This is a genomic window from Actinosynnema sp. NPDC023794, from assembly GCF_040639675.1.
Classification (GTDB): Bacteria; Actinomycetota; Actinomycetes; order Mycobacteriales; family Pseudonocardiaceae; genus Actinosynnema; species Actinosynnema luteola.
Window position 1 is genome coordinate 1 of record NZ_JBFAFR010000034.1, and the last position, 94,826, is coordinate 94,826.

92 protein-coding genes and 1 riboswitch are annotated in these 94,826 nt (G+C 72.0%); of the genes, 31 read left to right on the top strand and 61 right to left on the bottom strand.

Annotated elements, in window-relative coordinates:
- The first annotated feature begins 123 nt into the window (after positions 1-123).
- A complete protein-coding gene (locus AB0H12_RS38460) occupies positions 124-582 on the top strand; it encodes a nuclear transport factor 2 family protein (protein WP_499629816.1) in 459 nt (152 codons plus the stop codon).
- Here the strand turns inward: AB0H12_RS38460 and AB0H12_RS38465 are convergent.
- The gene (locus tag AB0H12_RS38465) at positions 551-1,216 is read right to left on the bottom strand and encodes an LmbU family transcriptional regulator (RefSeq protein WP_499629818.1); all 666 of its coding nucleotides are present in this window, start codon (positions 1,214-1,216) and stop codon (positions 551-553) included. The two genes, AB0H12_RS38460 and AB0H12_RS38465, sit on opposite strands and share 32 nt — an antisense overlap.
- 159 nt (positions 1,217-1,375) lie before the next feature.
- Here AB0H12_RS38465 and AB0H12_RS38470 point away from each other — a divergent pair, with 159 nt between their 5' ends.
- From AB0H12_RS38470 to AB0H12_RS38480, 3 genes are all read left to right on the top strand, one after another.
- Entirely contained in the window at positions 1,376-1,945 is a 570-nt protein-coding gene (locus AB0H12_RS38470; RefSeq protein WP_499629820.1) for an RNA polymerase sigma factor, read from the top strand.
- Positions 1,938-2,867, top strand: a complete 930-nt coding sequence (locus AB0H12_RS38475) for a CU044_5270 family protein (protein WP_499629822.1) — start codon at positions 1,938-1,940, stop codon at positions 2,865-2,867. The genes AB0H12_RS38470 and AB0H12_RS38475 overlap by 8 nt, the downstream gene beginning before the upstream one ends.
- Positions 2,868-2,928: 61 nt before the next feature.
- Positions 2,929-3,201: a hypothetical protein gene (locus tag AB0H12_RS38480; protein WP_499629824.1), complete on the top strand. Its 273-nt coding sequence runs from the start codon at positions 2,929-2,931 to the stop codon at positions 3,199-3,201.
- Positions 3,202-3,511: 310 nt separating this feature from the next.
- Here AB0H12_RS38480 and AB0H12_RS38485 read toward each other — a convergent pair whose 3' ends face one another.
- A complete protein-coding gene (locus AB0H12_RS38485; RefSeq protein ID WP_499629826.1) occupies positions 3,512-4,726 on the bottom strand; it encodes an MFS transporter in 1,215 nt (404 codons plus the stop codon).
- A 59-nt stretch (positions 4,727-4,785) separates the two neighbouring features.
- Here AB0H12_RS38485 and AB0H12_RS38490 point away from each other — a divergent pair, with 59 nt between their 5' ends.
- The 4 genes from AB0H12_RS38490 (at position 4,786) to AB0H12_RS38505 (ending at position 9,361) form a co-directional block, all read left to right on the top strand.
- Positions 4,786-5,685 (top strand): ArsR/SmtB family transcription factor, encoded by a 900-nt coding sequence (locus AB0H12_RS38490; RefSeq protein WP_499629828.1) that lies wholly within the window; start codon positions 4,786-4,788, stop codon positions 5,683-5,685.
- 6 nt (positions 5,686-5,691) lie between these two features.
- Positions 5,692-6,576: a 3-methyladenine DNA glycosylase gene (locus AB0H12_RS38495; protein ID WP_499629830.1), complete on the top strand. Its 885-nt coding sequence runs from the start codon at positions 5,692-5,694 to the stop codon at positions 6,574-6,576.
- Positions 6,577-6,674: 98 nt separating this feature from the next.
- Positions 6,675-8,456, top strand: a complete 1,782-nt coding sequence (locus tag AB0H12_RS38500; RefSeq protein ID WP_499629832.1) for a substrate-binding domain-containing protein — start codon at positions 6,675-6,677, stop codon at positions 8,454-8,456.
- A 371-nt stretch (positions 8,457-8,827) separates the two neighbouring features.
- The gene (locus AB0H12_RS38505) at positions 8,828-9,361 is read left to right on the top strand and encodes a hypothetical protein (protein ID WP_499629834.1); all 534 of its coding nucleotides are present in this window, start codon (positions 8,828-8,830) and stop codon (positions 9,359-9,361) included.
- Between the two features lie 64 nt (positions 9,362-9,425).
- Here AB0H12_RS38505 and AB0H12_RS38510 read toward each other — a convergent pair whose 3' ends face one another.
- On the bottom strand, positions 9,426-10,385 hold the full coding sequence (locus tag AB0H12_RS38510; RefSeq protein ID WP_499629836.1) for a helix-turn-helix transcriptional regulator: 960 nt from the start codon (positions 10,383-10,385) through the stop codon (positions 9,426-9,428).
- A gap of 49 nt (positions 10,386-10,434) precedes the next feature.
- Between AB0H12_RS38510 and AB0H12_RS38515 the strand changes: the two genes are divergently transcribed.
- Entirely contained in the window at positions 10,435-10,839 is a 405-nt protein-coding gene (locus AB0H12_RS38515; protein WP_499629838.1) for a DUF3224 domain-containing protein, read from the top strand.
- Positions 10,840-11,013: 174 nt separating this feature from the next.
- Here AB0H12_RS38515 and gcvP read toward each other — a convergent pair whose 3' ends face one another.
- The 8 genes from gcvP to AB0H12_RS38555 form a co-directional block, all read right to left on the bottom strand.
- Positions 11,014-13,902, bottom strand: a complete 2,889-nt coding sequence (gene gcvP / locus AB0H12_RS38520) for an aminomethyl-transferring glycine dehydrogenase (protein ID WP_499629840.1) — start codon at positions 13,900-13,902, stop codon at positions 11,014-11,016.
- A 155-nt stretch (positions 13,903-14,057) separates the two neighbouring features.
- Positions 14,058-14,148: riboswitch (glycine riboswitch) on the bottom strand.
- Between the two features lie 119 nt (positions 14,149-14,267).
- Positions 14,268-14,834, bottom strand: a complete 567-nt coding sequence (locus tag AB0H12_RS38525) for a MerR family transcriptional regulator (protein ID WP_308257181.1) — start codon at positions 14,832-14,834, stop codon at positions 14,268-14,270.
- A gap of 618 nt (positions 14,835-15,452) precedes the next feature.
- A complete protein-coding gene (locus AB0H12_RS38530; protein ID WP_053720858.1) occupies positions 15,453-15,926 on the bottom strand; it encodes a bifunctional nuclease family protein in 474 nt (157 codons plus the stop codon).
- A gap of 143 nt (positions 15,927-16,069) precedes the next feature.
- Entirely contained in the window at positions 16,070-16,744 is a 675-nt protein-coding gene (gene ftsR, locus AB0H12_RS38535; protein WP_499629842.1) for a transcriptional regulator FtsR, read from the bottom strand.
- Positions 16,745-16,758: 14 nt separating this feature from the next.
- Positions 16,759-17,220 (bottom strand): glycogen accumulation regulator GarA, encoded by a 462-nt coding sequence (gene garA / locus AB0H12_RS38540; RefSeq protein WP_033427969.1) that lies wholly within the window; start codon positions 17,218-17,220, stop codon positions 16,759-16,761.
- 113 nt (positions 17,221-17,333) lie between these two features.
- On the bottom strand, positions 17,334-17,717 hold the full coding sequence (gene gcvH, locus AB0H12_RS38545; RefSeq protein WP_230566211.1) for a glycine cleavage system protein GcvH: 384 nt from the start codon (positions 17,715-17,717) through the stop codon (positions 17,334-17,336).
- Between the two features lie 61 nt (positions 17,718-17,778).
- Positions 17,779-18,366, bottom strand: a complete 588-nt coding sequence (gene clsA / locus AB0H12_RS38550) for a cardiolipin synthase ClsA (protein ID WP_499629844.1) — start codon at positions 18,364-18,366, stop codon at positions 17,779-17,781.
- Between the two features lie 80 nt (positions 18,367-18,446).
- The gene (locus AB0H12_RS38555) at positions 18,447-18,689 is read right to left on the bottom strand and encodes a hypothetical protein (RefSeq protein ID WP_498783909.1); all 243 of its coding nucleotides are present in this window, start codon (positions 18,687-18,689) and stop codon (positions 18,447-18,449) included.
- A 445-nt stretch (positions 18,690-19,134) separates the two neighbouring features.
- On the opposite strand from AB0H12_RS38555, the gene AB0H12_RS38560 reads away from it, so the two are divergent.
- Positions 19,135-19,554: an STAS domain-containing protein gene (locus AB0H12_RS38560; protein ID WP_499629846.1), complete on the top strand. Its 420-nt coding sequence runs from the start codon at positions 19,135-19,137 to the stop codon at positions 19,552-19,554.
- Between the two features lie 21 nt (positions 19,555-19,575).
- Here the strand turns inward: AB0H12_RS38560 and AB0H12_RS38565 are convergent, their stop codons facing one another.
- Positions 19,576-20,331 (bottom strand): ATP-binding protein, encoded by a 756-nt coding sequence (locus AB0H12_RS38565; protein ID WP_499629848.1) that lies wholly within the window; start codon positions 20,329-20,331, stop codon positions 19,576-19,578.
- 125 nt (positions 20,332-20,456) lie between these two features.
- Here AB0H12_RS38565 and AB0H12_RS38570 point away from each other — a divergent pair, with 125 nt between their 5' ends.
- Together AB0H12_RS38570 and AB0H12_RS38575 are read left to right on the top strand one after the other, a co-directional pair.
- On the top strand, positions 20,457-20,888 hold the full coding sequence (locus AB0H12_RS38570) for an ATP-binding protein (protein WP_499629850.1): 432 nt from the start codon (positions 20,457-20,459) through the stop codon (positions 20,886-20,888).
- The gene (locus tag AB0H12_RS38575) at positions 20,885-21,676 is read left to right on the top strand and encodes a SigB/SigF/SigG family RNA polymerase sigma factor (protein WP_073890290.1); all 792 of its coding nucleotides are present in this window, start codon (positions 20,885-20,887) and stop codon (positions 21,674-21,676) included. Before AB0H12_RS38570 ends, AB0H12_RS38575 begins: the two co-directional genes overlap by 4 nt.
- Positions 21,677-21,788: 112 nt before the next feature.
- On the opposite strand, the gene AB0H12_RS38580 is transcribed toward AB0H12_RS38575, so the two are convergent.
- The 5 genes from AB0H12_RS38580 to AB0H12_RS38600 form a co-directional block, all read right to left on the bottom strand.
- Positions 21,789-22,079 carry a WhiB family transcriptional regulator gene (locus AB0H12_RS38580; protein WP_230566217.1) on the bottom strand — a complete coding sequence of 97 codons (291 nt, stop codon included), beginning with the start codon at positions 22,077-22,079 and terminating at the stop codon, positions 21,789-21,791.
- A gap of 108 nt (positions 22,080-22,187) precedes the next feature.
- Positions 22,188-22,382: a hypothetical protein gene (locus tag AB0H12_RS38585; protein ID WP_499618520.1), complete on the bottom strand. Its 195-nt coding sequence runs from the start codon at positions 22,380-22,382 to the stop codon at positions 22,188-22,190.
- Complete coding sequence (locus AB0H12_RS38590) at positions 22,379-23,362, bottom strand: TIGR03557 family F420-dependent LLM class oxidoreductase (protein WP_499629853.1); 984 nt, start codon at positions 23,360-23,362, stop codon at positions 22,379-22,381. Before AB0H12_RS38590 ends, AB0H12_RS38585 begins: the two co-directional genes overlap by 4 nt.
- Before the next feature lie 9 nt (positions 23,363-23,371).
- Positions 23,372-25,156: a thiamine pyrophosphate-requiring protein gene (locus AB0H12_RS38595; protein ID WP_499629855.1), complete on the bottom strand. Its 1,785-nt coding sequence runs from the start codon at positions 25,154-25,156 to the stop codon at positions 23,372-23,374.
- A gap of 61 nt (positions 25,157-25,217) precedes the next feature.
- Complete coding sequence (locus tag AB0H12_RS38600) at positions 25,218-25,874, bottom strand: M50 family metallopeptidase (RefSeq protein ID WP_499629857.1); 657 nt, start codon at positions 25,872-25,874, stop codon at positions 25,218-25,220.
- 60 nt (positions 25,875-25,934) lie between these two features.
- Between AB0H12_RS38600 and AB0H12_RS38605 the strand changes: the two genes are divergently transcribed.
- Entirely contained in the window at positions 25,935-26,879 is a 945-nt protein-coding gene (locus AB0H12_RS38605; RefSeq protein WP_499629859.1) for an aldo/keto reductase, read from the top strand.
- Positions 26,880-27,000: 121 nt separating this feature from the next.
- On the opposite strand, the gene AB0H12_RS38610 is transcribed toward AB0H12_RS38605, so the two are convergent.
- Positions 27,001-27,762 (bottom strand): DUF4383 domain-containing protein, encoded by a 762-nt coding sequence (locus AB0H12_RS38610; protein ID WP_499629860.1) that lies wholly within the window; start codon positions 27,760-27,762, stop codon positions 27,001-27,003.
- 620 nt (positions 27,763-28,382) lie between these two features.
- On the opposite strand from AB0H12_RS38610, the gene AB0H12_RS38615 reads away from it, so the two are divergent.
- On the top strand, positions 28,383-29,339 hold the full coding sequence (locus tag AB0H12_RS38615; protein ID WP_499629862.1) for a zinc-binding dehydrogenase: 957 nt from the start codon (positions 28,383-28,385) through the stop codon (positions 29,337-29,339).
- 59 nt (positions 29,340-29,398) lie between these two features.
- Here the strand turns inward: AB0H12_RS38615 and AB0H12_RS38620 are convergent, their stop codons facing one another.
- From AB0H12_RS38620 to AB0H12_RS38640, 5 genes are all read right to left on the bottom strand, one after another.
- The gene (locus AB0H12_RS38620; RefSeq protein WP_499629864.1) at positions 29,399-30,100 is read right to left on the bottom strand and encodes an anti-sigma factor family protein; all 702 of its coding nucleotides are present in this window, start codon (positions 30,098-30,100) and stop codon (positions 29,399-29,401) included.
- Complete coding sequence (locus AB0H12_RS38625; RefSeq protein WP_499629866.1) at positions 30,097-30,648, bottom strand: sigma-70 family RNA polymerase sigma factor; 552 nt, start codon at positions 30,646-30,648, stop codon at positions 30,097-30,099. The genes AB0H12_RS38620 and AB0H12_RS38625 overlap by 4 nt, the downstream gene beginning before the upstream one ends.
- A gap of 80 nt (positions 30,649-30,728) precedes the next feature.
- Positions 30,729-31,637 (bottom strand): DUF1996 domain-containing protein, encoded by a 909-nt coding sequence (locus tag AB0H12_RS38630; RefSeq protein ID WP_499629868.1) that lies wholly within the window; start codon positions 31,635-31,637, stop codon positions 30,729-30,731.
- Between the two features lie 77 nt (positions 31,638-31,714).
- Complete coding sequence (locus tag AB0H12_RS38635) at positions 31,715-32,173, bottom strand: hypothetical protein (protein WP_499629870.1); 459 nt, start codon at positions 32,171-32,173, stop codon at positions 31,715-31,717.
- 157 nt (positions 32,174-32,330) lie between these two features.
- Positions 32,331-34,400 carry a PQQ-dependent sugar dehydrogenase gene (locus tag AB0H12_RS38640; RefSeq protein WP_499629872.1) on the bottom strand — a complete coding sequence of 690 codons (2,070 nt, stop codon included), beginning with the start codon at positions 34,398-34,400 and terminating at the stop codon, positions 32,331-32,333.
- 696 nt (positions 34,401-35,096) lie between these two features.
- Between AB0H12_RS38640 and AB0H12_RS38645 the strand changes: the two genes are divergently transcribed.
- Positions 35,097-35,465: a hypothetical protein gene (locus AB0H12_RS38645; protein ID WP_499629874.1), complete on the top strand. Its 369-nt coding sequence runs from the start codon at positions 35,097-35,099 to the stop codon at positions 35,463-35,465.
- 9 nt (positions 35,466-35,474) lie between these two features.
- Here AB0H12_RS38645 and AB0H12_RS38650 read toward each other — a convergent pair whose 3' ends face one another.
- The gene (locus AB0H12_RS38650; RefSeq protein WP_499629876.1) at positions 35,475-35,861 is read right to left on the bottom strand and encodes a DoxX family protein; all 387 of its coding nucleotides are present in this window, start codon (positions 35,859-35,861) and stop codon (positions 35,475-35,477) included.
- A 125-nt stretch (positions 35,862-35,986) separates the two neighbouring features.
- On the opposite strand from AB0H12_RS38650, the gene AB0H12_RS38655 reads away from it, so the two are divergent.
- Positions 35,987-36,883, top strand: a complete 897-nt coding sequence (locus AB0H12_RS38655; protein ID WP_499629962.1) for an RNA polymerase sigma-70 factor — start codon at positions 35,987-35,989, stop codon at positions 36,881-36,883.
- A gap of 3 nt (positions 36,884-36,886) precedes the next feature.
- On the opposite strand, the gene AB0H12_RS38660 is transcribed toward AB0H12_RS38655, so the two are convergent.
- The 5 genes from AB0H12_RS38660 to AB0H12_RS38680 all read right to left on the bottom strand — a co-directional run bounded on the left by AB0H12_RS38660 (position 36,887) and on the right by AB0H12_RS38680 (position 45,872).
- Positions 36,887-38,236 carry an alpha/beta hydrolase family protein gene (locus AB0H12_RS38660; protein ID WP_499629878.1) on the bottom strand — a complete coding sequence of 450 codons (1,350 nt, stop codon included), beginning with the start codon at positions 38,234-38,236 and terminating at the stop codon, positions 36,887-36,889.
- A 118-nt stretch (positions 38,237-38,354) separates the two neighbouring features.
- Positions 38,355-38,924: an ArsR/SmtB family transcription factor gene (locus AB0H12_RS38665; protein WP_230566232.1), complete on the bottom strand. Its 570-nt coding sequence runs from the start codon at positions 38,922-38,924 to the stop codon at positions 38,355-38,357.
- Between the two features lie 42 nt (positions 38,925-38,966).
- Entirely contained in the window at positions 38,967-40,712 is a 1,746-nt protein-coding gene (locus AB0H12_RS38670) for an AMP-dependent synthetase/ligase (protein ID WP_499629881.1), read from the bottom strand.
- 11 nt (positions 40,713-40,723) lie between these two features.
- Positions 40,724-42,844: a molybdopterin oxidoreductase family protein gene (locus tag AB0H12_RS38675; RefSeq protein WP_499629883.1), complete on the bottom strand. Its 2,121-nt coding sequence runs from the start codon at positions 42,842-42,844 to the stop codon at positions 40,724-40,726.
- A gap of 223 nt (positions 42,845-43,067) precedes the next feature.
- Positions 43,068-45,872: an ATP-binding protein gene (locus tag AB0H12_RS38680; RefSeq protein WP_499629885.1), complete on the bottom strand. Its 2,805-nt coding sequence runs from the start codon at positions 45,870-45,872 to the stop codon at positions 43,068-43,070.
- Positions 45,873-45,986: 114 nt separating this feature from the next.
- Here AB0H12_RS38680 and AB0H12_RS38685 point away from each other — a divergent pair, with 114 nt between their 5' ends.
- Positions 45,987-47,180 carry a serine hydrolase domain-containing protein gene (locus AB0H12_RS38685; protein WP_499629887.1) on the top strand — a complete coding sequence of 398 codons (1,194 nt, stop codon included), beginning with the start codon at positions 45,987-45,989 and terminating at the stop codon, positions 47,178-47,180.
- Positions 47,181-47,208: 28 nt separating this feature from the next.
- On the opposite strand, the gene AB0H12_RS38690 is transcribed toward AB0H12_RS38685, so the two are convergent.
- Positions 47,209-47,814, bottom strand: coding sequence for a hypothetical protein (locus tag AB0H12_RS38690; RefSeq protein WP_499629889.1), 606 nt, complete (start codon positions 47,812-47,814; stop codon positions 47,209-47,211).
- Positions 47,815-47,824: 10 nt separating this feature from the next.
- Positions 47,825-48,457, bottom strand: coding sequence for a TetR/AcrR family transcriptional regulator (locus AB0H12_RS38695; protein WP_499629891.1), 633 nt, complete (start codon positions 48,455-48,457; stop codon positions 47,825-47,827).
- Between the two features lie 112 nt (positions 48,458-48,569).
- On the opposite strand from AB0H12_RS38695, the gene AB0H12_RS38700 reads away from it, so the two are divergent.
- Positions 48,570-49,553, top strand: a complete 984-nt coding sequence (locus tag AB0H12_RS38700) for a PHP domain-containing protein (protein WP_499629893.1) — start codon at positions 48,570-48,572, stop codon at positions 49,551-49,553.
- 67 nt (positions 49,554-49,620) lie between these two features.
- Here AB0H12_RS38700 and AB0H12_RS38705 read toward each other — a convergent pair whose 3' ends face one another.
- Positions 49,621-50,625: a radical SAM protein gene (locus AB0H12_RS38705; RefSeq protein ID WP_499629895.1), complete on the bottom strand. Its 1,005-nt coding sequence runs from the start codon at positions 50,623-50,625 to the stop codon at positions 49,621-49,623.
- A gap of 256 nt (positions 50,626-50,881) precedes the next feature.
- On the opposite strand from AB0H12_RS38705, the gene AB0H12_RS38710 reads away from it, so the two are divergent.
- Positions 50,882-51,640, top strand: coding sequence for an NPCBM/NEW2 domain-containing protein (locus AB0H12_RS38710; RefSeq protein WP_499629897.1), 759 nt, complete (start codon positions 50,882-50,884; stop codon positions 51,638-51,640).
- 52 nt (positions 51,641-51,692) lie between these two features.
- On the opposite strand, the gene AB0H12_RS38715 is transcribed toward AB0H12_RS38710, so the two are convergent.
- From AB0H12_RS38715 to AB0H12_RS38740, 6 genes are read right to left on the bottom strand one after another with little or no spacing between them, the layout of a single operon-like run.
- Entirely contained in the window at positions 51,693-52,985 is a 1,293-nt protein-coding gene (locus AB0H12_RS38715) for an ABC transporter substrate-binding protein (protein ID WP_499629899.1), read from the bottom strand.
- Positions 52,986-52,997: 12 nt separating this feature from the next.
- Entirely contained in the window at positions 52,998-54,098 is a 1,101-nt protein-coding gene (locus AB0H12_RS38720; RefSeq protein ID WP_230566244.1) for a branched-chain amino acid ABC transporter permease, read from the bottom strand.
- Entirely contained in the window at positions 54,095-54,982 is an 888-nt protein-coding gene (locus tag AB0H12_RS38725) for a branched-chain amino acid ABC transporter permease (protein WP_230566245.1), read from the bottom strand. The genes AB0H12_RS38720 and AB0H12_RS38725 overlap by 4 nt, the downstream gene beginning before the upstream one ends.
- The gene (locus AB0H12_RS38730) at positions 54,979-56,832 is read right to left on the bottom strand and encodes an AMP-dependent synthetase/ligase (protein ID WP_499629901.1); all 1,854 of its coding nucleotides are present in this window, start codon (positions 56,830-56,832) and stop codon (positions 54,979-54,981) included. The genes AB0H12_RS38725 and AB0H12_RS38730 overlap by 4 nt, the downstream gene beginning before the upstream one ends.
- The gene (locus AB0H12_RS38735) at positions 56,829-57,632 is read right to left on the bottom strand and encodes an ABC transporter ATP-binding protein (RefSeq protein WP_499629903.1); all 804 of its coding nucleotides are present in this window, start codon (positions 57,630-57,632) and stop codon (positions 56,829-56,831) included. The genes AB0H12_RS38730 and AB0H12_RS38735 overlap by 4 nt, the downstream gene beginning before the upstream one ends.
- A complete protein-coding gene (locus AB0H12_RS38740) occupies positions 57,629-58,414 on the bottom strand; it encodes an ABC transporter ATP-binding protein (RefSeq protein WP_499629905.1) in 786 nt (261 codons plus the stop codon). The genes AB0H12_RS38735 and AB0H12_RS38740 overlap by 4 nt, the downstream gene beginning before the upstream one ends.
- Before the next feature lie 211 nt (positions 58,415-58,625).
- Between AB0H12_RS38740 and AB0H12_RS38745 the strand changes: the two genes are divergently transcribed.
- The 4 genes from AB0H12_RS38745 to AB0H12_RS38760 all read left to right on the top strand — a co-directional run bounded on the left by AB0H12_RS38745 (position 58,626) and on the right by AB0H12_RS38760 (position 61,381).
- On the top strand, positions 58,626-58,988 hold the full coding sequence (locus tag AB0H12_RS38745) for an ATP-binding protein (protein WP_499629907.1): 363 nt from the start codon (positions 58,626-58,628) through the stop codon (positions 58,986-58,988).
- Complete coding sequence (locus tag AB0H12_RS38750; RefSeq protein ID WP_499629909.1) at positions 58,985-59,731, top strand: SigB/SigF/SigG family RNA polymerase sigma factor; 747 nt, start codon at positions 58,985-58,987, stop codon at positions 59,729-59,731. The genes AB0H12_RS38745 and AB0H12_RS38750 overlap by 4 nt, the downstream gene beginning before the upstream one ends.
- A 99-nt stretch (positions 59,732-59,830) precedes the next feature.
- The gene (locus AB0H12_RS38755) at positions 59,831-60,196 is read left to right on the top strand and encodes a hypothetical protein (protein ID WP_499629910.1); all 366 of its coding nucleotides are present in this window, start codon (positions 59,831-59,833) and stop codon (positions 60,194-60,196) included.
- Between the two features lie 261 nt (positions 60,197-60,457).
- Positions 60,458-61,381, top strand: a complete 924-nt coding sequence (locus AB0H12_RS38760) for a hypothetical protein (protein WP_499629912.1) — start codon at positions 60,458-60,460, stop codon at positions 61,379-61,381.
- 405 nt (positions 61,382-61,786) lie between these two features.
- Here the strand turns inward: AB0H12_RS38760 and AB0H12_RS38765 are convergent, their stop codons facing one another.
- Positions 61,787-62,749 (bottom strand): DNA topoisomerase IB, encoded by a 963-nt coding sequence (locus AB0H12_RS38765; RefSeq protein ID WP_499629914.1) that lies wholly within the window; start codon positions 62,747-62,749, stop codon positions 61,787-61,789.
- 99 nt (positions 62,750-62,848) lie between these two features.
- Here AB0H12_RS38765 and AB0H12_RS38770 point away from each other — a divergent pair, with 99 nt between their 5' ends.
- Together AB0H12_RS38770 and AB0H12_RS38775 are read left to right on the top strand one after the other, a co-directional pair.
- Positions 62,849-63,937, top strand: a complete 1,089-nt coding sequence (locus AB0H12_RS38770) for a carboxylate-amine ligase (protein WP_499629916.1) — start codon at positions 62,849-62,851, stop codon at positions 63,935-63,937.
- A gap of 58 nt (positions 63,938-63,995) precedes the next feature.
- A complete protein-coding gene (locus AB0H12_RS38775; protein ID WP_499629918.1) occupies positions 63,996-64,355 on the top strand; it encodes an STAS domain-containing protein in 360 nt (119 codons plus the stop codon).
- Between the two features lie 27 nt (positions 64,356-64,382).
- Here AB0H12_RS38775 and AB0H12_RS38780 read toward each other — a convergent pair whose 3' ends face one another.
- Genes AB0H12_RS38780 through AB0H12_RS38795 form a run of 4 tightly spaced genes read right to left on the bottom strand, consistent with a single transcriptional unit; the run spans position 64,383 to position 68,227 of the window.
- Positions 64,383-64,733 (bottom strand): hypothetical protein, encoded by a 351-nt coding sequence (locus AB0H12_RS38780; protein ID WP_499629920.1) that lies wholly within the window; start codon positions 64,731-64,733, stop codon positions 64,383-64,385.
- Between the two features lie 58 nt (positions 64,734-64,791).
- Positions 64,792-65,220: a nucleoside deaminase gene (locus AB0H12_RS38785; RefSeq protein ID WP_499629964.1), complete on the bottom strand. Its 429-nt coding sequence runs from the start codon at positions 65,218-65,220 to the stop codon at positions 64,792-64,794.
- Positions 65,221-65,256: 36 nt separating this feature from the next.
- Positions 65,257-65,586 carry a TfoX/Sxy family protein gene (locus tag AB0H12_RS38790; protein WP_499629922.1) on the bottom strand — a complete coding sequence of 110 codons (330 nt, stop codon included), beginning with the start codon at positions 65,584-65,586 and terminating at the stop codon, positions 65,257-65,259.
- A 25-nt stretch (positions 65,587-65,611) separates the two neighbouring features.
- Positions 65,612-68,227, bottom strand: coding sequence for a CHAT domain-containing protein (locus tag AB0H12_RS38795; protein WP_499629924.1), 2,616 nt, complete (start codon positions 68,225-68,227; stop codon positions 65,612-65,614).
- Between the two features lie 76 nt (positions 68,228-68,303).
- Here AB0H12_RS38795 and AB0H12_RS38800 point away from each other — a divergent pair, with 76 nt between their 5' ends.
- From AB0H12_RS38800 to AB0H12_RS38815, 4 genes are all read left to right on the top strand, one after another.
- A complete protein-coding gene (locus AB0H12_RS38800; RefSeq protein WP_499629926.1) occupies positions 68,304-69,503 on the top strand; it encodes a S8 family peptidase in 1,200 nt (399 codons plus the stop codon).
- Between the two features lie 181 nt (positions 69,504-69,684).
- Entirely contained in the window at positions 69,685-70,317 is a 633-nt protein-coding gene (locus tag AB0H12_RS38805) for an RNA polymerase sigma factor (RefSeq protein ID WP_499629928.1), read from the top strand.
- Entirely contained in the window at positions 70,283-70,747 is a 465-nt protein-coding gene (locus tag AB0H12_RS38810; RefSeq protein ID WP_499629930.1) for a hypothetical protein, read from the top strand. Before AB0H12_RS38805 ends, AB0H12_RS38810 begins: the two co-directional genes overlap by 35 nt.
- An 86-nt stretch (positions 70,748-70,833) precedes the next feature.
- A complete protein-coding gene (locus AB0H12_RS38815) occupies positions 70,834-72,381 on the top strand; it encodes a diguanylate cyclase domain-containing protein (RefSeq protein WP_499629931.1) in 1,548 nt (515 codons plus the stop codon).
- Here the strand turns inward: AB0H12_RS38815 and AB0H12_RS38820 are convergent.
- The 5 genes from AB0H12_RS38820 to AB0H12_RS38840 form a co-directional block, all read right to left on the bottom strand.
- Entirely contained in the window at positions 72,335-73,087 is a 753-nt protein-coding gene (locus AB0H12_RS38820) for a class I SAM-dependent methyltransferase (protein ID WP_499629933.1), read from the bottom strand. The genes AB0H12_RS38815 and AB0H12_RS38820 overlap by 47 nt on opposite strands.
- Positions 73,088-73,157: 70 nt before the next feature.
- Positions 73,158-73,754, bottom strand: coding sequence for a GTP-binding protein (locus AB0H12_RS38825; RefSeq protein ID WP_230566264.1), 597 nt, complete (start codon positions 73,752-73,754; stop codon positions 73,158-73,160).
- 47 nt (positions 73,755-73,801) lie between these two features.
- Complete coding sequence (locus AB0H12_RS38830) at positions 73,802-74,224, bottom strand: roadblock/LC7 domain-containing protein (RefSeq protein WP_053721145.1); 423 nt, start codon at positions 74,222-74,224, stop codon at positions 73,802-73,804.
- The gene (locus tag AB0H12_RS38835; RefSeq protein ID WP_499629935.1) at positions 74,221-77,220 is read right to left on the bottom strand and encodes a sensor histidine kinase; all 3,000 of its coding nucleotides are present in this window, start codon (positions 77,218-77,220) and stop codon (positions 74,221-74,223) included. The genes AB0H12_RS38830 and AB0H12_RS38835 overlap by 4 nt, the downstream gene beginning before the upstream one ends.
- Before the next feature lie 410 nt (positions 77,221-77,630).
- Positions 77,631-78,593, bottom strand: coding sequence for an ABC transporter substrate-binding protein (locus AB0H12_RS38840; protein WP_499629937.1), 963 nt, complete (start codon positions 78,591-78,593; stop codon positions 77,631-77,633).
- 292 nt (positions 78,594-78,885) lie between these two features.
- Between AB0H12_RS38840 and AB0H12_RS38845 the strand changes: the two genes are divergently transcribed.
- The gene (locus AB0H12_RS38845; protein ID WP_499629966.1) at positions 78,886-80,043 is read left to right on the top strand and encodes a 4-hydroxybenzoate 3-monooxygenase; all 1,158 of its coding nucleotides are present in this window, start codon (positions 78,886-78,888) and stop codon (positions 80,041-80,043) included.
- Positions 80,044-80,585: 542 nt separating this feature from the next.
- Here AB0H12_RS38845 and AB0H12_RS38850 read toward each other — a convergent pair.
- From AB0H12_RS38850 to ald, 12 genes are all read right to left on the bottom strand, one after another.
- Positions 80,586-81,467: an ABC transporter ATP-binding protein gene (locus tag AB0H12_RS38850; RefSeq protein ID WP_499629939.1), complete on the bottom strand. Its 882-nt coding sequence runs from the start codon at positions 81,465-81,467 to the stop codon at positions 80,586-80,588.
- Entirely contained in the window at positions 81,464-82,270 is an 807-nt protein-coding gene (locus AB0H12_RS38855) for an ABC transporter permease (protein ID WP_499629940.1), read from the bottom strand. The genes AB0H12_RS38850 and AB0H12_RS38855 overlap by 4 nt, the downstream gene beginning before the upstream one ends.
- A complete protein-coding gene (locus AB0H12_RS38860; RefSeq protein WP_499629942.1) occupies positions 82,267-83,034 on the bottom strand; it encodes an ABC transporter permease in 768 nt (255 codons plus the stop codon). Before AB0H12_RS38860 ends, AB0H12_RS38855 begins: the two co-directional genes overlap by 4 nt.
- A gap of 162 nt (positions 83,035-83,196) precedes the next feature.
- Positions 83,197-86,961 carry an nSTAND1 domain-containing NTPase gene (locus AB0H12_RS38865; protein WP_499629944.1) on the bottom strand — a complete coding sequence of 1,255 codons (3,765 nt, stop codon included), beginning with the start codon at positions 86,959-86,961 and terminating at the stop codon, positions 83,197-83,199.
- 173 nt (positions 86,962-87,134) lie between these two features.
- Entirely contained in the window at positions 87,135-87,878 is a 744-nt protein-coding gene (locus AB0H12_RS38870; RefSeq protein ID WP_499629946.1) for a pseudouridine synthase, read from the bottom strand.
- A complete protein-coding gene (gene scpB, locus AB0H12_RS38875) occupies positions 87,871-88,572 on the bottom strand; it encodes an SMC-Scp complex subunit ScpB (protein WP_499629967.1) in 702 nt (233 codons plus the stop codon). The genes AB0H12_RS38870 and scpB overlap by 8 nt, the downstream gene beginning before the upstream one ends.
- A gap of 68 nt (positions 88,573-88,640) precedes the next feature.
- Positions 88,641-89,510: a segregation and condensation protein A gene (locus AB0H12_RS38880; protein ID WP_499629948.1), complete on the bottom strand. Its 870-nt coding sequence runs from the start codon at positions 89,508-89,510 to the stop codon at positions 88,641-88,643.
- A complete protein-coding gene (locus AB0H12_RS38885) occupies positions 89,507-89,824 on the bottom strand; it encodes a hypothetical protein (RefSeq protein ID WP_499629950.1) in 318 nt (105 codons plus the stop codon). Before AB0H12_RS38885 ends, AB0H12_RS38880 begins: the two co-directional genes overlap by 4 nt.
- Positions 89,821-90,795: a ParA family protein gene (locus AB0H12_RS38890; protein WP_499629952.1), complete on the bottom strand. Its 975-nt coding sequence runs from the start codon at positions 90,793-90,795 to the stop codon at positions 89,821-89,823. Before AB0H12_RS38890 ends, AB0H12_RS38885 begins: the two co-directional genes overlap by 4 nt.
- Before the next feature lie 124 nt (positions 90,796-90,919).
- Complete coding sequence (locus AB0H12_RS38895) at positions 90,920-91,288, bottom strand: ArsR/SmtB family transcription factor (RefSeq protein WP_499629954.1); 369 nt, start codon at positions 91,286-91,288, stop codon at positions 90,920-90,922.
- A gap of 85 nt (positions 91,289-91,373) precedes the next feature.
- Positions 91,374-92,276: a site-specific tyrosine recombinase XerD gene (xerD, locus tag AB0H12_RS38900; RefSeq protein WP_499629956.1), complete on the bottom strand. Its 903-nt coding sequence runs from the start codon at positions 92,274-92,276 to the stop codon at positions 91,374-91,376.
- Between the two features lie 263 nt (positions 92,277-92,539).
- Complete coding sequence (gene ald, locus AB0H12_RS38905; RefSeq protein WP_499629958.1) at positions 92,540-93,649, bottom strand: alanine dehydrogenase; 1,110 nt, start codon at positions 93,647-93,649, stop codon at positions 92,540-92,542.
- Positions 93,650-93,716: 67 nt separating this feature from the next.
- Here ald and AB0H12_RS38910 point away from each other — a divergent pair, with 67 nt between their 5' ends.
- Complete coding sequence (locus tag AB0H12_RS38910; protein ID WP_499629960.1) at positions 93,717-94,304, top strand: DUF1707 domain-containing protein; 588 nt, start codon at positions 93,717-93,719, stop codon at positions 94,302-94,304.
- Here AB0H12_RS38910 and AB0H12_RS38915 read toward each other — a convergent pair.
- Positions 94,293-94,673 (bottom strand): DUF2752 domain-containing protein, encoded by a 381-nt coding sequence (locus tag AB0H12_RS38915; RefSeq protein WP_499629969.1) that lies wholly within the window; start codon positions 94,671-94,673, stop codon positions 94,293-94,295. The genes AB0H12_RS38910 and AB0H12_RS38915 overlap by 12 nt on opposite strands.
- Positions 94,674-94,826 lie beyond the last annotated feature (153 nt).

Below are 94,826 nucleotides of genomic sequence, written 5' to 3' on the forward strand. Positions count from 1 at the left end.
CGGCCCCGGGAGCTTGGACCACCTGGACCCGGCGTCGGCCTACTACGCGCTCGGCCACCAGATCACCCGGCTGTTCGCCCGGCCCGGCGCCCGCGCCACGTCCGCCCGCCTAGGGTCTTCGTCGTGATCACCACGAACGACCGCGACGAGATCGTCGACACCACCACCCGCATGGCGTGGTTCGCCGACCGCCGCGACTGGGACGCCCTGCTCACCGTGTTCGCCGACGAGGTGGACCTCGACTACACCAGCCTCACCGGCGGCGAGCCCGCCCTGCTCAAGGCCGCCGACGTCGTCGCCGGGTGGCGCGCCGGGCTCGGCGGCCTCGACGCGACGCAGCACCTGGTGTCCAACCACCTGGTCGACGTCGACGGCGACCGGGCCGTGGTGACCGCCCAGTTCCAGGCCGTGCACGTGCTGGCGAACCCGCACGGCGACCCGACCTGGACCCTGGGCGGCCACTACCGCTTCGGCCTCGTGCGCGCCGACGGCGGCTGGCGCATCGACGCGGTCACGATGACCACGACGTGGGCCACGGGCAACCAGCACATCATGACGCAGGCCGCACAGCGGGCAGGCTGAGGTACTCGTCCCGCTCCTGCGGCAGTTCCGCCAACGGCGGCACGCTGACCAACTCGAGGTCCTGGTCGGCGGCGCGGTCGAGGGCCGTCACGATCCACGCCTCGAAGTCGGCGTTGGCGGCCATCGCGGCCCGCCGCCACCGGTCCACCGCGTCGCTGCCCGGGTTGACCCGCGGCATCGCCACCCGCTCGGGCTTCGAGCCGGGGTCGCGGCTCTCCCGCAACGCCCGCCGCAGCGCCGTGCGCGACCAGCCTTCCCGCTGGGCGTGGTCGAGCCACTCGTCCTGCTCGGCCGGCGGCAGCGCGGCCACCTCGGCGTGGTGCTGGAACGGCAGGCCCTGACGACGCCGTGACGGCTCGAACTTGCGCGCGATCCACGCGTAGTTGCGCAGCGTCTGGTAGTCGAGCCCCACGGCCTCGACCGCCCGGCGGTATCTGTCCGTGTACTTGTCCTGCCCGAAGACCAGCCAGTCACCGAGGTACCACGCCGACGAGCTGGCGATGCGGGAGATCCGCTGGCCCGCCTGCTCCCACGACTCGAACGTGACGTCCCGCGGGAACGCCAGCCCCACCGGCGTGGTGAGGATCCGGCCTTCGACCGCGCCGCCGGGACGACGGCGCTGCACTGCGTTCACCTTGTCCACTTGACTCCCCCTGATCCGCTTATGGGTGTCCTTGTTACTCCAGGGGTCCTCACACACCGGTCAACTTCCGCTCACACCGTGAACCCGATCGGGCCGGGCGGCGGATAACGGGTGACCGCCCTTCACCGGGATCCAGCCGGAAAGGCCACCATGACACCCACCGACGCCGAGATCATCGACCGGTCGCGGCACGAGCCGGACGCCTTCGCGGCGATCTTCGACCGGCACGCGCCGCACATCCGGCGGTACCTCGAGCGCAGGCTCGGCGCGCAGGTCGCGGACGACCTCGTGGCCGAGACGTTCCTGACCGCGTTCGACAAGCGGCAGCGCTACGACCCGGCCCGACCGGACGCCCGGCCGTGGCTGTACGGCATCGCGACCAACCTCGTCGGGCAGCACCGCAGGCACGAGGCGCGCCGTTACCGGGAGCGCTCGGCGGACGTCGCCGAGCACGACCACTCGGACCGCGTCGCCGCCGAGGTGACCGCGTGGGCGGTGCGGTCGCGGCTGGCGGGCGCGCTGGACGGGCTGTCCGCCGAGGACCGCGACGTGCTGCTGCTCGTGGCGTGGGAACAGCTGGGCTACGAGGAGGTCGCGGCGGCGCTGGCGATCCCCGTCGGCACGGTGCGGTCCCGCCTGCACCGGGCCCGGCGCAAGGTCAGGGAGGCGTTGGGCGGGCGGAACCCCACCGAGGTCGAGGAGTTGCTGAACAATGGATGAGCTGAGGGTGCTTCGCGAGATGGGCGACGAGACGCCGTTGCCGGACGAGGCGGCGTTGGCGCCCGCGCGGGCGGCGTTGCTGGCCGGCATCGCCGAACGGGGGCCGGTGCGGCTGCGCAAGCGCCGGTCGAGGTACGCGCTGGTCGGCGCGTCGGCGATCGGCCTGGCGGCGGCCGTGGCGGCGACGATCACGCTGCTGCCCGCCGGGCAGCCCGCGCCGGGTGGTCAGGCGTTGACCACGTCCGCGTCCCCGGTGGTCGAGCCGGTGACCGACCCCGTGCGGCTGCTGGCGTTCGCCGCCAGGGCGGCCCGCGCGGATCCGTCCGCGCCGCCCCGCCCGGACCAGTTCGTGTACACGCGCAGCGAGGCGGGCGAAGGGCCGGCCCGGGAGATCTGGCTGTCGGTCGACGGCGTGCACGACGGGCTGCTGAAGCACCCCGACGGCACGACGTCGAGGTTCCCGGGGTGCGTGGACGGGCAGCGGGAGGTGTTCAAGGATCCCGCGGTGGTGCTCGGCTGGGAGCCGTGCGAGCCGCGGCCGGCGTACCGGTCCGACCTGCCGACCGACGTGGACGGCATGCTGGCCCACCTCGACGCGAACGCCGGCGGTGAGCCGGGCAGCGTCAACTCGCGCGGCAAGGACGTGCTGAGCCTGGTCAACGAGTCGCTGCTGCCGCCGCTGAGCAGGGCGGCGCTGTACGAGGCGGCGGCGCGCGTGCCGGGGCTGGCGGTGGTGCCGGACGCGCGTGACGCGGCGGGCAGGCCGGGGGTCGGCATCACGTGGCCCGTGCCGCCGGGCTCGTCGCCGGAGGCCGAGCCGGTGGTGATCGTGTTCGACGCGGAGACCTACGAACTGCTCGGCACGAACTTCCACGCCATCACGGAGCAGGCCGTGGTGGACCAGGCGGGGCAGCGGCCGTGACCTCGCGGGTGGGACCGGTCCGCCGGGGCGCGCCCGGTCCCACCCGACTACGGTTGGTCACGTGGATCCGCGTGAGGATGACGACGACGAGGACGACTTCGACCCCGTTGAGGACGAAGACGGGTTCGACGACGATGACGTCGAGGACGAGGACGACCTGTTCGGCGTGACCTCGGAACCCCGCACCATCTGCCACCTGTGCGGCGGGGCGGGGTTCATCGCCAACCCGACGTCCGCGGTGATCGGGGGCACCCCGCGCACCGTCGACAACGGCCGCGAGTGCCCGCACTGCGTCGGCGCGCGCAAGTTCCCCGGCCTGATCCCCCCGCTGTGACCCGCCCGGCCCGGAATTGTCGGACCTCGCCGGCAGAATGAAAACAGGGGTCCCCTGGGCGAGGACCCCTGCGAAGCACGACCGGCGGGCGTCGACTGCGGTTGTCGGCCGGGATCGACCCGGTCGGGCCGGTCGTGACTGCCGACGTCGCGTGCCCGGCGCGCCACGCCCGTCACCTGCGCGAACCACCGGCTGGACGGCACAGCGGCCTGTGCCGCGCCCCTGCTCCTGGCGAGCCCCCGCGAAGCACGGCCGTCGGGCGTCCCGGCACCCGGCTCCGGCGAGCGCCACGAGATCGCCCGCCGGGGCGTCACCGTTCGGCGGCGACCACTTCCGCCTCCCGGAACGCCTGCGGCGAGAGGCCGCGCCACGCGGTGATCAGGGCGCCGACCTGGAGCAGCGTGGCCATCGCCCACACCGCGCGCAGCCCGAACCCCGCGGCGACGAAACCGCCCGCCAGCGCGCCCAGCGGCATCAGGCCCCACGCCAGGGCGCGGTGGCTGGTGAGGACCCGCCCGAGCAGCGCGGGCGGCGTGAAGCGCTGCCGGCTGGACTGCGAGCAGACGTTCCACACCATCACGATCGCCGTCTGGACGAACATCACCGCCGCGATCGCCCACGCCCACGGCGGCAGCACGACGAACAGCACCATGGTCCCCGCCATCCCGACCTGGGCCAGCCGCATCGACCACGCGTACCCGAGCCGGTCCACCACCCGGGCGACCACGAACGACGACGCCACCCACCCGGCGGCCATCGCCGCCTGCATCACGCCGTAGCCGACCGCGCCGAGCCCCAGCAGCTCCTTGGCGTACAGCACGAACATCGCCATCGTGGCGCTCGCCGCGAACGACCCGAGCGCCACCGCCACCGTGATCGACAGCAGCAGCCGCGTGCGGACCAGGAACCTCAGCCCCTCACCGATGTCGCGCAACGGGTGCTTCTTCGCCGACACCGCCACCGCCGCCCGAGCCGAACGCAGCCCCCGGACCAGCAGCAACGCCACCAGGGCGGCCACGAAGGCCACCCACGCGGGCGTGCCGAGGCCGAACGCCACCAGGAAACCCGCCGCCGGCGGCACGACGAACTGCACCACGCCCCGGTCGATCACGATCAGCCGCGTGTTCGCCGCCGGCAACCGGCCCGGCTCCACCACCTCCGGCACCAACGCGCCCGTCGTGCCGTCACCGAGCACCTGCGCCGACGTCACCACGAACGCCACGACCACCAGCAGCGGCAGGCTCAACGCGCCCGTCACGCCCGCCACCGCGAGCGACAGGGCCGCGCACCCCTGCACCGCGTACGCCCACGTCAGCATGGTGCTGCGCCGGACCCGGTCGATCAGCACGCCGGCGACCAGCGAGAACAACAGCCACGGCGACTGGCCGACCACGTTGACCAGCGACAGCTGCCGCGGGTCGGACGTGATCGTCGCCGCGATCCACGGCAACACCGACAACATCAGGCCCTCGGCCACCGAACCGGACACCACGACGGCCTGCAGCCGCACCCACCCCCTGGACATGGTCCACACCCTGCCAACAGCGGCCGGCGACACCCGACGTTTTAGCGTGTAGTGAACCCATGGCCCTCCGCTTCGCCGTCTCACCCCTCTGGGAGACGATCGCCGCCCTGCGCGTGCTGGCCGCGCCGAGCCTCTCCCCGGTGCACCAGCGCTGGATCGCGTGGGCCGAGGAACACCTGCTCGACCTGGGCGAGGACGGGTCCCCGCTGCACGTCCTGGTGACCAGACCGGTGGTGCCGGAGTTCCTCATCCCGACCCCGGGCGTGCGGTCCGAGCGCGTCGAGGTCGAGATCGACGCGATCGCCAAGGCCACCCCCGAGCGGATCGCCGCGGCCGTGGACGACCCGCGGATCCTCGCCGACCCGCCCAAGGCCATCGCCGCCATGCAGGAACGGCTGCACGCCGTGCACGGCGCGATCATCGCGCCGATCTGGCCACGGCTGGAGGGCGTGCTCCAAGGCGACGTGGAGCGGCGCGGACGGCGGCTGGTCGAGGCGGGCGGACCGACCGTGCTCGCCGAGCTGCACGCCGACGTGTCGTACCGCAACCCGCACCTCACCGTGGCCGACCACACCGTCGACGTCGGCGAGCGCGACCTGGTCCTCGTGCCCTCGGCGTTCACCTGGCCACACGCCTACCTCCGGGACAGCCCGGTCCGCCTCGCCCTGTGCTACCCCGCGCACGGCTTCGGCTCGCTCTGGGAGCGGTCGGACGCGCCCACGAACGACGCGCTGGCCCGCCTGGTCGGCCACACCCGCGCCCGGCTGCTGTGCGAGCTGGAACGCCCCAGCACCGTCACCGAACTGGCGACCAGGCTGGGCGTCACGGTGGGCGCGGTGTCGCAGCACCTGGGCGTGCTGCGGGCGGCGGGTCTCGCGGTCAGCCGCCGCGAGGGGCGTGAGGTGGTGTCGTTGCGCACCGGGCTCGGGCTGGCCCTGGTCCGGGGCGAAGTACCCTGATGTCTCGTGGGGGTCGTTCTGTCGCAACCGGAGTGGACCGCGCGCCGTGACGCGCACGCGGCCCGGGTGCGGCGCTGGACCGGGCCGCACCACGAGCGCAAGGCCGCCGGCCGGAAGCACCCGGTGCTGGACTTCCTGTTCTCGTACTACTCGCACCGCCCGTCCCGGCTGGAGCGCTGGCACCCCGGTCCCGGCGTGGTCCTCGAAGGCGACGCCGCGCTCGCCTACCTGAAGTGGCCCGTCTACCGGCGCACCGCCGACGGCGTGACGCTGGACGTGGCGGCGTTCGCGCGGGAACGGGCCAACACGATCGAGTTCGCCGGCCGGCTGCTGGCCGCGACCGCCGGCCGCGCGCCCCGGCTCGGCTGCTTCGGGCTGCACGAGTGGGCGATGGTCTACCGGCAGCGGCCGGAGCAGGTGCGGCACGACGCGTGGCCGTTGCGGCTGGGCAGCGAGGGCACCGACCGGGTGGTCGAGTCGCACCGGGTGCAGTGCGGGCACTTCGACGCGTTCCGCTTCTTCACCCCGGACGCACGGCCGCGCAACGCGGTGCAGCCGACCCGCGAGACCCAGGTCGAGCTGGAGCAGCCCGGCTGCCTGCACGCGAACATGGACCTGTTCAAGTGGGCCTACAAGCTGGACCCGGCGACACCGTCGGAGCTGGTCGCGGACTGCTTCGAGCTGGCCGTGCGGATCCGTGAGCTGGACATGCGGGCCAGCCCGTACGACCTGACCGACCTCGGCTACGAGCCGGTGACGATCGAGACCGCCGAGGGCCGGGCCGAGTACGTTCGGCGGCAGAGCGCGTTCGCCGAGGCCGCCGCGCCGCTGAGGGCCAGGCTGATCGAGCTGAGCCGGGTGCTCGCCGCGGCGCCCGTCGCCGCTCGATGACCTGGAGTGACTTCACCCGATCCACCGATGTCACCTGTTAGCGTGACGCCGGTCGGGATTCGCCAGCCGTATCCGGTCGGACGCTGAGAGGGAAGACGATGTCTCGACACCGCGCGCTGCGGACGAAGGTGCGGCGCGGCATCGCGACGTGGCCCGTGGCCATCGTCGGCCTGGTGGCCCTCATCGTGCTCGGGTGGCTCGGCTGGAACTGGGTCGGCGGGCTGGTGGATCGCCGTGCCGCGGCCCAGGCGGGCGACTGCCACGAGGGCCAGGCGCTGCTCCGGGTCTCCTCGACGCCCAGCGTGGCCGAGGCGGTCAAGCAGGTCGCCGAGGCGTGGAGCAGGCAGCGGCCCGTCGTCTACGACCACTGCATCGAGATCGAGGTGCAGTCGATCGACTCCGAGGTCGTGCTCCACGGCCTCACCCAGGGCTGGGACACCGCCAAGATCGGCGAACGGCCGCACGCGTGGGTCACCGACTCGATGCTGTGGGCCAACCGCCTCGCCGCGCAGAACGCCGCCCTGCTCGGCGCGGTGCCCGAGTCGATCGCGGCCAGCCCCGTGCTGCTCGCCCTGCCCCAGGACGCGGCGCAGGCGGTGCAGTCCGGCTCCGGGTTCCGCTGGACCGACCTGCCCGACCTCGCGGGCGCGGCGGACGGCTGGGGCCGGTTCGGCCACCCCGAGTGGGGCCGGTTCACCGTCGCCATGCCCGATCCGACCGCGAGCACGGCCACCGCGATGGCCGTGCAGGCGGCGCTGGCCGGGGCGAGCCCCGAGGGCAAGGGCCCCGTCACCACCGAGATGCTGGCGCTGGAACCGGTGAAGAGCACGATGAGCCGGCTGTCGTCGTCCAAGCCGGAGCACACGCCCGCGAGCACGTGGGAGGCGTTGAAGGCGCTGTCCGACGGCGACGCGGTGAACGCGGCCGGGTACAGCGCGGTGCCGGTGTTCGAAGTGGACCTGTACCGGCACAACACCGGCAAGGACAGCGGCACGCCGCCGTCGCAGCCCCTGTACGGGGTGGCGGCGGGCGGGCCGACGCCGATCGCGGACTTCCCGTTCGTGCCGCTGGCCGGCGACTGGGTCGGCGAGGCCCAGGTGCGCGCGGCGCAGGCGTTCCGGGAGTTCCTGCGCGGGCCCGACCAGCAGAAGATCCTGGCCGGCGCGGGCCTGCGGGTCGAGGCGACCACCGAGCGGCCCAAGCCGTCGCCGGGCATCCGCTGGGCCGCCGTCACCGACACGCTCACGTCCGCCGACGCCAACACGACCCAGCAGATCTCGGCCGCGTGGGCGACCGCGGACAACGGCCAGGTCGTCACGGTGCTGGTGGACACCTCGAAGTCGATGGAGGAGCCCGGCGGCGAGGGCCGCAGCCGGATGGACTGGGTGAAGCAGGCGCTGTCCGGGCAGGTCAACCGGTCGGTGTCCGGGTCGCTCGGGTTGTGGGAGTTCTCCCGGCAGCTCGACGGCGACAAGCCGTACCGGCAGCTCGTCGCCACCGGCCCGGTCGCCACCCAGCGGCAGGCGCTGCTGGACGGCGTCGCCGAGCTGGCGCCCCGCAGCGCCACCCAGCTCTACACCAGCGTGCTCGCGCTCTACGAGCGGGTGCTGGCCGACTACCAGGACGGCAAGCGCAACCGGATCGTGGTGCTCACCGACGGCGTGAACGACGGCGGGCTGACGTTCGAGGAGCTGACGTCGCGGCTCGCGTCGCTCAAGCAGCCGGGCAAGGACATCGCGATCAGCGTCATCGCGCTCGGTCCCGACCCGGAACGCGCGCCGCTGTCGGAGCTGGCCCGGTCCACCGGCGGCACGCTGTCGGTGGTCGAGGACGGCCGTGGCGTGGACGCCGCGCTCGGTCAGCTCCTCTCGGCCGATTAGTCGCGGTCGACGCGGCCGGAACGGCTGCGCACGGCGACCGGGCCGCCCTGCTCGGCACTCGAACGGCCGCAGCCGTCGCGCCGGTGACGCTTCTTCCGCGAACGGCGACTGCGGCGCGTGGCGACATCGCGTCGAATTGCGCCGATCGACGGACCGGAGCCCGCCATTCGACCTGTTAAATTCACACCAGAATCATTTCCGATCTTTCCCCGAATCGCGTCGACCCTGGCCGGCGGCCTTGATCTGATCGTTTCCTCGCTGATCAATCACACTCCGAGCCGGTTGATCGGCGACCGGTGGTCTCGTAACTTCGAGTGCTTCGACGTCCCTGCACAACGTCGAGATCCCTGCACACGAAAGGACGAACAAGGATGAGGAAACTCTTCTTGGCGCCTGCCCTGCTGGCGCTGGTGCTCGCCGTTCTCGTGGCGCCGAGCTCGCAAAGCGCTTTCACCGTGGAAGGGCACGGCACCAGTGCCGTGGAATTGGCGGCGGCACCCGCTGACGTGCTGTCCGAAGGTCCGTCGGCGGCGGCGTGGCCCGTGCCGAACGCCCGGACGTACCGCATCCTCAGCTCCTGCTCGCCGTACGCGTCGGCGATCCGCACCGGCGCGCGGGCGTGGAGCGGGCTGACCGAGAGCTCCAGCGGCACCCCGGTCGAGTGCCGCAACGGCTACATCACCGACTGCGGCGGCGGCAGCCGGGTGGTCGGCTGCAACTGGGGCGCGGGCCAGCGGATCGCGCTCTACATGGGCGGCGTGAACGACGACGCCCTGCTGGCCGCCCACGAGTTCGGCCACAACTGGTACGGCCACTCGTCGTACCAGTGCGCCGGTTGGGGCAGCGCCGCGCAGGTGATGGCGCCGGCCATCTGCAACTACAGCAGCGCCACGACGATCGACTGACGGCGGGGGAGGCGCGTTCCTGCCGGGGCGCGCCTCCTACCCGGCCAACGCCGGTCAGCGCTGGTCAGCGCTGGTAGACGGCCGCCATCGCGGCGATCCGGGCGATGACGCGGTCGCGCAGCTCCGGCGGCTCCAGCACGTCCACCTCGGGTCCGAGGCGCAGCAGGTCCACCAGCGCGTGCTCCAGCGACTCGACCGGCACCCGAACGGTCGTCCACTCCCCTTGCGGTTCCACGTCCTTCAACTCCCGGGCGGCGGCGAGGCCGAGCAGGACCTGGGCGCTCTTGAGGCCGTTCGGCGTCATCCGGACCGTGACCCGCATCGGGTACATGCGCTCCTCGAACCGCTGCGACCAGCCGGCCCAGTACTCGACCAGGTCGAAGCCCTCCGGGCGGTCGAACGACTCGTCCAGCGCGGTCAGCTCCAGCACCCGCGAGACCCGGTACGTGCGCAGGCCGTCCGTTCGGGCGACGAGGTACCAGGTGCCCGCCTTGAGCACGAGGCCGAGCGGCTCCACCGTCCGCTGCACCTCGACCTGCGCCCACCGCACGTACCGGATCCGCAGCCGACGCTGCTGCCACACCGCCTCCGCGATCTCGGCCACGTGCGGCGTGCCCTCGTTGCCGCGGAACCAGCCCGGCGCGTCCAGGTGGAACCTCTCCCGGATCCGCGCCGCCCGCGACCGCAGCTCCGGCGGCAGCGCGGCGAGCACCTTGAGCTGCGCCGCCGCCACCACCGCGCCCAACCCGAGTTCCGCCGCCGGGCCCGGCATGCCGGCCAGGAACAGCGAGTCGGCCTCCTCGGTGGTCAGCCCGGTGAGCCGGGTGCGGTACCCGTCGACCAGCTGGTAGCCACCCGCCGGTCCGCGGTCGGCGTACACGGGCACGCCGGACGCGCCGAGCGCCTCCACGTCGCGGTACACGGTGCGGACCGAGACCTCCAGCTCGTCCGCCAACTCCCGCGCCGTCATCCGGCCGCGCGACTGGAGCAGGAGGAGGAGGGACAGCAACCGGCCGGCGCGCATTCCCCCATCCTGACAGGAACTGTCAGGTATGACCGGCAGGCTCCACCACATGACCACACACGCCACCGCACGTGCGGAGATGAAGAGCTGGGACGAGCACACCTGGGACGGCAAGCGCTACGACGAAGTCACCGGCCCGAAGCAGACGGTCGGCGGCATGACGGCCACGTACACCGGTGACCTGGAAGCCGTGGGCGACCTGCGTTTCGTCATGTCGTACCCGGACGACGACTCCTGCGCCTCCACGGGCTACGAGGTCGTCACCGGCACCCTGAACGGCCGCACGGGCAGTTTCGTCCTCCACCACGTCGGCGGCTTCCACGACGGCGTCGCTGACGCCACCATCACCATCGCCTCCGCCACGGGCGACCTGGCGGGCCTCACCGGCACGGGCCGGATCACGTGGGCCGCAGGCGAGCCGGGCCGGTTCGAACTGGACTACGACATGGCCTGATCCCCGATGCTCGGCGACCCGATCGGGTGACAGCGCGTAATCACTTGCCTTGTCCGCGCGACCTGCTCAGTGGGAGGGCTTCGTCGTGGGCAGCCCGGTGCGCGTGCCGGCTGAGCCACGACGGCGGCGCACGGGAACCCGGTCCCCCCGGGTTCCCGTGCGGCGCCGCGGTGGTCAGCCGCCGTAAGCGGAGACCGGCGGGCAGGAGCAGACCAGGTTGCGGTCGCCCTTGGCGCCGTCGATGCGACGCACCGGGGGCCAGGTCTTCGGGGCCGACGCGCCCGCCGGGAACACCGCCACCTCGCGGCTGTACGGGTGGTTCCACTCGGTGGCGATGGAGGCCGCCGTGTGCGGCGCGTTGCGCAGCGGGTTGTCGTCGGCCGGCCACTCGCCCGAGCCGACGCGGTCGATCTCGTGCCGGATCGCGATCATCGCGTCGATGAACCGGTCGATCTCGCCCAGGTCCTCGCTCTCCGTCGGCTCCACCATGAGCGTGCCCGCCACCGGGAACGACATGGTCGGCGCGTGCAGCCCGTAGTCCGCCAGCCGCTTCGCCACGTCGTCCACCGTCACGCCGGTCGCCTTGGTGATCGGCCGCAGGTCGAGGATGCACTCGTGGGCCACGAAACCGCCCTCGCCGGTGTAGAGCACCGGGAAGTGCTCGTCCAGGCGGCGGGCCACGTAGTTCGCCGCCGCCACGGCGGTGAGGGTGGCGCGGCGGAGGCCGTCGGCGCCCATCATCCGCACGTACGCCCACGAGATCGGCAGGATCGACGCCGAACCCCACGGCGCGGCGCTGATCGGGCCGACACCGGTCGCCGGGCCGGCCGACGGCTGCAACGGGTGGTTCGGCAGGAACGGCGCCAGGTGCGACCGCACGCCGATCGGCCCGACACCCGGGCCGCCGCCGCCGTGCGGGATGCAGAACGTCTTGTGCAGGTTCAGGTGCGACACGTCCGACCCGAACTTGCCGTACTGCGCCAACCCGATCAGCGCGTTGAGGTTCGCGCCGTCCACGTACACCTGGCCACCGGCGTCGTGCACCAGCCCGCACACCTCGCGCACGGTGTCCTCGTACACGCCGTGCGTCGACGGGTACGTGATCATGATCGCGGCCAGGTCGTCGCGGTGCGCGTCGATCGTCGAACGCAGGTGCTCGATGTCCACGTTGCCGTGGTCGTCGCACTTGACGACCACGACCCGCATCCCGGCCATCACGGCGGACGCGGCGTTGGTGCCGTGCGCGCTGGACGGGATCAGGCACACGTCGCGGTGGTCGTCGCCGTTGGCGCGGTGGTAGGCGCGGATCGCCAGCAGGCCCGCGAACTCGCCCTGGCTGCCCGCGTTCGGCTGCAACGACACCGCGTCGTACCCGGTGACCTCTGCCAGCCACCGCTCCAGGTCACCGACGATGCTCAGCAGCCCTTCCGCGTCCGACGCGGGCGCGAACGGGTGCAGGTCGGCGAACTCCGGCCAGGTGATCGGCTCCATCTCGGCCGTGGCGTTGAGCTTCATGGTGCACGAGCCCAGTGGGATCATGCTGCGGTCCAGCGCCACGTCCTTGTCCGACAACGCGCGCAGGTAGCGCAGCAGCGCGGTCTCGGAGCGGTGCGAGTGGAACACCGGGTGGGTCAGGTAGTCGCTGGTGCGGCGCAGGTCGGCGGGGATGCCGTCGGCGGTGTCGGCGTCCAGGCCGTCCACGTCGGAGACGGTGACGCCGAACGCCGTCCACACCGCGACGAGGTGATCGCGCGTGGTGGTCTCGTCGCACGCGATGGACACCACGTCGTCGTCGACCTGCCACAGGTTCACGCCGAGGTCGCGCGCGGCGGAGACGACGGCGGCGGCGCGGCCCTCCACCCGGGCCCGCACGGTGTCGAAGAACTCGCCGTGCACGATCTCGACGCCGCCCTCCAGCAGACCGGCGGCCAGCACGGTCGCCATCCGGTGGGCGCGGGTCGCGATCGCCTTCAGCCCCTCCGGGCCGTGGTACACCGCGTACATCGACGCGATCACCGCGAGCAGGACCTGCGCGGTGCAGATGTTGCTGGTCGCCTTCTCCCGGCGGATGTGCTGCTCGCGCGTCTGCAGGGCGAGGCGGTAGGCGAGCGAGCCGTCCGCGTCCACGGACACGCCGACGAGCCGTCCGGGCAGCTGCCGCTCCAGGCCCTGGCGCACGGCCATGTAGCCCGCGTGCGGCCCACCGAACCCGATCGGCACGCCGAAGCGCTGCGTGGTGCCGACGACGACGTCCGCGCCGATCTCGCCGGGCGGGCGCAGCAGCGTCAACGCCAGCAGGTCCGCGGCGACCACGGCCTGCGCGCCCGCCTTGTGGATCTCCTCGACGACCGCCGCGTGGTCGCGCACCACGCCGGACGCGCCGGGGTAGGACAGCAGCACGCCGAAGAAGTCGCCGCCGAGGCCGAGCCCTTCGATGCCCTGCGACAGGTCGGCGGTCACGACCTCGATGCCCAGCGGCTCGGCGCGCGTCTCGATGACGGCCAGCGTCTGCGGCAGCGTGTCGGCGTCCACGACGAACTTGTCCGACTTCGACCGCCCCGCGCGGCGGACCAGCGTCATCGCCTCGGCGGCGGCGGTGGACTCGTCCAGCATCGAGGCGTTGGCCAGCGGCAGGCCGGTCAGGTCGGCGACCATCGTCTGGAAGTTCAGCAGGGCTTCGAGGCGGCCCTGGGAGATCTCCGGCTGGTAGGGCGTGTAGGCGGTGTACCAGGCGGGGCTCTCCAGCACGTTGCGGCGGATCACCGGCGGCGTGGTCGTGCCGTAGTAGCCGAGCCCGATCATCTGCGTCATCGGGCGGTTGCGGGAGGCGAGGGCGCGCAGCTCGGCCAGCGCCTCGGTCTCGGTGGCGGGCGCGGGCAGGTCCAGCACCAGGTCGCGCTCGCGGATCGACTCGGGGACGGCGTGCTGCGCCAGTTCCTCCAGCGAGCCGACGCCGATCACGTCGAGGATGCGGGCCAGCTCGGCGGGCCGCGGGCCCACGTGCCGGTCGGCGAACGGGGTGCCGTGCTCGAGTGCGGCGAGGGGGATGCGGTCCTGCGTCATCGGTGCTGGCCTCCAGGGCTCCGGACAGACTTCTGCCGTTGCCCTCCCCCTCTGTCTTCTGCCCGGCGGCGGGCGCCTGAGAGCTTCACCCGGCTGGCGGGTTTGCACCGTCGGCGGGGTCGGTCGGTGGTGGCCGACCCGCTTTCCAGAGGCGTCTCACCCGCACGGTCCTTGCGCCTGAGAGGTTCCGGGGAGGATTTGCTCCTTCGGCGCCGAGGCTGGCTCGGACTCTCCCGCACGGGATAAAGCGACTACGCGCGAAATCGTACCCGGCAGGTGGGTGAGCGGTACCGCCGGCGCGACGTGGATCTCAGTGCGCGCGCCGGTCGTGCCGCCCGGTCATCCCACCGCGTTGCGCCGGTCGGTCAGCCGATGGCCCTGGTCCGCCGGCGACGGGACAGCTCGTCGTCGGCCGGCTCCACGATCTCGGCGCCGTCCGCGCGTTCGGCGGGGAAGTCGTGGATCGTGCCGCTGATCTCCCGCATCGCGCCGGAGACCGCGATGCCGAACACCCCTTGGCCGCCCTGGAGCAGGTCGACCACCTCCTCGGGCGACGTGCACTCGTAGACGGTGGTGCCGTCGCTGAACAACGTGATCCGGGCCAGGTCCTGCACGCCGCGGCGACGCAGGTGGTCGACCGCGACCCGGATGTTCTGCAACGAGACACCGGTGTCCAGCAGCCGCTTGACGACCTTGAGGACCAGGATGTCCTTGAACGAGTAGAGCCGTTGACTGCCGGAGCCGTGGGCACTCCTTATCGTCGGGTTGACCAACCCCGTGCGCGCCCAGTAGTCCAGCTGGCGGTAGGTGATGCCCGCGATCTGGCACGCGGCGGGGCCGCGGTACCCGACCAGTTCGTCCGGCAGCGAGGAGTCCGGGAACAGCTCACCCTGTTCGCCGGATCCGGCCCGGATGGGCGCTTCCTCGACCACGCCTGCCTCCCCTCGGTCCGGTCACGACGACCGGCGACCAACGTGAAGCCGCCGCGGAGTGTTCGGCAGCAACCGAATCACACCGTGGCAATTCACCTGAGTTCGACGGTAAGACCGGGTAGGGGGCAGGTCAACGCGACGCGCTGGGCGTGTCTTGCCTCAACGTGAGGTTGAGGTTGAGAGAGTCGCCGGTCGTAAGCCATTCGAGTGACGTTTAGTGATCGTTTAGCGGGGCGAGGTTGACGTTGTGTAACCCGGAGGCGTGACACCTGGAGGTGGCACGCGGGGTTGATCCACAACGCACCGCACACGCCCGCGGAGGGCCGTTGACGGCGTGGGGCCGTCGTCCCGGCTCTTCGCGCGGCGTTGTGGAGAGCGGCGTGCCCAAGAGGTGAAGAGCGTCCTCGCCGGCGGCCAGATCAGCAGGATGACGGCCGGGGTGGGTGGTTCCGTGCCGGCTCCGTTGTCGTTCGGGTTTCGTGTCATCCCGCCGACCTGGCTCCGGGTGTCGTAGCCCGGAGGGAGGTCGGCGGGATGACACGAAGCCCTCCGCCGGGGAAGGCACGGCATGCCAGTGGGCGGGAGGGCGTGGTGACGAGAGCGGTGGGGGCGACCGGGCTACGTGTCCGCGCCGCGGAAGTCTTCAGGCGAGACGGAGTCGAGGAACTCCCGGAACTTCTCGACCTCGTCCTCCTGCTCGTCCGGGATGATGAGGCCCGCCTCTGCCAGCACCGACTCCTCCGCGTGGATCGGCACGCCGATCCTCAGCGCCAGGGCGACCGAGTCGCTCGGCCGCGCGGACACGCGGATGTCGCCGTCGAAGACGAGTTCCGCGAAGTACGTGCCTTCCTGCAAGTCCGTGATCCGCACCTGCTCCAGCTGCCGGCCGAGGGCTCCGATGACGTCCTTGAGCAGGTCGTGCGTCAACGGCCGGGCAGGACGGACACCTTGCTGCTCCAACGCGATCGCCGTGGCCTCGACCGATCCGATCCAGATCGGCAGGTACCGTTCGCCCTCGGTTTCGCGCAGCAGCAGGATCGGCTGGTTGGCGGGCAGTTCCACCCGCACGCCGACGACGCGCATCTCGCTCATCGGGTCTCGCCTCCCTCAGCGCGCTGAAATTCTGGCGTCCCCGCTACCAACGAGGATCCCCCACGTACTCTTTCGACGCTACCCGCCAAGCGGGCCCTGTGCGCAACCGCCCGCCCGCTTCGGATCACGATGCGGACACGCGTTCACCTCGGCGAAACAGGGCGTCCGACGACCTCGCGCAAACCGACCTTCACCAAGAGTGTGTGCAGCGTTACGGAGAGCGCCGCCAACTCCCGCACCACGTCGTCACGTTCTCGTGACCGGTGCGCCGCGCCGACGACCTGCTCCACCAACCCGATCTCGCGGTCGGCCGCGAGGCGGAACGGGCGCAGGTGGCGCGCGTCCAGGCCGTGCTCGGCCATCGCACGCACGGTCGAGGCGATCTGCACCGCCTCGTGGTCGTAGAACCCGCCCGCACCAGGCCTGATCAGGCCGTGCTGCTCCAGGTCCGCCAGCACGCGCGGCTCGATGCCCGCCCGCGCCAGCAGGTCCTCGCGGGTGACCCGGTGCCCGGCGGCCGGGGAGAGGTCGACCGCGCGCATCGCCTTCGACGCGCCCTGGTCGGCCGCGTCCAACTGCTCCTTGATGACTTTCAGCGGCAGGTACCTGTCCCGTTGGGCGGACAGGATGTACCGCAGGCGGTCCACGTCGGCGGACGTGAACTGCCGGTACCCCGAGGCCGTGCGCGCCGGGCGGACCAAGCCCTCCGACTCCAGGAATCGGATCTTGGAGATGGTGACGTCGGGGAAGTCGGGCCGCAACTGCGCCAGCACCGCCCCGATGCTCAACCCCCCGCGTGGCCGCCCGGCCGCCGTCACCGGAGCCCCATCGCTCAGGCCCCCTGGCCCCCGGCGCCCGGACCGGTCAGGAACACGAGGCGGAACTTGCCGATCTGCACCTCGTCGCCGTTCGCCAGGACCGCCTGGTCGACGGGCTCGCGGTTGACGTAGGTGCCGTTGAGGCTGCCCACGTCGATGACCACGAACTCGCCGCCCTCGCGGCGGAACTCGGCGTGGCGGCGGGAGACCGTCACGTCGTCGAGGAAGATGTCGCTGTCGGGGTGCCGCCCCGCACTGGTCGTGTCGCGGTCCAGCAGGAACCTCGACCCCGCGTTGGGGCCGCGCTTGACCACGAGCAGCGCCGATCCGGCGGGCAGTGCGTCGACACCCGCGACGGCCGGCTCCTGGGCGGGCGCCTCGGCGCCCTCGACCTCGGCGAGGAAGTCGGCCCGGAACACGGAGGTCCGCTCCGGGGACTGCTCGGGCGGAACGCCTGGCCCGTCGTTCGTGCTCACCTGAGCTCTCCTCCTGCTGCTGGAACCGTCGAGACCGCTAGAACCTATCGTGCCCGAACCCTTGTCTGAGGAGCGGCTCCCCCACCGACCGAAGAGCCGCCGGAAGATCGACGTCACTCCGCTGCCACCAGCTCCTGGTACGCGGCGGCGTCGAGCAGGTCGTCGACCGCGGTCGGGTCCTCCAGCCGCAATTCCACCATCCACCCCTCGCCGTACGGGTCGGAGTTCACCAGGTCGGGCTGCTGGTCGAGCGAGTCGTTGCGCGCGACTACCTCGCCGGCGAGGGGCGCGTAGATGTCCGACACGCTCTTGGTCGACTCCACCTCGCCCAGCGTCTGGCCGGCCGCGACCTGCTCGCCGAGTTCCGGGAGCTGGACGAACACGACGTCACCCAGTTGTTCCTGGGCGTAGTCGGTGATGCCCACGCGCACGGTGTCCTCACCGGTGCGCAGCACCCACTCATGTTCCTCGGTGTACTTGAGCTCCTCGGGAATCACCGCGGTGTGCTCCTTCAATGACGGTGGATCAACGCTCCGCCGGATCTTCCCACGTCGACGTTCAGGCCGGCGCGACACCCGGCCGTCGCCGCATCGCGAGGGCGAACTGGTACACGTACAGCACGCCCGACCACAGGTACAAGGCTCCTCCCCAGACCATGAACGCGTACGCCACCGGACGGGCGACCTGGGCGGCGGTGGAGGCGCCCTGGGCGAGCAGGAGCATGGGGAACGCGTAGAGCAGGTTGAACGTGGCCGCCTTGCCGAGGTAGTTGACCTCGAACGGGCCGTAGCCGCGGGCCCGGAGCACGGGCAGGCACACGCCGACGACGAGCTCGCGGGCGACCAGCACCACCGCCACCCACCAGGGCACGATGCCGCGCACGACGAAGGCCACCAGCGTGGCGAGGATGTAGAGGCGGTCGGCGGCCGGGTCGAGCAGGGCGCCGAGCCGGCTGGCCTGGTCGAGCCAGCGGGCGATCTTGCCGTCGAGCCAGTCGGACAGCCCCGCGGCGACCAGCACGACCAGCGCCCAGCCGTCGGCGTGCGGTCCGAGCAGCAGGTACAGGAACAGGGGCACGCCGAGCAGCCGCAACACGCTCAGCGCGTTCGGGATGGTCAGCAGCCGGTCGGCTGGATCGTGCGACACGTCCGCACTGTAGAGGGCCGCCCGGCGTGCCCCGGTCGTCGACTCGCGGTGCGGGCCCCTCGGGCTCGCCCGCGGGGCGCTCAGTTGTTCGAACGGGTGCGGCTCCAGCCGCGGCGTTGCAGTTCGTCACCGCTGAGCGCCTGCGGACGACCCCGGTCGTCGACGCCCACCCAGCGGGCCCGGAAACCTTCGAGCACGTAGGCGTGGCCCTTGCTCCACACCACGCTGCACGGAGCTGTGGGCAGCGCCGCCGCGCCTGTGGCGCCGGCACGCGCCGCCCCGCGCTTCGCGGGCTCGGACTCGGTTTCCGTTCTGGTGCTCATGTGAAATCCCTCCACCAGGGTTGTCGCTCACGGCTCTCGCGGCGTTATCCCCGTCACCCGGATTCTGCGCGACTGTGGTCGAGACCACCTCCTCATTCATGCGCGATTCCGGCCGGCGGGCGGTTGCGTCGCCCAGTTGCGCGCCACGGGCGGGAACGCTTCCCCCGAGGTGTAACCGGCCCCGGCGGCACCAAACCGTTCACCGTCCGTCGTCCACCGCACACCGGACGCCCCACTACACTCGTGCCTATCAGGGCGCCACCCGCGCGCTTGTGGTGTCGCGACGGGCTACGTACGGTGGGTGGCGCAGCGGTTGAGCCAACAGCCGCGCCGGGAAGTCCGGCTAGCGGGGAAACGTTTCCGCCACGCTGCTGTTCTGCGGTGCGCGCACATTCGGTGCGTCCGGGCTTCCCACCCAGCGGTACCAGCTGAAGAGGAGTGCCTCGTGACGGTTCAGGATCCGAACGTCGTGGCGACGAGCGGAGCCGAGTCCGCCGCGGCCGAGAGCCCGCGGGCCGGGCAGCTCGGGCTCGCCGCGCGCACGGTGGGCGAAGGCGTCACCGTGCTGGCGGTCAGCGGTGAGATCGACATGCTCACCGCGCCGCAGCTGCGGGCGGACGCTTTGCGACACCTCGACGCGGGCAGGACGCTGGTCCTGGACCTGTCGGGGGTGAGCTTCCTCGGCTCGGCCGGTCTCGCGGTGCTGGTGGAGGCGTCGCAGCACGCCAAGCGCCGTGGCGGGGCGTTCCGCGTCGTGGCGGTGGAACGCGCCGTGACCCGGCCGCTCGCCGCGACCGGCCTGGGCGAGGTGTTCAGCGTGTTCGAGTCGGTCGAGCAGGCGCTGGAGGCCGACGAGTCCCGGTGAGACCCCGATGACGGACCGGGACTAGACGTGCGGCACCAGGTCGACGACTTGGTCCACGCCCGCCGCGACGAGCGCGCGGCGGGCGTGGCCGTCTTCGGGCGCGCGCACGACGACCCGGTTGCCCGCCGCGGCGGCGGCGTCGGCGACGGCGCGCAGGCTGCGGATCAGGCCTTCGCTGTGCTCGCCCAACGCGCGCAGGTCGACGACCACGGGTACGGTCCCGCCCCGTGCGGCGGTCAGGATGCGGCGACGGACGGCGGGCGCGGCGTGCGCGGGCACGTCGCCGCGAACGTGCACTTCCACCCAGCCGTCACGTGGGGTCACGTCCACCGGATCGGCTGGTGGCGGCGGGACGAGCAACGTGCCGCGAGACCGGTGGCGCGGACCGAGGACCAGGGTGACGGTGGTGCCGGTCGCGCCGCGGTCGACCAGCACCTCGTCGACGTTCTCGCGCATGAGCAGCAGCCCGCGACCGCGGGCGGTCAGGGTGGGCGGCGGAACGCGCCAGCCGCCGTGGTCGGTGACGACGACGCGCACGCTGCCGTCGGGCCTGGCGTCGGCCTCGATGTGGACGAGACCGCGCTCGTCGGGGGGGTAGGCGTGCTCCACGGCGTTGCTGGCGGCCTCGTTGACCGCGAGGAGCAGGTCGTACCGGTCGTCTTCCGGCAGTCCCTCGGCGGCCAGCCAGGCGTCGAGCCGGGCGCGTACCACGGCGAGCTGCCCGGGCTGGGCCGGGAACTCCACACCCCAGTGGTGGTCCGCGAGTTGATCGGTCAAAGGGCCTCCCCGTCGCACCAGTCAGTCTTCCCGGCCCGCACGCCCGCTACACGTGTGAACGACGATCAATTCGGGTATCGATAGCTTCAGCAGCACAACGAGACAGAACGGACGACGAGGTGAGCGTGTCGCACACTGAGCCGCGAAGCGGTGAGTCGGATAACGCCCTGACCGGGGTCGAGTTGCGGATGGCGGCCGACCCCACGCAGCTGTCGATCGTCCGAGCCGTGGCGGCGGACATCGCCATGCGGCAGGACTTCGACCTTGACTCCATCGAGGACCTGAAGCTGGCGGTCGACGAGGCGTGCTCGACCCTGATCTCGCTGGCCGCGCAGGGTGCGGTGCTCAGCGCCCAGTTCGTCGTGGTGGACGGTTCGGTGCAGGTGTTCACCAAGGTGGGCTCGCAGCGGTCGGCGCCGCCGGACCGCGACAGCTTCGGCTGGCGGGTGCTGAGCGCGCTGGTCGATTCGGTGACGACCTGGGTCGCGCCGCAGGCGGACGCGTTCGAGGTGCACATCGACCTCGTCAAGCGGTCGTTGGGGACGGTGGATGCGTGACGGGGTCGGACGGGGGCACGACGCGGTCCGGCACCCAGGGTGACTACGACCACCTGGCGCCGCTGTTCGTCCGGCTGGCCGCGACCGCGAAGGACGACCCGGAGCGGGAGCGGCTGCGCGACGAGCTGGTGACCGAGCACCTGCCCGTGGCCAAGCACATCGCCCGGCGGTTCGGCCACCGCGGCGAGCCGCACGACGACCTGGTGCAGGTGGCCACGGTCGGGTTGATCAACGCAGTGGACCGGTTCGACCCGGAACGCGGCAGCGACTTCCTGTCGTTCGCGGTGCCGACGATCATGGGCGAGGTCCGGAAGTACTTCCGGGACTCCAGCTGGTCGGTGCGGATGCCGCGGCGGCTCAAGGAGCTGCACCTGGCGATCAACGCGGGGTCGGCGCGGCTGTCGCAGGAGCTGGGCCGCGCGCCGACGCCGAGCGAGCTGGCGCAGCACCTGGGGTTGAGCCGGGAGGAGATCCACGAAGGGCTGGCGGCCGGCAACGCCTACCACAGCGCGTCGCTGGACGACCTGCTCGTGGCCGACGACAGCTCCATCTCGCTGGGCAGCACGCTCGGCGAGGAGGACCCGGAGCTGGAGGCGATCGAGCAGCGCGAGGCGCTGCACCCGTTGCTGGAGAAGTTGCCGGAGCGGGAGCGCAAGATCGTGGTGATGCGGTTCTTCGGGAACATGACGCAGACCCAGATCGCGCAGAAGGTCGGCATCTCGCAGATGCACGTGTCGCGGCTGCTGGCCAAGACGCTGCGGCAGCTGCGCGAGGGGTTGACCGAGTAAGACCAGGGAAAACGCGCGGAGGCCGCCTGACTCGTGAAGTCAGGCGGCCTCCGCGCGTTTCCGCCGGTCCTGAGGGCGGGGGCGGCCCGACCAGCGGCGGCCCGGTCGACCCTCAGGCGGCGGAGCGGCGGCGGCCGGCGATGATCCGACGGCGTTCGTCCTCGCCCATGCCGCCCCAGACGCCGTACGGCTCCTGGACCGCGAGCGCGTGCTCGCGGCACGGGTCCACGACGGGGCAGCGGGCGCAGAGCTGCTTGGCCTTGTCCTCACGCGCGGCCCGGGCGGAACCGCGTTCGTTGTCTGGGTGGAAGAAGACCGCGCTGTCACGGCCTCGGCACAACCCTTCCTTCTGCCAGTCCCAGACGTCGGTCACGGGCTTGGGCAGGCGCGCGGTGCTGGTCATCGGATGAACCCCCTTGCGGTGTCACAGGTGCTTGATCACGGCTTACCCGCTGGTCCCCGGGGGGCAAACGTGGTGCGCCTCATCGGATGGATTACCGGGGGAGGTGGATTACTCCGGCTCCTCCTGCGCCAGCCGCTGGTCGAGGGTCTCGCCCTCGCGCAGCTCGCGCGGCGTGGTGCCGTGGCGGTCGGCGGCGCTCCAGTGCTCGGGCGGCTCGACGCCGCGCTCCAGCGGGTCGACGCCGAGCTCGTCCTCGTCCAGCTGCTCGATCTCGTCCAGCGGGCGTTCGTTCGGATCTGTCATCGCACTCCTCCCGGCGTGGCGAAGGCGCCCTCCAGCTCGGGCGCGACGGACTCGGCCCAGAACGAGAAGAACCGCTCCTGGTCCGGGCCGATCTGGTTCACGTACACCTCGTCGTAGCCCGCGTCGGCGAACTCGCGGACGCGGTCCAGGTACGGCCGCGGGTCGGGCCCGACGGGCAGCGCCTCGGCCACCATGTCCTCGGTGACCAGCGTCGACGCCTGCTCGAAGTGCCGCGGCGTCGGCAGCACCTGGGCCAGTTCGCCGGGCAGCTGCTCGTTCGCCCACAGCCGGTGCGCCGTTCTCACGCCCGCCTCGGCGGAGGACGCGTGGCACACCTTGAACCCGGCCTGGGTCGGCTTGCCCGCGCCGCCGGCGGCGCGGAACTTCGCCACCAGCGACGGGTCCGGCATGGTGGAGCACAGGCCGTCGCCGATCCGCCCGGCCACCTCAGCCGCCTTCGGCCCGAACGCCGACACGTACACCGGAACGGGTGACGGCGGCACCGTGTAGAGCCGCGCGTTCTCGACCGTGTAGTGCTCGCCGCGGTGGCTGACCTCCTTGCCGGTCCACAGCGCCCGCATCACCTCGACGGCCTCTTCGAGCATCGCCAGCCGTTCCGGCGCGGACGGCCACGGGTCGCCGAAGATGTGCTCGTTCAACGCCTCGCCGGTGCCGACGCCGAGGGTGAACCCGCCCCGGCACTGGACGGCCGCCGTCGCCGCGGCCTGCGCCACGATGGCCGGGTGAATCCGCAGCGTCGGACAGGTGACAGCGGTCGTGACGGGCAGTGACGTGACCTCGGACAGCGCGCCGATGACGGACCACACGAACGGGCTGTTCCCCTGCTCGCGGTTCCACGGGTGGTAGTGGTCGGAGATCCACAGGCGCTCGAACCCGGCCTGCTCCGCCCACCTCGCCTGCTGCACCAGCTCGCGCGGTCCGTGTTCCTCGCTGGAGAGGAAGTAACCGATGCTGACCATGGCCACCGGTTACCCGCGCAGGAATTCCTGAACCTTGGTCGCCACCCCGCGCTTGACCACGTCCCACGCGTCCGGGTCACCCCTGAGCATCGCCTCGGCGGTGGCCTTGGCCTGGTCGAACGTCGTGTGCGGCGGGATCGGCGGCAGGTTCGGGTCGCACCGCACGTCCAGCACCACGGGCCGTGAGGCGGACAGCGCCTCGTCCCACGCGCCGCCCAGGTCGTCCGGATCGGACACGTCGATCCCGCCCAGCCCGATCGACCGCGCGAACGCCGCGTAGCCGATGTCGGGCAGCACCTGCGACTCCTCGAACTTCGGCGCGCCGCCCATCGCCCTCAGCTCCCACGTCACCTGGTTGAGGTCGTTGTTGTGCAGCACGCACACCACGCACCTCGGATCCGACCACTCCTCGTGGTAGCGGGCGATGGTGATCAACTCGGCCAGCCCGTTCATCTGCATCGCGCCGTCGCCGACCAGCGCCACCACCGGGCGTTCCGGGTGCGCGAACTTCGCCCCGATCGCGTACGGCACCCCGGCGCCCATCGTCGCCAACGTGCCCGACAACGACCCGCGCATCCGCCCGCGCAACTTCACCAAACGGGCGTACCAGTTCGCCGCGGACCCCGAGTCGGCGGCCACGATCGCGTCGTCGGGCAACCGCGACGACAACTCCCACATGATCCGCATGGGGTTCACCGGATCGGCATCCACAAAGGACTGTCGGCGCAGCGTGTCCCACCACTCGGCCACGTTGCGCTCGACGGTCTCCCGCCAGCCCCGGTCCTCCTTGCGCCGCAACAACGGGAGCATCGCCCGCAACGTCGCCCCCGCGTCACCGACCAGGTTCACCTCGGTCGGGTAGCGCATCCCGATGAACCGCCCGTCGACATCCACCTGCACCGCCCGCGCACCGCCGAACTCGGGCAGGAACTGCGAGTACGGAAAGCTCGACCCGACGATCAACAACGTGTCGCAGTCCCGCATCAACTCGTAGCTCGGCCTCGTGCCCAGCAACCCGATCGACCCGGTCACCCACGGTTCGTCGTCGGGCAGCACGTCCTTGCCCAACAGCGCCTTCGCCACACCGGCGCCCAGCACCTCCGCCACCTGGCGAACCTCATCACCGGCACCGCGCGCCCCCTGCCCCACGAGCATCGCCACGCGCTCCCCGGCGTTCAACACCTCCACCGCCCGTTCGACGTCATCCGTCGACGGGACGGCGGTCGCCCGACTCCGGCTGGGCGCGCTGGACGGCACGTGCTTGAACGCGTGCTCGGGCGGCGTGTACTCCAACTCCTGCACGTCGGCCGGGATGATCAACGCCGTGGGCGCCCGCTGCGCCTCCGCGGTGCGGATGGCCCGGTCCAGAGCGTTGGGCAACTGCTCCGGCACGGTCACGTCGACCAGGTACTCGGACGCGACGTCCTTGAACAACGAGTGCAGGTCCACCTCCTGCTGGTAGCTGCCACCCATTGCCGTGCGCGCCGTCTGCCCGACGATCGCCACCACCGGCACGTGATCCAACTTGGCGTCGTACAGCCCGTTCAGCAGGTGGATCGCCCCGGGCCCGGAGGTAGCCATGCACACCCCGACCCGCCCACCGAACTTCGCGTACCCCACGGCCTGCATCGCGGACATCTCCTCGTGCCGCGACTGCACGAACCTGGGCCGGTCACCACTGCGCCCGAAAGCCGAAACCAGCCCGTTGATGCCGTCACCCGGATAGGCGAACACGTACTCGACTCCCCAGTCCCGCAGGCGGCGCAGCACGAAGTCGGCAACGGTGTCGGTCATGGCGTCCTCCCTGGAAAAGGAAGGGTTACCCGCCCCACCGACCCTTACCCGCCAAGGGCACTCACAACGGCAGCAGCAACCGCCCGCCCACCACCAGCGTCCCCACCGCGACCCCGGCGAACAGCAGCACCCACACCAACCCCGGCACCCGGGTGATCCGCGCCAGCTGATCGGCATCGGACTGCCGCGCCAACCCCCGCATCCGCCGCCGCTGCAACTCCCCCACCGGCCTGACCCCGCCCAACAACAAGAACCACGTCACGAACAACGCGAACGCCGCCTGCCACTCCACCGTCGCGTACCACGACACGGCGAACATCACCGCCCCGGTCACCACGACCGACAGCACGCCGAACGCGTTGCGAATCATGACCAGCATCCCGACCAGCAACCCGACCGTCGCCCACAGCAACGGCCGGACCTGGTCGGACGTCACCAGGACCGCCGCGCCCAGCCCGAGCAACGACGGCGTCACGTACCCCGCGAAGTACATCAGCACGACCGCGAAACCGGTCGGCCTGCCGCGCGACACGGTGACCCCGGACGTGTCCGAGTTCAGCTTGATGCCCTCCAGCCGCCGGCCGGTGAGCAGCGCGACGAGGGCGTGCCCGGCCTCGTGCGCGATGGTGATGACGTGCCTGCTGTACCGCCACACGCCCGGACTGGCCACCAGGACCAGCGCCAGCACGGCGGGAGCCCATTTCGTCAGAGTTGACATCGCCGCCCAGCATGCCAGGGGCTTGACCTGGACCGCGCTCCAGCATCCAGGCTGACCGCCATGAGACGACAGCGCATCGGTTCACTGGAGGTCAGCGCCCTGGCGCTGGGCACGCTGCCGTTCGGCACGTCGGTCGACCAGCAGACCTCGTTCGCGATCATGGACCGCTTCGCCGAGGCGGGCGGCACGTTCCTGGACACGGCGAACAACTACGTGTTCTGGGACGGTGGCACGGGCGACGAGAGCGAGCAGGTGGTCGGTCGCTGGCTGGCCGCCCGGGGCAACCGCGACGACGTGGTCGTGGCCACCAAGACGGGCGCGCGGCCGTTGACGCCGGGCACCGGTCTGGAGAACGCCGAGGGCCTGGCCGGCGACACGGTCCGCCGTGCCGCCGCCGCGAGCCTGGAGCGGCTGGGCATCGACCACATCGACCTCTACTACAGCCACATCGAGGACCGCCGGGTCACGCTGGAGGACACCCTCGGCGGGTTCGCGTCCCTCGTCGAAGCCGGCGCGGTGCGGGAGATCGGCGCGAGCAACCACGCCACGTGGCGCTTCGACCGGGCACGGGCGGTCTCACGGGCCAACGGCTGGCCGCTCTACACCGCCGTGCAGCAGCGGTACAGCTACCTCCGCCCCCGGCCGGGCGTGAAGCTGCCCGAGGGCGGTCACGTGCACATGACCGACGAGCTGCTCGACTACGCGGGGACCGAGCCGGACATCACGCTGGTGGCGTACTCGGCGCTGCTGTCGGGCAGGTACCGGGACAAGCCGCTGGGCGAGGAGTACGACCACCCCGGCACCACTCGGCGGCTGAAGGTGCTGCACGAGGTCGCGGCGGAACTCGGCGCCACGGTCAACCAGGTCGTGCTCGCGTGGCTGATGCGCCAGGACATCATCCCGCTCGTGGGCGCCACCTCCGTCGCACAGGTGGAGGAAACCCTGGGCGCGCTCGAGGTCGAACTGGACGACGACCAGGTGGACCGCATGGACTCAGCGGCCTGAAGCCCTCACGGAACCCGTCCAACAAGCCACGACGCACAACGGCGCACGGTCCGCTCGGGACCGTGCGCCGTTCGCGCGCCTTGCCGTCAGCGCTTCACGACCGGCTGATGCGTCAGCGGCGTCACCGGCTGAACCGCGACTTGTGCTGCTCCGCGATGGCCGGGTCGATCGGCTGGACCGGCCGCGGGTTCACGGCCGGGTCCATCGACTCGATCCGCTCGTCGCGGTACGCACCGTGCCGCGCGTCGTCGGCGCGCTGCGTGGGCATCTCCTGCGTCACCGGATCGGCCTTCGGGTCGCGGATGCTCGCGTCCCGCTCGTACCGGGCCTGCTCCCGACGCCGCTCCGCCTCCGTCCGGCCCGCGACCGTCTCGCCAGGACCCGCGACGGGGGCGATCGGCTCCCCTGTCCGCGTGTCGACCGGGGGTTCCGTCACGATCTTCCGCCGCGCCGGCAGCACCGCGATCAGCAGACCGACGGCGGCGAGGCCGAGGTGCAGCCAGTTGTCGTTGATGTTGAGCGCCAGCGGGTTGCCGAGGCCGGACACCGGGTTGATGGAGAACACGCCGGCCAGGGCCAGGCCCCACAGCAGCACGGCGCCGTAACCGATGAACAGGATCCAGCCGTACAGGCGGGCCAGGCCGGACGTGCTCGCCATCAGCAGGCCGAGCACGCCGAACGCCAGGTGGACCACGTTGTGCAGCGGGTTCAGCGCGAACCCGAGCAGCATCGCGTGCTGGTCGCCCGCGAAGTCGCCGAACCCGGTGCGCACGAAGCCCAGCACACCCAACGCGAGGAAGACCAAACCGACCAGGCCTGCCAGCACCTGGGCGGGTTGCAGGCCCGCGACCTTGACGCGACCGACCGTCGAGTGGTGGGTCATCTCGCCCTCCAACTGAGGACCACGAGCCCGTCTGACCGGGCTCCGGACGACCACCGACTACCCGTCCGGTCCGAGCCGCAAACAGGAGCCGCGAACAGCCCGTCGCCGCCTCGGCCCGGCTCGTGGGCCGAATGGCTGCGGGGGACGGGCGCACGAACCCGTCCCCCCTTTCCCGACAGGAGTCACACACCCCGCCGTGCCGGGGTTTATCCGCCCCGACCCACCCCATGAAGGTCGGGCCGCCAGCGCCACGCCGAATGCGCGCCGATCATTACAGCCAATAGGCCGATAAGATTCCCCAATAATCACGCACCGTGTCGTCGGATTCGACTGGTGCGAAGTACGGGCAGGTCAGGAGCGCTGGCATCGGTCACCGGACGTGCGCGTCGCGGAGCCGTTCCACTCGGTCTCCTTGCTGTTCACGAAGGTCCCCTTTGTGGTTCGTCGAACACCACCGCGGTGTCTCTACGACTATCTCCGAACGGCCCGCTCCCGTCAAAGGCATTACGGCGTTCGCACATTCTTCGGACTGACCTCCGACGCCATCGGACACGGTCGCTTGACCTCGACTTAACTGGAACTCCTAGCGTGGCCGGCAGGACTTCAGAGGGGATCAAGAGATGCACGCCATCGTTCAGCACGAGTTCGGCCCGGCCGAGAACCTGCGCTACGAGCAGGCGCCGGACCCGGAGCCGGGGGCCGGCCAGGTGCGGATCGCGGTGTCCGCGGCCGGGGTGCACCTGCTCGACACGTCGATCCGCCGCGGTGAGCACGGTGGGCCGTTCCCGCTGCCCGAGCTGCCCATGACGCCGGGTCGGGAGGTCGCGGGGGTCGTCACCGCGTTGGGGGACGGGGTCGAGCCGCACTGGCTGGGCAAGCGCGTCGTCGCCCACCTCGGCCAGGCCAGCGGCGGGTACGCGGAGCAGGCCGTGGCGAACGCCGCCTCGCTGCACGAGCTGCCCGACCACGTGTCCGACGACGCGGCCGTGGCCATGATCGGCACCGGCCGCACCGCCGTCGGCGTGCTGCGCATCGCCGAGCTCACCGCCGACGACGTGGTCCTCGTGACCGCGGCGGCCGGCGGGCTCGGCGCGTTGTTCGTGCAGGAGGCGAAGGCGGTCGGGGCCAAGGTGGTCGGCGTGGCGAGCACCGCCAAGCTGGACCTGGTCCGCGGGCTGGGCGCGGACGTGGTGGCCGACTACACCCGGCCGGACTGGGACGAGGGCATCGGTCAGGTCACCGTCGTGCTCGACGGCGTGGGCGGCGAGGCCGGCCGCAAGTCCTTGGAACTGCTCGGCGTCGGCGGCCGGATCCTCCTGTTCGGCTGGTCCGCGGGCGAGCCCACCGCCATCGACACCGCCGACCTCTACCGGCTCGGCATCACCGCGTCGGTCGTCGTCGGACCGCGGATGATGAAGGGCACGAACCTGCGCGGGTTGGAGGAGCTGTCGATGCGCGCGTTGGCCGAGGGCAGGCTCACCCCGCTGACCACGACGTTCCCGCTCAGCGAGGCCGCCAAGGCGCACAGCGCGCTGGAGGGCCGCGCCACGGTGGGCAAGGTCGTGCTCAAGCCCTGACGCCGACGACGCCCCCGTGCGCGACGACCACGCACGGGGGCCTCACCGGTCGGCGCCCGCTACACCGGCACCGTGACGATCCGCTCGTCGTCGAAGGTGCGCACCTCGATCGCCGCGACGTCCTCGGGCGCGATGAGCGCCGAGCCGTCGAGGTTGGTGCCGTCCTCCTCACCGGCCGCCGAGACGAGCCAGCTGCCCGCCTCCGCCCGCCGGCCGTCCTTGGCCACGACGATCAGCCTGCACTTCTCGCCCTGGCCGACGCCCGCGACGGACGCGTTCACCCGCACCCACCCGGCGGCGGGCCTGACCTGCACGGTCATCCGCGCGCCGGTGACCGGGTCGGTGGCCGACCCGAGCTTCGTCCCGGCGGGCGGCGCGGGCGCGGTCGTCGTCCCCTGGACGGCGCCCACGTCGGGCGCGGTGCCGCGGCCGACCGCGAAACCACCGCCGAGCACGACCGCGGCCACGGCCGCCGCGACCAGCCCCAGGCCGACCTGGCGACGGCGCAGCCGAGCGCCGCGCTCGGACCGCACCTGCCGCAGCGTGCGCCGCAGCAGCAGGTCGCCGTCCTCGGGCGGGCCGTCGAGCAACGCCTCGGGCGGCACGTCGCCCATGGCCCCCTCCATCGCTCGCAGCTCGGCCAGCTCACCGCGGCACCGCGGGCAGGACGCCAAGTGGTCCTCCACCGCACGTGCCTCCCGCCCGTCGAGCACGCCCAGCACGTATGCGCCGAGCAGCTGTGGATCGTGGTTCGTGGTCATCCGGCCACCCCCTTCAGCGCGACCTGTTGCCCGACGAACGTCTCTCTCAACGCCCGCAGCGCGTAGTGGGATCTGGACTTCACCGTGCCCGGCGGCACCCCTAACGCCTCGGCCGCCTCCGTCACGCTCCGGCCGCGGAAGTAGATCTCCATCAGCACGTCGCGGTGGTCGGACGACAGCCGGTCCAGCGCTTCGAGCACCACCATCGAGTCCACCACGGCGTCCGCGTGGTCGCGCTGCACCGGCGTGGCCGTCGGCGCCTCGGCCACCTCCTGGGGCCGGGCCGCCTTCGCCCTGAACCGGTCCGTGACGATGTTGCGCGCCACCGTGAGCAACCACCCCCGGACCGAGCCCTTGCCGTTCACCAGGGCGTCCGGGTGCCGCCAAGCGCGCACGAGGGTTTCCTGGACGACGTCCTCGGCCGACGCCCGATCACCGGTCAGCCGCGTCGCGTACGCGAGCAGCGCCCGACCGTGCTCCTCGTAGAGGGAACGGATCAGTGCCTCGTCGGCCGCGGCCTCCCGTTTCCGGGACCACAGAGCCGCCATCCACCCACTCCTCTCGTCAACTCCCGCCCTGGACACGGACGCCGGAGGGGTTCGGTTCACCGCGGCGGCGGGGAGTCCGGTCAGGAGCAGGTCTCGCCGGCGTTCAGGCAGGTCGTGACGCGGTCCATCAACCCGACCGGCATGACGTTGACGAACATCGCGTGGTCCGTGCGCGGGTCGCGCCGCTGCTCGGGGAAGCTGTCGAGGGCGTAGGGCCGCCCGGCGGGCACGTCGTAGGCGACCCGCACGCGCAGCTTCGGCACCGGGAACGTGCCCGGCCGGCACACCCCGTTCGAACCGGGGAACTCGGCGTGCGCCCGGTGGCTCGGGCTGTCGGTGTTGCGGCCGTCCCAGCAGCTCGGGAAGTCGAACGTGCGCAGCACCGCGCCGCCCGGCGCGCACTGCGGGTAGCGGTCGGTGTGCCGGTCCTCGAACCCGGTGCAGCTCCACCGGGCCCGGCCTCGGCCGCTGGTCAGCGCCGCCGGGTCGCCGGTGATCATGCGCAGGAATTTCGGCATCGGCACGACCTGGCTGACCGGGTTGCCGGTGAACGTGATCTCCACCCGCGACGGCGGCAGCACCTCGCCGGTGTTGCCGTGCGCGCCACCGCCGGGTGCGTGCTCGTCGTGCCCGGTCCGGTCGGTCAGCCGCAGCACCGGCCAGTAGTAGGTGGACCGGTCCTCCGCCGGGCAGGTGGTCGCGGCGGCGGCCAGCGAGTCGTCGGTCGAGCCCGCGTGCGTGCTCAGGTTGCCGACGTACTCGTGGGTGTGGTGCGCGCCGGACGGCCGGCCCGGCGCGATGACCATGTTGTCGGCGTTGAGGTGACGTGGTTCGTTGCGCCCGCAGTCGACGCGGAACGTGCCGGTCGACGCGTCCTGGGTGGTGGTGAGCGACTCGACCGCCACCGGCACCTCGTCGATGGCCACGGTGCGGCTGTCCGCGCAGCCCGTCGCCAGCACGAGCACCAGCAGCAGGGGCGACCACCTCACGGCCGACAGCTTATTCGGAACGCCCGCCGCCGAACGCGCGCCGACCGCCCGGCTGAGCCGGTGCCCGAGTGGGCGGATCACGGCGCCCGGGTCGTCGAGGTCACCAGGACCCGGCCGTCCTCCGTGACGACGCTGACGGCGGCGAGCTCGTCCGGGCCGACCACGGCGGCGCCCGCCAAAGCGGTGTCGCCGAGCCAAGGGGCGACCCAGCCGCCCGCCACGTGACGCCGGCCGCGCACGTCGGTGACCACGAGCCGGCACCGCTCCCCCGCGTCGACGCCGGTCACCACCGCGCTGAGCCGCACCCACCCGTCGGCGGGCGTCACCGTCGTGGTCAGCCGCACGCCGTCGGCCGCGGTGGCCACCAGCAGCCGTTCCCCGGGCGCGCGGTGCCGGCCGAGGTGGACGCCGCCGGCCAGCACCGCGGCGGCGAGCACGACGCCCACCGCCGTGACGACGCCGCCGCGACGCCTGCGGTCACGCGCCCGCTCCGCGCGGACCTGGCGCAGCGCGCGTTCGAGGATCGGGTCGCGCATCTCTTCTCGTTCGGCTCGTGCTCGGACGTGTTCCGAGCGGCAGTCATGACACGCACCCGTAGGACGTCCGGTTCAACCGCGCGCGCGTCGGCCCGACACGCGCCGAGGCGGCCCCGGATCGAGCACCGGGACCGCCTCGCGAGCACTTCGGGACCGCTCAGTTCAGCTGCACCCGGAGGATGCGGCTGTTGGAGTTGTTCGGCGTGCTGTCCCGGTCGTCGCTGGTGGTCAGCCACAGGCTGCCGTCCGGCGCCGGCTCGACGGTGCGCAGCCGGCCGTACGTGCCCTGGAAGTGGGTCGTCTCCGAGCCGACCGTCGTGCCGCTGATGACCATCCGGTAGAGCCTGCTGCCGCGCAGCGTGGCCATGTACAGGGCGTTGTTGACGATGGCGATGCCGCTGGGCGAGGCGCTGGCCGTGCTCCACGTCCGCTTCGGCGCGACGTAGCCGGAGCAGTTGCCCGACGTGCCCTCGCACGAGGGCCAGCCGTAGTTGGCGCCGCGCTCGGACAGGTTCAGCTCGTCCATGATCGTGTTGCCGAGCTCGACCTGCCACAGCCTGCCCTGGCCGTCGAACGCCAGGCCCTGCACGTTGCGGTGACCGTAGGTCCACACGTACCGGGCGTTGCCGCCGTTGCCGTAGAACGGGTTGTCGGTCGGCGCGGAGCCGTCGGCGTTGAGCCGCAACACCTTGCCGCCCAGGTTGGACAGGTCCTGCGCCCAGTTCGGGTTCTGGCCGTCGCCGGTGCCCGCGTACAGCTTGCCGTCCGGGCCGAACCGCAGCCGGCCGCCGTTGTGGTAGCGGTTGCGCGGGATGCCGGTCAGCAGCACCTGCACCGACGACTGCACCAGGGCGTTGTTCTGCACCTTCATCCGCACGATCCGGTTGTCGTTCGCGGCCGTGTGGTAGATGTACAGGTAGTTGTCGGAGGCGAAGTTCGGCGACACCTCGATGCCCAGCACGCCGCCTTCGCCGTTCGTCGTCACGACGTTCGGCACCGTGCCCAGGGTGGTCTTCACCCCGGACGGCGACAGCTTGACGATGTCGAACGCGTCGCGCCGCGAGTAGACGCCCGACCCGTCGGGCAGGAAGTCCAAGCCCCACGGCACGTCGTTGTCCGTCGCCAGCTGCGTCACCGCGCCGACCTGGTCGCCGCCGGAGGACGTGGTGGCGGTGATCGCCATGCTCCAGTCGGACACGTTGCCCACCGCGTCGTACGCCCGCACGTTCATCAGGTACGAGGTGTTCGGGCGGCGTCCGCCGATGGTGGCCGACGTGCCCGTGGTCTCGCCCACCGGCGAGCCGCCCGCGAGGACCTCGTAGCGGGTCACGCCGACGTTGTCGGTGGACGGGTTCCACGCCAGCGACACGGAGTTGGCCGTGACGCCCGTGACGCGCAGTCCCGTCGGCGTGGTCGGCCGTTGGGTGTCGGCCTGCGCGGGCGGTGTGGTCACCTCGAGGTTGTTGCCCGCTTGGGAGATGTTGCCGGCGGCGTCCTTGGCGTTGATGTAGTAGACGTACGAGCCGTTGGGGCTCAGGCCGGTGACCGTGGTGGACGTGCCGGTGACGGACTTGATGAACTGGCCCCGCTGGTAGACCTCGTAGGACGTCACGCCGACGTTGTCGGTGGCCGGGTCCCAGGCCAGGTCGACCGAGGTGGGCGTGACGTTGGCCGAGCGCAGGTTCGCCGGCGGCGACGGCGGCGTGGTGTCCGCCTGCCCGATCTCGCCGAACACCTGGAACTCCTGCAACGAGTAGCCGTAGTAGGACGCCGTGCGGCAGCGCGTGGTGCCGTACATCCGGACGTAGCGGCCACTTCCGCTCACCACGAGGTCTTCCACGCCGCCCGCGCCGTTCGCGGTGGTGTGCACGCTGGTCCAGGTGCTCGCGTCGGACGACGTCTCGAGCCGGTAGCCGCGGGCGCACGACAGGTCCCACTGGAGCCGGACCCTCGTGATCGCCGCCACCGCGCCGAGGTCGACCTGGATCCACGACGGGTCGATGCCGCCCTGGCTGGCCCAGCGGGTGGACGAGTTGCCGTCCACCGCCGCCGAGGGCGCGAAACCCGAACTCCCGGAAGAGGACGCGGTGGCCGCTTTTCCTTGGGAGAGCAGGACAGGAGCCGCGCTCGCGGGCGCGGCGGACACCAGGGCGGACGCCACCACGGCGAGCGCGGTGGCGAGTGAGCCGAGCGAGGTCGACCAGGCGCTCCTAGTACGGGGTGCCACAGATGCCTCCACAGTCATTGACGACTCCCCCTCGAGGGGGGATTGGCGCGGCGGCGGAGCAGCGGCAGAGGAGGACGGAGACGTGCGCGCGGAGGGTCAGGGTCTGAGTCTGCGGAACTTGCGCAACAGTTGACCCCCGTGCCGGTCGCGTGCAGTCATTCGTCCTGTTACCTGAAACGGTAAGGGCTTTCCCCAACAGCGTCCAGTGGTGTGCGCCCAGTGGTGTTCCAGTTGGCGGAGGGGAGCGGGTGCGCCCGGTGTCGCGGTTGCGGCTGCCCGCCGCGCTCCTGCCCGCCGTGCTGGTCGCGGTCGCGTGCGGCGCGCCCACCGGCGGTCCCGCCGCGCCGAGGTACGGCTCGGTCCCGGACAAGCCGCCCGCTCCGGTCGAGTCGACCGTGCTGGACGTGGCCGGCAACCTCCAGCCGACCCAGGGCATGATCGACGAGTTCCTCACCGCGAACCCGGGACGTGGTCGCCGAGGTGGAACTACACCAAGGCCACCGCGCCGGACGTGCCGGGCAAGCTCGAGGCCGAGCAGAACGCGGGCCGGTCGCAGACCCACCTGGTGCGTCACCGACGCGCACTGCGCCGTCGTGCCCAAGGACGTGTCACGGGACCTGCTGTCGGCGAACCTGGCGCTGATCAAGTGGATGCTCGATCGCGCGGGCCATCGTGCTGGAACCGCCACTGGTGCCGATGGACGAGCCACTGTCCAATCCGGACGCGTCGCTGGGGTTGCGGATGCGCTCGGAGATCCGCAGGCTGCACCAGTCCCTCGGGCTGACCGCCGTGTACGTCACGCACGACCAGGAGCCGGCGCCGGCCGACCGGCTCGTGGTGCCGCGCGACGGCGCCGTGCAGCAGGTCGGGTCGCCCGAGGAGGTCAACGCGCACCCGCGCAACCAGTACGTGGCCGGGTTCATGGGGTACCGCAGCCTGCTGACGGCGTCGGTGACGTCGGTGGCCGGCGAGCGCGCGACCGCGTCCCTCGGCGGTGTGCCGTTGACCGGGGTGAACCGCGACGGCCTGCCACCGTGCGGTTCGTCAACCCCACCAGGCTGGTGAGGACCCGGCCTAGCCCGTGAAGGGCTCGACGACGAGCCGACCCCACAGCACGAAGGCCAGCAGCGCCAGGTAAACGAGGTCCACGACCACCAGCGTGAACTCCCGACGCCGGAAGCGGACGACCGCCGCGCCGACCATGACGATCATCAGGCCGATGGCGGCCGACGGCACCAGGACCGGCGCGACGTCGAGCACGGCGGGCAGGACCAGGCCCAGCGCACCCAGCACCTCCACCGCGCCGATGGCCTTGATGCCGCCCGCGCTCCAGTCCTCGGTCCACGCGGCGCTGTGGCCGGTGGCGGCTATCTTCTGCTTGGACAGGACGAGCTTGCCGCCACCGCCGAAGAAGTAGGCGGCGGCCAGCACGCCGGTGACGATCCACAGGGCGAGGTTCACGGGGTTCCTCCTGGTCGAACGGGTTGTCGACCACGAGACGCCGGTGTTGCGGGCCCTGTGACAGACCGGGCGCGTGACGCGCGTCACACAGCGTCGGACCGGTGGCGGAGAGACAGGAGCGACCGATGGGCGGCACGGCGCAGACGCGTCCCGCGACCGAGGCGTTCGTCGCCCACCGCAACCTGCTCTTCACCGTCGCCTACCAGATGCTCGGCTCGGCCGCCGACGCCGAGGACGTCGTCCAGGAGACCTGGCTGCGGTGGGCGGGCGTCGACCTCGACACCGTGCGCGACCAGCGGGCGTACCTGGTCCGGATCGTCACCCGCCAGGCGCTCACCCGGCTGCGCGCGCTCGGCAGGCGCAAGGAGTCCTACGTCGGCCCCTGGCTGCCCGAGCCGCTGCTGACCACGCCCGACGTGGCCGAGGACGTCGAGCTGGCCGACAGCGTCTCGATGGCGGTGCTGCTGGTGCTGGAGACGCTCGCGCCGACCGAGCGGGCGGTGTTCGTGCTGCGCGAGGTGTTCGACGTCGGCTACGACGAGATCGCCGAAGCCGTCGACAAGACCCCGGCCGCGGTGCGCCAGATCGCGCACCGGGCCAGGGCCCACGTCGCCGAGCGCCGGCCGCGCGGCGCCACCGACCCGGCCGAGACCAGGGCCGCGCTCTCGGCGTTCCAGCGGGCGGTCGAGACCGGCGACCTGCAGGGCCTGCTCGACGTGCTCGCGCCGGACGTCGTCATCCTCAGCGACGCCGGCGGGCTCAAGCAGGCCGCGCGCAAGCCCGTCGTCGGCGCCGACAAGGTGGCCCGCTTCCTGGCCGCCCGCTGGGACGTCGTCGGAACGCGGACGACGGCCGAGCCGGCGCAGGTCAACGGCGGCCCGGCGGTGATCCTGCGGCTCGACGGCGAACTCGACGGCGTCGTGGCGGCGCGGGTCGAGGGCGGTCTCGTCACCGGCCTCTACTTCATGCGCAACCCGGAGAAGCTGACGCACGTGGAGCGGGAGACCACCCTGAGCCGGTGACGGCTACGGCAGCAGCAGGCCCCAGTGGACTGCCCAGGGCACGAACAGCACGCCGCCCGTGACCAGCAGGCCCAGCCGCACCGTGAAGTCGGCCCGCGACTTCACGACCGTGACGGCGGTGGCCGCCACGACCGCCACCGCGAGGAGTTGCAGCGCGAGCCAGGGCAGCGGACGGCCCAGCACCACGACACCGAGGCTCTTCGCGCCGGTGGACGCGAGGTAGCCGAGGTAGGAGAACAGGCCCAGCACGCTCAGCAGGCCGGTGGTCGCGAGCACGCGCGCCGGCACGGCTGCCGTGCCCGGTCGTCGGCCGCGCCGGAGGAGGCCGTACCCGCCGAACGCGACCAGCAGCACCAGGACCGCGACGACCTGCACCGCCGGTGATCCCGGCTCCACCGGGGTGCTCAGCCGCTCTTGCCGCGGCGGTGCCCCGACCTCCGCGGTGCGCGGTCCGGTGCTGTTCACCCAGGCGGCGACCTGCTGCAGGTAGGCCGGGGAGATCTCGTCACCCCGCTGGAAGCCGTCCGGGGACAGCCGCATCGTGTGATCGGCACCGGGCACCGAAAGCAGCGTGTAGTCGCCGTTACCGCCCCGGTCGAGCGACTCCTGGAACACGCGCAGGCTCTCGGCTCCGGGGATCACCCGGTCGAGATCACCCCACAGGGCCAACACCGGTTGGGTGACCCGGGCCAGCACCGGCGCCGGGTCGTAGCCGGACTCGGGGAACAGCCCCGCGCCGACGATGAGTCCCAGCGTGGTGCGGGAGACGGTGTCCACCAAGGAGCCGGACACACCGGCGGCGGCGAGCCGGTTGACGAGGTTCCACGACTGCTGGCGTTCGGGCGCGGTGCCGGGTGCGCCGACCGTGACCACGAACGCCACGTCGGCCGACTCGGCCGCGGCGATCGGGGCCACCCAACCGCCTTCGCTGACGCCCCACAGTCCGGTCCGGGCCGGGTCGACGCCCGGCCGGGTCTTCAGCGCGCGCAGCGCGGCCAGCGCGTCCTCGGCCAGGAGCTCGAAGTCGACGTCGGACTTGGACCGCTTCGGCCGCTTGTCGTAGATCAGCGTGACGATGCCGGACCTCGCGAACGCCTCCGCCTCCTGGCGGTAGCCGTCCCGCGACACCCGGCCCGAGCCGTGCACCATCACCACGGCCGGGTGCGGGGAGTCCGTGTCGGGCGCGATCACGGTGCCGTGGAGCGTCAGGTCTCCACTCGAAAAGGTGATTTCCTGCTCGACCAGGCCGGGCGGCGCGGCTTGGGCGGGCGGCGCGGTGGTCAGCGCTATCGCGGTCGCCGCGAGGAGCGTGCCGAGGGCATGCCGAAATCGCGAGTTGCGTTCGGGGAGCACGGGTGCTCTCCTTCCCGAGGAGGTTCGCACGTACGAGGAACACGCCGGGTTCGGCGTGGTGCTGCGGCGTCCGCACGCCCGGGTCGTCGAGTGCCAGCTCGACGGCCCGGGCTTCGTGTCAGGGACGGTCCGCGGGGCCGGGGACGGGGAACGCGAAGAAGCGCACGGCGACGTGCCGCGCGTCCGCGGGCGTCTCGTCCACCGGTCGTTGGTAGCGCTTGAGCAGCGCCATGTACTCGTCGAAGAACTCGTGCAGCTCGGGCAGCGTCAGCCGCACCGAGCCGCGCGAGTGCGGCAGCGCGTCCGCCCACTCGCCCAGCTCCGACCGCCGGGCCAGGAACTCGTCGAACAGCTCCTGGTCGGCGGCCAGCTTGAGCTGCCTGAGCTGGTCCACGAGGGTCCGCACTTCCGGGTCCGCCGGCGCACGGGGCCCGCGCAAGTCCTGCACGGGCGCGCGCCACCACCGTTCACGGCCGTGCGCGCGCTCGGGCACTTCCTCCACGAACGCGTGCTTCGCCAGCATCCGGAGGTGGTAGCTGGTCGCGCCGCTGCTCTCGCCGAGCGCCTTGCCCAGCGTGCTGGCCGTCGCCGGACCGTGCTGCCCGAGGTGGCGCAGGATCCGTTGGCGCAACGGGTGCGCGAGCGTGCGGAGTTCGTCGACGTCGGAGATCTCGCGCGGTGCGACCATGGTGCAAAGCTAGCGTTGCAAAGGCACCTTTGCAACTACCCCTCAGCGGTAGAGCCCGTCGTACAGCTCGGCGTGCGTGGAGTGCACGACCTTCCGCTTGACCTTCAACGTCGGGGTCAGCTCGCCCTCGTCCTGGCTCAGGTCGCGGTCCAGCACGGTGAAGCGCTTGATCTGCGAGACGTGCGCGAAGTGGGAGTTCGCCTCGTCCACCACACCCTGGATCAGGTCCCGCACCTCGGGCGTGCGGGCCAGGGTGGGCAGGTCGGTCGGCAAACCCCGGGCGTTCGCCCACGGCACGATCTCGTCCACGTCCAAGGTGATCAGCGCGACCAGGTACGGCTTGAGGTCCCCGTACACGACCGCGTGCGAGATCCAGCGCGACTGGCGGAGCTGGTTCTCGACGTTCGCGGGCGCGATGTTCTTGCCGCCGGCGGTGATGATGATGTCCTTCTTGCGGCCCGTGATGGTGACGAAGCCGTCGTCGTCGACCTCGCCGAGGTCGCCGGTGTGCAGCCAGCCGTCGGTCAGCACCTCCGCGGTGGCGGCGGGGTTGTTCCAGTAGCCCGCGAACACGTGGGGTCCCTGCATCAGGAGCTCGCCGTCCTCGGCCACCTTGAGCTGCAGGCCCGCCATCCCGTACGTGCCGACCGAGCCGAGCTTGTGCCGCGCCAGCGTGTTCACCGTGCCGACACCCGTGGACTCGCTCATGCCGTACCCCTCCAGCACGGGCACGCCGGCGGCCGTGAAGAACTCCAGCACCTCCACCGAGATGGGCGCCGCGCCGGACAACGCCTGCCGCAGCCTGCCCCCGAAGATCGCCCGGACCTTGGCGAACACCGGGTCCACCTGCTCGAACGCGGCGGCCAGGTCGGGCGGCAACGGCTGACCGGCGGCCTGCGCCCGGCGCACCGCCAGACCCACCTCCACCGCCTGCCTCAACCGCTCCGCCGGCACGCCGGCCGTGGCGGCGGTGTAGATCTTCTCGAAGATCCGGGGCACGGACGGCAGGAACGTCGGCCGCACCTGCGCCAGCTCCGCCACGACCTTCGACGTGTCGCCGCCGTAGAACGCGACCGCGTGGCCCGTGTAGAGCGCGCCCAGGTGCACGATCTGCGCGAACACGTGCGCCAGCGGCAGGAACAGGTACGCCACGTCGTCGGGCAGGACGTACGACAGCTCCTCGCTGAGCCGGCACATCGTCAGCCAGTTCCGGTTGGTCAGCACGCACCCCTTGGGCGGACCCGTGGTGCCCGAGGTGTAGATGATCACGGTCGGGTCGTCCGGGTCGATCGCCGCGCGGCGGTCGTCCAGCTCGCCCGGCAACGGCGACGTGCGCCCCTGGGACCGCAGCTCGTCCAACCCGCCGCCCTCGACGACGATCACGTCCCGCAACGAGGGCACCTGCTCGCGGATCGACTCGACCTTGTCCCGCTGCGCGTCGTCCTCCGCGATCACGAGCACCGCGCCCGAGTCGCCGATGATCCACGCGCACTCCTCCGCCGCGCTCGACGGGTAGATCGGCACCACTACGCCGCCCGCCGCGAGCACCGCCAGCTCCGCCGCCGACCACTCGACCCTGGTGTCCGCCAGCACGCACACCCGGTCGCCCGGCTCGACGCCCCAGTGCACCAGCCCGGACGCCAGTTCCATGACCCACTCGGCGACCTCGGTGAACGTCAGGTCGTGCCACTGCCCGTCACGCGAGTGGCGCCACGCCACCCGGTCGTCGTGCGCCTGGGCGGCGGTGAAAGGCAGGTCGGCGATGACGCGTGCCGTGGTCACGGGCATGGCGGTGCTCCTCACTGAGCTGCGGAAGGGGTGACGCGCACGTGGACGCCGTTGAGCACGGCGGTGCCCGAGAGCGGGTCCACGGCCAGGTCGTCGGTGAGCAGGTTGACGTTGACGCCGGGGTGGGCGCGCGCGGTGGCGAGTCGCGTGCCGGGCCGGTCGTGGCCCCACCCGTGCGGCAGGCTGACCACCCCGGCGGCCATGTCGGCGCTGACCTCCACGGTCGCCTCGACCTCGCCCACCCGCGACGCGACCCGCGCCACCCCGCCGTCCTCGAGGCCCAGCCGCGCGGCATCGGCCGGGTTGACCAACAACGTGCACAACTGCTTGCCCTTCACCAGCGCGGGCACGTTGTGCAGCCAGGAGTTGTTCGACCGCAAGTGCCGCCTGCCCACCAGCACCAACCCGTCGACGGGCCTCCGCAACGCCGCCAGCACACGCGGCACATCGGCCGCGATCGGCTCCGGGCACAGCTCGATCCGCCCGGACGGCGTGCGCAGGACCTCCGGCACCCGACTCGTCAACGCCCCCAAGTCGACCCCGTGCGGCCGTTGCAGCAAGTCGTCCAACGACAACCCGTACGCCCCGGCCCGCAACCGCGCGTCCAACAGCCGTTCCTCACGGCTGTACTCCGACTCGCCCGACAGCCCGACCAACGCGTCGAGATCGGCCTCCGCCCCCTGCCCGGCCAGGATCCCGGTCAGCCGCAACAGGATCTCGCCCTCGTCCAGCTCGTCCGGCCCGAGCGGCACGGCGGGCCGCGAGTACTTCGCCACGTTCCGCACCGTGAACGACAGGAAGGCCAGGTCGTAATGGGCACGCCTGCTGGGCGGCGGTGGCGGCAGGATCACGTCGGCGTGCCGCGTCGTCTCGTTGAGGTACGGGTCGACCGACACCATGAAGTCCAAAGTGGACAGGGCCGCGTCCAACCGCGCCGAGTTGGGCACCGACAACGCCGGGTTCCCCGCCACCGTCACCAACGCGCGGACCTGCCCGTCACCGGGCGTCTCGATCTCATCGGCCAGCGTGACGACCGGGAACTCCCCCGCCACCTCGGGCAACCCCCGCACCCGACTGCGCCACCGCCCGCTGGCGAACCCCTTACCCGACCCCGTCCCCCGCCGCATGTGCGCGGGCATCGGGAACATCGCCCCACCAACCCGATCCAGGTTCCCGGTCAGGACGTTCAGCACATCGACCAACCAACTGGCCACCGTGCCGAACTCGACCGCCGTCGTGCCGATCCGCCCGTACACCGCCGCCCGCGACGCCGCCGCGAGCCGGTGCGTCAACGCCCGGATCTCCTCCGCACCGATGCCGCACCGCGACGCCACCGCCTCCGGCGTGAACGGCCGGGACAGCTCCCGCACCCCCTCCACACCGTTCACGTGCGGCGCGAGGTCCTTCAGGTCGACCAACGACGCGGCGAACAACTCGTTCACCATCGCCAGCATCAGGAACACGTCCGTGCCCGGCACGATCGCCAAGTGCCGATCAGCTGCCGCCGCCGTGCGACTGCGACGCGGATCGACCACCACGAACGCCCCACCACGCCGGCGCAACGCCTTCAACCGCCCCGGCGCGTCCGGCACCGTCCACAGGCTGCCGTTCGACGAGAACGGATCCGCCCCCAACAACAGCAAAAAATCCGTCCGGTCGACATCCGGCACCGGAATGGTGTAGATCCCCCCGTAGAGCAACCCGGACGACACGTGCTTCGGCATCTGGTCAACGGTCGCGGCGGTGAAGAAGTTGCGCGACCCCAACGCCTTCCGCAACCCACCCGCGTACAGCCCACCGGCCAACGAGTGCACCGTCGGATTCCCCAGGTACATCGCGACCGAATCCCGGCCGTGCTCACCGACAACCGCGCTCAACCCTCGATCGACCAGCGCGAACGCCTCACCCCAGGACACCGCCTCGAACGACCCGCCACGCCGCGCCACCGGCCCGCGCAACCGATCCGGATCGGCGTCCAACGCCCCCAACGACGCACCCTTGGGACAGAGGAACCCACCGCTGAACGTGTCCTGCCGATCACCACGAACACCAGTGATCCGATCGCCCTCGATCGTCAACTCCAACCCACAGGTCGCCTCACACAACGGACACGTCGTCAATGCCGTGCGCATACCCCTCCTCACACCCCACCAGGCGGTTACCGGCAGCAACGAGCCACAACGGACCCGCAGCACCCCACCGAGGCCCGATCTGACATGGGTTCGGGTGCTTTGGGCTGGTGTGCCCGTGAAGGCCCCATGTCACATCGAGCCGGGTTGAACCACCGACCCACCCGCCACGTCACCAACACAACACGCCCGGGTTACGCCCGAGTCAGTGCGGCTTCCACAACAACTAAGCGCGCCCATCCACCCCGTCCAGCACCCGCGCCAACTCCAACCGCGACGACACCCGCAACTTCGCGTAGATCCGCGACAGGTACACCTCGATCGTCCGCGGGCTGTAGTGCAACGCCGCCGCGATGTCCCGGTTGCGCATCCCCTGCTGCACCAACCGCGCGACGTTCTCCTCCGCCGCCGTCAACACCCCCGGCGCCCGCCCTCGCGCCCGCGGCACCTTCGCACCCAGCTCCTTCAACCTCCCCCCGGCCTGCCGACGCAACCCGTGCGCACCCACCCGCTGGAACACCGCATACGCCTCGAGCAGCTCATCCACGGCCGCCCCGTCCACCAGCCCCAACGCCAGCTGCCCCCGGGCCCGCTCGAACACCAGCCCACCGACCTCCGCCTCGCGCACCGCCTCGCGCAGCACCGCACCGTCCCGCTCGACGAGCCCGGCCACCCGCCGGACCGTCGTCCGGGTCCACGGCGCCACCCGATCGGCCGCCACGTCCCGCAGCCTCTCCAGCACCCGCCGCGCGTCGTCCGCCCGACCACCGACCAGGTCCAGCTCGACCAACCGGCCCAACAACTCGCAGCCGTACGCCGACGTCCAGTCGTCGTCGACCGCCTCCACCAGCACCCGCCGCGCGCCCTCCACGTCACCCCGCGCCGCCAGGTACCCGGACATCGCCAACGCGTGCAGCCGGGACATGTTCGGGCTGTTCGGCACCCCGAACGCCGCCAACCGCGCGGCGACGTCCAGCTCACCCCGCCAAGTCCGCACCTCCAGCTCGATCGCGCGCAGGCCGTCCAACATCATCAGCTCCTGCCGCGACTCCAACTCCGCCGCCGCCCGCCCCACCCGTTCCAGGCACGCGTCCCACTCACCGCCGAACCAGTCCAGCGCCACCCGCGCCATCTCCAGCTCGCCGCGGAACGCGTGGCCGCCCGCCCGGTCCCGCAGCTCCTCCGCCCGCCGCAACCGCCACGACGCGTCGTGCACCAGACCGGCCAACGCGCCCGTCGACGCGCTCACCGCCAACGCCTGCAACTCCAACGCGGGCTGACCGTCCGCCGCGGCCAGCGACCGGTTCGCGTAGTCGACCGTCATGTCGTGCCGGAACAGCATCGACGTGACGACCGCCAGCCGGTCGAACACCACCACCCCCTCGGCGGCCGACGTCAGCGGCATGGCCTCGATCCGCTCGGCGGCGGCCAACGCCTCGGCGTGACGTCCGGTGAACACCAACAACAACGCCCGCTGCGCGTGCAACGCCGCCGGCGCGCCACCCTCCGCGACCTCCGCGGCCGCCAGTTCCGCGTCCACCAGCCGCAACGCCTCCGCGAACCTCCCGACCAGGAACATGCTGGTCAGCACCACCACCGCGCACCGCGACCGCTCCGCGCCGGCCGGCAGCGCCGCCAACGCCGCCAGACCGGGCTCGATCGCCGCACCGGGCCGGGACGCGTGCGCCAGCGCCCGGCACTGCGAGGCCAGCAGCCCGGCCCGTTCCGGCGCGGCCACCGGCAGCAGCTCCAACGCCCGCGCGCACAACGCCGCCGCCGTCTCCGGCGCGGTCGCGCGGTTCGCCGCGGCGGCCTGCGCCATCACCCGCACCGCGCGCAGGTCGCCCGGCGGCGCGGACTCGGCCAGGTGCCAGGCCAGCTCCATCTCGTCGACCGCCAGCCCGCGCGCCCGGTCGTCCAGCAGCCGGGCGCTGATCAAGCTGTGCAGGTGCCGACGCTGGGCGGGCCCGATCTCCTGGTACAACGCCTCACCGACCAGCGCGTGCGAGAAGCGGTACCCCCGGTCCTCGTCCCGCACCACGATGTGCGCCCGCAGCAGCCCGTCGAACGCGTCCACCACCGTCTCCTCGGGCAGTGACGACACCCGCGCGAGCAGCCCGATCTGGTCGAGCCGCACCCGCCGGAAGATCGACACCGCGCGGGCGACCGCCCTGGTGTCCCGGTCCAGCGGCGCGACCCGCCGCAGCACCGCCTCCCGCCTGGTCAGCCGGATCGCCGACGGCGACACGGTGAGCCGGGCCCGGTTGCCGTCCACCGCGACCAGGTCCAGCTCGCGCAGCGACCGGGCGATCTCGACCGCGAAGAACGGGTTGCCGTCCGCCCGCTGGTGGACCTCGTGCGCCAGGCCGTCGTCCACCGGCGTGCCCAGCACGGTCTCCACGATCCGCGCCACGTCACCGCCGCTCAACGGCGCCAGCCGCACGCGCGCCACGTCGGCGTGCCGTTCGATCCGGTCGAGCAGCTCCTCGACGCCGGGGTTGCGGTGGTGCTCGCGCACCGCCGTGATCAGCACCAAGGGCGCGGCCGTGACCCGGCGCAGCACCACGGCGAGCATGGCCAGCGAGTCGTCGTCCACCTGGTCGACGTCGTCCAGCACGAGCGCGGCGGGTCGTTCGGCGGTGAGCGCGGCCAGCGCCCGCGCGACCAACTCGCACGACCGGCCGAACCAGGTCGCGTCGGGCGCCGCCGTCAGCTCCAACGCCTCCACCGCGGCGCGCACCCCACGCGGCCCCGCCCCGCCCCGCGCGACCGCCACCGACCGCAACGCCGTGGCCACCGCCGCGTACGGGATGCGCCTGCTCACGTCGTCCGACTCGGCGGCGGCCACCGCGCACCCCCGGTCACGCAGCCGGCGGCACGCCTCGGCCAACAGGCTGGACTTGCCGATCCCGGGCTCTCCCGACACGACGACAGCCACCAACCCGGCCGCGGGCACGCGCTCGACCGCGTCGAACACGGCCGCCAACTCGGCCTCCCGGCCGACGAAGGACCGGCCGACGAAAGACGACAACAGGCGACCTCCCGCCGTCGGAGCGGCCACCACCCTACCCACTGAGGAATCCCTACTCACGTGGTGTGGCTCACGGTGGTGGCATGGCGGCAGACAACCGCACCTGGAGGGTCCATGACGGTCGAGGGCACCTGCGCCGACGAGTTCGCCGAGGTCCGCGCCGAGTTCGAACGCAACTTCGCCGAACGCGGGGAGCTCGGCGGTGGCGTGCACGTGACGCTCGACGGCGAGACCGTGGTCGACCTGTGGGGCGGCGACGCGGGCGGGCGGCCGTGGACCGAGGACACGATCACGCACGTGTGGTCGTGCACCAAGGGCGCGACCGCGTTGTGCGCGCACGTGCTGGCGTCACGGGGCGAGCTGGACTTCGACGCGCCGGTCACCGCGTACTGGCCGGAGTTCGGGGAGAACGGCAAGGCGGGCACGCTGGTGCGGCACCTGCTGTCCCACCAGGCCGGGTTGACCGCGGTGCGGGAGCCGGTGCCTCCGGGCGGCATGCTCGACTGGGAGCTGATGACGGGCCTGCTGGCGCGGCAGGAGCCGTTCTGGGCGCCCGGCACGCGGCACGGCTACCACGCGTTGACGTTCGGGCACCTGATCGGCGAGGTGATCCGGCGGGTGTCCGGGCTGGCGCTGGCCGAGTTCTTCGAGAAGGAGGTCTCCGGTCCGCTGGGGCTGGACTTCTGGCTGACGCTGCCCGACGACCTGGAGCCGCTGGTCGCGCCGACCGTCCCCGTCGAGCGCGGCGAAGCGCTGCCGGGCATGTACGTGACCGGGCTGTCCGAGCCCGGGTCGATGCAGGGGCTGCTGCTGGGCAACACCGGCGGTTACGTCGCGGCGTCGAACACCTTTGAGGCCCACGCGGCCCAGTACGGCTCGGTCGGCGGGATGAGCAACGCACGCGGCCTGGCGCAGATGTACCGACCACTCGCTTCGGGCGGCGAGTACAACGGGGTGCGGCTGGTGGACGAAGCGCAGCTCCCGGTCATGTCGGGGGTGGAGTCGGCCGGGTTCGACGAGATGCTGCTGGCGCCGACCCGGTTCTCGGCCGGGTTCATGAAGGCGGCGGCCAACCGGCGCCTGCCCGCCGTGGAACGCGGGGTGGCGATGTCGGAGGACGCGTTCGGGCACTCCGGGATGGGCGGCTCGCTGGGCTTCGCCGACCCCGGCGCGCGGATGTCGTTCGGGTACGCGATGACGAAGATGGGGCCGGGCCTGGGCGTCAACGCACGCGGTCAGTCCCTTGTGGACGCCGTCTACCGCGCTATCGGCTATCGCCAGGCCCCGAACGGCATCTGGTTCCGCTGACGGATCGGTTGACGGGCCCTCTCCCGGGTCAGCGGGCGCGGAGGTGGCGGACGGCGTCCAGGAACCCGTCCAGCTCCGGGAAGTCCTCCCGCGCCTCCGGGTCGTCACCCATCTCGTCCAGCCACCCGTACAGGTGCAGCTGTTCGGCGACGGCTTCCAGTCCGCGCCAGCCGTCGTCGGACAAGCCGTGCTCGCGAGCCGCGGCCACCAAGGCCCCGAACGCATCGGTGTGCCGGCCGTCGGCCATGTGCCCGCGGTAGGGCGCCAGCACCTCTTCCGGCAGCGACGCGGCCACTTCCACGAGGTGCGCGCGGGCACGCGCCCGGCGCTGGAGGTCCACGTCGTCGCCCGGGTCGTCCAACGCCGCTCCGTCGACCGGCTCGAGCAGCGCGAGCATGGACCAGGTCCGTTCGAAGCCCGACGGGTCGTCGTCGGGGCGCGAGCGCCACAACCCGCTGCTCTCGGCCAACCGGCGGGCTTCGTCGTCGGCCACACCGGCGCCCCTGGCGTAGTGGACGATCGCCGCCGACTTCGACACCCCGCGCCCGCCCAGCAGGGCGAACACGTCCTCGTGGCCGAGGCCCCTGGCGCGGGCGTCGCGGACCAAGGCGATCAGCTCGGGATCGTCGTGCACAGGTCCGAGCCTACGTGCCGGCGCCGTAGACCGAACGGAGCCAGACGCACGTCAGGGTGTCGACCAGCTCGCAGTCCCGCGCCGCCGACCGGCGGGACCGCGAACGGCTCAGGAAGGCCTGCTCGTTCATCGCCACCAGCACCGCCGCCAACGACTTGGCGTCCGGGCCCGCCGGCGCGACGCCCGCCTCCCGCTCCAGCTCGATCCGCGACGCGGTCGCCTCCACGAACCGGCGGGCGACGCCGGCCCAGAACTCGCGCATCAACGGGTCGGTGTCACGTGCCCGCACGGCGGCGCGCAGCACCGGCCCGTGCTTGCGCCACAACGCGAGGCTCGCGCCCAACGCGCGCCGGATCGAGTCCTCGGGCGGTTCGCTGCCGCGCCGCAGCCACGACGACGCCGACTCGTAGAGGGCGTCGAGGACGCCACCGGACAACGCGTGAAGCACCGCTTCCCGCGACGCGAAGTGGAAGTAGAACGTCGACCGCGAGATGCCCGCTCCCGAGGCCAGCTCGTCGACCGCGATGTCGTCCAGGGAACGGGTCTGCAGCAGCCGCTCGGCCGTGTCGAGGATCGCCTGCGTGGTGAGGTCGCCCTTGCTGGGCCTGCGTCGCGACCCGACCGTGCCGGCACGTGGGGACATGGCGGACATCCTCGGTTCCGCGCGCGCTCGGCCGCAAGGTTTTCGCGCGCACCGCTGCCAAGTCGAGAACGTCGACGCGCACCACCGCGCCGGTCCGGGTAGACAGTGAGGTGTGGATCCGCTCTGGGCACTGCGACAGGTGGCGTTCCAACTCGAGCGCGCCGGTGAACCCACCTACCGCGTCCGGGCGTTCCGCAAGGCCGCGGAGGTGCTGGCGGCGTTGCCGGACGGGGAGGTGGCGCGGCGGGTCGCGGCGGGCACGTTGACCGACCTGCCCGGCATCGGCAAGGCCACCGCCGGCGTGATCACGGACGCCGTCGCCGGGCGCGAACCGGGCTACCTGAGCCGGTTCCGCGAGCCGGTGGTGGGCGGGCAGGCGCTGCGGGCGTTGCTGAAGGGCGACTGCCACACGCACTCCGACTGGTCCGACGGCGGCAGCCCGATCCGGGAGATGGCCGAGACCGCCCGCGACCTCGGGCACTCGTGGATCGTGCTGACCGACCACTCGCCCCGGCTCACGGTGGCCAACGGGCTGTCCGCCGACCGGCTGCTCGAGCAGCTGGACGTGGTGGCGGAGCTGAACGCCGAGCTGGCGCCGTTCCGGATCCTGACCGGCATCGAGGTGGACATCCTCGACGACGGGGCGCTCGACCAGCGGCCCGAGTTGCTCGAGCGGCTCGACCTCGTGGTCGCCAGCGTGCACTCGAAGCTGCGGATGGCGGCGCCGGAGATGACGCGGCGGATGGTGGCCGCCGCGTCCAACCCGCACGTGGACGTGCTCGGGCACTGCACCGGACGGCTGGTGGTCGGCAAGGGCCGGCCGGAGTCGACGTTCGACGCGGAGGCGGTGTTCTCGGCGTGCGTCGAGCACGGCACTGCGGTGGAGATCAACTCGCGACCGGAGCGCCGCGACCCGCCGGGCAGGCTGCTGCGGCTGGCGGTCGAGCTGGGGTGCACGTTCGCGATCGACAGCGACGCGCACGCGCCGGGGCAGCTGGACTGGCTGTCGTTCGGCTGCGAGCGTGCCGAGGAGTGCGGCGTCACCCCCGACCGGGTGATCAACACCCGGGAGGCCGCGGACCTCCTGTCCCGCTGACCGCCCGACCACCCGACCAACCGCGCCGCCCGGCCACCAACCCGCCCGACCGCGCCGCCCGCGGACCCTAACGACCCGCCGTCGCCGGGCGTTGCGCCCTCGACGCGCGGACGAGGTGGCCGTACCACGGGATCAAGGGCCCGGTCCGGCCTTCGACCAGGCGTTGCCACGTGGCGTGGCACAGGGCGAGGAACGGCGCCGCGTCCCAGTAGCGCGCCAGCTCCGCCAGCGGCCGGGTCTGGACGTTGCCCAACCCGTACCGGCGGTCGAAGCCGTACGACACCGGCACCGCCGCGCCGTTCGCCTCGATCACCAGCGGGGTGAGCCAGCGGCCGAGGGGTTGCCCGTCGTCGACCGGCGCGGCCATGAACGCCTCCGGTGTGCGGGCCAGCATGGTGCGCGGCACGGCGTCCAGCTGCACGGCCAGGCCGTGTTCCTCGGCGATGCGGCCCAGCTCCACCGCCGCGTACGCCAGCTCGACGGCGTCCGGGCGTTCACCGGCCATCAACCTGTTCGCGGCGCCTTCCGGCTCCAACGGGTGAACCTGGAGCAGAAGAGCGCCCGATTGGACCGCGGCCAGTGCGACATCACCCAGTTGGGTGGCATTCCCCTGGGTCAACGTGGTGACCACGCCGACCGGGAGGCCGACCTCGGTGAGCCGGCGTATGCCCGCCAACGCCTTCTCGAAGCACCCTTCCCGATCACGGATCCGGTCGTGCGTGGCGCGGTCGCCGTCCAGCGACACGGCCACCAGGTCGACCAGCCCGCGCACCAGGCCGACGCGGCGCTGCGTCAACGCCACCGCGTTCGTCGTGACGGTCGTCCGCATCCCGGCCGCCCGGGCGGCACGCAGCAGCGCGGGCAGTTCCGGGTACAGGAACGGCTCACCACCGGAAACGTTCAGCACGTCGTAGCCGAGCGCGGCGGCGTCACGCACCACGGCCGACAGCACGGAGATCGGGATGGACTCGGCGACGTCCGGGCCCGAGCTGGAGTAGCAGTGCAGGCAGCGCAGGTTGCACAGCCTGGTCGGGTGGACCTGGAGAACCGCCCGGCCACTCGTCCGGCCCATTCCACCCTCCCGCGATGCTCGATACCCCTATGGAGCACGCACGAGGCGCGGTGATACGTCGAACCGTCAACCCGCTTCGCGGCTGCACGCGGCGGTCACCGACGGGGTCCACCCGACGCTCGCCCATCACACCGTCCGCCCCCTCAGCCGAACGCCCCGTCGACGCCGTCTCGCGACACGGAGCGTGCGCATTCCGATCTACCGCCGCAATTGTGCGGACAACCCACGAAACCACTCGAATTGACGTTTTCGGCGCGTGCCGACCGATTCGGTGTTAGCGTGCTGCGCCGGTCGAGGCGTTACCCGGCATTATCCCGAGTTCGGCTCACGTCTTGGACCTGAAGGGGTCGCCGACATGGATGACCAGGACTTGAACACCGCTCACGTGCGCCGCAAACCGGGACCGGCGCTCTGGCTGTCGGCCGGCGGCGTGGCCGTGCTCGCGCTGGGGATCGCCATCGGCAGCACGTTCGACGCCGAGCCCGCCACCACCGCCGCCACCCTTCCAACGACATCACCGCAGGCCAAGACCTCGCCCACGACCACGGAGAGCGTCGCCGCCGCGAGACCGGGCACCGTCTGGCTCTCCGACCTGCCGCCGGTCGACAGCAGCTCGATCGACGACATGTACGTCGAGAGCCCGTGGACGGTCGCCCCCGCGAAGGTGCGAAAGGTCACCTATCCCAAATCCGTTTCCGCCACCGGCGCCTGGTGCTCGGCCGCCCAGCTGACATTCGCACTGGACGGCAAATACGACCGGTTCACCGCCCAAGTGGCGATCGCGGACGATTCATTGGCGACGAAAGAACTCGACTTCTACGTCCTGGTCGACGGCCACCGGCCGGCCGAGTTGGCGAACACCGGCCCCACCCCGCAACCGGTGGACCTCCCCGTCACGGGCGCGCGCCTGCTGACCATCGGCGTCGAGCCGTCGGCGGAGGAGGACCCCAGTGACTGCCCGGGGCCGGAACGCGTGGGCGTCTGGGCCGACCCGGCCCTGACCCCGGCCGGCTGACGGACGACGCGCCCCGGCCACGAGGAGAAGCGGCCGGGGCGCGTCGGCGACATCAGGCGTAGCAGGGCTTCTCGAACTTGAAGTCCTTCGCCGTCGGCCCCGTAAAGAAGTCCTCCACCAGCCCGACACCGGTCGCCGCCTGCTCGTCCGGCTTGTAGATCAACGTCTGCCGGAACGTGGCGTCGTTCGAGTTGCCGGCGAAGTTGCCCGCGCCCTGGGGCAACATGCCCTCGTAGTCCACCGAGTTCAACTGCCGCACGGCCGCGAGCACACCGGCCCTGGTCAGGTCCTTGTTCGAGGCCGCCTTCTCCAGCGCCGCCTTCAACGGGTACGACCACACCCACCCGGCCGTGTAGCCGTCGTTCGGCGTCACGCTCGGCAGGGCCTCGCGCAGCGCCTTGTGCCCCGGGGAGTCCGTCGCCCACGACTTCCACGGCGCGGACTGCAGGTACAGCGCCTTGATCGCGGGCGCCGCCGGGCTCTGCATCAGGCCCTGGTTCCACGTCGGCGACGTGCCGATGAACTTGCCCTTGAACCCGCGCGCCGCGGTCTGGCCGATGATCACCGCCGCGTCGGTCGGCCCGGTGGTCAGGATGACCACGTCCGGCTTGTTCGCCAGCACCGCGTCGATCGCGCCGCCCTGGTTGTCCTGGCCGGTCTGGGTGACCGCGTTGGAGAACGCCACGCCGCGCTTCTCCGCCGCGATCTTCGCGCCCGCCGCCGCGTCGTCGCCGTAGTCACCGGGCAGGTGCACGGCCATCACGCTCTTCGCGCCGAGCTCGTCCACCGCGTAGTCGACCGAGTTCATCGACTCGACGCAGTAGTTCGCGCCCGATTCCAGGACGACCTCCTCCACGCCCCACAGCGAGGTCCACGACGCGGGCACGCTGACCATCTGCGTGCTCTCCAGGTCGGGCAGGATCGCCGCGGTCGTCGGCGAGCCCAGGGTCTGCGCCAGGGCCAGGATCTTGCCCTTGATCTCCTGGTAGACCTGGTTGTGGATCTGCGGGTTGTACTTGTTGTCCTTGACGTGCGTGGTCACGTCGACGTCGTAGCCGCCGATGCCGCCCTTGTCGTTGACGCGCTTCCAGAACGCCTTCTGCGACTCGGTGATCGGCACCGCGAGCGTCTTGAACGGCCCTTCGGTCAGGTCGGAGATCGACCCGAGGTAGATGCAGCCCCGGTCACTGTGGCCGGTGTCCGGGCACGGCTCGCTGGTCACGCCGAAGTCGACCTTGATACCGCCCTTGCCCTCCTGCGGGGCCGCGCCGTCGCCACCGCGACACGCGACGGCGGCCAGCGCCACCACGGAGAGCACCGCGAGCACCGCTCTGTGACTTGCCATCCCATCCACCCTTCAGTACGAGAAAGGCCAGGTGCGCCAGTAGTTGCGGACGCGCACCCAGATACCGAACAGGCCACGTGGCTCCACGATCAGGAACACCACGATCAGCAGCCCGTAGAGGACCGCCTCGACCTGGAACACCGTGACCGCACCGGTCGCGTCTGCGCTGATGAACGGCAGCACCGTCGGGAGTTCCCGGGTGATGCGCGGCAGCAGCGTGATGAACAGCGCGCCCATGATCGCGCCGGAGATGGTGCCCGCGCCGCCGATGAGCACCATCGCGATGTACTGCACCGACAGCAGCAGGCCGAACGACCCGGGGTCGAAGAAGCCGTTGACCACGAACAACAACGAGCCCGCGACACCGGCGTAGAACGACGACACGGCGAATGCCAGCGCCTTGTAGCGGGTCAGGTCGACGCCGATCACGGCCGCCGCGAGGTCGCGGTCGCGCACCGCCGCGAACGCCCGCCCGATCCGCGACCGCACCAGGTTGCGCGCCAGCACCGCGAAGATCACCAGCAGCACGAACATCAGCAGGTACAGCTGCTGCGGCCCGCTGAAGAACTCCGACGGCCGGTCCAGCCGCACGCCGAACAGCTCCGGCACCGCCGCCGGCCGACCCACGCCCGGACCGCCGGTCAACGACGTCCACTCGCGGAACACGTGCTCGCCGAGGAACACCAGCCCCAGCGTCACGATCGCCAGGTACAGCCCGCGCAACCGGACCGCGATCGGCGCCACGACCAGCCCCGCCAGCCCCGCCACCAGCCCGGACGCCAGCAGCCACACGGGCAGTGACGTCACGCCGAACCCGAGCACCCGCCCGTCCGGGTCGCCGGAGAGCGCCGCGCCCGTGTACGCGCCGATGGCGAGGAAGAACGCGTGCCCCAACGACACCTGACCGGCGTACCCGGTCACGATGTTCAACCCGATCGCGCCGATCGCCGCCACGAACCCGGTGGCCAGCAACATCAGCAGGTCGTCGGTGATGGCGAACGGCACGAGCAGCGCCACCACCACCAACGCCCCCGTCCACGTCCGCTTGGGGCGCGTGTTGAGGAACGCCATGTCCTGCGCGTAGGAGGTGTAAAGCTCCGGACGACCCTTCACAGGCGCTCCACCTCCTTGCTGCCGAACAGCCCGTAGGGCCGCACGAGCAGCACGACCAACATCAGCACGTACGGCGCGACCAGCGCGAAGTTCGGTCCGAGCCACGGCGCCACGTCACCCTGGTAGGTGCCGACCAGCGACTCCACGACCCCGACCGCCAGCCCGCCGACGACCGCGCCGCCCAGCGAGTCCAGCCCGCCGAGGATGATCGCCGGCAACGCCTTCAGCGCGATCACCCACAGCTGCTGGTCCACGCCCGCGCCGGTGGCCACGAACACCCCGGCCAACGCCGCCAGACCACCCGCGATCGCCCACGACAGCGCGAACACCGAACCGACCGAGATGCCCTGCGCCAGCGCGACCTCCTGGTCGTAGGCCACCGCGCGCATCGCCAACCCGACCCGGGAGAACCGGAAGAACGCGAACAGCACCGCGACCACGACCACCGTCGTGCCGAACATGACCAGGTACCGCTGCTGCACCTCGACGCCGAGCAGCGTCACCGTCGACAGGCCCCACGGATCGCCGACCTGCCGCACGTCCAGCCCGATGAACGCGTTCGTCACCACGCGCACCACCACGTCCACGCCGATGGTGATGATCGCGACCACGAACACGGGCTTGCCGATCATCGGCCGCAGCACGGTCCGCTCCACGCCCAGCGCCAGCACGGCGATCAGCACCGCCGCGATCGGCACGGCCGCGAAGAACCCGACCTCCGCGGCCAGGTAGCTGACCAGCACCGCGCCCGCCAGCATGAACGCCGGCTGGGCGAAGCTGATCACCCTGGTGGACTTGTAGATGATGACGAAGCCCAGCGCCAGCAGCGCGTAGATCGACCCGGAGCCGAGGCCCCGGATCAGCGATTGCAGGAACTCGGTCATCCGCGCCCCCCGGCGTACATGTCGTCGACGAGCTCGCCGAACACGTTGGCCAGCGCCGACCGCTTGACCTTCTGCGTCGCGGTCAGCTCGCCGTCCTCGTGGTCGAGCTCCTTGGGCAGCATCCGGAACTTCTTGACCTGCTCCACGGTCGCGAACTGCCCGTTGACCTCGGTCACGATGCCCTGCACCAACTCGCGCACCTCGTCCTTCTCCGCGAGGTCGCGGTAGGTGGTGTAGCTGATCCGGCGTCGCCTGGCCCAGTGGCCGACGGTGTCGTACTCGATGCCGATCAACGCCACCAGGTACGGGCGCCGGTCGCCGAGCACGATCGCCTCCTTGATGTACGGCGAGGACTTCAGCGCGTTCTCGACCTCCGACGGCGCCACGTTCTTGCCGCCCGCGGTGATGATGATGTCCTTCATCCGGTCGGTGATCCGCACGTGCGTGCCGTCGACCCACTCGCCGACGTCGCCGGTGCGCAGCCAGCCGTCCGGGGTCATCGCCCGCCGGGTGGCCTCCTCGTCGCGCCAGTAGCCCGCGAACACGCCCGCGTGCCTGGTCTGGATCTCGCCGTCGTCGGCGATCCGCAGCTCCACGCCGGGGTGCGGCTCGCCGACCGTGCCGAGTTTCACCCGGCCGGGTCGGTTGCCGGTGGCGACGGCGCTGTTCTCGGTCATCCCGTACACCTCGTGCATCGGCACGCCGATGCCCATGAAGAACCGCAGCACCTGCGGCGAGATGGGCGCGGCGCCCGACGAGGCGTACCGGACGTGCCGCAACCCGATCCGCGCCTTCAACGCGCGGAAGCAGAACAGCCAGCCGATGCCGTACTTCAGCCGCGTGCCGAGGGTGTGCCTGCCGCCGTGGCGCACCAACTGCTCGCCGAGGCCGTCGGCCACGCGCAGCCAGAACCGGGTGGTCGCCCGCTTGAGCCAGGTGGCGCTGGACGCGCTGATCGTGATGGCCGCCAACACCTTCTCCCAGATGCGGGGCACGCCGAACAGGATCGTCGGCTGCACCTCGCGCAGGTTCGCCTGCACCGTCTCGATGGACTCGGCGAAGTGCACCTGCACCCCGGCCGACGCGCTGAACCACGTGGTGAAGATGCGTTCGGCGACGTGGCACAGCGGCAGGTAGGACAGCGTGATGTCCTTCGGTGACGGCGGTGGCTCGGTGAACCCGCCGCCCTCGACCAGCGACCGGACGGCGAACTCGACGTTGGCCACGGTCAGCATCGCGCCCTTGGGCGGCCCGGTCGTGCCCGAGGTGTAGATCAACGTCATCACGTCGTCCGACTCGACCTCGCGCATCCGGCGCGCGACCGCGTCCGGGTTCCGCTCCCGGTGCTCCGCGCCCATCGCCAGGAAGTCGTCCCACGACAGCAGCTTCGGGTTGTCGTAGCGGTGCCGGATGCCGCGCGGCTCGATGTACACGATGCGTTCCAGCTCGGGCAGGGCGTCCAGCACGGCCAGCGCCTTGTCCACCTGCTCCTGGTCCTCGGCGATGAGCACGCGGGTCGCGGAGTGCGACAGCAGGTACGCGACCTCGGCGGCCGGGTTCGTCGGGTACAGGCCCACGGTGACCGCGCGCACGGCCCCCGCGCCGATGTCGGTGTAGAGCCACTCGCGGCGGTTCTCGGAGTGGATCGCGACCCGGTCGCCCGCGTCGACGCCGAGCGCCAGCAGGGCGTGGCCGACCAGCTCGGCCTGCGCCCAGTACTGCGACCAGGTCACCTCGCGCCAGATGCCGAAGTCCTTGGCCCGCAACGCCACCGCGTCCGGCGTGCGGGCGGCCCGGTCGCGGACGCGGGTCACCACGGTGGTGAGCCCGGTGGTGGTGGCCGTCGTCATGCCGCGCCTCCCGCGTTCTGGTGCGCCTCGCCGAGGTAGGCGCGCACGACGTCCGGGTCCTGCTGCACCTCGGCGGGCGTGCCGGTGCGGATCGGCTTGCCGAAGTCCAGCACCATCACCCGGTCGGCGAGGTCCATCACCAGGCCCATGTCGTGCTCGACCATGACCATCGCGATGCCGAGCTCGTCGCGGACGTCGAGCACGAACCGCGCCATGTCCTCGGTCTCCTCGACGTTCATGCCCGCGACCGGCTCGTCCAGCAGCAGCACCTTCGGCTCCATCGCCAGCGCGCGCCCGAGCTCCACGCGCTTCTGCACGCCGTAAGGCAGCAGGCCCACCGGCAGGCGCCGCCACTGCTCCAGCTCGAGGAAGTCGATGACCTCCTCGACCGCCTCCCGGTTGGCCAGCTCCTCGCGCCGGGCCCGACCGACCCACGCGAACGCGGCCAGCGCCCCGTACCTCATGTGGTTGTGCCGGCCCAGCATCAGGTTCTCCACCACGGTGAGGTGGGCGAACAGCTCGATGTTCTGGAACGTCCTGGCGATGCCCATGGCGGCGATCTTGTGCGGACGCCTGCCCAGCAGCTCCTCGCCCTGGAACCGCACCGAGCCCTGCTGCGGCCGGTAGACGCCGGACAGCACGTTGAAGATCGACGTCTTGCCCGCGCCGTTGGGCCCGATGATGGCGAACAGCTCGCCCGCGGCGACGTGGAACGACACGCCGTCCACGGCGGTGACGCCGTCGAACGCCAGCCGCACGTCCCGGACTTCGAGCACGTTGGTCCCGGCTTCCCCGCTCACGACAACCACCGCTTCCGCCGCTTGTAGTGCTTCACGTCGCGGAACGACTGCGCGGCGCCCTCGCCGCGCAGGCCCAGGTAGAACTCGCGCACGTCCTCGTCGGCGAGCAGCGCGGCGGCCGGCTTGTCCATCACGACCTTGCCGGTCTCCAGCACGTAGCCGTGGTCGGCGATGGACAGCGCCATGGTCGCGTTCTGCTCCACCAGCAGCACGGTCGTGCCGGCCGCGTTGATCTTCACGATGAGGTCGCGGATCTGCTGGACCATGAGCGGGGCCAGGCCGAGGCTCGGCTCGTCCAGCAGCAGGTAGCGCGGCTCGGACATCAACGCCCGGCCGATGGACAGCATCTGCTGCTCGCCGCCGGACAGGTAGCCCGCGCTCTGCCTCCGCCGTTCGCGCAGCCTGGGGAACAACTCGTACATCCGGTCCAGGTTCTGCTTGATGCCGCGCGGCCTGCTGTGCCCGCCGATGCGCAGGTTCTCCTCGACCGACAGCTCGGCCAGGATGCGCCTGCCCTCCAGCGCCTGCTTCACGCCGAGCGACGCGATGCGCGTCGGCGAGGAGCGGTGGATCGGATCGCCGTCCAGGGTGATCCGGCCCCGCGTGACCTTGCCGTCGTGCACGTCCAGCAGGCCGGACAGCGCGCGCAGCAGCGTCGTCTTGCCCGCTCCGTTCGCGCCGAGCAGGGCGACGATCCGCCCTTCCGGGACCCTCAGGCTCACGCCGCGCAGCACCAACATCACGTCGTCGTAGACCACCTCAAGGTTGTTCGCCTCGAGCACCAGGCGCCTCCGGGGATGTCGGGGAGGCGATCAGTATGACTCCGATCACAGGGTTACCTACCGCTGTTCGCAAACCGTGATGAACCAGCCCACAGCATGTTCGGCTTTCACGATTCTGTTGCTCAGTCCTGTGTGGACTGGTGTAGCGGGAGGGGTCCGTGGGTATGCCCCCGGCTACTGCGACGAGGGTTGTGAGGAGCGTTCGCCACACATGGACGGCTCGGAGGTGGAGCTCAGGGTGGCGGCCAGACCCGCCCACCTCTCGGTCATCCGCGCGGTCGCCGGCGCGATCGCGGGTCGCACGCCCGACCTGGCCGTCGACCTGATCATCGCCGTCGACGAGGCGTGCAGCGCGTTGATCTCGCGGACCCTCGACCCTTCGGCCGTGCTTCGGTGCCGGTTCGCCCGGGAAGGTGATTCGGTCCGCTTCCGGGCGGAGGTCCGGTCATCGGCCGTCACCGTCCCCGATCATGACTCGTTGTACTGGCGGGTTGTCAGTTCCGTGACCGATGCGGTGGCCACCTGGGTTGACGGGGAGGGCCGGTTGCGGGTCGAGCTGAGGTGTCGGGCATGAGCGCGGTGGACTACCAGCCGCTGTTCCACGAGCTGGCGGAAGCCGAGCGGGACGGCGAGCACTACCAGCGGCTGCGTGACCGGCTGGTCACCGAGCACCTGCCCATGGCCAGGCACATCGCCGACCGGTTCGCCGAGCGCGGCGAGTCCGTGGAGGACTTGCGGCAGGTGGCGGCGGTCGGGTTGATCAACGCCGTGGACCGGTTCGACGTCACGCGCGGTATCGACTTCCTGGCGTTCGCCGTGCCGACGATCACCGGCGAGGTGCGGCGGTACCTGCGTGACCAGGGGTGGGCGCTGCGCGTGCCGCGGCGGTTGAAGGAGCTGTGCGTCGCCATCGACACGGCCCGGGTGGAGCTGTCCCGCGTGTCCGGGCGCACGCCGACGCCCAGCGAGGTCGCCAGGCACCTCGGCATCGGGGTGGACCAGGTCTACGAAGGGCTGCACGCGACGTCGGCGTACCACCTGCTGTCGTTGGACGAGCAGTCGATCAGCGAGGAGCTGAACTACGCCGACCGCCTGATCAGCGACGATCCGGCTTTGGAGGTCGTCGAGCTGCACCACGCGTTGGATCCGATGCTGCGCGGGCTGCCCAAGCGGGAAAGGCGGATCGTGGTGTTGCGGTTCTTCCGCGGCATGACCCAGAGCCAGATCGCGGACTCGGTCGGCGTGTCGCAGATGCACGTCTCGCGACTGCTGAGCCGGTCCTTGGCCCGGTTGCGCTCGTTGCTCGATGATGAGTAGCGCTCGGGCGCGGTCTGGCCGCTCGTGCGCGGTCGGGCCGCGGCCGGGCCGTTGGGACGCGGTCGGGACCTGCGCGGGACGAGGGAGGGGGTCGCCGTGGTGGCAAGCCCGGTGAGCCTGGCGTGGCCGCAGCGGGCGGCCCTGCTCCTGGGCGTGCTGCTGGTCGCGTGGGGCGTGGTGGACCTCGTGCGGTCGGAGCCGGGGTTGGCGGTGCTGCACCTGGTGACCGGTGTGGCGATCGGGGCGGCGGCGGTGCGGACCCGGGTGGCGCGGCTGGTCGGTTCGATGATGGGTGTCGTGTACCTGGTCGTGTTCGCGTTCGGGGTGAGCGAGGCGGGTGGGGCGATGGACGCCGGCATCGTCGGCAACGCCGTGCACCTGCTGATCGGCTTCGCCTCCGTGGCCGTCGCGGAGGGCTGCGCGTGGTGCGAACAACGAGCCCGCCGCGCCGCCGGCTCCCGCTGACCTCCTCACCTCCGCCCCTATTTCGCCGATTCCTCCTCGCACCGCCCGCCCACCGCCTTTGCCACACCGCTCACGGCCCCGTGGTCCTCGCCCATCCGCCTTTGCCGCACCGCTCGCCGAGCCGTTCCCGCAGCCGTTCCCACACCGATCTCGGGGCCGTTCCCCACATCCGTCGGCGGACTTTCCCGTGCCGGTGAACGTGGTTGCACCTACCCCCTTTCGGGTACCAACCGTGTAACCCGAACGGGGAGGACCGAACCGATGCACACGGCGAGTCTGCAAAACCTGGTCGACGTCGAAGGACCGTTCGTCTCCGTGTACCTCGACGTCGGCGATCACGTGGACCTGCGGTGGCGGGCGATGCGCGACCAACTCCAAGCCATGGCCGCCGACCCGTACCTCGTGGCGTTGGCGCACAACGCGATCGTGTCCGGCACGACCCCGCGCGGCCTCGCCGGGCGTGGCCTGATCGTGGGCGGCGGACGGGTGCTGGTCGACCAGTACGTCCCCGTCCCGCCCACCGGCTACACCGCCCGCACCGGCCCGCTCCCCTACATCCTGCCGCTGGTCGACCTGTCCGAACCCCTCCTGCCGCACGTGGTCGTCCAGGTCGGCGAGCACGGCGCGGACCTGCGCGGCGTCGACCCGACCGGCCGCCCGGTGGCGGTGGCGACGGTGGGCGCGCGGCGTCCCGGACGACGGCTCGACGCCGAGGAGCTGGCCGACGTCGCCGAGGAAGCCGCCAGCCTGGTCGACCTGCTGGGCGCGCCGCTGCTGGTGCTGGCCGGACCGTTGGCCGGGCGGCGTTCACTGCGGGTGGCCTTGCCGACCCGCTACCACCACCTGGTGGTCGAGGTCGAGGGACCAGCCGATCGGGCCGTGCTCCACCTGGCCGGGCGGGCGAACCAGGACGCCCGGCGGGCAGTGGTCGAGCGGTTCCGGGACGAGTCCACGCGGCTCACCGGACGCGCGGTGCACGGACTGGTCGCGGTCCGGCAGGCGTTGGCCGAGGGCCGGGTCGACACCCTGCTGCTGACCGACACGCTCGTCGGCTCGCAGGAGGTCGACGACGGGCGGGCCGACGAGGTGCTGCCGTTGCGCGCGGTCGAGTGCGGGGCAGAGATCGTGCTCGTCGGCGGGGCGGTTCGGCTGCACGAGGACGTCGGCGCCCTGCTCCGCCAGTGATCTCCCGTGATCTCCAGTGATGTCCGCTGACGCCCGGTGCCGTTCGCTGCCACCCAACCGGTGCCGGGTCCCGGCCGGTGATGCGGTGACGGGTGATGCCGCCATGCGTGATCGCGGTGGGGGCGGCTGGGGCGGGGCGGCTGGGAGATGGGCGGCGGACGTAGTGGGGGCAGCCGGTGGTGGGACGGCGGGTGCGGTTGGGGCGGTCGGTGGGTGGTCGAGGTGGGTGGTCGAGGCGGTGGGGTGAGGCGGTGAGGTGAGGCGGATGGGGTGGTTGGCGAGGGCTCCCTCATGGTGTTAACCGAGGTGCGGTAACAGTGTTTCCGTACATTGTCGGCCGTTGATCACTCGAAAGTGTCACCGGACGGTGGAGCGACCTGCAGAAACAGCAGACCGGGCGTTCATTCACCTCCGCAGCATCCGCAGCACGGCCCGTTCCACTGTCCCACGATCAGCCGACCTCGGTCTGATCATCACCCCGTCGTGGTACAGCCGCACCACGCGCGGGTCGACGTAGGACTTCCGCGCCACCGCCGGCGTGTTCCCCAGCTGCTCCGCCACCTCCCGCATCACCGCCGCCTCCACCCGCTTCCGCCCCCGCGCGGACTCCGGCCGACCTTCCCTCGCGAACACCGCCGCCGCCAGCACCGTCGCGTGCCACGTCCGCAAGTCCTTCACCGAGAACTCCGCCCCCACCATCTCCTTGAACCGCTCGTTCACGTCATCCGACCCGACCGCGCACCCCCGCGCGTCCACCAGCAGCCGCTCGTCCCCGCCCCGCCCCCGCAGCAACCCCCGAACCGCCCGCGCCAACGCCTCGTCCTCCACCACCGTCGTGAACCCGATCCCGCCCTTCGCCGGGTAGCAGAACTCCACAGTGGACCGCCGAACGGCCACGTGCGAGCACAGCAACGTCGCCACACCATGCGTCCCGTTGTCCGCCGCGTACGTCTCACCCCCGACCCGGAACACCCCGCGCTCCAACACCGCCAACGCCACCGCCAGCACCCGCCGCCGCGACCGCCCCCGCCCGCCCAGCTCCCGCGCCACCTCCGCCCTGAACCCCGGCAGCAACGGCGCCAGCGCGAGCACCCGGTCGTGCTTCTCCTCGTCCCGGTCCTGCCGCCACCGCTCGTGGTACAGGTACTGGCGACGCCCGGCCGCGTCCGTGCCCACCGCCTGGATGTGGCCGTTCGGGTAGGGGCACACCCACACGTCGCGCCACGCGGGCGGGATGACCAGCGACTTGATCCGCGCCACCGACGCGGCGTCGAGCGGCTCGCCGTCGGCGTCGACGTAGCTGAACCCCCGACCCCGGGCACGACGACGCCAGCCCGTCTTGGTCGGATCACTGCGGCGCAATCTCACAGCGGCCAGGTTCCCGACCGCGACCGAGTGAAACGCCCGTCCCCCGAACGATTCACAAGACCGTGGTTGAAACTGCGGCCGAGTGGGTATGGGACCGGCATGACAGAGCCGTGGACCGTGGGCGTCGAACAGGAGTTCCTCCTCGTCGACCCGGAGTCGCGCCGACCCGTGCCGCTCGCCGATTCGGTGGAGCAGCACGCCGGCGCGGGCCACGACGTGCAACGCGAGCTGACACCGTTCCAGATCGAGGTGGCCACGCCGGTGTGCCGGACCGCCGAGGAGCTGGCGGAGCAGGTCATCGGTGGTCGCATCCACCTGGCGAAGGCCGCGCACGCGGCGGGCTGCCGGCTGCTGGCCTCGGCGATACCGCCGATCGGCACGCTGGGGCCGCCGCCGGGCACGGACGACCGCCGCTACCGCATGATGGAACGCACGCACCGCGCGATCATCGGTGGTCAGGGCGTGTGCGGGATGCACGTCCACGTGGGCGTGCCGGACCGCGACGTCGCGGTCCGCGTCTCGAACGCCCTGCGGCCGTGGCTGCCGACGTTGCTGGCCTTGAGCGCGAACTCCCCGATCGAGCAGGCCGAGGACACGGGTTACGCGAGCTGGCGCACGATCGTGTGGTCGCGGTGGCCGATCAGCGGCCCGCCGCCGCACCTGGGTTCCGCCGCCGAGTACGACCGGCTGGTCGGTGCGCTGGAGTCGACGGAGGTGCTGCTCGACACCGGGATGGTCTACTGGGACGTGCGGCCGTCCGCGCAGCACCCCACGGTCGAGGTGCGGGTCTCGGACATCCCGATGACGGCGCGCGAGGCGGTCGTCATCGCCGAGGTGATCCGGGCGTTCGCCCGCACCGCCGCCGAGTCGGGGGAACCCGAACGGGTGGATGACGTGATGTTGCGCGCCGCGTACTGGCGGGCCGCGCGCGACGGCGTGGACGGTTTGGCCGTCGACCCGCGCACGGGCAACCTGGTGCCGGCCCGGGATCGGGTGGCCGAACTGGTGTCGTGGTGCGCCAACGCGCTCGAGGACGCCTCCGCGCTGTCCACTGTGGAGGATCACGTGGCCTGGCTCGGCGCGCACGGCAGCGGCGCCGCGCGCCAGCGCAGGGCGTTGGGCGGCTCGCCGGACGCGCGCGGGCTGGTCGATCTGATCTTGGCCGAGACGGTCGACGACGGCCGTTGAGGTCTACCGTGAAGGATTCGACGCCACGCCGGCGTCGCTGAGTGAGAGGAGTACCGGCGTGCCAGAACCCGCGGCGACGCTCGCTTCCGTTCGGGTCGACAGACCCGCGGACGGCGTAGTTGTGCTGCACGTGTCGGGCGAGTTGGACACGAGCAGCGCGGAGGAGTTGACCAGGCCGCTCACGGAGCACCTGGTCGAGAACGTGCGGGGTGTGGTGGTGGACCTCGGTGGGGTGCGCTTCCTCGGTTCAGCCGGTTTGGAGTCGCTGGTCGTCGGCAGTCAGCGGGCGAGTGCTCTCGGCATCCCGCTGGTGCTGGTGGCGACCAGCCGGGCGACGCAGCGGCCGATCGAGGCGACCGGGCTGAGCACAGTGTTCACCGTCGTCGGTTCCGTGGAAGAGGCGTTGGACCGGTTCTAGGGGTTCGACTTCCAGGGGATCGACGCCCTACCAGAACCGGCGGACCGTCCTGATGGCGCAGCGCACCGCCCCCACCGGGGGCAGTGCGCCCGCCGGGGGCACCACCCACCGCGATTCGGCCGCCGGGATGCGTCGCGGACCGTGCCAGTAGCGGACGTCGGGCGGCGGCACGTGCCCCGCCACGGGTTCCGGGTCGGGTCTGGCGAGGAACAGCCAGCGCAGCCGGCGGCCGGGCACGGCGAGGATCGGCCCGAGCGGTCCGGCGGAGCGGAGGTGGGTGCTGACCTCGGCGCCCCAACTGGCCGGCACCTCCACCGCCACCGCGCCCTCGGCCAGCACCAGGGATGCCAGTGATTCGTCCACGTGCCACGGTTCCATGCCCGCCGATGGTGGCGTCGGCCCGTGTCGGGATTGTGTCGCCGTGCGGCGCGGCGCGTTAATCCTGGCCGATGTCCTCGAACCACAGTTCGGGCTTGGCGGCGATGAAGTCGGTCATCATCCGAACGCACGCCTGGTCGTCCAGCAGCGTGATCCCGACCCCGTGCTCGGCGAGCCAGTCGTGACCGCCGTGGAACGTCCGGGCCTCGCCGATCACCACGTGGGGTATCCCGAACTGGCGAACGAGCCCGCTGCAGTACCAGCACGGTGACAGCGTGGTGACCATGACGGTGTCGCGGTAGCTCGCCCGGCGGCCCGCGGCGCGGAACGCGGCGGTCTCGGCGTGGGTGGACGCGTCGTCGTCCTGCACCCGCCGGTTGTGGCCGCGGCCCAGGAGGGTGCCGTCGGCGGCGAACAGGGCCGCGCCGATCGGGATGCCGCCCTCGGCGAGCCCGGCGCGCGCTTCGGCCACCGCCACCGCCAGCATGTCCTGTGCGTCCGCGCTCTTGTCCACGGCGCCAACCTACTTGGGCGGCAGGGTCTCGACGAACTCCCGCGCCCGGCCGATCCAGTCGGTGAGGCCGGAGTCCTCGTCCAGCACCGAGCCGTCCACCACGACCCAGCCGCGCATCACCTTGCCGGTCATGTCGAAGACCCGCGTCCCGGGCAGGGCCAGGCACGCCTCCGCCGCGTCGGGGCCGACGCGGGCGATCATGTCGTCGCCGGTCACGCCGACGAGCATGTTGCCGTGCAGCAGGAACGCGATGCCGCCGAACATCCGCTTGGCGCTCAGGCCGGGCAGCTCGCCGACCTCGTCGTGGATCCGTTCGGCCAGGTGCTCGTCGTACGCCATCTCCCGGTCCTCCCCTAGTCGGTGTTCACGCGCCGAAGCACAGGAACCCGGCGCTCGCGGCGAACGCGGCGTCGCCGTCGTCCCGGTGCGCCTGCTGCGCGCCCGCCAGCGCGACCGCGGGCGGGTGGCCCGCGCCGAGCCTGCGGTGCAGGTCGACCATCAGCGGTGTGGTCACCTCGGCCGGCACGGGGATGACCGGCGCGACCAGGGTGCGCGTGCCGAGCCCGAGCAGCGCCGCGGTGAACCCCATGAGCTCGTCGCCGGGCCGCACCGCCGACAGGCCCGAGTCGCACGCCGACAGCACGACCCGAGCGGGCGGTGTGCGCAGCCGTTCGAGGTCGTAGACGGTCAGCGGTCCGTCGGCCAGTTCCAGCGCCGAGAACAGCGGGTTGTCCGCGCGGAACGAGCCGTGCGCGGCCACGTGCGCCAACGGCGCGCCGTCCATCGCCGACGCCACCGCGTCCACCGTCGCCTCGCCGCCCACCAGCACCGAAGCCCCGACCAGGCCGAGCGACGCGATCGCGGTGATCTCCGTCGGCGCGGCCGGCAACCGCGGACCCGCCGCCAAGACCACCCGATCGTGCGACACCAGCACGGATGTCGCGGCACGCAGCCACACCGTCGCCGACGGCACCACCGTCACCGCACGACCGCGGCACGCGGGCAGCGCCGACCACGGCAGGCCGCCGAGCCGACCCGTCGGCGCGAGCACCAGGGGCCGGTCGTCGAGCCGTCGCCGCAACGGTTCCAGCAGCCGGTTCTGCAGCAACCGGGCCGCGTGCTCCGCGCCCGCGCGCACCGGCGTGCGGTCGACGTGCTCGGGCAGCGTCACCAGCCGGTGCAGGGCGAACCGCAGCAGCCGCAGCTCGCCCAGCGCGCCGGCCGCCGGGCCGAGCCGGTGCAGCGACGCCCGGCCACCCGCCACCACCACGGCCAGCAACTCGCCGTCGTGGTCGACGTACTCCACCAACGCCGACGTGCCCAGCGCCCGCGCCAGCTCGCCGACCGCGGGCGGCTTGAACACCGCGCCACCACCGCCGGTCCGCCGGGTCAGCTCGCGGACCCGCTGCTCGCCGCGCACCTGCCGTTGCCGCAGCGCCGCCGTCGGCCGCCCCGCCGTGGACGCCGCTTCGAGGTCCGCCGTCACGGCCCGCAGCTCCGCCAGCGCGTCGGCCAGGCCGGAGTCCTCCGGCGGCCGGGCGGGCGTCATCCGCAGCGCGCCCGCGCGCCACGCCTCCGCCCAGCTCAGCACCCGTCCGGCCCGGCCGCCCGCGACCGCCGCGCGCAGGCCTTCCGAGGCCAGCGCCGCGCCCTGCGCGCCGCTCAACGCCCGCAGCTCCGTCGCGCCCAGGGACACCCGGTACTCGTCCAGCAGCGCCAGCCCGCGCCGCAACGCGATCTGCGCGCCGCGCGCGTTGCCGAGCAGGTCGCGCCGCAACGCCTCGGCGTACCAGCCCTGCACCCGGTGCGCCGCCGGTCCGCCGCGCCTGGCCGCGCCCGCCTCGGTCAGCTCCGCCACGGCGCGCGAGCGGTCGCCGAGGTCGCGGGCGACCAGCGCGCCGTCGACCCGCGCCTCCAGGCCCGCCATCCGCCACCCCAGCGCGTCCAACCGGGTCGCCACCCTGGTCAACGCCGTCACCAGGGCCTTGGTCCGCTGCCCGCTCAGGTAGGCGGCGCGCAGCTCCACGTGCCGCGCGCCCTCCGCCCACACCTCGCGCTTCTCGCGGCGGAATCCCTTGCGCGCGGCCACCGCCATCTCCACGGCCCGGTCCAGGTCGCCCTCCAGCAACGCGATCCTGGCCCGGTAGAACAACGCCTCCGACCGGGCCAGCACCAGGTCTCCGCCCAGTTCCGCCAACGCCCGGTCGGCCGCCGCCCGCGCCTCCTCCAGCAGCGGCACGGACACCAGCAGCTCCAGCCGGTTGATCAGCAACGCGGGCCGCGGCACCGCCAGCCGCCGGTACTCCCGCTCGGCCTCGGCGAACATCGTCAACGCCCGCGGCACGTCGCCCGCGCGTGACGCGGAGATGCCCGCGTTCCACCGCACGTCGGCCACGGCCAGAGCCTGGTCGAGCTCGCGGTAGAGCGCCGCCGCGCGGTCGAAGTCCTCGTCCGCCGCACGCAGCCCGCCGGTGTAGGCGCGCAGCAGCCCGCGGTTGTTCAGCGCCCGCGCCTCCACCAGCCGCTCGCCGAACCGGCGCACCACCTCGATCGCGCCGTTGTACTCGCGCAACGCCTCGTCGTACCGGCACAGGTAGTGCAGCACCAGACCCCGCTGCATCCGGCCGCTGCCCGCGTCCACGCCGCGCAGGTTCGGCAGCGCCGCGTTGATCGCGCGCAACGCCTGCGCGTGCCGCCCGGTGTTCGACAGCACGAACGCGAGGCTCATCCGGGCCAGTGCCGCCGAACGCGCCGAACCCGCCCGTTCGGCGAGGCGCACGGAACGGCGCAAGTGGCGCAGCGCCGCGTCGAAGTCGTGCAACTCGCGGAACGCGAGACCGATCGCGCGTTCCGCGGCGGAGGCCTCTTCGTCGTCGCCGGAAGTCCGCGCCGCCCGCAGCGCGGACCGGCCGATCTCGATGGCCGCCCGCGGATCCCGCTGCCGGGCTTCCAGCGCTGCGGCGGCGGAAACCCCTGCCACGAACCCACCTTATTACCAAGTCGGCTGTGGTAGCTTGCTCACACCCGGCACCCGTCGACGTCGCTGTGAGGCCTCGGTGTCCGAACCATCGAATCGCTCCGGGCTCTACCAGGAGGCCTTCCAACAGGCCATCCGCAACCACAAGAGCTACCGCCTCCACCCCGAGCGCGGCCGGGAATTCCTCTTCGTCGCCGGTGAGCTGCTGACCATTCCCGAGGACGTCGACCGGGTCGCCCGGAAACTCGCGCAGAACAACATCGGCAACAGCCGCGGCCGGGATTTCGCCGGCATGGCCCGGCTGGTCCTGTCCCGCGATTCCGACGACATCCCGGAGATCGTCCGCCTGCTGCGGGACCCGGCGCAGTGGCCCGGTGAGCGCACGCCGTACGTGCAGCCGCACCACGTGCTCGTCGGGCACGGCGGCAACATGCACGGCAACCCGGGCGAGCCGCCGCGCGTCGGCACGCCGCTGGCGGACCCGGACCCGGCGAGCACCGGCCTCGGCCGCGGCGTCGTCGTCGGCATCGTGGACACGGGCATCTCGGCGACCGCCGCGATCGACCACCCGCGGTGGCTCGGCGACGCGTTCGTCCCCAAGGCGGAGGAGGTCGACGCCGCCTACCGGCACTCCGACGTGTTCGCCCTCGAAGGCGGCCACGGCACGTTCGTCGCGGGCGTGGTCCGGCAGGCCGCGCCGGGCGTGCGGGTCGACCCGGAGAAGGCGTTGGACCCGAACGGCCTCGGCACCGAGGAGCAGTTCGCCCGGGCGCTGGCGTCGTTCGACGAGAAGGTCCAGGTCGTCAACATCTCGATGGGCTGCTTCACCCAGGACGACACCGCCTCCGAACCGATCCGCCGGGCGCTCGCGGGCCTGCCGCGCGACGTCGTCGTGGTGGCCTCCGCGGGCAACCAGGGCACCACCCGGCCGAGTTGGCCGGCGGCGCTGCCCGGCGTCCTCGCCGTGTCGGCGATCGCCGAGGAGCGTGACGGCAGCCGTGCGCCCGCCTGCTACGCCAACCACGGGCACTGGGTCGACGCGTGCGCGGTCGGCAACCGGACCAGCACGTTCCTCAAGGGCCGGTGGGAGCTGCCGGGCCTGCCGGTGGACGTCTACGACAGGTTCGCCTACTGGCTGGGCACCTCGTTCGCCGCGCCGCACGTGGCCGGGCGGATCGCCGCGACGATGACCCAGCACGGCCTGACCGCCGTCGAGGCCCGCGACCACCTGCTGGTCGGGAAACCGGAGTTCTTCCCCGGCTACGGGGTCTCTGTGTGACGGCCGCTGCTCCGCGGACGGCGGCGACCTGACAGGAGACTGCCGAAGCTTGTATCTCGCAGCAGGGTCGCGGCTCCGTAGTGTGTGGCAGCGAAGAATCCGAAGTCCGTGACCCGGCTGGGGTCCGCGCCGGCGCAGGCCGGGGCGGAGGCGCAGCATCCCCTGGACCAGAGGAGGGGACGTGACCCCTGCTTCCCCGATCGCCGCGCTCGTGAGCGCGGCGGCGGAGGGCGACCAGCGCGCGTGGAACGAGATCGTCGCGCGCTTCACGCCCTTGGTGCTGGCGGTGGTGCACCGGCACCGGTTGCGGCACGCGGACGTGGCGGACGTGCACCAGACCGTGTGGTTGCGGCTGGTGGAGCAGCTGCGCAGCCTGCGGGAGGCGGACGCGCTGCCCGGGTGGATCGCGACGACCACCCGCAACGAGTGCCTGCGGGTCCTGCGGGTCCAGCAGCGCACCCTGCCGTACGACCCGCGCTCCGAGGACGAGCCGGCGAGCCCGGACGACGCGGTCGCGGACCTGGACGAGGAGCTGGAGGCCGCCCAGCGGCGGCAGGCGCTGCGGGAGGGCTTCCGCGAGCTGCCCGAACCGTGCCGGGTGTTGCTGGCGAGGCTCATGGCCGACCCGCCGCCGAGCTACGCGGCGGTCGCCGAGCAGCTGGCGATGCCGGTGGGCAGCATCGGGCCCACCCGGATCAGGTGCCTGGAGAAGTTGCGCAAGACTCCCGCGGTGATGGAGCTGGTCGAGCCGCGGCCGGCGGGCGGAGGAGGTGTGGTCGGTGTTGAGGGACGATCCGGGGTGGGAAAGCGATGAGGTGCTGCTGCGGGAGCTCGGCGAGGCGCTCGCCGAGGAGCGCGACGTGCCGGAGCACCTGCTCGAAGCCGCGCGGGCGGCGTTCGCGTGGCGCACGGTCGACGCCGAGCTGATCGCCCTGACCAGCTACGACTCCGCGCTGGACGACGAGCTGGCGGCACGGGCGCGGGCGACGCAGACCGCGCGGCAGCTCGTGTTCGACGCCGAGGGCGTGTCCGTGCAGGTCGAGGTGACCGAGGCGGGTGTCGCGGGCCAGGTGCTGCCGGCGGGGCCGGGCCGGGTCGCGCTCGTCACCGCGACCGGGCCGGTGGAGGAGGCGGAGCTGGACGAGCTGGGCATGTTCCTGCTCGGTCCGCCGCCGTCGGGGCCCGTCCGGTTCCGCTGCGAGGTCGGCGGCACGACGGTGATGACCGACTGGGTGTGTGTTTAACCCGATCCGGTGAAACCTTGACGTCGGTGGCCGGTGGTCCGAAGATGCGGTGACCTGATCTTCACCTTCCGCCGCACACCCACTCGATGACCGAGCCAGTCCGCGTCACCACCGCCGAGGGGAGCGTTCCCACGGCGGTCGAGGCGTGGGCGCTGCCGGAGCTGTTCCGGCAGGTCTTCGTCGGTTCCACGGCGGGCATCGCGATCTTCGACGCCCACGGGGCGCTGGTGGGCGCCAACCCGGCGCTGGAGGCGATGCTGCCGCCGGCGGAGCTGGCGACCCTGTTCACCGCCACGCCGTCCGCCGCGAACGAGACCAGGACGCAGCGGCAGTTCACCGACGCGGCCGGCGAGCCGATGTGGACCGAGGTGGCGCTGTCGGTGGTGCGCGACGCCGACGGCCGGCCGCGCTGGCACGTCGCCGTGGTCGAGGACACCACCGAGCAGCGGGTGCTGCGCGACTACCTGCGCCACCAGGCCCTGCACGACGTGCTGACCGGCCTGCCGAACCGGCAGAGCTTCCTGCCCGGGCTGGAGCGGGCGCTGAGCCGGCCGGGCTCGATCACGTTGTGCTACCTGGACGTGGACGGCGTCGCGATCGTCAACGACGGCCTCGGCTACGAGGCGGGCGACGAGCTGCTCAGGGTCGTGGCACGGCGGCTGACCGCGGTGGTGGCGGACGAGAACGCCACGGTCGCGCGCATCGGCGGCGACGAGTTCGTCGTGCTGATCGAGGACTCGCCCACCACGCCGGGCATCTCCGCGCTGGCCGAGGCGATCGAGGCCGCGCTGGTCGAGCCGGTGCGGCTGGCCGGGCACGGCGTCGGCGTGTCCGCGGGCATGGGTTTCGTCCGCACGTCGGCGCGCGGGTCGGACGCGATGGCGTTGCTGCGCCAGGCGCACAGCACGCTGCGCCGCGCGGAGAGCGGCGGCAAGGGCCAGTGGGGCATCTACGACGCCGGGCGGGACGCCCGCGACCGCGCCAGGTTGTCGCTGATCGCGACCATGCCCGGCGCGTTGCAGAACGGCGAGATCGCGCTGGACTACCTGCCGGTCGACCGGCACGGCGAACGGGTCGCGGCGGCGGCCCGGCTGCGGTGGCACGAGGCGGAGTACGGCCCGGTGTCGCACGAGGAGTGCCTGCGTTTCGCCGACGAGCTCGGGCTCAGCGGCCAGCTGGCCGAGTGGGTGCTGGACGAGGCGTGCGCCTTCGCCGCGACCGAACGGCTGCCGGTGCTCGTGCGGCTGTCACCGGACCAGTCGCGCGACCCGGACCTGACCTCGCCGGTCGTCGAGGCGTTGCGCTCCTCGGGTCTGCCGCCGGAGCTGCTGTGGCTGAGCCTGTCCGCGCGGAGCCTGGCCGCACCGGCCGAGGACCTGGACGCGGTGGAGGACAACCTGCTCGCGTTGGGCGGCATGGGAGTCCGGCTGCTGCTGCACGACGTCACGTTCGGCCTGCCGGAACTGTCCGCTGTGGAGCGGCACGGCCTGCACGCCGTGGAACCGGCCGTGCCGCCGGGGGAAGCGTTGGCGCACAAGGCCTTGTCCGCCGTGCTGCCGCTGGTGCGGGCGGCCGGCGCGCTGGTCGTCAGCGACGGTGGCCTGCCGGACGCGGACCTGGTCGTGCGATCGTGATGATCTCGCGGCTGGTGTCGGTGAGCGGCGAGCGGTCCCAGAAGCCGTAGCGCTCGGCCACGTCGAACCCGGTCTCCCGCAGCAGCGCGTCGAGGTGGTCGGCGTCGGTGAACCGCAGCGTGCCGCGGTCGACGCGGGGCTGCGGCCAGTCCGGGCTGCTGAACGTCTCGGTCATCGTGACCAGCCCGTTCTCCACGCTCTCCACGAAGTGCTCGACGCGCACCCGCTCGCCGTCGTGGCCGACGATGTCGGTGCCGTTCTCGGGCGTCCACCGCTCCCACGCCCGCGCGCCGGGGTTGCGGGTCTCGAACGCGAACCGCCCGTCCGGCTTGAGCGCCCGCCGGATCGCGGTGAACTGGGCGCGCGCCTCGTCGTCGGTGAGGAAGATCTGGAACGCGTGACCGGTCATCACGACCAGGTCGAACTCCCCGTCGAACGCGACCGTGCCGAGGTCGCCGCGCACCCACTCCACGCCGGGGTCGCGCCGCGCCTGCAGGAGCATGCCCTCGGCCGGGTCGAGCCCGACGAGCCGACCGGCGTGCCCGCCGGCGCGGGCGGCCTTGAGCAGCGTGCCCGTGCCGCAGCCGACGTCGAGCACGGCGTCCGCGGCCAGCACCAGCTCGAGGTAGAAGCGGTCGTCCTCGCCGAACTGGTTGATCAGGTCGTAGTAGGCGGCCAGGTCCGGGTCCTCGAAGGAATCTGCCACCCGGGCGAGTGTGGCCCGCACGGCGACGGGCCGCGACCGATTTTCGGCCGCGGCCCGTCGCGCGGGTGGGTCAGGCGAACGTCGGCTGCCGCATCGCGTGCTGCACCAGCGTGATCAGCGTCTGCTTGGTCGACTGCCGGTTGCGCGCGTCGCAGGGCACGATCGGCACCGACTCGTCGATCGTCAGCGCCTCCCGGATGTCCTCGATGCGGTGGTGCAGCAGGCCGTCGAAGCAGTTCACGCCGATCACGTACGGCAGCTCGCGGTCCTCGAAGAAGTCGATGGAGGCGAACGCGTCCGCCAACCGGCGGGTGTCCACCAGCACGACCGCGCCGATCGCGCCCTTCACCAGGTCGTCCCACATGAACCAGAACCGGTGCTGACCGGGTGTGCCGAACAGGTAGAGGATGAGGTCGCTGTCCAGCGACACCCGGCCGAAGTCCATGGCCACCGTGGTGGTCATCTTGTTGGGCGTGGCCGAGAGGTCGTCCACGCCGACGCTGGCCTCGGTCATCACCGCCTCGGTGGTCAGCGGCACGATTTCCGACACCGACCCGACGAAGGTCGTCTTGCCGACACCGAACCCGCCGGCCACCACGATCTTCGTCGACGTGACGGTCAGGCTCGCCGCGGGTGACCCCGGCCGGTCGGGAGCGCCACCGCTCATGTTGCTCTGCTTTCCCTAGTAGTAGGACCTCGCCGGGTGGTGGGACCTCAGCCGCGCATGGCGACGTGCAGCTGCGAGCGGATCTCCGGGGTGAGCTGGACGCCGACCCGCTCGACCAGCCGCGTCATCGCGTAGCCGATCAGGCCGATGTCGCAGTTCGGCGCCGCGAGCACGGCCAGGCACGAGCCGTCGCTGATGGACATCAGGAACAGGTAGCCCCGTTCCATCTCCACCACGGTCTGCTTGACGTCGCCCGCCTCGAAGCAGCGCGCCGCGCCGAGGTTCAGGCTGACCAGGCCCGACGCGACGGCCGCGAGCTGCTCGGCGCGGTCGATCGGCAAGCGCTCCGAGGACGCGAGCAGCAGTCCGTCCGCGGAGACCACGATCGCGTGCGCGACGCCCGCGACCCGGGCGACGAAGTCATCGACCAGCCAACTGAAGTTTTCGAGTTCCTCGGTTGCGGTGGTCACTTCTGCTCCTTGGTCTGATTCCCGCCGTTGGCGGGGGTGTTGTCGTCGAACGACACGCCGTCCCACGGCATGCCGGCGTCATCGCCCGCCTGACGGCCGAGTTGCACGCCTCGCTGGTAGGTGGCGAAGCGCTGGCGCAACCGGTCGGCGGACCTGCGCGGCGGCACGGCGGTCGCCACACCGGCCGACGAGGCGCCGTTCGCCGACGGCTGCGCCGCCGCCGGGGCCGGCGTCGAACCGCGCGAGGGCGCGGAGAGCGAACCCGGCATCAGGCGCGCCTTGGGCACGCGCTTCGGCAGGCCCGCGGTGGTCGTGTCGTCCACCGGCGCCTTGAGCGCGCTGGTCGCCAGCGTCCAGCTGTCGTCCGCCGCCGCGCCCCAGCCGGGCCCCGACGACGCGCCGGACGACGGGATCGCCGACGGCGCGGGCTCGCGCTTGGGCAGGCCGGCCGGGGTCGAGCCGCGCGGCTCGGGCGGCTTCGGCCTGCTCGTCGGCGCGGGCGGCGGGGTGATCAGGTCGGAGCGGTCGGTGTACGCGGTCTGCTCCGACGCCGTGCCGACGTGGCCGCCGTCCGTGCCCATCAGCTCGGCGCGGTCGGCGAACATCGTCCTCTCGGACGCGGTCTCCGGCGGCACGGTGGGCGCCGGGTGGTCGGCGACCTCGCCGCGCACCACGCCGCCCTCGGCCTCGCCGCCCTGGAACCAGCGCGACAGCACGTCCTCGTAGATCGGCAGCCGCTGGGTGGACGCGTCGTCCTCCTCCCGCTCGACCTCCACGACCGGCTCGGGCGCCAGGCGCCGGGCGGCCGACGGCGGGTACGAGTAGTCCGGCACCTCTTCGCCGGGCGGCGGCACGGTCTCCGTCACGGTGGCGGTGAACAGGTCGTCCACCGGGGTCTGCTCGACCTGGAAGTACCCGTTGGGCTCCGCTTCGTGCGTGTGCACGACCTGCGGTCCGGTCGAGGCGGGCAGCTCCAGCGGCGCGTAGCCGCCGGGCGCGATCTCCGGCGTCCACTTGGGCACGCCGGCCAGCACGCCGACACCGCTCTCCTCCAGCTGCGGCGCGGCCTGGCGCTGCGGCAGCGCGGCCGGCGCGGGCCGGGGCGCGAGCGGCTCGGGACCGCGGTGCAGCAGGTCCATCGGGAGCACGACCTGCGCCGTGACGCCACCCTCTATGTCGTCGTTGTTGCTCAACGTGACCCGGATGTTGTGCCGCTTGGCGAGCTGGCCGACCACGTACAGGCCCATCTCGCGGGCCACCGACACGTCGACCTCGGGCGGGTCGGCGAGCTTGGTGTTGGCCTCGACGACGTCCTGCTCCTGCATGCCGACGCCGCGGTCGTGGATGCGGATCGACACCTCGCCGCGCCGGGTCTCGATCGCCCGCACGGTGACCTTGGTGGTGGGCTTGGAGAACGCGGTCGCGTTGTCCAGCAGCTCGGCGATGAGGTGCGCGAGGTCGTTGACCACGCGGCCCTGCACCTTCAGCTCGGGCGCGGGCGCGATCTGGATCCGGGCGTACTTCTCGACCTCGGACACCGCGGCGCCGAGCACCTCGGAGATCGGCACCGGCCGGGTGACGCGGCGGTTGACCGTGGTGCCGGAGAGCACCAGCAGGTTCTCGCTGTTGCGGCGCATCTGGGTGGCCAGGTGGTCCAGCTCGAACAGGCTGGCCAGCTGGTCGGGGTCCTGCTCGTCCTGCTCCAGCCGGTCGATGACGGTGATCTGCCGCTCGACCAGCGCCTGCGAGCGCCGGGACAGGTTGATGAACATGTCGTTGACGTTCGCGCGCAGCGCCACCTGCTCGACCGCGAGGCGGACGGCTTCGCGCTGCACGGCGTCGAACGCCCGGGCCACCTGGCCGACCTCTTCGGTCGTGTTGATGGGCACGGGCACCAGCGCCTCTTCCGCGGCACGTGCCGGGTCGCGGTGCGTCCGGATCCGCTTGATCGCGTCCGGCAGGCGGTTGCGGGCCACGTCCAACGCGGTGCGGCGCAGCACGCGCAGCGGCGTCAGCATCGAGCGGGCGACGAAGGCCATGAGGGCGAACGCGATCACCAGCGCGACGGCGACCAGCGCCGCGTCGCGCCACGCGGACGCGCGGGCCGCCTCGGTCAGGTCGATCGAGGCCTGGTCGGCCTGCCGCTCCAGGTCCTGGGACACCTGCCGCAGCAGCGCCGCGGTCTCCTCGCCGACCGCCATGACGTCGCCGTCCGAAATGGACACCTCGCCGGCGTCGGCCTGCTGCACCAGCGCCAGCTGCACCAGGCTGTTGCGCGCGTCGACCGGCGTGCCGGTCACGGTGTCCGACAGCAGCTGGCGGTTCTCCTGGCTCGCGGTGACCGCGAAGTCGGTGAGCGCGGCGTCCAGTCGGGACTGCGCCGCGCGCAGCGCGTTGGCCTGGCCTGGGGCGAACTCGCCGCGCTTGGCCGTCGACAGCAGGATCGAGTTCTGCTGCGTCAGCTGCTCCTTCGCGGAGTAGAGCGCGAGGTTGGCGCCGGCCAGCGGCGTGATCGTCTCGTTGCTCAGGCTGCTCGCGGTCGCGCGGTGCACCTGCGCCAGCGCGGCCAGCACCTGGCCGTAGGCGCTGTGCACCGAGATGTCGGGGTACTTGGTGGTCGTCACGGTGTTCCGCAGCGCGTTGAGGCCGTCCAGCGACTGCAACGACTTCTGGAACGCCTCGCGCACCGCGTCGTCGACACCGGTCGTGGAGGCCGCGACGTCGCGCAGCCTGCGGACCTCGGTGTCGACCTTGCTCGAGCGCGTCTGGAACTCGGGGCCGTTCTCCTGGCGACCGCCCGCGACGAACCAGACCGCGGCGTCGCGTTCCAGCTGCAGGGCGTCGGACACCGCCGCCACCTGGGCGGACAGCTGGAGTTCCCGCTGGACCTGGCCGAACAGCTCCACGTCGTCCAGCTGGGTGTTCAGCCTCAGCCCGGCGAGGGTCAGCGTGCTCAGCGCGGGCACCAGGAGCACCACGGCCAGCTTGCTGCGCAAGCGCCAGTTCCGCAGCCGCCACCGGGACACTCCCCGGTCGCCGGGCACGGCGCCTGTGCTGGGCCCCGAGTCGGGTGGACCGCTTCCAGCGGCACCCGTGTCGAGTTGAATCCGCTCCGGATCTCTCCCGGAGGCGTGGTCGTCGTGACCGCGCACCGTCAGCACACTCCCCAGCCCGGTGAAACGACACTTCCCTACAAACCCGGTGGATCTTGGTGGAAAAAACCGCCGAGTCATACCGCCGTTCGGACGAGGTAGCCGGTAGTTTGCAAATCAACCATTGTCGCGCGGACCACACGTGGACGCGCTAAACGATCGCTAACCGGCGTTCATGGTTTTTTCACGCCCTCGACCCGAGCGGGAAACACCCGAGGGGGAGCCCGGCCCCGACGACGGGCTCCCCCGTCGGATCAGCTACCTGACGTGGTGACCAGCATCGGCTTGACGTCGAAGTCCTTCTCGAGCAGGCCGTAGGTTCGCATCAGACCCGCCACGCGCTGCAAGCGGGTGGCGTCCAGCGTGGTCGGGAACTCGCCGAAGTGCACGAGGCTGGCGGTTTCCTTGTCGACCTTCGCGTACTCGACCAGCAGCGGCTCGACCGTGGGGCGGTCCGCCGCGTCGCGCTGGCCCTTCGCCATCGCGCGCTGGAACGCGGCGACGGTGTTCGGGTTCTCCTTCACGAACTTGCCGGTCGTGGCGTAGCCCGCGATCGGGATGTCCGCGGTGGGGCCGGACGCCGCGTCGAGCACGGTGATCTGGCCGCTCGCGCGCTGGGCGCGGCTGATGAACGGCTCCACCATGAAGGCCGCGTCGACCGTGCCGTTCTGGACCGCCGCTTCCATGTCCGGGAACGGGAACTCCTTGAAGTTGACCTTGGCGGGGTCGACGTCGTTGGCTTCCAGGGTCGCCTTCGCGGTCAGCTCGGCGATGTTCCGGAACGTGTTGATCGCGATGGTCTTGCCCTCGAGGTCCTTGGGCGACTTGATCGGGGAGTCGGCCTTGGCGAGGATCAGGAACATCTCGGGCTTGGCCTGGTAGCCGTCGCTGACCAGCTTGAGGCCGTCGACGGCCTTGGCCGCCTCCTTCGCCTCGGCCGCGAAGAACGAGACCCAGTTGCCGAAGGAGATGTCGAGGCTGCCGTTGATCAGGCCCGGGATGGCCATCGCGCCACCCTGGATGATCTCGGGCTTGACCTCGAGGCCCTCCTCCTTGAAGTAACCCTTCTGGATCGCGACGTGGACCGACGCGACATCGAGGATGTTGAGCAGGCCCACGGTGATCGTGGCCTTCTCGACCTTGCCCGGCGCCGCGGCCGTGGTGGGCTTCTCCTCGGAGCCACCGAGGAGGCCGCAGCCGGAGACGACGGCGAGCATCGCGACAGCGGAGACTACGCCGAAGATCCTTCGTGCCGAGAGGCCGACTCTTCGAGTCATGGGGGGCATCTCCTGTTGGAGTGAAGACTTTGCGGGGGCAGGATGCACGAGCGACAGGGTGCTGCAGAACCACTCAAAGTGACACGAGTGGTTCGACAAGACCCCAGTCGACCGACACTCGAAGGCTGATCCACTACCTTCGGTGAGCATCTTTGCACAGGCTGTCCAGAGGTTGGGGTATGCGGTGAGCGATCTTGACGCGGAATGGGCCGTACAGAGCAACCGGCGCCCGGTGGGCATCGTCGGAGCGGGCCCGGCGGGATTGACCTTGGGGAACCTGCTCCGCGAGGCCGGAATCCCCTGCGTGGTGCTGGAAAAAGGCACCCGCGAGCACATCGAGACCCGGCCGCGCGCCGGGGTGCTGGAGCACCGCGCGGTGCAAATGTTGACAGAGCACGGGCTCGCGGACCGGTTGCTCCAAGAGGCGGACAGGCATGGCGCGTGCGAATTCCGGGTGAACGGTGAAGCGCACGAGGTGGACTACGCCACCTTGTACGACGGGCAGACGCACTACATCTACCCGCAGCAGGAGGTCGTCCAGGACCTGGTGCGGCACTACGTCGACGAGCGCGGCGGCGCGGTGCGGTGGTCGGTCACGGACGTCGAGCTGCACGACATCGAGTCCGCCGAACCGGCTCTGACCTGGACGAACGCCGACGGCACCCGCGAGCGGCTCGACTGCTCGTTCATCGCGGGCGCGGACGGGTTCCACGGCGTGACGAGGCGCAGCATCCCGGCGGGCGCGGTGCAGGAGTTCAGCCACCAGCACGGCATCGAGTGGCTGAGCATCCTGGCCGAGGCGCCGCCATCCACCCACAAGGTGATTTACGCACTTCACCCGGACGGATTCGCGGGTCATATGCTCCGCAGTTCGACGGTTTCGCGCTACTACCTCCAGGTCCCGGTGGACGACTCCGTGGACAACTGGCCGGACGAGCGGGTGTGGGCGGAGCTGCACAAGCGGCTGGCGCTTCGGGACTCGGACTGGAAGCTCACCGAGGGGCGCATCGTCGAGAAGCGGATCCTCGACATGCGCAGCCACGTGGTCGAACCAATGAACCACGGCAACCTCTACCTGCTCGGCGACGCCGCGCACATCATCACCCCGGTGGGGGCAAAGGGAATGAACCTCGCGTTGCACGACGCCGAGGTGCTCGCCGACGCCCTGACGCGCTACCACCGAACGGGTGATGAGACGGGGTTGCGGAGCTACTCCGAGGTGTGCCTGCGACGCGTGTGGCGTGCGCAGGAGTTCTCGCAGTGGATGGTGTTCATGATCCACCGGTCGCCGGAGCCGTTCCTGAGCCGGTTGGGTCAAGCCAGACTCGAACACCTCATCGCCTCCAGGTCGTCCGCCGGCTATTTCGCCCAAAACTACGTGGGACCCTAGGCAGAACACCTCACGATTAGCGGGACCCATTACCGGGGGAACACCCCACGTTGACTCGGAACATCGGCGCCTTGTTCTCCGCCACGGCATTCAGGCGTGCTCGCCCCGGAGAACAAGGCGATGACCCGACCGGGTTACCGACACATTCGAAGTGTCATCACGGGCAGACATCGTGCCGCCGGGCCGATGTATTCGCCGCCGATTCCACCCGCTGGGCGGCCGGGCCCGCCAGACGACATCCCGCCGACGACGCGCCGAGGGCGCGGAAATCATCGGCGAACAATCCCGCCGAGGCGACCGGAAAAGCACTCGACGCACACGTCGCGTGATCACGCGACGACGGCGCGGTGATCATCCGCGAAGGCCTGTCGCGGCGGGAAAGATGTCGAATCGTTGTCAACGATCGCCGTCGAAACGGCGCCCGGAAACCGCTGCCGGCGGGCCCGGACACGACAACGGGCGACCCACGGCGCCGGCGCCCTGAGAGGGCCGACAAGCCGCGGATCGCCCGTCGGGCGTTCTCTAGGCCCGGGAAGGGCCTGTCACGTCGTGGCGCGCTCCTCGGCCTCGGCGCGCGACACCTCGGCCCGCTCCGCCTCGGCCCACTTCGCCGCCTGCTCCTCGTTCGCCTTGCGCCGCGCCTTGACCTCCTCGGAGGTCTTGCCGACGTTCAGCAGCCGGGCCACCTCGCCCCGCAGCGCGACGAACGCCTCGGACTCGCGGGTGGTGATCTGGTCGCGCTGCGCGGGCAGGTCGACCTTGAGGTCGGCCACCACCGACGCGGGCGACGTGGAGAGGACCAGGATCCGGTCTCCCAGGTAGACGCTCTCGTCGATGTCGTGCGTCACCACGAGGACCGTGGTGTCCTGTTCGGTGCGGACCTTCAGCAGCAGGTCCTCCAGCTCGAACCGGGTCTGCGCGTCCACCGAGGCGAACGGCTCGTCCATCAGCAGCAACGCGGGCCGGTAGGCCAGCGCCCTGGCGATGGCGACGCGCTGCTGCATGCCGCCGGACAGCTGCCACGGGTACTTGCGGCCGGCCGCCGACAGCCCGACCCACTCCAGCGCCTCGGCCGCGCGGGCCCGGCGGTCGGCGCGACCCAGGCCGCGGCGCAACGGGAACTCGACGTTCTTCTGCACCGTCAGCCAGGGGAACAGCGAGCGGCTGTAGTCCTGGAACACCACGGCGAGGTCGTCGGGCACGCCGCGGACCTCGTTGCCGTGCAGGCTGATCTCGCCGTGGGTCGGGCGGATCAGCCCGGAGATGGTGCGCAGCAGCGTCGACTTGCCGCAGCCGGACGGGCCGACCACGCACACCAGCTCTCCGGTTCCGACGGTGAACGACAGGTCGGCGATCGCGGTGTGCGCGCCGTCCTTCGCCTGGTAGGTGTGGCCGAGGCCGGCCACTTCGAGCATCGCGGTCATACTGCTTTTTCCTCCACCGTCGCGGGGGTGCGCTCCTGCTTCGGCTGCCACGCAAGGGCTTTGCGCTCGAAGCCGAGGAGCACGGTGTTGAGGGCATAGCCGAGGACACCCAGCAGGATGATCCCGGCCCACATGTCGGGGAAGTCGAACTCCCGCTGTGCGACGAGGAGTTGCGACCCGATCCCGTTGTCGGTTCCGACGAGTTCGGACACGACCATGAGCACCAGCGACAGCGACAGGGAGACCCGCAGCCCGGCGAAGATCTTCGGCGCCGCCGAGGGCAGCACGACGCCGAGGATCCACTGTGGCTTGGGGATGCGGAACACCGCCGAGGTCTCGAACTTCGTGGCGTCGACGGAACGGGCGCCGTCGATGCTGTTGAGCAGGATGGGCCACAGCACGCCGAAGATGATCGTGGCGAGCTGCATGGTGGTGCCGACGCTGAACACCAGCAGGAACACCGGCACCAGCAGGGGCGGCGGGATCGAGCGCATGAACGTCAGCAGCGGCCCGACGTACTCCGCGGCCTTCTCCGAGCGGCCGAGCGCCACGCCGAGCGAGACGCCGACGACGGCCGCGATGCCCCAGCCGGCGAGCAGCCGGCCGACGCTCGGGAACACGTGCCCGAACACCGTGTCGGTGAGGAACAGGTCACCGGCCGGTCCGGACAGCCACAGGTCGTGGGCCGCCGCGGCGATCACGGTCGGGCGCGGGAAGAAGGTGTCGTCGGCGTACCAGGTGAGCAGTTCCCAGACCACGACGAGGCCCGCGAACACCGCCCACCGCTGCAGGAATCGACTCACGACCGACCTCCGGTGACCGAACTCCAGCCGACCCAGCGGCGCTGCGCGCGTTCGAGCCCTTCGTTGAGCAGGTAGCCGATCACACCCGCGACCACGGTGCCGGCGAGGACGACGTCCATCCGGCCACCGCCGCTGCGCGCGTTAGCGATGAACTGCCCGATGCCGCCGGAGCCGCCTTCCAGCAGCTCCACGCTGACGATCACGACCAGGCTCGTCGTCGCGGCGAGCCGGATGCCGGTCAGCACGAACGGCATCGCGCTCGGCAAGGCGACCGACGCCAGCACCCGCACCCGGCCCGCGCCGAACGCGCGCGCCGTCTCGACCAGCAGGGGGTCGAGCTCGTCGAGCGCGTAGATGGTGTTGAACAGGATGGGCCAGATCGCCGCGTACACCGCGAGGGTGATCTTGGTTTCCGGCCCGATGCCGAGCAGCAGGACCGCCAGCGGGATCAGCGCCACCGACGGGATGGGGCGCAGGAACTCGACCACGGCGCGGGTGGCGTGCCGCACGGGCGCCACGCTGCCCAGGACGAGGCCGAGCGGGACGGCGATCCCGACCGACAGCCCCACGGCGACGAGCACGGCGAGGACGGTCGCGATGACATCCCTCAGGAAAGGCTCGTCCCCCAACAACTTCACGAGCTCCACCGCTACGACGGACGGCGGTGGCAAGTACTCCGCGGGAACCAGCCGGGACCGGCCGAACAGCTCCCAGATGACGAGGAACCCGGCCACACCGAGCAGTCCTCGGGTGAGCGCACGCACGCGCAAACGCCTCTTCCCAGTTGATCAACCCCAGCCAACCCGGCTCAATCTAGAGAGTGAAGTCCCCCGCCACAATGAGTGGCGGGAAAACTTCATGATGTGATCTTGCAACGCCGGCCCGCAGGTGGCGGGGGTGATCGGATTGCCTTCCGCTCAGTGGAATCAGGGGTTGGCACACGGCGGGTCGTAGGGCAGGTCGGGGAAGTAACCCGCCCACTGCCGCCCGGTGATCCCGGGGTGCGCGGTGGCGCAGATCCGGTCCACCACCGCGTCCAGGTCGGTCTCCCAGAACCGCAGCACCGAGTCGCCCGCGCTGACCAGCGTGTGCCCGTCGTGCGCGAACGCCACCGAGTTGGCGCCCGACGAGTGCGCGGCGAACACGGCCGACTGCCGGGCGGGCCCCTCGCCCGCCAGGTCGTACAGGCGCAGGTCGCCGTCGGAGCCGGCGAGCACCAGCAGGTCGTCGACGGCGGCGGCGGCGCGCACCGCCGACCCCAGCGTCTCGACGGAGGCGAACCGCACCGGCGAGTCCTCGTCGTCGGCGTCGCCCCTCGGCTCGGGGTGCCGCCACAGCACGGCCGCGCCGTTCGCCTCCACCGTCACCAGCCCGCCGTCGGGCACCGCCGCCAACGCCGTCGGGTACCGGATGTCCAACCCGTCGCGGCGCCGCCGCTCGGGCCACATCGGGACGGTCGTGTCCCACTCCTCGACCGCCCCGCCGAGCTTGGTGACCACCAGCCGGTCGCCGGTGCCGTCGAACGCCAGCGCGCCGGTCGGGACTTCCGGGTCGAACTTGTCGGTGAACTCGGCGGTCTTCGTCATGGTCGCGACGTTCCACAGGCGCGTGGCGCCGTCGTAGCCGCCGGTGGCGAAGTGCCCGTCCTTCGGGCTGAACACCACGATGTGCGCCCGTCCCGCCTCGCCGACCAGGTCGGGCGAGGCCAGGCTGGTGGTCCGCCACACCCGCACCCGCCCGTCGTCGGCGACGGTGACCAGGTGCTCGCCGTCCCGGCTGAGCGCGGCGGTGCTGACCCGGCCCGGGTGCGCGGTCAACGGCCAGGCGGTGCGCGGACCACGCGGCTCGGAGATGTCGACGAGCCTCAGCACGCCCTCGACGTCGACCGTGGCGGCGAGGCCGCGGTCGGCGGCGACCACGACCGAGCGCAGCGCCGCCGGGTGCGCGACCGGCAGGTCGGTGAGGTCGGTGAGCCGGGCGGACCGGTCGCTGCCCGCGGTGACCAGGGCACGTCCCCCGTCGGCGAACGCCACCGCGGTGACCGCGGCGAGGTGGCCGTCGAACGCGGCGGCCTCGACCGGCACGTGCCGGTTCGTGACGTCCCACAGCCCCGCGGACCGGTCGTCTCCCGCCGTGGCCAGGACCCGCGCGTCCTCGGTGAACGCCAAGGCGCGCACGCCGGCGCCGTGCCTCAGGGCGGCGGTCTGCCGGGCGGGCCCACGCGGGTCGGGCACCTCCCACAGCCGCACCACCCGGTCCTCCCCCGCCGTGGCGAGCACCCGGCCGCCGTCGCCGACCGCCAGCGCGGTGAGCACGCCGACGCCGTCGACCAGGACGCCCGACGCGCCGGTGTCCAGGTCGACCGCGTGCACCCGGTCGCCGGAGCTGACCGCCACCACGTGCCCGGACAGGAACGCCACCTCGGGCGACGACGCGCCGGTCGCCGGCACCTCCGCCCGGACGCCACCGGCGGCCAGGTCCCACGCCCGCGCCTGACCCGCGACGAACCCGGCCACGAGGTAGCGGGCGTCGGGGGAGAACGCCAGGTCCAGCGTCGGCTCGTTCGACAGGTCGCTCAGCCGGTGCACGATCACGGGACGGCGGGGGTCCGCCACCCGCCACACCACGATGTGGTTGTCCTCCGCGCCGGCGACCCACTTGCCGTCGTCGGAGAACGCCAGCACCTTGGCCATGCTCAGCCCGGGCAACTCGCCCACGTGCTCCGGGTGGTGCGGGTCGGCGATGTCGACCAGCCGCACCTCCTGGGTGGTGGTGTCGTCGACGACGGCGAGCAGCGAGGCGGTCGCGCTGACGGCCATCGCGCGCACCCCGCCGACCCGGGTCGCGTACGGCTCGGTGAACGCGTCGAACAACGCGTCGCGCGTCTCCGGCAGCGGCGCGAGCCGGTGCGCGGCCAGCGTGAGCTGCAACGACAGCGCCGGGTCCTCGTCGCGCAGCGCGGCGGCCTGGGTGATCACCTTGTGCGCCAGCGCGATGTTGCGCTGCTCGGTCGCGGACCGCTCGGCGTGGAACGCGAACACGATCGCGCTGGACGCCAGCACCAGCAGCACGGCCATCACCGACACGAGCTGCCGCAGCCGCCGGGTGCGCCGGTGCTCGATGGCGCGCACCGCGTCGTCCGCGGCGATGCTGGCCTCCAGGAACCGGATCTCGCCGGGTGTGAGCCCGCGCGTCCCGTCGACCCACTCGCGCACCAGCGCCAGCCGGGTGCCCCGGTACAGCGCGCCGGGATCGTGGTCCAGGGCCTCCCAGGTGTGCGCGGCCTCGGTCAGCATCCGCTGCACCCGCAAGCCCGCCCGGTCCTCGGCGATCCAGTCGCGCAGCCGCGGCCAGTTGCGGATCAACGCCTCGTGCGCCAGCTCCACCGTGTCCCGGTCCAGCACCACCAGCCGGGCCTGCGCCAACGCGGCCAGCACCTCCGCGCTGTCGCTCTCGGCGTCGTGGTCGACCTCGGCGCGGGCGACGCGGCGCTTGGTGTCCTCGGTGCCCTCGCCGACCGCGATCAGCCGCAGGAACACCTGCTTGGCGATCAGCTGCCGGGCCGGGCTCATCGCCGTGTAGACGTGCTCCGCGCTGCGCGCGATCGAGTGCTCGACGCCGCCGACCTCCTCGTAGCCCGCCAGGGTCAGCGCGACACCGCGCCGCCGGCGCCACGTCTCCAGCAACGCGTGCGACACCAGCGGCAGCACCGCGGGCTGGCCCGCCGCGTCCGCGACCAGGCGCGTGACCAGCGCGGTCTCCACCTTGCAGCCGACCGCGACGGCGGGCGACACGATCGCCTCGCGCAGCTCGTCCGCGGACATCGGCCCGACCAGGACGTGCCCGCCGCGCAACACCTCCACCAGCTCCGCGTACTGGCCGCAGTGGCCGAGGAAGTCGGCCCGGACGCCCAGCACCACCCGCGTGCGGCTGGTCGGCGCGGACGCGGCGGTGGTCAGCGCGGCGATGAACGCGGACCGTTCGGCGGGGTCCTGGCACAGCGTGAAGACCTCTTCGAACTGGTCGACCACGATCAGCAGGTCGTCGTCGCCGCCGACGAGCGCCTGCCGCACGCGCAGGTGCAGGTTCTCCGGGTACGCGGCGAACTCGACGGCCAGCGCGGGAGCGTCCCCGCCGGTGCTCGCGGCGACGCGCACCGCCAGTTCCCGCACCGGCTGCGCGCCGGGCGTGAGCACGACCGAGGGCCGGCCCCACGTCGCCAGCAGGCCCGCCCGCAGCACCGACGACTTGCCCGAGCCGGACGCGCCGAACACCCCGGCGAACCGGCGTTGCGCGACGAGGCCCACCAGTTCGCGCACGACGCGGTCGCGGCCGAAGAACCGGTCCGCGTCCCGCACCTGGAACGCCGCCAACCCCGTGTACGGGGCCTCGGTCGTCTCCGGCGGCGTGCGCGGGTTCGCGTCGGCGATCCGCTCGGCCAGCGCGCGCCAGCGCGACTCCCACGCCGGGGCGTCACCGCCGCAGGCGCGCACGTACGCCAACGTGACCGCGAGGCTCGGCAGCTTCCGGCCGTTCGCCGCTTCCGACAGCGCCGCCGCCGAGTAGTGGGCGTCCCGGGCGAGCCGCCGGTACGTGGGGGCGCCCGCCCGTTCCCGCAGGGCCCGCAGGTCGGCGGCGAACTCGCCGAGGTCACGGCTGTCCGCCCGTAACGGGCCCTCCGGTCTGGCCATCGTCGCCCTCCCCTTCGACGAGGGCGATTGTTCAGAAAAGCCTGTTCAGCGTCCACGCGCTGACACTGAACAACCCGTCTGCCGTAGGAATGGCGGTGGAGCCGGGTAGGGGGTTCCTCAGGGGGGAGGGGCGCTTGGTGGTGAAGGGGGACTCCACCAAGCGCCTGCCCCGGCTACAGGCCGACGGCCTTGTAGAGGGAGCCCACTTCCTGGCGGTTGAGCACCCGCATCGAGCCGGGGCGCTGGTTGCCGAGGCGCACCTCGCCGACGGCGGTGCGGACCAGGTGCTCGACGGGGTGGCCGACGTGGTCGAGCAGGCGGCGCACGATGTGCTTGCGGCCCTCGTGCAGGATCACCTCGACCAGCGCCTTGCCCGGCATGGACGAGACCAGCTTGAACGAGTCGACCGCGATCGGGCCGTCCTCGAGCTCGACGCCCGCGCGCAGCCGCTTGCCCAGGTCCTTCGGGATCGGGCCCGGCACCTCGGCCAGGTAGGTCTTGGTGATCTCGTAGGACGGGTGCATCAGCCGGTGCGCGAGGTCGCCGTCGTTGGTCAGCAGCAGCAGGCCCTCGGTGTCGGCGTCCAGCCTGCCGACGTGGAACAGGCGTTCCTTGCGGTTGTGCAGGTAGTCGCCGACGCACGGGCGGTGCGCGTCGTCGTGCATGGTGGACAGGACACCGCGCGGCTTGTTGAACGCGATGGTGACCACGTCCTCCTTGAGCACCACGCGCACGCCGTCGACGTGCACGACCGCGGTGTCCGGGTCGACGCGGCGGCCCTGCTCGCGGACCACCTCGCCGTCGACCTGGACGCGGCCGAGTTCGATCAGCTCCTCGGCGACCCGCCGCGAGGCGATGCCCGCCTTGGCGAGCACCTTCTGGAGCCGGATCCCCTCGGGGTTGGCCTGGTCAGACATCGTCGATCGCATCCACTTCGGGCAGGAGGGGGGCGATCGGCGGCAGGTCGCCCAACGACGACAGCCCCAACCGCTCCAGGAACAGTTCGGTCGTGCGGTAAAGGATGCCACCCGTGTCGGAGTCCGTGCCCGTCTCGGCGATCAGGCCGCGCGCGACGAGCGTGCGGATGACGCCGTCCACGTTCACCCCGCGCACCGCCGCGATCCGGGCCCTGGTCACGGGCTGCCGGTAGGCGATGACCGCGAGTGTCTCCAACGCGGCCCGGGTGAGCTTGGCGCGCTGCCCGTCGAGCAGCAGCTTCTCCACGAATGGCGCGTAGCGGTCCCGCGTGTAGAACCGCCAGCCGTCCCCGATTCTACGCAGGTCGATGCCGCTGCCCTGCTCGGTGTACCGGTCGGCCAGCCGGCGCAGGGCGGCGGTGACGCGCTTCACGGACTGGTCGAGCACGCCCGCGAGCTGCTCCTCGGCGATCGGGCTGTCCACGACGAGCAGGATCGACTCCAACGCGCCGTCGAACTCGGCGTCGTCGGAGAGGTCCGGCAGCCCGCCCGCCTCGACCTCGTCCTCGGCCTCCACGGCCGACGGCGCCATGCCGGGCTCCGCGACGGCGGCGGGTCCAGCCACGTCCGCGGTGGACCCGGCCACCCCGCCCGCGCCCGTGACCTGCTCGAACCCGGCCGCGACCGACTCCACCGCCACGTCGGGCCCGACCACCGGCTCGTCGGCCGCACTCGGCTCGGGGCCGGTCGCTGCGTGGTCGCTCACCCGTACTCCTCGTCCTCGTCGCGGGCCTGCGCCTGCGCCTGTTCGATCGTGCCGCCGACCCACGTGATGCGCAGCTCGCCGAGCGGATCGGGCTGCTCGAAGGCCAGCGACTGCTCCCGGTAGAGCTCCAGCAGCGCCAGGAACCGCGCCACGACCTCCATCGTCTCCGTGCACTCGGCGATCAGCTCGGCGAACGTGGCGGTCCCCAGCTCCGCCAGCCGTGCCCGCAGCACGTCCGCGTGCTCGCGCACCGAGACCCGGTGCTGGTGGATGTGCGAGGTCGACACCGTCGGCGGCGGCTTGGGCCGGAACACGACCGCGGCGATCTCGCTGAACCGCCGGGCGTCCACACCCAGCATCACCTCGGGCAACAGCCCCTCGTACCGCTCCTCCAGCGCCACCGACCGCGGGTAGCGCCGGTACGCGCCCCGCTCCAGCTCGGCGAACAGCGCCGCGACCTGCTTGTACGCCCGGTACTGCAGCAGCCGCGCGAACAGCAGGTCCCGCGCCTCAAGCAGCGCCAGGTCGTCCTCGTCCTCCACGTCGCCCGAGGGCAGCAGGCGGGCCGCCTTGAGGTCGAGCAGGGTCGCCGCGATGACCAGGAACTCGGTCGTCTCGTCGAGGTCCCACTGGTCGCCCAACGCCCGGATGTAGGCGATGAAGTCGTCGGTGACGGTGTGCAGCGCCACCTCGGTCACGTCGAGCGTGTGCTGCGAGATCAGCTGGAGCAGCAGGTCGAACGGTCCCTCGAAGTTGGTCAGCTTGACCTTGAACCGGCCGTCGTCCGGGGCCGCGGGCTCGACCGCCTCGACCACCTCGACCGGCGCGGCGACTCCGGGTTCGGTCTCGGGTGCGTCACCGCTCACTGCTCGCGCAACCTACGCACCAGCAGCGACTCCTCGCCGTGCCCTTCGAGGTCGTCCAGCACGATCGCGATGGCCTCGCGCACCACGCGCCCGCGGTCGACCGCGAGACCGTGCTCGCCGCGCAGCGCCAGGCGCGCGTGCTCCAACGCCAGCAGCTCCTCGTCGGACACGTACACGGTGATCTTCGTCGAGTGCTTCTGCCGCCCCGTGCCCCGCCGCGGCGCCGGCTGCTCCTGAGCGGGCACGTCGGCGGCGGCACCGGTCGTGAGGCGGAACAGCTCGGACGCGCCCGGCAGTGATGGGCGTCGGGTCACCGGGCGATCACCTCGCGCGCCAACGCGCGGTAGGCCTTCGCGCCCGCCGAGCGGGGCGCCCAGCTGGTGATCGGCTCGCCGGCGACGGTCGTCTCCGGGAACCGGACGGTGCGGTTGATCACCGTGTCGAACACGACGTCGCCGAACGCCTCGACCACGCGCGCCATCACCTCGCGGGAGTGCAGCGTGCGCGGGTCGTACATGGTGGCGAGGATCCCGGTGATCTCCAGCTTCGGGTTCAACCGCTCCCTGACCTTCTCGATGGTGTCTATCAACAAGGCGACCCCGCGCAGGCTGAAGAACTCGCACTCCAGCGGGATGAGGACGCCGTCAGCCGCCGCGAGGGCGTTGACCGTGAGCAGGCCGAGCGACGGCTGGCAGTCCACCAGCACGTAGTCGTAGTGCTCGATGACCGGGCGCAGCGTGCGGACCAGCGTGTGCTCCCGGCCCACCTCGGAGACCAGCTGGATCTCCGCGGCGGACAGGTCGATGTTGCTCGGCAGCAGGTCCATGCCCTCGACCGGGGTGCGCATGATCACGTCGCGGACGCCGACGTCGCGCTCCATGATCACGTTGTAGATCGTCTGGTCGAGCTGGTGCGGGTGCACGCCGAGGCCGACCGACAGCGCGCCCTGCGGGTCGAAGTCGACCAGCAGCACCTTGCGGCCGTACTCGGTCAGCGCCGCGCCGAGGTTGATGGTGGACGTGGTCTTGCCGACCCCGCCCTTCTGGTTGCACACCGCGAGGATCTTCGCCGGACCGTGCCGGGCGACGAGCGGTGGGTCGGCGACGTAGCGCAGCGGGCGGCCGGTCGGCCCGATATCGCCCGCGACCTGCTCGGTCGTGTCTTCGTCCGCGGGTGCGGCGTGCGGGGCGAGGCTCAGCTCGACCGAGGCGCGCGGCACACCGGACGGTTGCGGGGGTGGTGGAGGTGCTCCCCACGCCTGACCCGCGTGCTCCGGTGTCGACATCGCCTTCCCGATTCCTAGTCCTCTGCCTGGGCGCAGCCTAGGCACACCGAGGTCCACCGGCAACGCGCCCCGCCGAAGCGCGGTCAATCGTTCTCAGCGCGTTTCGCGGGGGCTCGGCGGAGGCTCAGGGCGTCGCGGCCACCTGCGCCCCGGTCCGGTCGGCGGCGTGGCCACGGGCGTCGCGGCAGTTCCGCTCGGCCGCGCGGAGCACCACGTCGAGCAGTCCGGGGAACAGCTCGTCGAGGTCGTCGCGCCGCAGCGACACCCACCGCTGGTTGCCGCGGGCCCTGGTCCGGGTGATGCCCGCTTCCCGCAGCACGCGCAGGTGCTGCGACAACGTGGACTTGGCGACCTCCACCATCAGCGCGCCGCACAGGCGCTCCCCGTCGGATTCGATCTGCCGCACCACCGCCAGCCGGGTGGCGTCGCTCAACGCGTGCAGCACCGCGCCCAGCTCGATCGCGCTGCGCTCGGGCTCGTCCAAGTTCGGCACCGGGTCGGCACCTCCAGCTCGTCGGGCTCATCGGACGTGGGTGGGCGCCCGGTCGGGCGAGCGGCCCGAGGTACCCGTGGACCGCTCATGTCCCACCTGATGCGCGAGGATGGGCGGTCGCGTAGACCTCGCGCAAGGTGTTGACGGTGACCAGTGTGTACACCTGCGTCGTCGTCACGGAGGCGTGGCCGAGCAATTCCTGCACGACCCGCACGTCCGCGCCGCCTTCCAGCAGGTGGGTGGCGAACGAGTGCCGCAGCGTGTGCGGTGAGACTTCGGCTTCCACGCCCGCGCGTTCGGCCGCCGTCTTCAGCACCTGCCACGCCGTCTGCCGGCTCAACCTGCCGCCGCGGGCGTTGAGGAACAGCGCGGGCGTGCCGCGCTTGGCCAGGGTCGGGCGGGCTCGCACGAGGTACGCCTCCAGCGCCGCGAGCGCCGGGCGGCCGACCGGCACGATGCGCTGCTTGCCGCCCTTGCCGTCGAGCAGCACGGTGCGTTCGGCGGCGTCGACGTCGTCCACGTCGAGCCCGACGACCTCGGAGATCCGCGCGCCGGTGGAGTACAGCAGCTCCAGGAGGGCGCGGTCGCGCAGGTGGGCGGGGGTGTCGGCGGGGCCTTCGAGGAGCTTCAGCACGTCGTCGACGGGCAGTGCCTTGGGCAGCCGGCGCGGTGGGGTCGGCGGGTGGACGGCGCGGGCGGGGTCGTGCGCGGTGACGCCTTCGAGGTGCGCGAAGCGGTGCAACCCCCGGACCGCGACCAGGGTGCGCGCGGCGGAGGAGGCGGCCAGCCCGGACTCGCGCAACGTGGCCAGGAAGTCCCCGACCAGCGTTTCGGTGACGTCGGCGAGGTCGTCGACCCCGTTGGCCGCCAGGTGCGCGACGTACCGGCGCAGGTCGCGGCCGTAGGAGTCGAGCGTGTTGCGCGCCGTGCCCCGCTCCACCGCCAGGTGGTCCAGGTACGCGCCGATCGCCCGCGACGCGGGCGTCACCCGCGATTCCGGAGCACCTCCCGCAGGGGTCCCCACCCCAGACGTCGACCCAGGCGTACGCCCCGCCGAGGCGCGGGCGCGTCCCACAGAGGCCCCCGCCGCACGCGTACGCCCCGCCGGAGCCGCCGCCGTGGAGGCCGCCGCAGGCGCATGCCCCGCAGGGGTCCCCGCCAGGGGGTCCCCTGCTTTCATCCTCCCAGAGGGGTCCGACAATTCCGGCGTCCCGCCGCCCGCCGGCACCGCACCGCTCCCCCGCCGAACGCTCACAACGAGTCCAGCGGAACGTGCCGCATCCCGTGCGCCTTCGCCACCTCGGCCTGCACGACCGCGCCGCGCACCGCGTTCACGCCCTTCGCCAACGCCGGGTCGTCGCTGATCGCCCGTCGAAAGCCCTTGTCCGCCAACGCCGTCACGTAGGGCAGTGTGACGTTCGTGAGCGCCCACGTCGAGGTGTGCGGCACCGCGCCCGGCATGTTCGCCACGCAGTAGAACACCGAACCGTGCACCCGGTAAGTCGGGTCGTCGTGCGTGGTCGGCCGTGAGTCGGCGAAGCAACCGCCCTGGTCGATGGCGATGTCGACGAGCACCGAGCCGGACCGCATGCTCGACACGAGCTCGTTGCCCACCAGCGTCGGGGCCTTGGCGCCCGGCACGAGCACCGCGCCGATCACCAGGTCCGCCCACCGGCACGCCTTCTCCACCTCGTACGAGTTGCTCGCCACGGTCTGCAGGTGCCCCCGGTACGCGAAGTCGATCTGCCTCAGCCGGTTGACGTTGGTGTCCAGCACGACCACCTCGGCCTGCATGCCCACGGCCACCGCGGCGGCGTTCACGCCCGCCACCCCCGCGCCGATCACCGCCACCTTCCCCGCCGGCACACCTGGCACGCCGCCGAGCAGCACGCCGCGCCCACCCTGGTTGCGCTCCAGGCAGTGCGCGCCGACCTGCACCGCCATCCGCCCCGCGACCTCGCTCATCGGAGCGAGCAACGGCAGCGAGCCGTCCGCCAGTTGCACGGTCTCGTAGGCGATGGCGTCGATGCCGGAGGTGACGATCGCCTGCGTGCAGCGGGCGTCGGCGGCCAGGTGCAGGTAGGTGAACAGGGTCTGACCCGGCCGCATCCGGTGGAACTCCTCGGCCACCGGCTCCTTCACCTTGAGCACCAGCTCGGCGTCGCCCCACACGTCGTCGACGTCGGGCACGATCTCCGCGCCGGACGCCGCGAACTCGCGGTCCGGGATCGAGGAACCGCCGCCGGCTCCCGCCTCGATCAGCACGCGGTGGCCCCGGCGCACCAGCTCCACCACACCGGCCGGGGTGATGGCGACCCGGTGCTCGTGGATCTTCACCTCTCGGGGAACGCCGACCAGCACCCCTGAAGCGTAGGTCGACCAGCGGGTTCCGGCTCGACCAGCGGCTCGCGGCTGTTAGCGTTTACGTGTGTCGGAACCACACCAGGTGCGCATCGGCGACCAGCAGCGCGAAGAGGCGATCAGCGCGCTGAACGACCACTTCGCGGCCGGTCGCCTGGAGATCGGCGAGTACGAGCAGCGCGTCGGCTACGCGTCCGCGGCCCAGTCCGCGCAGGAGCTGGCGGCGCTGTTCCACGACCTGCCGCAGCCGCACCCGGTGTTCCTGCCGCCCGGCTACCCGCCGACGGCCGCGTACCCGACCCCGCCGCCGCCCGGCTACGCGGCCACGCCCGGCCAGGGCATCCCCGGCTACCCGCCGCCCGGCTACGCGGACCCGTCCCAGACCTACGGCTACCCGCCCGGCTTCAACCCGAACGCGCCGTACGGCTTCGACCCGTTGACCGGGCAGCCGTTGTCGGACAAGTCGCGCATCGCGGCGGGCGTGCTGCAGCTGGCGCTGCCGTTCGGCATCGGCCGGTTCTACATCGGTGACACGGCGATCGGCATCGCACAGCTGCTGACCTGCGGCGGGTGCGGAATCTGGTCGTTGATCGACGGGATCATCCTGCTGGTCAACGGCGGAACCGACAGCCAGGGCCGCAAGCTACGCGACTAGGTTCCGCGCGACCATCCACGTGACGGCCAGCGCCACCACCGGCACGCCGACCTTCCGCGACACCGGCGGCGCCGGCCGTCCCCGCTTGGCCGCCCGGAACCACCGCACCCACAGCCAGGCCAGCAACGGCAGCCCGACCAGCAGCATGACGGCGTTGAACTGCCAGGCGGCGACCAGGTCACCGTGCAGCAGGGCGTGCACCATCCGGGTCGACCCGCAGGCCGGGCACTGGATGCCGGTCAACGCGTAGAGCGGGCACGGCGGCAGGAGCGACCCGGGCTGGTTGGGGTCGACGAACAACAGCACCCCGCACCCGCCCACCGCCGCCGCGGCCACCGCCAACGGCCCTCGCACACCCACGCCACCCATCATCCGCCGCTCCCGAACGTTGAACTCACACGTCCCGAGCGTAGAACTCACACGTCCTGAGTGTTCGACACGCGGGACCCGAGCGTAGGACTCACGCGACCCGAGTGTTCGACACGCGGGACCCGAGTGTTCGACACGCGCGCGTGTCGAACG

What these genes read in the sequence shown, in the direction of transcription:
- AB0H12_RS38470 (WP_499629820.1), top strand. Translation starts at nt 1,376, where the DNA reads ATGACACCCACCGACGCCGAGATCATCGACCGGTCGCGGCACGAGCCG.
- AB0H12_RS38590 (WP_499629853.1), bottom strand. Translation starts at nt 23,362, where the DNA reads ATGGTCAGCATCGGTTACTTCCTCTCCAGCGAGGAACACGGACCGCGC.
- AB0H12_RS38745 (WP_499629907.1), top strand. Translation starts at nt 58,626, where the DNA reads ATGGACGGCTCGGAGGTGGAGCTCAGGGTGGCGGCCAGACCCGCCCAC.
- AB0H12_RS38890 (WP_499629952.1), bottom strand. Translation starts at nt 90,795, where the DNA reads ATGTCGACACCGGAGCACGCGGGTCAGGCGTGGGGAGCACCTCCACCA.
- AB0H12_RS38715 (WP_499629899.1), bottom strand. Translation starts at nt 52,985, where the DNA reads ATGGCAAGTCACAGAGCGGTGCTCGCGGTGCTCTCCGTGGTGGCGCTG.
- AB0H12_RS38580 (WP_230566217.1), bottom strand. Translation starts at nt 22,079, where the DNA reads ATGACCAGCACCGCGCGCCTGCCCAAGCCCGTGACCGACGTCTGGGAC.
- AB0H12_RS38815 (WP_499629931.1), top strand. Translation starts at nt 70,834, where the DNA reads ATGACCGAGCCAGTCCGCGTCACCACCGCCGAGGGGAGCGTTCCCACG.
- AB0H12_RS38515 (WP_499629838.1), top strand. Translation starts at nt 10,435, where the DNA reads ATGACCACACACGCCACCGCACGTGCGGAGATGAAGAGCTGGGACGAG.
- AB0H12_RS38785 (WP_499629964.1), bottom strand. Translation starts at nt 65,220, where the DNA reads ATGCTGGCGGTGGCGGTGGCCGAAGCGCGCGCCGGGCTCGCCGAGGGC.
- AB0H12_RS38605 (WP_499629859.1), top strand. Translation starts at nt 25,935, where the DNA reads ATGAGACGACAGCGCATCGGTTCACTGGAGGTCAGCGCCCTGGCGCTG.
- AB0H12_RS38685 (WP_499629887.1), top strand. Translation starts at nt 45,987, where the DNA reads ATGACGGTCGAGGGCACCTGCGCCGACGAGTTCGCCGAGGTCCGCGCC.
- AB0H12_RS38725 (WP_230566245.1), bottom strand. Translation starts at nt 54,982, where the DNA reads ATGACCGAGTTCCTGCAATCGCTGATCCGGGGCCTCGGCTCCGGGTCG.
- AB0H12_RS38750 (WP_499629909.1), top strand. Translation starts at nt 58,985, where the DNA reads ATGAGCGCGGTGGACTACCAGCCGCTGTTCCACGAGCTGGCGGAAGCC.
- AB0H12_RS38675 (WP_499629883.1), bottom strand. Translation starts at nt 42,844, where the DNA reads ATGCGCACGGCATTGACGACGTGTCCGTTGTGTGAGGCGACCTGTGGG.
- AB0H12_RS38825 (WP_230566264.1), bottom strand. Translation starts at nt 73,754, where the DNA reads ATGAGCGGTGGCGCTCCCGACCGGCCGGGGTCACCCGCGGCGAGCCTG.
- AB0H12_RS38790 (WP_499629922.1), bottom strand. Translation starts at nt 65,586, where the DNA reads ATGGCGTACGACGAGCACCTGGCCGAACGGATCCACGACGAGGTCGGC.
- AB0H12_RS38780 (WP_499629920.1), bottom strand. Translation starts at nt 64,733, where the DNA reads ATGGAACCGTGGCACGTGGACGAATCACTGGCATCCCTGGTGCTGGCC.
- AB0H12_RS38555 (WP_498783909.1), bottom strand. Translation starts at nt 18,689, where the DNA reads ATGAGCACCAGAACGGAAACCGAGTCCGAGCCCGCGAAGCGCGGGGCG.
- AB0H12_RS38500 (WP_499629832.1), top strand. Translation starts at nt 6,675, where the DNA reads ATGTCTCGACACCGCGCGCTGCGGACGAAGGTGCGGCGCGGCATCGCG.
- gcvP (WP_499629840.1), bottom strand. Translation starts at nt 13,902, where the DNA reads ATGACGCAGGACCGCATCCCCCTCGCCGCACTCGAGCACGGCACCCCG.
- AB0H12_RS38915 (WP_499629969.1), bottom strand. Translation starts at nt 94,673, where the DNA reads ATGGGTGGCGTGGGTGTGCGAGGGCCGTTGGCGGTGGCCGCGGCGGCG.
- AB0H12_RS38595 (WP_499629855.1), bottom strand. Translation starts at nt 25,156, where the DNA reads ATGACCGACACCGTTGCCGACTTCGTGCTGCGCCGCCTGCGGGACTGG.
- AB0H12_RS38600 (WP_499629857.1), bottom strand. Translation starts at nt 25,874, where the DNA reads ATGTCAACTCTGACGAAATGGGCTCCCGCCGTGCTGGCGCTGGTCCTG.
- AB0H12_RS38625 (WP_499629866.1), bottom strand. Translation starts at nt 30,648, where the DNA reads ATGGCGGCTCTGTGGTCCCGGAAACGGGAGGCCGCGGCCGACGAGGCA.
- AB0H12_RS38635 (WP_499629870.1), bottom strand. Translation starts at nt 32,173, where the DNA reads ATGCGCGACCCGATCCTCGAACGCGCGCTGCGCCAGGTCCGCGCGGAG.
- AB0H12_RS38530 (WP_053720858.1), bottom strand. Translation starts at nt 15,926, where the DNA reads ATGAGCGAGATGCGCGTCGTCGGCGTGCGGGTGGAACTGCCCGCCAAC.
- AB0H12_RS38695 (WP_499629891.1), bottom strand. Translation starts at nt 48,457, where the DNA reads ATGTCCCCACGTGCCGGCACGGTCGGGTCGCGACGCAGGCCCAGCAAG.
- AB0H12_RS38770 (WP_499629916.1), top strand. Translation starts at nt 62,849, where the DNA reads ATGACAGAGCCGTGGACCGTGGGCGTCGAACAGGAGTTCCTCCTCGTC.
- AB0H12_RS38760 (WP_499629912.1), top strand. Translation starts at nt 60,458, where the DNA reads ATGCACACGGCGAGTCTGCAAAACCTGGTCGACGTCGAAGGACCGTTC.
- AB0H12_RS38655 (WP_499629962.1), top strand. Translation starts at nt 35,987, where the DNA reads ATGGGCGGCACGGCGCAGACGCGTCCCGCGACCGAGGCGTTCGTCGCC.
- AB0H12_RS38705 (WP_499629895.1), bottom strand. Translation starts at nt 50,625, where the DNA reads ATGGGCCGGACGAGTGGCCGGGCGGTTCTCCAGGTCCACCCGACCAGG.
- AB0H12_RS38505 (WP_499629834.1), top strand. Translation starts at nt 8,828, where the DNA reads ATGAGGAAACTCTTCTTGGCGCCTGCCCTGCTGGCGCTGGTGCTCGCC.
- AB0H12_RS38670 (WP_499629881.1), bottom strand. Translation starts at nt 40,712, where the DNA reads ATGCCCGTGACCACGGCACGCGTCATCGCCGACCTGCCTTTCACCGCC.
- AB0H12_RS38620 (WP_499629864.1), bottom strand. Translation starts at nt 30,100, where the DNA reads ATGACCACGAACCACGATCCACAGCTGCTCGGCGCATACGTGCTGGGC.
- AB0H12_RS38485 (WP_499629826.1), bottom strand. Translation starts at nt 4,726, where the DNA reads ATGTCCAGGGGGTGGGTGCGGCTGCAGGCCGTCGTGGTGTCCGGTTCG.
- AB0H12_RS38665 (WP_230566232.1), bottom strand. Translation starts at nt 38,924, where the DNA reads ATGGTCGCACCGCGCGAGATCTCCGACGTCGACGAACTCCGCACGCTC.
- AB0H12_RS38475 (WP_499629822.1), top strand. Translation starts at nt 1,938, where the DNA reads ATGGATGAGCTGAGGGTGCTTCGCGAGATGGGCGACGAGACGCCGTTG.
- AB0H12_RS38850 (WP_499629939.1), bottom strand. Translation starts at nt 81,467, where the DNA reads ATGACCGCGATGCTCGAAGTGGCCGGCCTCGGCCACACCTACCAGGCG.
- AB0H12_RS38615 (WP_499629862.1), top strand. Translation starts at nt 28,383, where the DNA reads ATGCACGCCATCGTTCAGCACGAGTTCGGCCCGGCCGAGAACCTGCGC.
- AB0H12_RS38865 (WP_499629944.1), bottom strand. Translation starts at nt 86,961, where the DNA reads ATGGCCAGACCGGAGGGCCCGTTACGGGCGGACAGCCGTGACCTCGGC.
- AB0H12_RS38870 (WP_499629946.1), bottom strand. Translation starts at nt 87,878, where the DNA reads ATGTCTGACCAGGCCAACCCCGAGGGGATCCGGCTCCAGAAGGTGCTC.
- AB0H12_RS38490 (WP_499629828.1), top strand. Translation starts at nt 4,786, where the DNA reads ATGGCCCTCCGCTTCGCCGTCTCACCCCTCTGGGAGACGATCGCCGCC.
- AB0H12_RS38585 (WP_499618520.1), bottom strand. Translation starts at nt 22,382, where the DNA reads ATGACAGATCCGAACGAACGCCCGCTGGACGAGATCGAGCAGCTGGAC.
- AB0H12_RS38645 (WP_499629874.1), top strand. Translation starts at nt 35,097, where the DNA reads ATGGACGAGCCACTGTCCAATCCGGACGCGTCGCTGGGGTTGCGGATG.
- AB0H12_RS38610 (WP_499629860.1), bottom strand. Translation starts at nt 27,762, where the DNA reads ATGACCCACCACTCGACGGTCGGTCGCGTCAAGGTCGCGGGCCTGCAA.
- AB0H12_RS38840 (WP_499629937.1), bottom strand. Translation starts at nt 78,593, where the DNA reads ATGCTCGCCGTCGTCTCCGGCTGCGGCCTCCTCGGTGGCTCCGAGGAG.
- AB0H12_RS38730 (WP_499629901.1), bottom strand. Translation starts at nt 56,832, where the DNA reads ATGACGACGGCCACCACCACCGGGCTCACCACCGTGGTGACCCGCGTC.
- AB0H12_RS38510 (WP_499629836.1), bottom strand. Translation starts at nt 10,385, where the DNA reads ATGCGCGCCGGCCGGTTGCTGTCCCTCCTCCTCCTGCTCCAGTCGCGC.